We start from the raw sequence: 114,209 nt of genomic DNA on the forward strand, positions 1-114,209 counted from the left end.
GGCGACGCCTGAAACCCGTCTCGTCGCTCTCCTTGAACGGCGCGGCGGTGGCCACCAGCACCAGGCGCATGGGGTACAGGAAGGGTGTGCGCCGGGCAATGATGAACTGCCCCTTGTCCACCATGCCCGACTCCAGGTAACCGACCCGCAAGCCGATGCGGCCGCCCAGGCTGGGCAACCCGTCGAGCCCTTCGGTATCGAGGGTCAGGGTCAGTTGATCGGATTCGATTCCGGCCGCGTCGATGTGCTGCCATTGCACCAGACGCTCATTGAGCAGCGCCGCATTGGCGCCGTAGATCTCTACCGACGGCGTAAATCCAAGTGCCATGTCGCCTCCTTAATCCCAGGCCGATACCGGCGTAGCGAGTACCGGCCGGGTCTCCAGCTCGGGTAGTTTCACCCAGAGCCCCGCTGGCAGCACCGGCCCATGCTCGGCCAGCCCTGGGTTGAGACGCCAGAGTGCTTCCTCGGCGGCATCATCGCTGCGACCAAGCTCGCGGTAGAGCAACAGGTTCACCGAATCGCCGGCAATGCTTCTGACCTTACGCATTGATGAACTCCGTCAGTTCTATGACCCAGTCGTTGACCATCGCCGTGCCGTCATCGATCACGTAGCTTTGGCTCTCGGACACACTGTCGATTCGCCACAGGCCCCAGTTGCGGCCGATGCCATCGACCAGCGGCAGCGGCACCCGCAACGCCTGCAAGGCACGCAATTCATCGAGCCGCGTCATGGCGATCGCACGCATGGATTTGCCACTGATTGTCAGCCCTTGCAGGCCCTGACCGGTCTGGCTGGATTTAGGCTTGCTGGTGAGAATTTCCAGGCTCACCCAACCACCACCCGACTTGCGCACCAGGGAGCTGTAAGCGAACCCTCGCGACTGGCCGAAAATAAAACTGCCCAGCACCATTTGCTGTCGCATCAAACACCTCCATCGCTCAGGGCGGCACCGCGTCTTACCGCGAGTGGATCGGTCATCATCAAGGGTATGAACTGCGCCCTGAGCTGTTGCAGCACGAGGTCGGCAATATGCTGAGAGCTGGCTTGATCGGGCCCGCTGATCTGAATGACCGGGGCGAAGGTGATCGGCGGGCTGACTGCCTGACCGGCACCCGCCGGGTTCGCCGGCTGGCCGCCCACCAGGTCGTTCTTGACCTGCTCTGGCGAGCTGAGGCGATCGACCAGGGCGCCGAGTTTATCGCCCAGGCTGGCGCCGTAGTCACCGCCATAATAGCCGCCGAACAGTCCACCGACGGCCGCACCGAGAGCCGTTCCGATGATGGGCACGACACTGCCGATCGCCCCGCCGAGGGCAGCCCCTGCGGAAGCCCCCGCCCAGCCGCCACCGGCGGTTCCCAGGCCAGAAGCGAGCATCTGGGTATCGCCGGTCACTAGGCCTTCGGCGACATCCACCGCGGCGCCGAGGTACTTCGCCGGCCCTGGAGCCCTGCGGCTCAAGGAACGAACCGAGGCCTGCGACCCGGACAGACCGAAAGCAAAGGACGAACCTGCACCTGGAACAGCGGCCGTGGCGTTCAGCGCTTTCTGGGCAACCTTTTTAGCGGCCCTCTTTGCGGCCTTGCCTTTGGAACGTTGTTCCTGGGGAACATCTATGCTCGGACCGCTCGGGGAACTCGGAGCACTGGGACCGCCCGAAGAACCTGGAGCGCCGGGCTGGCGAGCGCCTGCACCGTCAAGGATGCGTTTGGCGCCGCGGTTGAACACCTCGTCCACCACCGCCTTGGCCTGCTTGCCGATCAATGGCGCCAGCGCCGCGCCGAGCAGCACGATGGCGGCTGTGACCTTGGGAAAGGTTTCGGCCAGTTCGCTGAGGCCATCCACCAACTCGCCAAGAGGAGTAAGCGTACTGTCGACTACCGGTGCCAACGCGTTGCCCGCGGCAGTGGACAGTCGCTCGGTGCGTGCCTCGAAGGTGTCCCAAGTGGTTTTCTGGGTCTTTGACTGCGCCAGCGCCGACTCCCGTGCCGAGCCGTGGTAATTCGACTCCGAGGGGACATCTGGATCCGAGCCGGCTACCCGGGAGAAGGTTTGCTTAACGTCATCGAGATTCTGTGCCAGACGCAGCACCGCCTGATCGCCCTCGGCAAACAATGCCGTGGCCAGCGACGAACGCTTCTCGGTGGGCTGCCTGTTCAGAGCCTGCAGCACCGATGCCACAGTTCCCCCGGCATCCTCGCGCAAGCCCCCGGCCACTTTCGCCGGGTCCAGTCCCAGCGCCTTCCAGGCCGCTTGCTGAGTCGCCGTTGCCTGATCGCCCTTACCCAGGGTCGTGGCGATATTCTTGAGCGCCCCGCCGGCATCGGCCTTAGGCGTATCGCTGTTGAGCAATGCCGCCGTGAGCGCCGCGGCCTGCACCGGCGCCAGGCCAACCGAGGTCGCCGCACCACCATGACGCTGGAGGATGGCCCCGATATCAGCCGCCTCGGCGTCACCGGGGGCTTTACCCAGGTGATTGGTCGCATCCGCCAGATCCATGGCCTGGCCGGCGTTGAGCTTCATCGATGTGCGCCAGCCGGCCATCATCTCCCCGGCATCCGTGCCCGATATCTTGAATGCCGTCGCGGTGATTGCGGCAGCATCGGCAAAGGCCAGCAACGCTTTTTGCCTGGCTTCGCCCGAGCCTTGATCGCTGCCGATCCCCGCCTTGGCGGCCGTGTATTCGATCCTTACCAGATCGACCGCCTTGGTTCCCCCGGCGGCAATCTGTGGAAGCGCAGCCATCCGCTGGTTTTCCACGGCCATTGTTTCGCGATCGCGCCCCTGGAAATCGACCAGGCGCCCCAGGTCGGCCATCGCCGAGTCCATGCTGATCGCAGGCTTGAGCAGGTCCGGCGGCTCGATGCCGCCGCCTGCCTTGCCCGTACTTTTTTGCTGGCCTGCCTCGCCCTTGGCGCCGCCAGCCTGGGTAGCCGTAATCGCCTGCCGCAGACGTTGCGACGACAGCGTCAGGTTCAGGGCGTCGAGGCTAGTCACCAGCAACCCGATATCGGCGCTGAGGGTATCCAGTGCCCGGTCAAGACCGGGTAGCCGATCCTTGGGCTGGGCTGCCAATCCACCCGACGGCGCGATGCTCGCGACGGGCGTGTTCAGGTCGACCGACCTGATGTCACCGAACGTCAACCAGCCTTCCTTGACGGCGGTGTACTTGAGCGAAAACTTATCGTCCGCCATCCCGCTCTACTCCTGTTTCACGCCAAGGCGAGTGATCGCGATGTCGTAGCGGCGCAATGCCTTGCCGGCGTCCCACTCCAGGATTTCCGCTTCACTCACCGAGTAAATGAGCGGCACCACATCGAGTATCACTTCGATGTCGCGCTCCGAAAGAAGGCCGCCGGTTTGTTTAAAAAATCGTCGATGCGTACCTGCAGCTGGGTCCAGTCGGGCACCGTCAGCTGGGCAAGATCGGGAATCATCAGGCCGGTGCAGTGGGCGGTGATGAACTCGGCGCGTTCCTTGGCCGTCTTGAGTTTTTTCATCGCTTTGGTCGCCCGCAGCGCCGGCATTTCCAGGGTCAGCGAGGTCACGTCCTGGCCTGCCACGGCCAGCGGCAACAGCAGTTGCACCTGATCCGGGTTGTCCTCGTTGATCTCGCCCTCGGCCTGTTTGAGGAAGTGGGCGGTCGGACGGGTCGACATCTCGTGAACGTACTGCGCAATGCTCACGTAATCCGGTCGCTTGAGCTGATCCAGCTCTTTCACCGACAGGCCGGTGGCCAGCTTGGCCAGCTCGAAGAACTGATCGTCCTCATCGTCGCCAGCGCGGGCCAGCGCTTCTTTCTGCGCGGCGTAGAACAATGGCTTGAGCTGAATCTGCGCGATCTGCGACTGGTCGTCGGCGGTGATCGGGCACAGCAGGACATGGATCGGAGGCGTCCAGGACATGAATGAATTCCTATGTAAAAGGTAGGAGCGAGCGGACTCGCGACAGGAGATGAACAGCGCTTGCGATGCGGGCTGTCAGGCCGTCATCACGAGCCGGCTCGCGCCTACAGAGGGGAAGTGTCGCGGGTTACGGCATCAACACAGCGCGGCGCGCATCACCGAGGATGTCGACGCCGTTGAGCATGAACTTCTGGGTACGCACGTCGATGTCGATCACCGGCACGCCGTTTTCCAGGCGGTTGTAGGTACGGCAGCTGAGTTCCAGATTGGTCTTGGGCTTTTCACCCATTTTCAGCATCGTCTCTTCCAGGGATTTCAACTTGCCGCCGACCGTGTGGTAGGTGAAGTAAGTATTGCCGTCCTGGTCCTGGCCGGCTTCACGCACATTCAACAGAACGTCGTCGCCCACGCTCACGCCGAGGGCGAGCATGATTTCCGGGCCTACGCCCTGGAGGGTCAGCTTGGCGTTGAGCACCTTGCCGCCCTTGGCCATTTCTTCGCCGATAAAGCGCCCGCCGCGCATCTCTTCCATGTCGAACTCGATCTTCGGCGGGGTGAACTCTTCCACGGTCGCCGACAACGGCAGGCCTTGCAGGGTGGCCGCAATGGCCTGTCTTACGCGGTTGGTAAACATTAGAGAACATCCTCCAGGAACTGCTCGATGATTTCATCGCGGGCGTTGAGCTGATACACCATGTGTTCGTTCGGCGCGTAGCGGCCGTAGTCGATGACCACGTACCAGGTACCGTTCTTGTACTTCTCGACGCTGTTCAGCTCGGGGTGCAGGTACACGCTGCCGCCCGGGATGGTTTCGTCGGCGACCAGGGTCTGCAGCCAGTCGTTGATGCGCTTGACCTCCTGGTCCATGAAGGACTTGGTCAGGTTCTTGGCCATGGCTTTCTGCCCGGCCTTGACCAGCTTGCGGCTGATGGCGTCTTCCAGGCCGACATAGCTGATGAATTTGCCGGTGATGGAGCGGTTACCCAGCAGCGAGAAGCCGCCGAGCACGGTGCGGGCGTAGTAGCTGACGCCATAGCGGTTGAGCAGGTCGCCCTCGGTCGAGGTGTCGAGGATGTTGTATTCCACGGTGCGCGAGACGTCTTCGGCGAAGGTCACCTGGTTGCCCGGGCTCTCCCACTGCTTGACCTTGGCCAGCGCGGCGATAGCCAGGCTCGACGGCGCCAGGAACACGTTCTTCTTCGCCGCCTTGGAGTACACGGCCGGCATGTTGTGCACCACCAGGCAACGGTCGAAACCCAGGTCCGCGCCGCCCAGTTCCTTGCTGTAAGTCACCTGGTCGGCGACCGAGGCGTCCTTGCCGTCGAGCACCACACGGGCCTTGATGCGCTTGCCGAAGGCAGCGAACTCACCGGCCACCGCCTTGGTGCCGGTAAAGCCCGGCGCGCCGATAATGGTCAGGTCTTCCGGGACACTGCCCAGGGCAGCCAGGCCGAGCTTGCGGCCGGTGGTGGCATCGACGCCGCCAATCACGTTGTTGACGGTGTCGGCCGGGGTCGCGCCCTCTTCGACGATCACCACATAGACCGGGACCTTGACCACTTTGAGGATCTGGTACACCGCCTGGAACAGGGTGCCCGACTCAGCGCCGGTCGGATCCAGCAGGGCCTGGCTGGTGAAGCTGTTGATGCGGAACGGCGCATTGCGCGGAATCAGCGGGTCAGCCTTCGGCGCGGTGCCGACCAGACCGATGACGTTGTCACCCAGGCCACCCATGGCCTCGGGGGATTCGGTGGCATTGACGGTAATGCCGTTGTGCTCGAAGTTCAGGACCTCAGCCATGGTTATTCAGCCTTCTTGGCAGCGGCTTTCTTGGCCGCGGTGGATGGAGTGGCCGGTTCGGCCGGTTGGCGCGCCGCGAGGACGCTGGTCAGTTCCAGGCGACCGGCGGCACGCAAGGCACTGGCCTCGACGTCGAGCAGATCGAGCTGTTGGTCGACCTTCGACCAGTGGCCGCCACCGGTGGGGAACGGCACGAGGACGGTGTAGGTTTGGCGGTTAGCCATTTCAGTCTCTCCAGATACGAAAAAGCCCCAGGTGAATGAGGCTGTTGAGTGTTGTGTATTGCTTTGCGGACAAGAAAACGCCCCGTCGGTGCGGGGCGTTTATTGGAGTTGTTCAGCCAGCCAATCGGGCGCAGAGGGGCGGTGATCGATCAACGGAAAGTCACCCGACTCGGGCCAATCGCGAAGAGCACGACGGAATGACTGCAATTGTATGTATTGCTCCATTGAGAGGGTCGTTTGCCCCCCCTCCTCTTGCTCGTCACGGTGACGAATAACCGCCGCGTCCGTTAGCAAAAGCCTCTGAGAACGCCAGAAGCGTTCAAGTGCTGCCGAGCGCTCGATAAGATCGACCTCAGGTGCTGGCAAAACCACAACACGGCCATCCTTGACAGAAAGTAAATCGCCTGGCTGACGAGCCATGGCCGCGGTGAAATCTTCTTCAAAAACATCAATAACATCGTCTGGAATATCATCTTTCCGATAACCAAAGTCGTCAGGATAAAACTGTCCATTAGTTGGGCTAAATTTCATGTCAATAACTCCTAACGGCCAATAGCTTGCCAACGAATAGAAGTATCAGTAGTCCAGCTACCAGCAGCATAAAAACCATTATTAGTTTCACCGGTGGTCACTATTACAACTGACGGACAGCCTGCACTATTGTGAGTGGCCACAACACCGAATAACTCATTTGGAAAAGGGATAGGGAAGGCGTTATAGGTACTTTTCACAATTGAGTTGCCGAACGCGCAATGATTTGCGTGACCGCCCGCGCCACCATCCCCCCACATACGAATTAAGCCATTCGGCATACGTTCATAGCCATTCCGCGCAACTAAGGCTTTACCAACCCCACCAATCACTCGATATGAAAAACCCGGTTCGCCAACCGAAGCACTGGACATGACAATGAACTCGCAGGCGCTGCCGTTCCTCAGGACATATGAAGATGACACCATCTGCGCTGCAGGCCCTGCAAACCTTGAGTTTGGCGCCGTTAGCGAAACGTCCCCTCCGACAGCCTCAAGGTAGAAGCTCGTTCCTAAGGGAAGCGTGTTTGCGTCGGGGAGCGCGTACGCCTGTGCAGCCCCGCGGTTAAATCCAATGTATTTTCCGGCATCAGACACCGGGACCGTTCCGCTTGCCGCCTGATAGTCGATGTAGCCACTGCGACTGCCCTGAGCCAACCGAACGAATTCGGTTGTGGCAAGCAACTTGGAGTTATTAAAGCGCGGAGGAGTCGGGCCGGTAGGGCTCCCCACAAATGCCGGCGAAAGCAGACGTGCGAAACCCGCTGTCACATCCTGAAAAGCGAGCGCGGTAGTGCCCAGTACAATCTGACCATCAGTAATCAGTTGCCAGATCGTATCAGCCTGCGTCGCCCCCTCTTCTACCGAAATCGTCAGGTTCGGGGTTATCTTGGCGTTGTTATCCGCATCTTTTGCACGAGTCCATAGTTCATTGGCAACGACATAGATGCCGTTGTCCTTAGCCAGGGTCTGATTCTTGACAAGCACCCGATCACCAGCCAGCACCGCGACACCATCAATCATCTGCGCAGCGCTTAAGACGATATTCCCTGTGGTCGACGCCCTCACTGACTGCTTCGCGTCGAGCTTGGCCAATTCATCGGCGACATAACCCGCCACCCAAGCCCGCGTCGCCTTGACCACCGTATCGTCGATCAGCAGCGTCACCAGCGACGCATTACTGGTCTCGAAAATCGAGCGGATATAGAACTCTTTCCCCGACCCGGAAGTCGCCAGCACCGGCTTGAACGACTCCGGATACTTGACGATGGCGTAAAGGATTCCGGTATCGGTCCACAGGCCGGCCTCGCGCACATACCAGCCGCCGACATCGGGCGGGATGGTCACTTCGGCCAGCAGCCAGCTGGGGTTTTTCTCGTCCTGGAACAGGGCGTTCAACGGGCCGCGCCAGACTTCGCGCTTGAGGGCAGTGTCGGTCGCCGCCGGGTTGTAAACCGCGCCACCGCCGTCACCGACGGAAATCTGCGACAGCTTGATCGGTACGCCTGCTGCCTTGCAGGCAGTTTCGTAGGCGATCCCCGCATTGGTGAGCAGGGTGTAATAGTCGGCCATTTAGGACCCCTGAGGATAAATAGTGGATGTTTCGACGCTGTACAGCCCGGCGGCCATAAAGGCCTGGCCCGAGGCTTCGAGCCCCTCGACGACGATCGGGTAGATGATGGTCAACTCGCCGCAGACGGTCGCCGCCGCGATGGAGTGGGAACCGAATGCGCTCAGGCCCACGGATATCGCCAAGGTGTCGCGTTCACTTTTGGCATCCGCCAGGCGCCGATCGAGGCGCGCGTCGATCTCTTCGCTGTAGGGCTGCTCGGTGAAGGCCCTGACCGAAAAGCTGTAAGGCGCCCCCGCTGGGGTCTGCTCATACCAGGCGCGAACCTCGGGTATCAGTTGCAAACCCTTGGCGGCATTTTCCAGCGCTTTGCGTGTACCGGCCTGGCGCGCGGTGGGCCAGGCCAGTTCGACCGTCAAGCGTTTTTCGGCCTCGGGCGCTTCGGAGCGCCACTCGCCGACACCCCGATCAGCCGCAAGATAAGGCAAGAACTCCACCGGCGTTTCGGCGGGGCTCATCAGCTCCGGAAACGGCGGCGCGACACGTTCGAGCAAGCGGGCAAAACCGAGGTCGAGCGCTCGTTCCAAAGGCGAGCTGTTGACCGGCAGGAGACTTGGGTGAGCGGCTTCGTCCTTCATAGCGTGAGCACCTCAACCTCGACATCCGTGCAGTACGGCGCCTGGAAGGCCGTCGTGACGATCGGCGCCAAGGGTTCGAGAATCTCCAACTGCACCGCACCTGCGGCATGCAGGGTGTAATCGATCCAGCTCGGATCCACCCGCCCTTCCAGGCGATGGCAGCTGTCGGCGTACGCCTGCAATTGCTGCTGCGTAGCGAGCTGGGTCAGTCCGGAATCGGGCCCCGGGTTGATCTTGGCCACCACGCGGATCTTGTAGGGTTTGATCTGTGCCGCCTGCACCGTCACCCGATCCGTTTCCGGCTTCACGTCCGGTCGCGCAAAGTGATTGCGCACGCCTTCGAGCAGGTCCTCGGACGGCGTGCCGTCGCCTTCCCGCGAGAGCACCGTGACCTGGACTTCGCCCGGCGCGGTACGGCGCCCGTTGCCATCCTTGACCTGAGCGGCGAAACCGTCCGGGTCGAAGGTGTAGGTGACGGTCACCACGCCCGCCTCGGTGGAGTCCACCTTCACCATCGGCCGCTCGCCGAGGGTGAAGACTTCGCGGCGGTACTGCATGCGCGAACCGGCGGCCGGTGCGTGGGGCGCCAGGTAGTAGCGCAGGCGCGCATCTTCGTCGCTTTCATAGACCGCGGGCACCGGCGGAAAGGCCGCCGGATCGCCCGGGTCGAGCAACTGCCGCTCCAGGCCCATGTCCGCCAGCCGTGCATCGAGATTGCTGCCGGTGGCCCACCAGGCCAGCATCTGCTTGATGCGAGCGTTGTACTTGCGCTCATGGGTTTGCAGGCGCAGGCAAAAGGCTTCCAGCGCCAGGGTCAGCAGCTCGCTTTCATTGGCCAGGCTGGCCTGGAGTTTCTGCGCATTGGCAGGGGAACGCTGGGCCACGTAATCGACGACGAAGGCCTTGAACTCGGCGAGCAGTGGCTCGAACTCTTCGACGGTGACAATGGCCGGCTCGGCCAACTGGTGTTCACCGGGTATCAGCATGCTCATGTCACGACCTCGAACGTCTGTTGGCGGTTTTTCCAGGTGCCGGCGAAGCGCAACAGCAACCCGGCGCCGCGCCGGCTGGCGACTATGACCTGCGGCTCGAAATCGCCGATGCCGTTCTGCTCGTTATAGAACGCCTGCGCCGCATGGCTCTGGGCGAGGATCAGCAAGTCATCGCCGAGGTTCTGGCCCAGCAGGTCGGGAATCAGCGAGCCGTACAACGGGCGCTTCTGCCGCGTGCCCAGCGGCGTGGTCAGGGCCCGGGTCGCGCGCTGCACGAACTGCAGCCAGTCATCGACCGCGGCGCCGGTGTTTCTATCGACTCCAATCATGGGAAGCCTCTTAATCAAGGGCTGATAACGCGGCCCTGGTGTTCCACCAAGGGGCCGCTGAAGTGGATGCCGGCGCTGTCGAGCAAGATGCCGACCGCGCCCAACCGCAGCTCGATCGCCTCGGGCCGCATCGCCAGCCGGGCGGGACCGATGCTCAACTCGACCGCCTCGCGGGAGGCGGTCAGCGCGGTCGGGCCATTGCTCCAGCTCAAGACATGACCGGCATCGTCATAACTGCTTTGGGTGCCATCGGCGTATTGGCGGCGGGTCAGCGCGGCCAGGGTCGACACCGGTGGAAAGCGGTCGCAGTTGAGGCCAAACAGCGCCACCGACTGCGCGCCGCCGTCGCCGCCACCGTAGTTGAACAGCAGGCACTGCTCGCCCACGGAGGGAATGCGCGATTCGCTTTGCGCGCCGGCGCTGGGGTTGAAGAAGCGGATCGCCGGGGTCAGCAGCTCTCCGTGGCTGACCCGGCAGGTGTTGCTGGCCGCATCGACCGCCTGGCACACACCGATACGGCAGTGGTTTTCCGCCCGCCGGTGCAAGTCATCGAGTTCGGTTTCCATCTCGGCCAGGCGCTCGATGATCGGGCCCAACTGCATGCGCAGCAGCTCGTCAAACATGGCTCAGCCCTCCAGTGCTTGGTATTGGTCGGGGTCGTCGATGTTCGAGACTTCCCAGGTGCGGGCGAACTTCGGTATACCGGTCGGGTCGTCCAGCAAGGGCTGCCCTAGATACAGCGTCTGGGTGAACGACAGCGTCCAGGCCGCGTGCTGCTGCTCACCGCGAATCAGGGTCGAGGTCAGACCCTCGAGGTTCATCGGCAGGTCGCATTGCGCTGCCGGCAATCCCCAGCGGTTATCCGTGGCCAGGTCCTTCAGCACGCTGGCCAGATCGCAGGCCTCGAACCCGGACCGCTCGACCCCCACAGCCGCCACGGCTTGCAGCGAGATCGTCAGGACATGGGCGATACGCCCTTCCTGGCTGCGCATGCCCGGGGCATCGCGCTCGATCGCCATCAGCACCCAAGCCTGGTCGAGCAGACCATCGAAGTCCTGGTGACTGCCAACCTTGAGGCCAAGGCCCGCCCCTCGCAGGGTTTCGGCAATGGCGAAAAACAGCTGCGACGGCTTGTCGATGACTGCGGGCATAGAGAGGCCTCCTGTTCAGATATCAGGGGTTGAAGTTGCGCAGGAGCGCTGTGGATGTCGCGCGAGATAGAGGAACAGCGAATGCCGGTTTGGGCAGGATTCTTGATCGCCAGGTCGGCGAGCGACGTCAGGAACGGAATGGGTGATGCAACGGATGGCTCACGAGACTTCGCTGAGGTCCGGCATCACCTTCGATGGAGCCCCCTGCCCTGCGAGCGGTTCGCCTTGATCGAATCAGGCGTACTTCTCATTCAGCGCATAAAGAATCGCGCAGGTTTCCACGTCCAGTTTCCCGGTGTAGTTCTTCGGCCTGAAGTGCATCTGGAACGCCCGCACCAGCGACTGGAAGAAATCGTCCGTTGCCTGGGCCGGCACGCCATAGCCGTAGGTGGCGAAAGCCTTGAGCACTTCGGCACGTTCGGGTAGTCCCGCGGCGCGGAATTGCTGGACGTATTTCCTCTTGGTCGGCTCGTCGTACCAGGCGCCAATCCCGGCTTTGTAGAGCTCTTTCCAGGGCAGCTTGGGGCCCGGATCGGATTTGCGGCCCACCGCGATATCGGAGTGGCCCACCACGTTTTTCGGCGACAGGTCCGGATAACGCAGGAGAATATTCAGGGCCAGTTGCTTGAGCGCCTCGACCTGGGAGCGTTCGTAGTCCGGGAACGTGAAGACGCCATTGACATCGGTGGCCTCATTGACGATCTCAATGCCGATGGAGGTGTCGTTCAAGCCGCTGCGACCGGCCCAGTCACTGACACCGGCATGCCAGGCGCGGTCTTCTTCGGCCACCAGGTTGAAGATTCGTTGTTCCTGGAAGCCCGCGGCCTGATACGTCGGGTCCTGCAGCGCCGGGATCAGGTAATGGGCACTCGCCGCGCCAGTGGTCAGCGCCTTGACCGATGCCTCGAAGTTCAGCGCCGTGTAATGCAGCACCAGGAAACGCACCCGCTTGTTGTAGGGCGCGAGGGTGCGGTAGCTGTTGTAGTCGATTGGGATCATGGTTTTGCCTCTCTTTGAAGCGAATGGGTGTACGACGCTGGGCCGTATCTGGCACCTCCCGGCCGGGAGGGTTGATTGAGCACCGTTCAATACGAGTACGCGTCCTGCGTCAGGCGGGTAGATATCCACGTAGATAAGGCGGCAGGGTCGACTTAATGAATGAACGAATGCTTGCGGCGGTTGTTCAGGCGTCCGAGCGGGGATCCTTGGGCGGCACCTCACACACACCGAGCCGCTTGGCCGCCCAGCGCTCGTAGAGCCCGATGGCCACATCGGCGCCTGCCATGGCGGTCAGGCAACCGAAGGCGCCGGCGGTCCAGATCGATACGCCGGCGGCGTACAGCAGCATGATGGTCGAGACCCCGCAAATCACGCAGGCCCCGGAGCGCAGGGCCAGGCGCCGCAGCAGCAACCAGCCGCGGGCGCCCTCCTTGTCGGCGCGCCACATTTCGCCGGACACCCCACCCACCAGGGCAAGGACGATGACAAGCCAGATGGGCATGTCCAGCAACGCTTGTTGCTCGTTTGTCATGTCACTCCTCCTGAGTGGAAAAGGCCAATGCGCTGGCCCGGTAATCAATTGGCTTGTGTATCAATCGTGCATATCCCGGTGTGACCCACGATAGGTAGGCATTCCAAAAAGCCCGGTCACCCGGGCTTTTCAGTAATGCGGTCCAGTTTCAAGGGGACCTGATCGTTCGGCGCTACTGGCGCGGTACGGATCCATTCAAATTGTTCCTCCGACCGCGACCCTGTCCGCCGGATAACTGTTCACGGTGCTTTACGCTGCACACCCGGGTCAGTTGCCAACCCTCTGAACCGTCGAGGCCGGTTCATCGCTGCCTTTGCTTTTGCCACTAAAGAGCGGTGTTGCTCGCCGCTGTCGGGCGGCTTGGAACGAATAATATGCATGGATGCATATACAGTCAATGCACAAATGCATTTATTTATGCGCGACAAATGCATCTGCGCATGAGAACCGCATAAATAAAGGCGTGGAGGGTTTTCCGCGGGCACAAAAAAGCCCGCTCGATGGCGGGCTTTGGCATTATGGGCTGCGGTTAACGGGCGTACATGCCCCACCAGAAGACGTGACCGAGGATGACGATCTGTTCTTCCTGCATTTCCTGGAAGCTGTAGTCCTCATCCGGATGTTCGTCGCGGTTGAAGCTACGCAGGCGAATGCCGGAAGGCAGGCGATAGAGCTGCTTCACCCGCAGCTGACCGTTGTGGTTGATGGCATACAGGTCGCCGTCGATGATGTCGCCGATACCGCACTTGCCGGCATTGACCCCCACCGTGGCGCCATCGCGCAGCACCGGCAGCATGCTGTTGCCGCGGACCGTCACGCATTTGGCCTGGTCGAACTGCACGCCATTGTGCCGCAGGCTGCGCTTGCCGAAGCGCAGGCTGGAGCGCTCGCTTTCCTCGATGACGAATCTTCCTGATCCCGCAGCCAATTCAACCTCGCGAAGAAAGGGGACCGACACCTCGTCGTCATCGACGGGGGTATCGTCGTCCCACAGACTTATGTCCTTGAGTTCCGAATGCGGATCGGCCGACCGGGCAGGAGCGACAGCCGCGCGCCCGCGCAGTTGATCGGTGCTCACCAGGAAGTATTCGGCGATCCGCGAGATGTGTTTGTCCGAAGGATCGACAATCTTGCCGCTGAGGATCCGCGAAAGGGTGGATTGAGGCACGCCGGTACGCCGATGGAGTTCCGTGGGGGAAATGCCATCGCGATCGAGCAGCTCTCTTAAGACGGTAGAAACGTTGCGCTTTTGCATAATGCGCATATTGCGGGTTATTTTCGCCGACGGCAAATGCTAAAATGCATATTCATGCATAAAACACCCGAAATCCCGCTGGGTTCATCCCTGCGAAGGTCGGACCGCCCATGGTAACCTTGCGCCCATCGCGAAAAAGCCGGGCCCATGCCCTCTGCTTTTGCCCACCCTTTCAACGAATCAACCTGACGACCCGATGAATAAAGCGCTCACCGATCTGTCCTCCCACACGCCGATGATGCAGCAGTACTGGCGCCTCAAGAACCAGCACCCCGATCAGCTGATGTTCTATCGCATGGGCGACTTCTACGAAATCTTCTATGAAGACGCGAAGAAGGCCGCCAAGTTGCTGGACATCACCCTGACCGCGCGCGGGCAGTCGGCTGGCCAGGCGATTCCGATGTGCGGGATTCCTTATCACGCCGCCGAAGGTTACCTGGCCAAGCTGGTGAAGCTCGGCGAGTCGGTGGTGATCTGTGAACAGGTCGGCGATCCGGCCACCAGCAAGGGCCCGGTGGAGCGCCAGGTGGTGCGGATCATCACCCCGGGGACCGTCAGCGACGAGGCCCTGCTCGACGAACGCCGGGATAACCTGATCGCGGCGGTGCTGGGCGACGAGCGCCTGTTCGGCCTTGCGGTGCTGGACATCACCAGCGGCAATTTCACGGTCCTGGAAATCAAGGGCTGGGAAAACCTGCTGGCCGAGCTGGAACGCATCAACCCGGTGGAACTGCTGATCCCGGACGACTGGCCACAAGGCCTGCCGGCGGAAAAGCGCCGTGGCGTGCGCCGTCGCGCGCCCTGGGACTTCGAACGCGACTCGGCCCACAAAAGCCTGTGCCAGCAGTTCTCCACCCAGGACCTCAAGGGTTTCGGCTGCGAGAACCTGACCCTGGCCATCGGCGCCGCCGGCTGCCTGCTGAGCTATGCCAAGGAAACCCAGCGCACCGCCCTGCCCCACTTGCGCAGCCTGCGTCACGAGCGCCTGGACGACACTGTGGTGCTCGACGGCGCCAGCCGGCGCAACCTGGAGCTGGACACCAACCTCGCCGGCGGCCGCGACAACACCCTGCAGTCGGTGGTCGACCGTTGCCAGACCGCCATGGGCAGCCGCCTGCTGACCCGCTGGCTGAACCGCCCGCTGCGCGACTTGAAAGTCCTGCAGGCGCGGCAGACCTCGATCGGTTGCCTGCTGGACGGTTATCGCTTCGAAAGGCTGCAACCGCAGCTCAAGGAGATCGGCGACATCGAGCGGATCCTCGCCCGTATCGGCCTGCGCAACGCCCGTCCCCGCGACCTGGCGCGCCTGCGCGATGCCCTGGCGGCGCTGCCGGAACTGCAAGTGGCGATGACCGAACTCGAGGCCGAGCACCTGAGCCAACTGGCCGTGACCACCAGCACCTATCCGGAACTGGCCGCGCTGCTGGAGAAAGCCATCATCGACAACCCGCCGGCGGTGATCCGCGATGGCGGCGTGCTGAAGACCGGTTACGACGCCGAGCTGGACGAGCTGCAATCGCTGAGCGAAAACGCCGGCCAGTTCCTTATCGACCTGGAAGCCCGGGAAAAGGCCCGTACCGGCCTGGCCAACCTGAAAGTCGGCTACAACCGGATTCACGGCTACTTCATCGAATTGCCAAGCAAACAGGCGGAACAGGCCCCTGCGGACTACATCCGGCGCCAGACCCTCAAGGGCGCCGAACGCTTCATCACTCCGGAACTCAAGGCCTTCGAGGATAAGGCGCTATCCGCCAAGAGCCGCGCCCTGGCCCGCGAGAAGATGCTCTACGAAGCCTTGCTGGAGACTCTGATCGGTCACCTGCCGCCGCTGCAGGACACCGCGGGGGCACTGGCTGAACTGGACGTGCTGAGCAACCTGGCCGAGCGAGCGCTGAATCTCGACCTCAACTGCCCGCGCTTCGTCAGCGAGCCATGCATGCGCATCACCCAGGGTCGCCACCCGGTGGTCGAGCAGGTCCTGACCACGCCGTTCGTGGCCAACGACCTGAGCCTGGACGATCAGACCCGGATGCTGGTAATCACCGGCCCGAACATGGGTGGTAAATCCACTTATATGCGGCAAACCGCGCTGATCGTGCTGCTGGCCCATATCGGCAGCTTCGTGCCGGCAGCGAGCTGCGAGCTGTCCCTGGTAGACCGGATCTTTACCCGGATCGGCTCCAGCGATGACCTGGCCGGCGGTCGTTCCACCTTCATGGTGGAAATGAGCGAAACCGCCAACATCCTGCATAACGCCACCGAGCGCAGCCTGGTGCTGATGGACGAAGTGGGTCGCGGCACCAGTACCTTCGATGGTCTGTCCCTGGCCTGGGCTGCGGCAGAACGTCTCGCCCAGCTGCGGGCGTACACCCTGTTCGCCACCCACTACTTCGAGCTCACCGTCCTGCCGGAAAACGAACCGCTGGTGGCCAACGTGCACCTCAATGCCACCGAGCACAACGAACGCATCGTGTTCCTGCACCATGTGCTGCCAGGCCCTGCCAGCCAGAGCTATGGCCTGGCCGTGGCCCAGCTGGCGGGGGTTCCGAGCGATGTGATCGTCCGCGCCCGCGAGCACCTGAGTCGCCTGGAGACCACCAGCCTGCCCCATGAAGCGCCGTCTCCGGTAGCGGGCAAGCCTTCGGTCCCGCAGCAAAGCGACATGTTCGCCAGCCTGCCGCACCCGGTCCTCGATGACCTGGCCAAGCTCGATCTGGACGACATGACCCCGCGCAAGGCACTGGAAATGCTCTATACATTGAAGACACGCATCTAACGCTGATGCTTTCAAGCTGTTAGAATCTCGCGCGGTTTGGGATGCTGCGGACTATTAGCCTGGTCCGCAGACTATCGCTCCCGAACCTGGCGACCCCGTCCTGAAGGGGCTCCGCTGCCGCCGCCTGAGGAGAGAATTAGAAATGACCTTCGTCGTCACCGACAACTGCATCAAGTGCAAGTACACCGACTGCGTAGAAGTCTGTCCGGTGGACTGCTTTTACGAAGGCCCGAACTTCCTGGTGATTCACCCGGATGAGTGCATTGATTGCGCGCTGTGCGAGCCTGAATGCCCCGCTGTAGCGATCTTCTCCGAGGACGAAGTTCCAGAAGAGATGCAGGAATTCATTCAGTTGAACGTTGAGCTGGCCGAGATCTGGCCCAACATCACTGAAAAGAAAGATTCCCTGCCCGATGCTGAAGAGTGGGATGGCGTCAAAGGCAAGATCAAAGATCTCGAACGCTGATTACCTCGCGTTCCCCAAAAAGGCCCCTTGCGGGCCTTTTTGCTGTTCCGGATTCACTTTTACGCAGGCAAAAAAAGGGGCGGTATGACCCGCCCACCTTTTTTCCCTAGTCCCTGTGTTCCTTTTCATCGTCCTGATGAATCGCATCCTGCGATGTCCTGACCATCATCCTTGATGGCTGTGTCTATCCGTCGACACAGGGCTGATATTAGAGAGTTTCCATGACAGAGCAATGGCACTGACAGGTAGAAAACGTGTCGAACACCGCCCCAATCATTAAAGTAAGTTCTTATTAATCAATAAGATAACTAAAAACCTCAGATCAAACAGACAACTTTCATACCGCATAAAAACCGAACACTTACGAAAGAGTCAGCCTTTACTTACATGCTCGTTCAGCTATTGAACATGCGCCTGCATATTTCATCTGACTCCTATCGATTACCCAATAAAAAGCCCCGAACGTGTCGGGGCTTTTCACGGCAGGACTGCTCGTGCCGTTACTGGAACAGGGACTCGCTGGAGAGGCCGTTCTTCTCGAGGATCTCACGCAGACGCTTGAGACCTTCGACCTGGATCTGACGTACCCGCTCTCGGGTAAGCCCGATCTCCAGGCCCACATCTTCCAGGGTGCTGCTCTCGTGGCCGCGCAAGCCGAAGCGGCGAACCACCACTTCACGCTGCTTGTCGGTCAATTCGGAAAGCCACTGATCGATGCTTTGCGACAGGTCGTCATCCTGCAGCAGCTCGCACGGATCGGTAGGACGATCGTCGGTGAGGGTGTCCAGCAGGGTTTTATCCGAATCCGGACCCAGCGAGACGTCGACTGAAGAAACCCGCTCGTTCAAGCCCAGCATGCGCTTGACCTCACCTACCGGTTTCTCCAGCAGGTTGGCGATTTCTTCAGGGGAGGGTTCATGGTCGAGTTTCTGTGTCAGCTCCCGTGCTGCCCGCAGGTAGACGTTGAGCTCTTTGACCACATGAATCGGCAGCCGGATAGTCCGGGTCTGGTTCATGATTGCCCGTTCGATGGTTTGACGGATCCACCAGGTGGCATAGGTCGAGAAGCGGAAACCGCGCTCCGGATCGAACTTCTCCACCGCCCGGATCAGACCGAGGTTGCCCTCTTCGATCAGGTCCAGCAGCGAAAGCCCACGATTGACATAACGCCGGGCGATTTTCACCACCAGACGCAGGTTGCTTTCAATCATGCGCTTGCGCCCGGCCGGATCGCCACTTTGCGACAGACGCGCAAAATGAACTTCTTCTTCCGGAGAGAGCAATGGGGAAAAGCCGATTTCATTGAGATACAGCTGCGTCGCGTCGAGCGCTCGCGTGTAATCAATGTACTTGTGTTGTTTCAATGAAGCGGAGTGTTTGGATTTGGCACGAACTGAAGGTACAGCAGATCCCTCATTCGACATCGAATCAGTGGCGATATCCGTCTCCATAAGGAGAACTTCATCGTCGATGTCAAACTCCGGCACTTCTTTACTGAGAGCCATTGTTATAGTCCTTTGGTGAGTTCGACCTCAGGCTCAAGCGACGCCTTTATCCTTGGCAACGCTGGAACCTGTTCCCTCTACGTGACGGAACAGGCTTGGTAACGGATCAACGACGTGGCAGGAATTGCAGCGGATCTACAGGTTTACCTTGTCGGCGAATCTCAAAGTGCAGTTTCACCCGGTCTGTACCAGTTGATCCCATTTCGGCAATTGTCTGTCCGACTTTGACCTGCTGCCCCTCCCGAACCAACAGCCTACGGCTGTGGCCGTAAGCACTGACGTAGGTATCGCTGTGTTTGATGATGACGAGTTCGCCGTAGCCCCTTAAGCCACTCCCGGCGTAAACCACCGTCCCATCAGACGCAGCTAAAACAGGCTGTCCCAAATCCCCGGCGATATCAATGCCTTTATTCAAACTACCGTTTGAAGAGAATTTTCCAATCAGAATACCGTTCGCAGGCCAGCCCCAGCCCTTTGGCGCGGGGCCTGCAAGCGGTAATGGAGCCGGCGCGGGCTGGCTCGCAATCGTTGGCGCGGCCCCTGCCGGACGACGAATTACCGTGGTTTTACTTGAAGAAGATGCACTGGAAGCCGACTTTGTAACCACGGCTGTCGGGGCCGAACCCAAGCGTCCGTCGAAGCGGATGGTCTGCCCCGGGTGAATGGTGTACGGCTCGGCAATATTGTTGCGCGCGGCCAGGGCCTTGTAGTCCCAGCCATAACGGAAGGCGATGGAGAACAGGGTGTCGCCGCGACGAACCGTGTATTGCCCCGTGGTCACCGTCGGGCGCTGCGGTACCGCGCTGGTGCGATCGACGACCCGGGCGCTGCTCGACTTATTGCTCGAACAGCCGACCAACAGAGAACTCAAGACAAGGCCAATCACCAGTCGCTGAAAGCTTGTTGTACCCATACGCTGCGCAATGACTGTGAGACTCACCCGCCGCTCCCTTTGTGGTGGTTGAAGATAAATAGTGCCTGGCTCAGGCATGAAATGTCGCAAGTATAACCGGCTGCCCACGCTTTATTCCCGGCAAAGCGAAATCGGCAGGCACCAGCCTATCGATCAGGGTTCAAGGTTACTTAACCGATTGATCAAGCTGTAAGACCAAGCCGATCAAACAGAATTCACCCGTTCCAAACAAATGCTCAGGCCAATGGCCCATTGAGCAAGGGAACGAAGCGAACCGAGCCGAGAACCTGCCGTGAAAACCCCTGCTCCTCACGAATGACCAGCATCAGTTGCTGCACTTCGCCGGCACCGACTGGAATCACCATCCGGCCACCGGGCGCCAATTGGTCCAGCAGAGCCTGGGGGATATCGGTGGCAACCGCCGTCACGATGATCCCGTTGTACGGCGCCAGCGCCGGCCAGCCTTCCCAGCCGTCGCCCCAGCGGAATACCACGTTGCGCAGGTTCAGCTCGACCAGACGCTCCTTGGCCCGATCCTGCAACACCTTGATGCGCTCGACCGAGAACACCCGCTCCACCAATTGCGACAATACCGCCGTCTGGTAACCCGACCCGGTGCCGATCTCCAGCACCTTGTCCAACGGGCCAGCCGCCAGCAGCAACTCGCTCATGCGCGCCACCATATAAGGCTGCGAGATTGTCTGGTTGTGCCCGATCGGCAGGGCCGTGTCTTCATAGGCGCGATGCGCCAGGGCCTCGTCGACGAACAGATGCCGCGGTGTACGCCGAATGACTTCCAGTACCTGGGCGTTGGACAGGCCTTCATCGTAAAGACGCTGGATCAGGCGTTCGCGGGTACGCTGGGAAGTCATCCCGATACCGCGACGCAACAAATCGTCCTGCTCGCGAGCCATCAGCGCAGCCCCTCCAGCCAGCCATCAAGACTTCTGAAGGCATCATTGAAGGTACGATCGAGCTGCAACGGCGTGATCGACACATAACCCTGCATGATGGCGTGGAAGTCCGTACCCGGGCCGCCGTCCTCGGCGTCCCCCGCCGCGGCGATCCAATAACCGGCCTTGCCGCGTGGGTCGACCGTCTTCATCGGCGCCGCCGCACGGGCGCGATGGCCCAGGCGAGTCAACTGAATGCCACGAATGTGATCGATGGGCAGATTGGGAATGTTCACGTTCAGCACGGTACGTGGTGGCAGATCCAGCTGCCCGTGGGCCTCGACCAGTTTGCGGGCGAAATAGGCAGCCGTCGGCAGGTTATCCACCTGACGCGAAACGAACGAAAAGGCAAACGCCGGCAGGTTCAGGAAACGCCCTTCCAGGGCCGCGGCGACGGTGCCGGAATACAGCACGTCGTCACCCAGGTTAGCCCCGAGGTTGATTCCGGACACGACCATGTCCGGATCGCGTTCCAGCAGCCCGTTGAGGCCCAGGTGCACGCAATCGGTGGGGGTGCCATTGATACTGATGAAACCGTTACTCAAGGTGTGCGGGTGCAACGGCCGATCCAGCGTCAGCGAGCTGCTGGCGCCGCTTTTGTCCTGGTCCGGGGCGATCACCACGCACTCGGCGTAATCCGCCAGCGCAGCATGAAGCGCGGCGAGACCGGGTGCTGTTACACCATCGTCGTTAGAAATCAGAATACGCATGGGCTGTCCGTCTGCCCCACCGGCACCAGATCGACGAGTTCACGCACCAATACGGTGGCGAAGCATCCGGCCGGCAGGACGAATTCCAGTTGCAGAATGTCAGGCTCGGGATAATGCCACGTCAACCCGCCAATGGGCAGCCGCAGGATGCGACGTTCGTGGCTCATTCCGGCTTTAATCAACCAATCGCGCAGATCCGCTTCGGCGGCGGCCACCTGCTGCTCCAGCAGCTGGGTCGCCCCGGCGGCAGGCGATTCGCCTTCGCCCCACTGCGGGCCGGTCGGGTGCAAGTCGAGTATGGCCAGGCGCGGATCGCTGCATTCGGCTTCGCCGGCCGGGAAAAAACTGCGGCTGTCGGTGAAGGCCAGCAGGTCGCCGACCTGGGCCCGCTGCCAGCTGCCATCGGCCACGCGCGCCGCCAGCACCCGGTTGAACAGATAGCTGCGCGCGGTGGAAAGCAGCCGCGAACGTACATTGCGCTGCTCCGGCAAGGCCTTGCGGGCAGCCCAGTCGCGGGCATCGACCAGGTTACCGCCGTTATGGCCAAAACGCTGGGCGCCGAAATAATTGGGGATGCCGTGTTTGGCGATCGATTGCAGGCGCTCTTCGATGCCCGCCTTGTCTGCCTTCAATTCGGTCAGGCGCAGGGTAAAGCCGTTGGCCGCATGGGCGCCGCGTTGCAGCTTGCGCTTGTGGCGGGTCAGCTTGAGGATCTTCAGCGTGTCGTTTTCAGCCGCCGACAGATCGGGATCCGCCTTGCCGGGCAACTGCACACTGAACCACTGCCGGGTCAGCGCCTGGCGATCCTTCAAGCCGGCATAGCTGACAGTGCGCAACGGCACACCCGCGGCCTTGGCAATCCGCCGTGCCGCTTCTTCGGTGTTCAAGCCGCGCTTTTCCACCCATAACCACAGGTGTTCGCCTTCGCCGGTGAGGGGAATGTCCAGGACTTCGTCGACCTGGAAGTCTTCGGCGGTGGCCTTCAGTACCGCGCTACCCAGGGCTTCGCCATAGGCCCGCGGGCCCAACAGTTGCAGTTCGTTCATGCGCGCAGCAACAAGGCAACGGAATGCACGGCGATGCCTTCTTCGCGCCCGACGAAGCCGAGCTTTTCGGTGGTGGTGGCCTTGACGTTCACTTGATCCAACTCGACTTGCAGATCCGCGGCAATCAGCGCGCGCATCGTTTCAATATGGGGGGCCATCTTCGGCGCCTGGGCCACGATGGTGTTATCGACGTTGCCGACCTTCCAGCCCTTGGCATGGATCAGTGCGACGACATGACGCAACAGCGCACGGCTGTCGGCGCCCTTGAACTGCGGATCGGTGTCCGGGAAATGTTTGCCGATGTCGCCCAGTGCGGCAGCACCCAGCAAGGCATCGCTCAGAGCATGCAACAGCACGTCGCCGTCGGAGTGGGCGAGCAGCCCGAAGCTGTGTGCAATACGCACGCCGCCCAGAGTGATGAAATCGCCTTCAGCGAAACGGTGCACATCGTAGCCGTGGCCAATACGCATAAAAAAACGCCCTGATTGAGTCAGGGCGTGATTCTACCTGCTTTGGCGGACATTAGCCGCTCAGAGCGCGCGCATGATGCTGCAGGTGGTCGCCGATGAAGCTGGCGATGAAGAAATAGCTGTGGTCGTAGCCGGGTTGCAGGCGCAACGTCAGCGGATGACCCGCAGCTTTCGCCGCCTGTTGCAGCACTTCGGGCTTGAGCTGATTGGCCAGGAAATCGTCACGATCGCCCTGGTCCACCAACAACGGCAACTTTTCGCTGGCTTCCTGGATCAGCACGCTAGCATCCCATTCGCGCCAACGGGAGCGCTCTTCGCCCAGGTAACGGGAAAAGGCTTTCTGCCCCCATGGGCAATCCATCGGGTTGCTGATCGGCGCGAAGGCCGACACCGACTGGTAGCGCCCCGGATTGCGCAACGCGCAGACCAGAGCACCGTGGCCGCCCATGGAATGCCCACTAATGCCGCGCTTGTCCGAGGCCGGGAAATGCGCCTCGACCAATGCCGGCAGCTCCTGCACTACATAGTCATGCATGCGGTAATGCTCAGCCCAGGGCTGCTGGGTGGCATTCAGATAGAACCCGGCCCCCAGGCCGAAGTCCCACGCGCCATCCGGGTCGCCCGGCACGCCAGGGCCGCGCGGGCTGGTATCCGGCGCGACAATGATCAACCCCAGCTCGGCGGCCAGACGCTGGGCACCGGCCTTTTGCATAAAGTTCTCGTCGGTGCAGGTCAGGCCGGACAACCAGTACAGCACCGGCAGCTTGCCGCCCTGCTCCGCCTGCGGCGGCAGGTACACGGCGAACACCATGTCGCAGCCCAGCACCTCGGAATGATGCTTGTAGCGTTTGTGCCAGCCGCCGAAGCTTTTCTGGCAGGACAGGTTTTCCAGACTCATGGGCATTTCAGCCGCAGGCTTCAAGCTTCAAGCTGCAAGTTGACGGTGATCGCTCTTGCAGCTTCCGGCTTGCAGCTTGCCACTGCTCCTTAGAAATGAATGACGGTACGGATGCTCTTGCCTTCATGCATCAGGTCGAAGGCCTTGTTGATGTCCTCCAGCCCCATGGTATGGGTGATGAAGGTATCCAACGGGATTTCGCCGCTCTGGGCCATTTCCACATAGCTTGGCAACTCGGAGCGGCCACGCACGCCACCGAACGCCGAACCGCGCCAGACGCGTCCGGTAACCAGCTGGAACGGACGGGTAGAGATTTCCTGGCCGGCACCGGCCACGCCGATGATCACCGACTCGCCCCAACCCTTGTGGCAGCATTCCAATGCGGCACGCATCAGCTGCACGTTGCCGATGCACTCGAAGGAGAAGTCCACGCCGCCGTCGGTCATGTCGACGATGACCTCCTGGATCGGCCGGTCGAAGTCTTTCGGGTTCACGCAATCGGTGGCGCCCAGCTGTTTGGCGATCTCGAACTTGGCCGGGTTGATGTCGATGGCGATGATCCGGCCAGCCTTGGCTTTCACGGCGCCGATCACCGCCGACAGGCCGATGCCGCCCAAGCCGAAGATCGCCACGGTGTCGCCAGCCTTGACCTTGGCGGTATTGATCACCGCGCCGATCCCGGTGGTGACGCCGCAACCCAGCAGGCAGACTTTTTCCAGAGGCGCTTCTTTAGGGATCTTGGCCACCGAGATTTCCGGCAACACGGTGTACTCGGAAAAGGTCGAGGTGCCCATGTAGTGGAAAATCGGCTGGCCTTTATAGGAGAAACGGGTGGTGCCGTCCGGCATCAGACCCTTGCCCTGGGTAGCGCGGATCGCCTGGCACAGGTTGGTCTTGCCCGACAGGCAGAATTTGCACTTGCCGCATTCCGGGGTGTACAGCGGGATCACGTGATCGCCCACGGCCACCGAGGTCACGCCCTCGCCGATGGCCTCGACCACGGCGCCGCCTTCGTGACCGAGGATCGACGGGAAGATACCTTCCGGATCGGCCCCGGACAGCGTGTAGGCGTCGGTGTGGCACACGCCGGAAGCGACGACCCGCAACAACACCTCGCCGGCCTTGGGCATGGCGACATCGACCTCAACGATCTCAAGGGGTTTCTTGGCCTCGAAGGCAACGGCAGCGCGTGACTTGATCATCCTGGGTCTCCAGCGAATAAAAACGAGACAGGGAGTGTAAAACAGCGCCTGACGATGAATAATCCGGACAAAAGCAAAACATTATTGCTGTACAGGGATAATCACCATGAACGAGAACCGCTGGGAAGGCATCGACGAATTCGTCGCCGTGGCCGAGTGCAGCCAGTTCACTGCCGCCGCGGAGCGCCTCGGAGTGTCGTCTTCCCATATCAGCCGGCAGATCGTCCGCCTGGAAGAACGGCTGCAGACCCGCCTGCTGTATCGAAGTACCCGCCGAGTGACCCTGACCGAGGCCGGGCAGACCTTCTTGCAGCATTGCCAGCGCCTGCAGGACGGGCGCGAAGAGGCATTGCGCGCCGTCGGCGACCTGACCAGCGAACCTAAGGGCATGCTGCGCATGACCTGCGCAGTAGCTTACGGCGAGCGTTTTATCGTGCCGCTGGTCACCAGTTTCATGGGCCTTTATCCGCAACTGCGGGTGGATATCGAACTGAGCAATCGCCCCCTGGACCTGGTGCATGAGGGCCTGGACCTGGCCATTCGCCTCGGTCGCCTGCAAGACTCACGACTGGTGGCGACCCGCCTGGCGCCACGCCGCATGTACCTCTGCGCCTCGCCGTCCTACCTGGAACGCTACGGCCGCCCCCACAGCCTGTCGGAGTTGAGTCGGCACAACTGCCTGATTGGCAGCTCGGACATCTGGCAACTGGAGCAGGACGGCCGCGAGTTCTCCCAGCGGGTGCAAGGCAACTGGCGCTGCAACAGCGGGCAGGCCGTGCTGGATGCAGCGCTACAGGGGGTTGGCCTCTGCCAGCTACCAGATTATTACGTGCTGGAACATTTGCATCAGGGCACCCTGATTTCCCTGCTCGAGGCGCATCAGCCGCCGAATACCGCGGTATGGGCGCTGTATCCGCAACAACGGCATCTGTCGCCCAAGGTGCGCAAGCTGGTGGACTATCTCAAGGAGGGGTTGGCCAAACGGCCGGAGTACAAGGATTGATCCGTAGCCGCTGCGGCAGGCTGCGATCGGCTACGCAATACCCGTCATAGCGGACAACGCGGTCGATCGGCTTGAAGTACATGACGACTACAAAAAACGCGTCCCATTCCGGGCCGTTCGCAGCCTGCGGCAGCGGCTACAGGGGCCCGCGAAAAGCTACGCTCAGCGGCGATTGGCCCAACGCTGGCGCAGCCACTCCAGGTCTTCCGGACGGGTCACCTTGAGGTTGTCCGAACGCCCTTCGATCAGGAGTGGCGCCTGGCCGGCCCATTCCATCGCCGACGCTTCATCGGTAATCGCCACATCCGCCACCAGGCTGTCGGCCAGGGCGCGATGCAAGGCGCCAAGACGGAACATCTGCGGCGTATAGGCTTGCCAGATCAGGCTGCGGTCCACGGTTTCCTGCACCCGTCCGTGCTTGTCGATCCGCTTCAGGGTGTCACGGGCCGGCACCGCGAGCAGGCCGCCCACAGGATCATCCGCCAGTTCGCTCAGCAGCTTGTCCAGGTCATCACGGGACAGGTTCGGCCGTGCGGCATCGTGAACCAACACCCAGTCTTCATCCGCAGCGCCCTGGGCATGCAGATGGAGCAAGGCATTGAGGACCGATCCGGAACGCTCCGCACCGCCTTCGACCCGCTGGATCCTTGGGTCGTGGGCACAGGCCAGGGTCGGCCAGTAAGGATCGTCAAGCGCCAGGCTGACCACCAGCCCCTTCAGGCAAGGATGGTCGAGGAAACAGCCGAGGCTGTGTTCGAGAATAGTGCGCCCGCCCAGTTGCAAGTATTGCTTGGGACGGTCCGCGGCCATACGGGCACCGACGCCCGCGGCAGGAATCACGGCCCAGAAGGCCGGCAGCGACTGGATCATTGGGCCAACTGGTAGAGGGTTTCACCCTCCTTGACCATGCCCAGTTCATGACGAGCCCGCTCTTCCACGGTCTCCATGCCTTTCTTCAATTCCATGACTTCCGCGTCGAGTACACGATTGCGCTCCAGCAGGCGCTCGTTTTCAGCGCGCTGATCGGCAATTTGCTGAGTCAGGTCGGTTACCTGCGCCAAGCTGCCATTCCCCACCCAGAGGCGGTACTGCAGGCCAGCCAGCAGCAAGAGCAAGACGAGGAACAACCAATTGGGACTGCGCATCGAATATCGGGTATCCAGTGAAAAAAGACAGCCATGCCAACAACTTCGAACCTACTGACAGCACGAAGCCTGGAAGAACCAGGCTTGTGCTCTTAAGGCATCAGATTAGTGGCAAAAATCTCGCTGATGCGATTTTTCTGACCCAATCCGGTGTCTTTGTACCATCTACCGCTTAACCGCGAAACTCGCTGCGGCCGTTGTATTTGGCTTTGCCATTCAATTGCTCTTCGATACGCAGCAATTGGTTGTACTTGGACACGCGGTCGGAACGGCACAGCGAACCGGTCTTGATCTGGCCAGCCGAGGTGCCCACAGCCAAGTCGGCAATGGTCGAATCTTCGGTTTCGCCGGAACGGTGCGAAATCACTGCGGTGTAACCGGCAGCCTTGGCCATCTGGATGGCTTCCAGGGTTTCGGTCAGGGTGCCGATCTGGTTGAACTTGATCAGGATCGAGTTGGCGATCTTCTTGTCGATGCCTTCTTTCAGGATCTTGGTGTTGGTCACGAACAGGTCGTCGCCCACCAGTTGGGTCTTCTCGCCGATCTTGTCAGTGAGGATCTTCCAGCCAGCCCAGTCGGACTCGTCCAGACCGTCTTCGATGGAGATGATCGGGTAACGCTCGGTCAGGCCCTTGAGGTAGTCGGCGAAACCTTCAGCGGTGAACACCTGGCCTTCGCCGGACAGGTTGTACTTACCGTCTTCGAAAAACTCGCTGGCCGCGCAGTCCAGAGCCAGGGTCACGTCGGTGCCCAGCTTGTAACCGGCGTTGGCCACGGCTTCGGAGATCACTTTCAGCGCGTCTTCGTTGGAAGCCAGGTTCGGCGCGAAACCACCTTCGTCACCCACGGCAGTGCTCAGGCCACGGGCCTTCAGCACAGCTTTGAGGTGATGGAAAATCTCGGTGCCCATGCGCAGGCCTTCGGAGAAGGACTTGGCGCCAACCGGCTGCACCATGAATTCCTGGATGTCGACGTTGTTATCGGCGTGCTCGCCACCGTTGATGATGTTCATCATCGGCACCGGCATCGAGTAGACACCCGGAGTACCGTTCAGGTTGGCGATGTGCGCGTACAGCGGCAGGTCCTGGTCCTGAGCTGCTGCCTTGGCCGCGGCCAGGGAAACGGCGAGGATCGCGTTGGCGCCCAGGGTGGCCTTGTTGTCGGTACCGTCCAGCTTGATCATCGCCTGATCGAGGGCTTTCTGGTCGCTTGGGTCTTTACCCAGCAGCAGGTCGCGGATCGGACCATTGATGTTGGCTACGGCCTTCAGTACGCCCTTGCCCAGGTAACGGCTCTTGTCGCCATCACGCAGCTCCAGCGCTTCACGCGAGCCGGTGGAGGCACCGGACGGCGCGCAGGCGCTGCCGATGATGCCGTTGTCGAGAAGCACGTCCGCTTCGACGGTGGGGTTGCCACGGGAGTCGAGAACTTCACGACCTTTGATGTCGACGATTTTTGCCATTGTTGTAAACACTCCAAAGTTGACGAAAACGACGCAGCTGAAGGGAATCTCTTTACCGTCGGCAAGCAGGGAACAGGGGGCAGACTTGCGGACGATAAGGCTCAGGCCCGCGGGCCTGAGCGATTAATCGTGCGGTACTTTACCGGAGAAATCGGGTTTACGCGGTCTCTACCGTCGGAAAACTCTTAACCAGTTCGTCCAGGGCCTTGAGCTGGGCCAGGAAAGGTTCGAGCTTGTCCAGGCGCAGGGCGCATGGACCGTCGCATTTGGCGTTGTCCGGGTCCGGGTGGGCTTCCAGGAATAGGCCGGCCAGGGACTGGCTCATGCCGGCCTTGGCCAGGTCGGTGACCTGGGCACGGCGACCGCCAGCCGAGTCTGAACGACCGCCGGGCATTTGCAGCGCGTGGGTCACATCGAAGAACACCGGGTATTCGAACTGCTTCATGATGCCGAAGCCGAGCATGTCGACCACCAGGTTGTTGTAGCCGAAGCTCGAACCACGCTCGCAGAGGATCAACTGATCGTTACCCGCTTCCTCGCATTTGCTCAGGATGTGTTTCATTTCCTGGGGCGCGAGGAACTGGGCTTTCTTGATGTTGATCACCGCACCGGTCTTGGCCATCGCGACCACCAGGTCGGTCTGGCGCGACAGGAAGGCCGGCAGCTGAATGATGTCGCAGACCTCGGCGACGACCGCGGCCTGGTAGGGCTCGTGGACGTCGGTGATGATCGGCACGCCGAAGGCTTGCTTGATGTCCTGGAAGATGCGCATGCCCTCTTCCAGGCCAGGACCACGATAGGAGGTCACAGAAGACCGGTTGGCCTTGTCGAAACTGGCCTTGAACACGTAAGGGATACCGAGCTTCTCGGTGACCTTCATGTACTCTTCGCAGACCTGCATGGCCATGTCACGGCTTTCCAGCACGTTCATGCCGCCGAACAGCACCATGGGCTTGTCGTTGGCAATCTCGATGTCGCCGACGCGGATGATCTTCTGTGCCATCGGGGTTACGCCTTCTTCTGGTGTTGAGCCAAAGCCGCCTTGACGAAGCCACTGAACAGCGGATGGCCGTCACGTGGGGTCGAGGTGAACTCAGGGTGGAACTGGCAGGCGACGAACCATGGATGATCCTGCGCCTCGACCACTTCAACCAGCGCGCCATCGCCGGAACGACCGGAAATCTTCAGACCGGCGTCGATCAGCTGCGGCAGCAGGTTGTTGTTCACTTCGTAGCGATGACGGTGACGCTCGACGATCACGTCCTTGGCGTAGCAATCGTGCACCTTGGAGCCAGCTTCGAGCAGGCACTCCTGAGCGCCGAGACGCATGGTGCCGCCCAGGTCGGAGGTCTCGGTACGGGTTTCGACGGCACCGGTGGCATCTGCCCACTCGGTGATCAGGCCGACGACCGGGTGACCGCTGGCGCGATCGAACTCGGTGGAGTTGGCGTCTTTCCAGCCCATGACGTTACGAGCGAACTCGATCACGGCCACTTGCATGCCCAGGCAGATACCCAGGTACGGCACCTTGTTTTCGCGAGCGTACTGGACGGCGGTGATCTTGCCTTCCACGCCACGCAGACCGAAGCCGCCTGGAACCAGGATCGCATCGACGCCTTCAAGCAGCGCGGTGCCCTGGTTCTCGATGTCTTCGGAATCGATATAGCGCAGGTTGACCTTGGTACGATTGGTGATGCCGGCGTGACTCATCGCTTCGATCAGCGACTTGTAGGCGTCCAGCAGCTCCATGTACTTGCCGACCATGGCGATGGTGACTTCGTGCTCGGGGTTGAGCTTGGCATCGACCACCTTTTCCCACTCGGACAGATCGGCACCGTTGCATTGCAGGCCGAAACGCTCGACGACGAAATCGTCCAGACCCTGCGCGTGCAGCACGGCCGGGATCTTGTAGATGGTGTCGACGTCTTCCAGGGAGATCACCGCGCGCTCTTCAACGTTGGTGAACAGCGCGATCTTGCGACGCGAGGACACATCCACCGGATGGTCGGAGCGGCAGATCAGCACGTCAGGCTGCAGGCCGATGGAACGCAGCTCTTTCACCGAGTGCTGGGTTGGCTTGGTCTTGGTCTCGCCAGCGGTAGCGATGTACGGAACCAGGGTCAGGTGCATCAGCATCGCGCGCTTGGAACCGACTTCGACACGCAGCTGGCGGATGGCCTCGAGGAACGGTTGCGACTCGATGTCGCCCACAGTGCCGCCGATCTCTACCAGGGCCACGTCGGCATCGCCGGCGCCCTTGATGATGCGACGCTTGATTTCGTCGGTGATGTGCGGAATCACCTGGATGGTGGCGCCCAGGTAATCACCACGGCGCTCTTTGCGCAGCACGTGCTCGTAGACACGACCGGTGGTGAAGTTGTTGTTCTGGGTCATGGTCGTGCGGATGAACCGCTCGTAGTGGCCCAGGTCCAGGTCGGTCTCGGCGCCGTCGTGGGTGACGAACACTTCACCGTGCTGGAACGGGCTCATGGTGCCCGGGTCGACGTTGATGTACGGGTCCAGCTTGAGCATGGTGACCTTAAGTCCCCGCGCCTCCAGGATGGCCGCCAATGAAGCCGAGGCAATGCCTTTCCCCAATGAAGAAACAACACCGCCCGTGACGAATATGTAGCGCGTCATGAAAAACCCTAGAAGTCTGCGTTAAAGCGGTCCGAGCCGCCGGGGAAAGCGAAGGAAGGCCGAAGCCCCCGATCACCTGCATTAATCACAGTGCACCTTTCAAAAAAACCGCCGCGTTGGGACAGACCGGAAGAGAAAACACCGGTACGTTGCTCGCTACACATTTTTTGGAATCGCCCAGCAAAGACTGCTTGGTAATCGGCAACTCCTGCAATTCAGGCGAATCCACAGAAGTTGTATCAAGAAGGGAGCGTAGTCTACCGGAAAGGGACTTTCAGCTCAAACCTTGATCGCTCGAAGGCAGCTGCCAATGCAATTGCCAACCTTCATGGGCATTTGCGTCAAGACCTGGCAGGTTCGCCACCGCGAGCAATTCTTCGCCTCGATACAGCAGCGGCAATCTGCCACGGACGAAGGCCGGCAGACCTGCCTCATTGAGCAGACGCTTGAGGTCGCGGTGGCCGCGTCCTGGCAGTTGCATCACCTCGCCCCCCTGACGGTAACGTACTTGCAAAGGCCCTTGCGGCGCGCTACCGATGAATTGCAACCGACCATTACCCGGCAACGGCAGAGGCGCAGCGGTATCGACCCAACTCGGTGCAGACAGTACGGGCCGCAGCCAGCTATCCGACAACCACCAGACGCGCCCTGCCGCCCGCTGCACCTCGCCCTGCCCCAGCCGCCATACCGGACGGCTGTCGCCCGCGGCATCGCGCAGCGTCTGCCAGCCCGCCCAGTGATCGCTGTCCGGCAGCGGCGTGAAGCGGCTCAGCCAGTGACTCAGGGCATTGCGCTGGCGCGCCTGCGACAAGCCGAGCAAAGGCGCCAGCGCCAGGGACGGTAATCCCAGCCACTCGAACTCGGCGCCCTTGACCGCCTCTTGCAGATCGATAATGGCCAGCTCATCCAGCAACTCCCGCGCCTCGCGCAAATGCGCCGCGCTGCGCGCCATGCTGCTGGCCGCTTGTGGCCAGCGGGCGGTCAGCAATGGGAATACCTGATGGCGCAGGTAATTGCGGGAGAACTGCCGGTCCTGGTTGGAGGGGTCGTCGATCCAGTGCAACTGGTGATCCCGAGCGTAGCGTTCCAGTTCGTCGCGGGAGACATCGAGCAAGGGCCGCAGCAAATGCCCCGGCCCCAACGCACGCGACGCCGGCATGGCCGACAGCCCCCTGACTCCGGCTCCGCGCAGCAGACGGAATAACAGGGTTTCCGCCTGATCGTCGCGGTGCTGGGCCGTCAGCAGCAATTCATTGCTGTCGGTTATTTCTTCGAACACGGCATAACGCGCTTCTCGCGCCGCGCGCTCGAGGCTGGCTCCTGGTTGCACCTGCACCGCTACCACCCGCAACGGCACAGCCAACGCCTCGCACTGGGCCCGGCAATGCTCCGGCCAGGCGTCAGCCGCAGCCTGGAGGCCGTGATGCACGTGTATGGCGGTCAAAGGGGGAAGTCTGTGTCGCTGCTTGAGTTGGGCAAGCAGGTGCAGCAGGACGGTGGAATCGAGGCCACCAGAGAATGCGATGCGCCAGGCTGATCGATCCAGCCAGGGCAGGAGGCGTTGCAGCAGTTTTTGCGTGAGGGCTGTATCGAATGGGCTCATGAATGGAGCGGATCCTGAGTAGAGACCGAGCGTGCTCGCAGTGCCTGAAAAGCCTCGACCTGAATGGCCGAGGCGCCCATTTCGCGAGCAAGCCCGCCCCTACAAGGAGCGTCGATCTATCAGAGACCGTAGCTCATCAGGCGATCGTAACGACGCGCCAGCAGGGTGTCGTTATCCATCTTCTTGAGCATCGCCAGCTGGGAAGTCAGCTCGGCGCGGATCAGCGCGGCAGCGGCAACCGGATCACGATGCGCGCCACCCAGTGGCTCGCCAATGACCTTGTCGACAATGCCAAGGCCTTTCAGGCGCTCGGCGGTGATGCCCATGGCTTCGGCGGCATCCGGTGCTTTCTCGGCGGTTTTCCACAGGATCGAGGCGCAGCCTTCCGGCGAAATTACCGCGTAAGTGGAGTACTGCAGCATATTCAGCTGATCGCAGACACCAATGGCCAGCGCACCGCCAGAACCACCTTCACCGATCACAGTGGCGATGATCGGGGTTTTCAGGCGCGCCATGACCCGCAGGTTCCAGGCAATGGCCTCGCTCTGGTTGCGCTCTTCGGCGTCGATGCCCGGGTAGGCGCCTGGGGTGTCGATGAAGGTCAGGATCGGCATCTTGAAGCGCTCGGCCATTTCCATCAGGCGGCAGGCCTTGCGATAGCCTTCAGGGCGCGGCATACCGAAGTTGCGGCGAACCTTCTCGCGCACTTCACGGCCTTTCTGGTGACCGATGATCATGACCGGCTGATCGTCCAGACGGGCAACGCCGCCGACGATCGCGGCGTCGTCGGAGAAGTGACGATCGCCATGCAGTTCGTCGAACTCGGTGAAGATGTGCTCGATGTAGTCCAGGGTGTACGGACGACGCGGATGACGCGCCAGGCGTGCGATCTGCCAGCTGGTCAGCTTGCCGAAGATGTCCTCGGTCAGGGTGCTGCTCTTGTCTTGCAGGCGGGAGATCTCATCGCCGATATTCAGCGAATTGTCATTACCGACCAAGCGCAACTCTTCGATCTTGGCTTGCAGGTCGGCGATCGGCTGTTCGAAATCAAGAAAATTCGGGTTCATAGGCGTCCGTCTTGGGTCGACGTCCAAGAGAGCTTGGGCCGGCCGGTTGTCTATTCGCGCCCTACCTTAAGGGAGAGGCGCGTTCAGGTCGAGATTAAAAATTCGGGTCGAGATCGGCGCACTTTTATGGCGCCAGACCGTCAACGGTATTGGAGGAAGACGTTGTCTCGCCCGAACTGGTCACGCAGGGCTTGAATCAAGGCATCCGCCGGATCGATCCGCCAGGCTTCGCCGAACTGCAGCAAGGCCTTGGCGTCCTCCTTGGTGTATTCCATGGAGATCGGGCAAGCGCCGCGATGGCGTTTGCACAACTCCCCCAGCCAGCGTAGCTGATCGCCCTTGAGGGCTTCGGTGTGCACCTTCAGGCGCAGGCTTTCCGCCAAATTGGTACGCGCATCTTCCATGCTCATCACCCGCTTGACCCGCAGGCGCAGGCCGCCGGAGAAGTCGTCGTTGCTGACTTCACCCTCGACCACCACCATCGCGTCGGTCTGCAGCAGGGACTGGGCCGAATGGAAGGCCTCGGCGAACAGCGAAGCCTCGATCCGCCCCGAACGATCGTCAAGGGTAATGAACCCCATCTTGTCGCCCTTTTTGTTCTTCATAACCCGCAAGGCAATGATCATGCCCGCGACGGTCTGGGTATCGCGCGCCGGCTTCAGGTCGACGATGCGCTGGCGGGCGAAACGGCGGATCTCACCTTCGTATTCGTCGATCGGGTGCCCGGTCAGGTACAGGCCGAGGGTATCTTTCTCCCCTTTCAGGCGCTCCTTGAGGGTCAGTTCCTTGGCCTTGCGATGATTGGCGTAGACATCCGCATCTTCTTCGACGAAGACCCCGCCGAACAGGTCGGCGTGGCCACTGTCGGCGGTTCGCGCGGTCTGCTCGGCCGCCTTGACCGCTTCCTCCAGGGCCGACAACAGCACCGCGCGGTTGCGGTCGATGTTGGCCTGGTAGGCCTTGATTTCGTCGTGGAAGTAAGGCCCCAGGCGGTCCAGGGCACCACTGCGGATCAACGCATCGAGGGTACGTTTGTTGATGCGCTTGAGGTCAACCCGGCTGCAGAAGTCGAACAGGTCCTTGAACGGGCCACCTTCGGCACGGGCCTCGACGATCGCCTCCACCGGCCCCTCGCCCACGCCCTTGATCGCTCCCAGGCCATAGACGATGCGGCCGTCGTTATTAACGGTGAACTTGAAGTCGGAACTGTTCACATCCGGAGCATCGAGGCGCAGCTTCATGCTGCGCACTTCTTCGATCAGCACCACCACCTTGTCGGTGTTGTGCATATCCGCGGACAGTACCGCGGCCATGAAAGGCGCCGGGTGATGCGTCTTGAGCCATGCAGTCTGGTAGGACACCAGGCCGTAGGCGGCCGAGTGGGACTTGTTGAAACCGTAGCCGGCGAATTTTTCCACCAGGTCGAAGATGTTACCCGCCAGGTCGGCATCGATACCGTTGTTGGCGCAACCTTCGATGAAGCCGCCGCGTTGCTTGGCCATCTCCTCGGGTTTTTTCTTACCCATGGCACGACGCAGCATGTCGGCCCCGCCAAGGGTATAGCCCGCCATCACCTGGGCAATCTGCATCACCTGTTCCTGATACAGGATGATGCCGTAGGTCGGCGCCAGTACCGGCCGCAGGCCCTCGTACTGGTAGTCCGGATGCGGATAGGCCAGTTCGGCGCGACCGTGCTTACGGTTGATGAAGTCGTCCACCATGCCCGATTGCAACGGGCCAGGACGGAACAGCGCTACCAGTGCGATCAGGTCTTCCAGACAGTCGGGCTTGAGCTTTTTGATCAGCTCTTTCATGCCTCGGGATTCGAGCTGGAACACCGCAGTGGTCTCGGCCTTCTGCAACAGCTCGTAAGTCTTCTTGTCGTCCAGCGGGATGAAGTCGATGTTGACATCGGGCAGGTTCTTTTTGACCTGCTCGCGGTTGATGGTCTCCATCGCCCATTTGATGATGGTCAGGGTCCGCAGGCCGAGGAAGTCGAACTTCACCAGGCCGGCGGCCTCAACGTCGTCCTTGTCGAACTGGGTCACCAGGCCGTCGCCGGCTTCGTCGCAGTAGATCGGCGAGAAGTCGGTCAGCTTGGTCGGCGCAATAACCACACCACCGGCGTGCTTACCGACGTTACGCACCACGCCCTCGAGCTTGCGCGCCATTTCCCAGATTTCCGCCGCTTCTTCATCGACCTTGATGAAGTCACGCAGGATTTCTTCCTGCTCGTAGGCTTTTTCCAGGGTCATGCCGACTTCGAAGGGAATCATCTTCGACAAACGGTCAGCCAGGCCGTAAGACTTGCCCTGCACCCGCGCCACGTCCCGCACCACCGCCTTCGCGGCCATGGAACCGAAGGTGATGATCTGGCTTACGGCGTTACGGCCATACTTCTCGGCCACGTAGTCGATAACCCGGTCACGACCGTCCATGCAGAAGTCGACGTCGAAGTCGGGCATGGAGACCCGTTCCGGGTTGAGGAAACGTTCGAACAGCAGGTCGTAGGCCAGCGGGTCGAGGTCGGTGATCTTCTGCACGTAGGCCACCAGGGAGCCGGCACCCGACCCCCGGCCCGGCCCCACCGGCACACCGTTGCTCTTGGCCCACTGGATAAAGTCCATAACGATCAGGAAGTAACCGGGGAACCCCATCTGGATGATGATATCCAGCTCGAAATTCAGCCGGTCGACATACACCTGGCGCTTGGCTTCATAGTCTTCGGTGGTGTCCTTGGGCAGCAGCACGCTTAGGCGCTCTTCCAGCCCGTCGAACGACACCTTGCGGAAATACTCGTCGATGGTCATGCCATCGGGAATCGGATAGTCAGGCAAGAAGTGCTTGCCCAGCTTCACTTCGATATTGCAGCGCTTGGCGATCTCGACCGTGTTTTCCAGGGCCTCGGGCAGGTCGCTGAACAGCTCGGCCATTTCCTCGGCGCTTTTCAGGTACTGCTGATCGCTGTAGTTCTTCGAGCGACGCGGGTCGTCGAGGGCACGGCCTTCACCGATGCAGACCCGGGTTTCATGGGCCTCGAAGTCTTCGCGCTTGATGAACCGCACATCGTTGGTCGCCACCAGCGGCGCGCCGATCTTGTCCGCCAGGGCCACCGCAGCGTGCAATTGCTCTTCGTCGTTGGGACGGTTGGTACGCTGCACTTCCAGATAGAAGCGGTCCGGGAACACCGCCATCCACTCGCGAGCCAGGGTTTCCGCTTCTTGCAGGTCGCCAGAGAGCAAGGCGATACCGATCTCGCCCTCTTTCGCGGCCGAGAGCATGATCAGGCCTTCGGCGGCCTCGGCCACCCACTCGCGCTCGATGATGATCTGGCCATTACGCTGGCCATCGATGAAGCCGCGGGAAATCAGCTCAGTCAGGTTGCGATAGCCCACGGCATTCATCACCAGCAGGCTGATGCGGCTCAGTGGATTCTCGGGATCCTTGTTCGACAGCCACAAGTCGGCGCCACAGATCGGCTTGATCCCGGTGCCCATGGCCGCCTTGTAGAACTTGACCAGGGAACACATGTTGTTCTGGTCGGTAACCGCCACGGCGGGCATGCCCATGCCGGCCAACGTCTTGACCAGCGGTTTGATCCGCACCAGACCGTCAACCAGGGAATATTCAGTGTGCAGGCGTAGATGAACGAATGAAGCCGGCATAGTGATCCTGTAAGAAAGCGCGAAAACAACAAGGCCCGGAAATCCGGCGATTTAAAGGGGTCGAGCTCGGTAATACTGCGTTGAACAGCGGCTCAAAATGCTCATTGACTAACGTCAACTGCGCTTTATCACTACCGTTCGCCTTGTCTTACCTTCGCTCTTCACCCTCTAAAACAGCCGGATTGTACCGGGCCTTCGCTAAAACATCAGCCTCAGGACTGAATCTCGCCCATGTTCTCACGGGCTTCGTAGGCTTGGCGTACCGGCGCGAACGAGCGCCGGTGAATCGGCGTCGGCCCCAGGCGGGCCAGCGCTTCCAGATGAACGGGCGTCGGATAGCCCTTGTGTCCGCCTATGCCATAACCGGGGTAGATCAGCTCGAACGCCGCCATCTCGCGATCCCGGCTGACCTTGGCCAGAATCGACGCCGCGGCGATCGCAGGCACCTTGCTATCGCCCTGGACCACGGCTTCGGCAGGCATCGACAGTTTCGGGCAACGATTACCGTCGATCATCGCCAGTTTCGGGGTCACGCTCAGTCCTTCTACCGCGCGCTGCATGGCCAGCATGGTGGCATGCAGGATATTCAACTCGTCGATTTCCTCGACTTCGGCGCGGGCAATGCACCAGCTCAAGGCTTTCTCGCAAATCTCGTCGTAGAGTTTTTCGCGACGGGCCTCGGTGAGCTTCTTCGAGTCGTTCAGGCCGAGAATCGGCCGACTCGGATCGAGGATGACCGCAGCCGTGACCACTGCGCCGCACAAGGGGCCGCGCCCTACTTCGTCGACACCGGCCACCAGGTCTTCGGCATCGGCCACCAGCGAGAAATCCAGTCCCATCTGCATCTTTTCGTTACTCATACCGGTTTGCCAATCAGGCTCAACACCGCTTCAGCCGCCTGGTTGGAGGCATCCCGGCGCAAGGTGCGATGGATCTCGTCAAAACCGCGGGTCTGCTCCTGGCCGTCTTCGATCAAGGGCGACAGGGTCTGGGCCAGGGCCTCTGCAGTGGCGTCGTCCTGCAGCAGCTCGGGAACCAGCAGGCGTTGGGCCAGCAGGTTCGGCAGGGAAATATAAGGGCTCTTGACCATACGCTTGAGAATCCAGAAGGTCAGCGGCGCCAGGCGATAGGCAACGACCATTGGGCGCTTGTACAGCAGCGCCTCAAGGGTCGCGGTGCCGGAAGCGATCAATACCGCGTCGCAAGCCGCCAGCGCCTGATGCGACTGACCGTTGAGCAGGGTCAGCGGCAGGTCGCGACCGGCCAGCAGCTCTTCCAACTGAGTGCGTCGCTCGGGGCTCGCGCAGGGCATGACGAAACGCACCCCAGGACGCAAAGCGCGCAGGCGCTGTGCCGCGTCGAGGAACAATGCTCCCAGGCGCCCGACTTCGCCGCCACGGCTGCCCGGCATCAGGGCCACCAGCGGACCGTCTGGTAGGCCCAACTCAGTGCGAGCCGCAGCCCGATCGGCTTCCAATGGAATGGCATCAGCCAGGGAGTGCCCGACGAACCGCACCGGCACGCCCTTCTCTTCATAGAATTTGGCTTCGAACGGGAACAGCGTCAGCATCAGATCGCAACCTTCGCGGATCTTCAGCACGCGCTTTTGCCGCCACGCCCATACCGAGGGGCTGACGTAGTGCACGGTCTTGATGCCGGCCTGACGCAACTTGAGCTCGATGTTGAGGTTGAAATCGGGGGCGTCGATACCGATGAACACGTCCGGCTTTTCGGCGATCAAGGCCTGAACCAGTTTCTTGCGCCGGGCCAGCAGTTCGCGCAAGCGTCCCAGGACTTCCACCAGCCCCATGACCGCCAGGCGCTCCATCGGGAAGTAAGAGGTCAGCCCTTCGGCCTGCATCAGCGGGCCACCGACACCGATGAATTCAACGGCGGGATGCTGGGCCTTGAGCGCGCGCATCAAACCGGCGCCAAGAATGTCGCCGGAAGCTTCGCCAGCCACCAGCGCAATACGCAGTTTGCTCATGATTAACGGGTGATGCCGCGGGTCGAAGACTGGATCGAGTCGCGAAATACTGCGACTTCGGGAAATTGTGCAGCAGCTTCTGTCAACTCGACGAGCGCCTGATCGACGGTCAAGCCCTGGCGATACACCACTTTATAGGCTCGACGCAGGGCGTGAATTGCGTCTTCGCTGAAACCACGACGACGCATGCCCTCGAAGTTCATGCTGCGTGCCTCGGCCGGGTTACCGAACACTGTGACAAAAGCCGGAACATCCTTGCCGATCGCCGTACCCATGCCGGAAAAGCTGTGGGCGCCGATATGGCAGTACTGGTGAACCAGGGTGAAACCGGACAGGATCGCCCAGTCGTCCACATGCACATGGCCGGCCAACGCCGTATTGTTGACCAGGATGCAATGGTTGCCGATCACGCTGTCGTGACCGATATGGGCGTACGCCATGACCAGATTGTGATCGCCGAGAGTAGTCTCGGAACGATCCTGGACAGTGCCGCGATGAATGGTCACGCCTTCACGAATGACGTTGTGGTCACCAATCACCAGGCGGGTTTCCTCGCCTTTGTACTTCAGATCGGGAGTGTCTTCGCCTACCGAGGAGAACTGGTAGATACGATTGTGCTTACCGATCCGGGTCGGGCCTTTGAGAACCACATGAGGCCCGATCACCGTACCCTCGCCGATTTCCACACCGGCGCCAACGATCGACCACGGGCCAACCTCAACGTCGTCGGCCAGAATGGCCGTCGGATCGATGATTGCGCGAGGGTCAATCAAACTCATAGTTTGCGTTCCGCACAGATGATTTCAGCGGAGCAGACTGGCTTGCCGTCGACCGAAGCCTGGCATTCGAATTTCCAGATCTGGCGCTTGCAGCTAATGAACTTGGCTTCCAGGATCAACTGGTCACCCGGCAGCACCGGCTGGCGGAAGCGCAGCTTGTCGGAACCGACGAAGTAATAGAGGGTGCCATCGGCCGGCTTCACGTCCAGCATCTTGAAACCAAGAATGCCCGCAGCCTGAGCCATGGCTTCGATGATCAGCACGCCCGGCATGATTGGATGCGCGGGGAAGTGACCATTGAAGAAAGGTTCGTTGATGCTGACATTCTTGTAGGCACGAATGCACTTGCCCTCAACATCCAGGTCCACTACCCGGTCCACCAACAGGAACGGGTAACGGTGAGGCAGGTATTCGCGAATCTCGTTGATGTCCATCATTTCGGGGGGAAGCCTGTAGTAAAGATTGGGAGCGTGCGACTAACGCACACTCCTCTAGCAAATCAAGGAGGCAGTCTAACGGCTGTGCACACTTGATATGGAAATGGTATCAGCCATCTGATGAAGCTTTACCGTCGGGGGTCACTTCCCCAACGCGCTTTTCCAGTTGTCGCAGGCGTCGCGCGAGATCATCGAGCTGACGGATGCGTGCCGCGCTTTTGCGCCACTCGGCAGCAGGCTGCATGGCTGTACCGGAAGAGTAGGCACCCGGCTCGGTAATCGAGTGGGTCACCATGGTCATCCCGGTCAGGAAAACGTTGTCGCAAATATCGATGTGACCAACCAGCCCGACACCGCCGGCGAGCATGCAGTGCTTACCGATCCGGGTGCTGCCGGAAATACCGACACAGGCTGCCATGGCGGTGTGATCACCGACCTGGACGTTGTGGGCGATCTGAATCTGGTTATCCAGCTTCACGCCATTACCAATGACGGTATCGGCCAGCGCTCCGCGATCGATAGCAGTATTCACACCGATCTCGACATCATCGCCAATGGTGACACCGCCAATCTGCGCGATCTTCTGCCAGATGCCCTTCTCGTTGGCGAAACCGAAACCTTCGCCGCCCAGTACCGCACCAGACTGAATGACCACACGCTTGCCGATACGCACATCGTGATAAAGCGTCACGCGCGGAGCCAGCCAACCGCCCTCGCCGATCTGGCAACGAGCACCGATAAAACAATGAGCACCGATCGTGACGCCCGCGGCGATTTGCGCCCCGCTCTCGACGACCGCAAACGCGCCAACACTGGCAGCCGCGTCGACCACAGCATCCTCGGCAATGACCGCAGTCGGATGAATACCGGCCGGCGCTTTGGGCTTGGGATCGAACAGGTGGGAAATCCGCGCGTACGACAGGTAGGGATCGGCCACGACCAGGGCATCACCGGCATAACCTTCGGCATCCGCCGCCTTCAGCAGCACGGCACCCGCCTGGCTGTCAGTCAGATACTTACGGTATTGGGGATTTGCCAAAAAGCTCAACTGAGCTGGGCCAGCCTCCTGCAAGGTGGCTAGCCCAGTGATTTCTTTCTCTGCGGAGCCACGCAGGGTGGCTCCGAGGAACTCGGCCAGCTGGCCGAGCTTTATAGTCGCTGTCATGGGTTACTTCAGCTGATTCATGCGCTCGATAACCTGGCGAGTGATGTCGTACTGAGGTTTGACATCAATCACTGCGCCACGCTCGAACACCAGGTCAAAACCACCTTTCTTGATGACTTCTTCCACGGCGCTGTCGAGTTTCGGCTTCAGTTGCTTGAGCATTTCACGATCGGCAACGGCCTTGGCTTCGTTCAGTTCCTTGGACTGGAACTGGAAGTCACGGGCTTTCTGCTTGAATTCAAGCTCCAGACGCTCACGCTCGCCTTGCTGCATCTTGTCGCCACCGGCAACCAGACGATCCTGAATGCCCTTGGCACTGCTTTCCAGGGTTTTCAGCTTGTTCAACTGCGGGCCGAACTTCTTCTCGGCGTCCACTGCGTATTTCTTCGCAGCATCGGATTCCAGCAGTGCCATCTGATAGTTCAGCACGGCGATTTTCATGTCGGCGAAGGCCGGACCTGCTACCAGGACAGTCGCCAGGAGAACCAATTGAGTCAACTTACGCACGATGCACTCCTACAAAATCCATTGTCGTTATCTTGGGTCGGACTCTTAGAAAGTCTGACCGAGGGAGAATTGGAACACCTGGGTTTCAGCGTCGTCAGGTTTCTTGATCGGCATCGCCAGAGCAAAGCTTAGCGGGCCCAGAGCGGTTACCCATGTCACGCCGACACCCACGGAACTGGCCAGATTGCTCAGGCTGATGTCGTTACACTGTGTATTGGACGGTGTGCCGTTGGTGTTGGTGGTCTTCTCGCACTTGGAGTCGAATACGTTACCCACATCCCAGAACACGGAAGTCCGCAGCGAGCGTTGATCCTTGACGAACGGCATCGGGAACAACACCTCGACACCACCCTGGATCAGCACGTTGCCACCGAATGGCAGGGCATCCTGGTCCGGGTCAAGCGAGGTACCGGCGTTGCCTGTCGCACCCACACCACGACTCGGAGTACTGCGAGGACCCAAGGTACTGTCCTTGAAACCACGGACCGAGTTGAAACCACCAGCATAGTAGTTTTCATAGAACGGCAAGCCGTCGGTCGAACCATAACCGTCGCCATAACCCAGCTCGGTGTGCAGGCGCATGGTGTAGGTATCGGTCAGCGGCTGGAACAACTGGCCACGGTAGTCGAGTTTGAAGAACGACAGGTCGCTACCTGGAGTAGTGGCTTCCAGCACCAGGCTTTGGGAATGACCACGGGTCGCCAGGACACCTTTGTTCAGGGTCGACTCGGACCAGCCGGCCGAAGCCTTGAAGTTCAGGTAGTTGTCGCCTTCGCGGTTCACGAAGTCGAAGATTTCGTCGACGGTATAACGACCGGTCTTGATCTTGTCTTGCTGCGCGGTCAGGCCGAAGGTCAGACGCGAAGTCTCGCTGATCGGGTAGCCAACGCTGACGCCGGCACCCAGGCTGTCTACCGCATAGCTCGCCACGTCGACATCGAGGTCGTCGTAGTCAGTGGTGCGATAGAACGCGTTGTAACCCAGGCTCACACCATCGGCAGTCCAGTAGGGGTCGACATAGCCGAAGTTGTAACGGCTCTGGTATTCGCTGCGAGTCAGGCCGATGCTGACCTTGTTACCGGTGCCCAGGAAGTTGTTCTGGGTGATCGAACCACCGAGGATCAGACCGGCGCTCTGGGCGAAACCGACGCTGGCGGTGATCGAACCGGAAGCCTGCTCTTCTACTGCGTAGTTGACGTCTACCTGGTCGTCGACACCTGGCACGGCCGGGGTTTCAACGTTGACTTCCTTGAAGAAGCCCAGACGCTCCAGACGGGTCTTGGACTGGTCGATCAGGTAAGTCGAAGCCCAGCCACCTTCCATCTGACGCATTTCGCGACGCAGCACTTCGTCCTCGGACTTGGTGTTGCCGCGGAAGTTGATGCGGTTCACATAGGCACGCTTGCCCGGATCGACCACGAACGTGATATCGACCGTGTGGTCTTCGTCGTGCGGCTGCGGAACGCCGTTGACGTTGGCGAAGGTATAACCCTCGTTACCCAGGCGACGGGTGATCAGCTCGGAAGTGGTGGTCATCAATTTACGCGAGAACACCTGGCCCTTCTCGACCAGCAGCAGCGACTTGACCTGGTCTTCAGGCACTTTCAGGTCACCGCTGAGCTTCACGTCACGAACGCTGTACTTCTCGCCTTCGTTGACGTTCACAGTGATGTAGACATGCTTCTTGTCCGGGGTGATCGAAACCTGGGTCGAAGCGATATCCATGTTGATATAGCCACGGTCCAGGTAATAGGAACGCAGGCGCTCCAGGTCACCGGACAGCTTCTCACGCGCATACTTGTCGTCGTTCTTGAAGAACGACAACCAGTTGGTGGTTTTGAGTTCGAACAGTTCGACCAGGTCTTCGTCCGGGAATACGGTGTTGCCCACGACGTTGATGTGCTGGATGGCAGCGACGGTGCCTTCGTTGATGTTGACCTTCAACGCCACACGGTTGCGCGGCTGCGGCACCACTTCGGTATCGACGGTGGCCGAGTAACGGCCCTGGGCAACATACTGGCGCTGCAGTTCGTTACGCACACCCTCAAGGGTCGCACGCTGGAAGATTTCGCCTTCCGCGAGACCGGATTGCTTGAGGCCTTTCATCAAGTCTTCAGTGGAAATCGCCTTGTTGCCTTCGATTTCGATACTGGCGACGGATGGACGCTCGACTACCGTGATGACCAGGACATTGCCATCGCGGCCCAGCTGGATATCTTGAAAGAAGCCGGTTTTGAACAGCGCACGAGTGGATTCCACCAGACGACGATCGTCCGCCTGCTCACCGACGTTCAGCGGCAAGGCCCCAAAGACGCTACCCGCGGAGACCCGCTGGAGGCCGTTGACGCGGATATCGGAGATAGTGAAGGACTCGGCGTGAACTTCGGCGATCATCAATACGGAGAGAACCGCAGTTAGCAGCAGACGTTTCATGAAGTCCTTTCTTATTCCAACTGGCAATAAAGAAACTGCCGCAAAATGCGGCAGATTCGCAATTCAGCGAAGCGTTACAGACGACCCAGATCGTTGACCAAGGCAAGCAACATCACCCCGACCACCAAGCTGATACCGATCTGTATCCCCCAACCTTGCACCCGATCCGACAAGGGACGACCACGCGCCCACTCGATCAGATAAAACAACAGATGCCCCCCATCCAGTACAGGAATGGGCAGCAAGTTCAGAACCCCTAGGCTAATACTCAGATAAGCAAGGAAATTCAAGAAATCAGCAACGCCCGACTGGGCAGAAGCGCCCGCCACTTTAGCAATGGTTATCGGTCCACTCAAGTTTTTTACCGAGAGCTCGCCGAACAACATTTTCTTCAGTGAGTCGAGGGTCAGCACGCTCATGGTCCAGGTACGCCGGGCACCTTCGCCAATCGCAGCCAGCGGACCATAACTGACCTCGCGAAGCATTTCCGGCGGCCAATCGACTGCCTTCACCCCAGCCCCCAGATAACCACTGGCAACTTTCTCTTTACCACGCGCTGCCAAGGTCACCGGGACGTCGATTTGAGCACCATCACGCTCGACGCGCAGCACAATTTTGGTATCAGGACGTACACGCACCCAGTCGACGACCTGCTGCCAATCGGTCAGCGGCTGACCATCCAGCGCCAGCAAACGATCGCCGGTTTTCAGGCCAGCCGCCTGGGCCGGGCCTTTCGGGTCGAGTTCGGCCAGAACGGGGGCGAGCTCCGGACGCCAGGGGCGAATCCCCAGGGAACGAATAGGATCCGGCTCATCGGTCCCCTTGAGCCAGTTGTCGAGCAGCAGCTCGCGGGGCGAATCGGCAGTCGAACCCTGCTCGCGAACCAACAACTGCAAGGTGCCGCTTTCGCCCAGACGCCGAACCAGCTGCAGGTTGACCGCCGACCACCCCACGGTGGGTTCGCCATCGATTGCAACAATTTCCTGGCCGGAACTCAGGCCTGCCTTGGCGGCAATGCTTCCAGCCTCGACACTGCCGATGACCGGACGCACCTGCTCGGTACCGAGCATCGCCAGCCCCCAGAAGAACACCAGCGCCAGCAGGAAGTTGGCGACAGGACCGGCAGCAACGATAGCGATACGCTGGCGCACCGACTTGCGATTGAACGACTGATCAAGCTGATCGACAGGCACTTCACCTTCGCGCTCGTCGAGCATCTTCACGTAGCCGCCCAGCGGAATGGCGGCAATCACAAACTCGGTACCCTGCCGGTCATGCCAACGCAGCAGCGGCATGCCGAAGCCCACGGAGAAACGCAGAACCTTGACGCCACAACGACGCGCCACCCAGAAGTGACCGAATTCATGGAAGGTGACCAGCACACCCAGGGCGATCAGGGTGCCGACAATCATATAGAGCGCGCTCATCTACTTTCTCCGCAATCCTATCCAGTGCCGATACGCTCAGGCTTGTCGCAATCCTTACCGGCCGTTGCGACCCAGCCACTGCTCAGCCAGGGCACGGGCTTTGGCGTCCGCCGCGAACACGGCGCTCAGCTCATCGACTGCAACAACCGGCTCGAGGCTTAAAACTTCTTCGATGATACTCGCGATCTCGGGGTAGCGGATGCGCCGTTCGAGAAACGCGGCAACAGCCACCTCGTTGGCCGCGTTCAGCATGGCCGGAGCGCTGTTGCCAGCTTCCGCGGCCTGGCGCGCCAAACGCAAGCAAGGGAACCGCTCTTCATCAGGCGCCTGGAAATCCAGGCGTGCCACGGCGAACAGATCCAGGGGCGGCACGCCGGAGTCGATCCGCTTCGGCCAAGCCAGGGCATTGGCGATCGGCGTGCGCATATCCGGGTTGCCCAACTGGGCCAGCACCGAACCGTCCACGTAGTCGACCAGCGAATGAATCACGCTTTGTGGATGAATCACCACCTCGACCTGGGCGGGCTTGGCATCAAACAACCAGCACGCCTCGATCAACTCGAGGCCTTTGTTCATCATGCTGGCCGAATCGACGGAAATCTTGCGCCCCATGGACCAGTTAGGGTGGGCACACGCCTGCTCGGGCGTTACCTGCTCCAGTTCGGCCAGCGGAGTTTGGCGGAACGGGCCACCGGATGCGGTCAGCAAAATACGCCGCACCCCCACGTTGCTCAACCCACGGGAAAAGTCCGCAGGCATGCACTGGAAGATGGCGTTGTGTTCACTGTCGATAGGCAGCAATACCGAACCACTCTTGCCCACCGCCTGCATAAACAGCGCGCCGGACATGACCAGGGCTTCTTTATTGGCCAGGAGAATTTTCTTGCCGGCCTCGACGGCAGCCAGGGTCGGACGCAAGCCCGCAGCACCGACGATAGCCGCCATGACCGCGTCGACGTCAGGGGCGGACGCCACCTCACACAACCCCTCCTCGCCCACCAGTACACGGGTGCGCGAACCGGCATTGCGCAAGTCTTCCTGCAAGCTGCGCGCGGCAGCGATATGCGGGACGACGGCAAAACGGGGAGCGTGACGGATGCACAGCGCCAGCAACTCAGCCAGACGACTGAAACCGCTCAAGGCGAAGACCTGATAACGCTCGGGATGACGGGCAATAACATCCAGCGTGCTGAGGCCGATAGAGCCGGTGGCTCCGAGAACCGTAATCTGCTGTGGGCGACTCACAATGCAGCCATCCACAACAGCACGGCAAATACCGGAATGGCCGCGGTCAGGCTGTCGATACGATCGAGCACCCCACCATGCCCCGGCAGCAGGTTACTGCTGTCCTTGATCCCGGCCTGGCGCTTGAACATGCTTTCGGTCAGGTCGCCAACCACCGAGATGAACACCACGATAGCCGCTCCAAGCAAGCCAAGGATGATCTGCCCGACAGACCAGCCCGCAACCAGACCGACCACCGCAGTGATCACCAGGCTCAGCAACAGGCCGCCGTACGCTCCCTCCCAGCTCTTGCCCGGGCTGACCTGCGGCGCCAGTTTGCGCTTGCCGAACGCCTTGCCGGAGAAGTAGGCGCCGATATCAGCACCCCAGACCAGCACCATCACCGCCATGATCAACCAGTTACCCAAAGGCTGCTGCTTGATGAAGACCAGGCCTTGCCAGGCCGGCAGCAGAATCAGCAGACCGATCACCAGCTTGGCCGCGGCACCGGCCCAATGCTCACGGGTACGCGGATAGGTGAGCACCAGGAAAGTCGCCAGCCCCCACCAGAGCACCGCAGCACCCAGCACCCAAGGCGCGATACCTGGCAACAGCTGCATCAGGAACAACAGCGCAGCGACCACTACTGCATAGGCAATACGGGTCGACTGAGCCTCGAAACCCGCCAGGCGCGCCCATTCCCAAGCACCGAGGGTCACCACCAGCCCGATAAACAGGGCGAAGGCGGAACCTTCGAGCAGGAAAAAACCGCACAAGGCGATCGGCAGCAGAATCAGCGCAGTAATGATTCGTTGTTTGAGCATTAAACCCGGGCTCCAGCTTCGACCTGCTCGCTCGTTTTACCGAAGCGGCGCTGGCGAGAAGCGTAATCGGCCAGCGCAGCGCGCATGGCATCGTGTTTGAAGTCCGGCCAGAAGAGGTCGGAGAAGTACAGCTCGGCATAAGCCAGCTGCCAGAGCAGGAAATTGCTGATGCGGTGCTCGCCACCCGTACGAATGCACAGGTCCGGCAATGGCAGGTCGCCAGTCGCCAGGCAGGTTTGCAACAACTCAGGGGTAATGTCCTCAGGACGCAGGTGCCCCGCCTGAACTTCCCGCGCCAGGCGCTGAGCGGCCTGGGCGATATCCCACTGACCGCCATAGTTGGCAGCGATCTGCAAAATGAAGCGGTCACTACCCGCAGTCATCGCCTCTGCCTCGCGCATTGCCGCCTGCAACTCAGGATGGAAACGCGAACGATCGCCAATGATGCGCAGGCTGATGTTGTTTTCGTTGAGGCGCTTGGCCTCGCGGCGCAATGCCTTGAAGAACAGATCCATCAAGGCACTGACCTCATCGGCCGGCCGTTGCCAGTTTTCACTGGAGAAGGCAAACAGGGTCAGCACCTCGACCTTGGCTTCGGCACAGACCTCGATCACTGCCCGCACGGCATCCACACCCGCCTTGTGCCCGGCGACGCCGGGCATGAAGCGTTTTTTCGCCCAGCGATTGTTGCCATCCATGATGATCGCGACATGGCGCGGCACCGAGGACGGCGCACTCTGCTTGGTCTTATCCATTTAAAGCCCGACCCTTATACGGCCATCAGGTCCTTTTCTTTTTCGTCAGTTGCCTTAGCGATCTGAGCCTCGAACTCTTTGATCAGCTTGTCGATCTCAGCACCGGCGCGACGCTCTTCGTCTTCACTGATTTCCTTGTCCTTGGACAGCTTCTTCAGATCACCCAAGGCATCGCGACGAATATTGCGCACAGCGACACGGGCATCTTCAGCGGCAGCACGCGCCTGCTTGGTGAAGCCTTTGCGGGTTTCTTCAGTCAGCGGCGCCATCTTGATCAGCAGCAGCTCGCCAAGATTGGTCGGATTGAGGTTCAGGCCAGCACTGCCGATGGCTTTGTCGATTGCCCCAAGCATGTTGCGCTCGAATGGCACCACCTGCAGGGTCTGAGAATCTTTCACGGTAACGTTGGCCACACCGCTCAATGGGGTGTCAGTGCCATAGTAAGGCACCATCACACTACCCAGGATGCTCGGGTGCGCCTTGCCGGTGCGGATCTGGCCGAACGCGTGAGCCAGCGACTCCAGGGACTTCTTCATGCGCTCTTGAGCGTCTTTCTTGATTTCGTTGATCATTGTTCGCCTTCCTCGATCAGGGTTCCTTCAGCGCCGCCATGCACGATGTTCAGCAGGGCGCCGGGCTTGTTCATGTTGAATACGCGCAACGGCATCTTATGGTCGCGGCACAGGCAGATCGCCGTCAGATCCATGACACCCAGCTTGCGATCCAGTACTTCATCGTAGGTCAGATGATCGAACTTCTCGGCATGCGGGTCTTTGAATGGGTCTGCGGTGTACACACCGTCAACCTTGGTTGCCTTGAGCACTACGTCGGCATCGATCTCGATCGCCCGCAAGCATGCTGCGGAGTCGGTCGTGAAGAACGGGTTGCCGGTACCGGCAGCGAAGATCACCACTTCCTTGGAGTTCAGATGACGCATCGCCTTGCGACGGTCGTAGTGATCGGTCACACCCACCATGGAAATGGCCGACATGACGATCGCCGAGATATTCGCACGTTCCAGCGCGTCGCGCATGGCCAGGCCGTTCATCACAGTGGCCAGCATGCCCATGTGGTCGCCTGTTACCCGATCCATGCCCGCCGCGCTGAGCGCCGCGCCACGGAACAGGTTGCCACCACCGATGACCAGGCCGACCTGAACACCGATGCCCACCAGCTGGCCGACTTCCAGCGCCATGCGATCGAGCACCTTAGGGTCGATCCCGAACTCTTCCGAGCCCATCAGGGCCTCGCCGCTAAGCTTGAGTAGAATGCGTTTATAGCGAGCTTGATAACCACTGCCCTGCTGAGCCATTGCGAATCTCTCCTGCGGCGTATTTTAAAAATTCTCTGCAAGCTGTTTGCAGCCTGCGTTCACTCTAGCTTGACGCTGTCACAGCGCCATCAGAACACGACTTTGTAAACCGGTTCCGAAGGCAACCCAATAAATTGGTTACCCCATTTGAAAAGAGGCTGCGCGCGTGAGCGGGCAGCCTCTTTCGGGCGACAGTTGAAAAACCGTCTTACTGTTGCTTGGCAGCAGCCAGTTGTGCGGCAACTTCTTCAGCGAAGTTGTCTTCTTTCTTCTCGATGCCTTCACCTACCGCGAAGCGGGTGAACGAAACGATTTCTGCGCCGCCTTTCTTGGCCAGGGCACCTACGGTGACTTCTGGATCCTTGACGAAAGCTTGCTCAACCAGGCTGGCTTCGGCCAGGAACTTGCTGATACGACCACCGATCATTTTTTCAACGATTTCGGCTGGTTTGCCTTTCATCTTGTCTTCGTTCAGCTGCAGGAACACGGCTTTTTCGCGCTCGATGGCTTCAGCGGAAACTTGCGATGGCAGCAGGAACTCAGGGTTGCTTGCAGCCACGTGCATGGCGATATCCTTGGCCAGTTCCACGGAACCGCCTTTCAGGACAACCGCAACACCGATCTTGTTACCGTGCAGGTAAGTACCGACCACGTCACCTTCAACGCGAGCCAGACGACGGATGTTGACGTTCTCGCCAGTCTTGCCAACCAGGACCAGACGATCGGCTTCTTGAGCTTCGATCAGCGGAGCGGCATCGGTCAGCTTGTCAGCGAAAGCTTTTTCCACGCTGGCAGCAACGAATGCCTTGAAATCGTCCTGCAGAGCCAGGAAGTCGGTCTGCGAGTTGACTTCCAGCAGAACGGCGGCTTTACCGTCGTCCTTGATGGCGATGGCGCCTTCAGCAGCGATGTTGCCTGCTTTCTTGGCAGCCTTGATGGCGCCCGAAGCGCGCATGTCATCAATGGCTTTCTCGATGTCGCCGCCAGCCTTGGTCAAGGCTTTCTTGCAGTCCATCATGCCTTCGCCGGTACGCTCGCGCAGTTCTTTAACCAACGCTGCAGTAATCTCTGCCATTTTCAAATTCCTCTTGGATAGGTTTTCAACCATTCCACCCGACTCAACGGGCGATCAATTCTTGAGCTGCGCTCTCGAAAACCCTTGATAGCCGCCACACATGACAAGAACTGCAGGGGCGCCATCGGTAAATGATTTCCGAGGTGGCAAAAAGGGGGCCAAGCCCCCTTTTTGCGTACTGAGTAAACGCTAAGCGTCAGTTACTCAGGCTTCAGCTGCCGGCGCTGGAGCGTCTTCAGCGAATACTTCGGTGCCGCCAGCAACGTTGTTGCGGCCACGGATCACGGCATCAGCCATCGAACCCATGTACAGCTGGATGGCGCGAATGGCGTCATCGTTGCCTGGGATGATGTAGTCAACGCCTTCCGGGCTGCTGTTGGTATCGACAACGCCGATGACCGGGATGCCCAGCTTGTTGGCTTCGGTGATCGCGATGCGCTCGTGGTCAACGTCGATCACGAACAGTGCGTCAGGCAGACCGCCCATGTCCTTGATACCACCCAGGCTACGATCCAGCTTTTCCAGATCGCGAGTGCGCATCAGCGCCTCTTTCTTGGTCAGCTTGGCGAAGGTGCCGTCTTCCGACTGAACTTCCAGGTCACGCAGACGCTTGATGGAAGCACGGATGGTCTTGTAGTTGGTCAGCATGCCGCCCAACCAGCGGTGATCGACGTACGGCGAACCGCAACGTGCTGCTTCTTCAGCAACGATCTTGCCAGCGGAACGCTTGGTGCCGACGAACAGAATCTTGTTTTTGCCCTGGGCCAGACGCTCTACGAAAGTCAGAGCTTCGTTGAACATTGGCAGGGTTTTTTCAAGGTTGATGATGTGAATCTTGTTACGCGCGCCGAAAATGTACTTGCCCATTTTCGGATTCCAGTAACGGGTTTGGTGACCGAAGTGCACACCGGCCTTCAGCATATCGCGCATGTTGACTTGGGACATGATAGTTCCTTAATAAGTCGGGTTAGGCCTCCACGTATCCCAATGACCAACCAACAGCTTGTGCTGAGGGCACCCAGGTCATCGTGTCGACACGTGTGTGGGTTTAGGCTTTTCGGAGCATCCCCGGAAAGCGGCGCATTTTATACCACAAGAAGGCTAAAAACGGAACCCGGATTCTCATTTCCCCTGGAGGGCTTTTTTGCTCCCCCCTTGGAATCGGGCCAGAATGCTCCACTGTTATAGAAAGAAGCGACGCACAGAGCCTCAGATTTGCCCCGGGGCTCTGTTAGAATCGCACCTTTGAGGCTTTTGAAAGCGCGGCGACCCCACAACGGGTTCAGCCTTCGATGCACCGTTTTCAAGCCATTCCGTGTTTATCCGCGCCACTGAGCGTCAAGAGAGCCTGTATGACCGTCACCCTCAAAACTCCCGAGGACATCGCAAAAATGCGTGTCGCCGGCAAACTGGCCGCCGAAGTGCTGGAAATGATTGCCGAGCATGTCAAACCCGGCGTGACCACCGAAGAGCTGGACCGCATCTGCCACGACTACATCGTCAATGTGCAGCATGCGATTCCCGCGCCGTTGAATTACAAGGGTTTCCCCAAGTCCATCTGCACCTCGATCAACCACGTGGTGTGCCACGGCATCCCGAACGAGAAGCCGCTGAAGGATGGCGACACCCTGAACATCGATGTCACCGTCATCAAGGACGGCTACCACGGCGATACCAGCCGCATGTTCCACGTCGGCACCGTGCCGGTCTGGGCCGAGCGCCTGTCGCAGATCACCCAGGAATGCATGTACAAGGCCATCGAACTGGTCAAGCCGGGCTGCCGCCTGGGCGACATCGGCGAAGTCATCCAGAAACACGCTGAAAAGAACGGTTTCTCGGTGGTGCGCGAGTTCTGCGGCCACGGTATCGGCAAGGTGTTCCACGAAGAGCCGCAGATCCTGCACTACGGCCGCGCCGGCACCGGCATGGAACTGAAAGCCGGCATGACCTTCACCATCGAGCCGATGATCAACCAGGGCAAGGCCGACACCAAGGTGCTGGGCGACGGCTGGACCGCGATCACCAAGGACCGCAAGCTCTCCGCGCAGTGGGAACACACCCTGCTGGTGACCGAGACCGGCTACGAGATCTTCACCCTGCGCAGCGATGACACCATCGCGCGCGTCTCGGCCTGATCCACGCAGCTGCGCCCTGACCTATAGATAGAAAGGAAAGCCAATCGATGCCGCAGGTGGATCCCGAATTGTTCGACCGCGGCCAGTTCCAGGCGGAACTGGCCCTGAAGGCAAGCCCTATCGCTGCCTTCAAGAAAGCCATTCGTCAGGCACGTGAAGTGCTCGACGAGCGCTTTCGCAGCGGACGGGATATCCGCCGGCTCATCGAGGACCGCGCCTGGTTCGTCGATAACATCCTGCAAAAGGCCTGGGACCAGTTCGACTGGAGCGACGACGCCGACATCGCCCTGGTGGCGGTCGGTGGCTACGGTCGCGGCGAGCTGCACCCCTACTCGGACATCGACCTGCTGATCCTGCTGGACAGCGCCGACCACGAGATTTTCCGCGACTCCATCGAACGCTTCCTGACCCTGCTCTGGGACATCGGCCTGGAAGTCGGGCAAAGCGTGCGCTCGGTGGAAGAATGCGCCGAAGAGGCCCGCGCCGACCTGACGGTGGTTACCAACCTGATGGAAAGCCGCACCATCTGCGGCCCCGAACGCCTGCGCCAGCGCATGCTCGACGTCACCAGCACGGCGCACATGTGGCCGAGCAAGGACTTCTTCCTGGCCAAGCGCGCCGAACAGAAAGCCCGGCACCACAAGTACAACGATACCGAATACAACCTGGAACCCAACGTCAAAGGCTCGCCCGGCGGCCTGCGGGACATCCAGACCATCCTCTGGGTCGCCCGTCGCCAGTACGGCACGCTGAACCTGCGGGCCCTGGCCGGCGAAGGTTTCCTGGTGGAAAGCGAGAACGCGCTGCTGGCCTCGTCCCAGGAGTTCCTGTGGAAAGTCCGCTACGCCCTGCACATGCTCGCCGGGCGTGCCGAAGACCGCCTACTGTTCGATCACCAGCGCTCGATCGCCAAGCTGCTGGGGTTCGAGGGCAACGATGCCAAGCAGGCCATCGAAAGCTTCATGCAACAGTACTACCGGGTGGTGATGAGCATCGCCCAGCTCAGCGACCTGATCATCCAGCATTTCGAGGAAGTCATCCTCGCCCCGGAAGACGAAGCGCCGCCGCAGCCGATCAACTCGCGCTTCCAGTTGCACGACGGCTACATCGAGGCGATCAACGCCAACGTGTTCCGCCGTACGCCGTTCGCCATGCTGGAAATCTTCGTGCTCATGGCCCAGCACCCGGAGATCAAGGGCGTACGCGCCGACACCATTCGCCTGCTGCGCGAAAATCGCCACCTGATCGACGACGATTTCCGCCACGACATTCGCAATACCAGCCTGTTCATCGAGCTGTTCAAGTGCGAGATCGGCATCCACCGCAACCTGCGGCGGATGAATCGCTACGGCATTCTCGGGCGTTATCTGCCGGAGTTCGGCCATATCGTCGGGCAGATGCAGCATGACCTGTTCCACATCTATACGGTCGACGCCCACACCCTGAACCTGATCAAACACCTGCGCAAACTGCAGTACACCCAGGTTTCGGAGAAATTCCCGCTGGCCAGCAAGCTCATGGCCAAGCTGCCCAAGCCCGAACTGATCTACCTCGCCGGGCTCTACCATGACATTGGCAAGGGCCGGCACGGTGACCACTCGGATATCGGCGCCGTGGACGCGGAAGCCTTCTGCATCCGCCACCAGTTGCCGCTGTGGGACACGCGCCTGATCGTCTGGCTGGTGCAGAACCATCTGGTGATGTCGACCACCGCCCAGCGCAAGGACCTGTCCGACCCGCAGGTCATCCATGATTTCGCCCAGGTCGTGGTCGACCAGACCCGCCTGGACTATCTCTACGTGCTGACGGTTTCCGACATCAACGCGACCAACCCGACGCTGTGGAACTCATGGCGCGCCAGCCTGTTGCGCCAGCTCTACACCGAGACCAAGCGCGCCCTGCGCCGCGGCCTGGAAAACCCGGTGGACCGCGAAGAGCAGATCCGCCAGACGCAAAGCGCGGCCCTGGACATCCTGGTCCGCGCCGGCACCGACCCGGACGACGTCGAGCAGCTCTGGGCGCAACTGGGCGACGACTACTTCCTGCGCCACACCGCCGGCGATGTGGCCTGGCACAGCGATGCGATCCTCCAGCAGCCGGCCGACGGCGGCCCGCTGGTGCTGATCAAGGAAACCACCCAGCGCGAATTCGAGGGTGGCACGCAGATCTTCATCTACGCCCCGGACCAGCACGATTTCTTCGCTGTGACCGTGGCCGCGATGGACCAGTTGAACCTGAACATCCATGACGCCCGGATCATCACCTCGAGCAGCCAGTTCACCCTCGACACCTATATCGTGCTCGACAACGACGGCGGCTCGATCGGCAACAACCCGCAACGCGTCAAACAGATCCGCGACGGCCTTACCGAGGCCCTGCGCAATCCTGACGACTACCCGACCATCATCCAGCGTCGAGTACCGCGTCAGCTCAAGCACTTCGCCTTCCCGCCGCAAGTGACTATCCACAACGATGCCCAGCGCCCGGTCACCGTGCTCGAACTGAGCGCTCCCGATCGCCCCGGCCTGCTGGCGCGCATCGGCAAGATCTTCCTGGAGTTCGACCTGTCGCTGCAAAACGCCAAGATCGCCACCCTGGGCGAGCGCGTGGAAGACGTATTCTTCATTACCGACGCGCACAACCAGCAACTGTCCGATCCCCAGCTGTGCAGCCGACTGCAGGACGCCATCGTCGAACAGCTGAGCGTCAGCCACGAACCGCCTACCGCCTTGACGCGCCTGAACTTCTGACCACGCGCCACGACCCGCTTTGAGTGAGACACCGCACCGATGAACAACGCTCTGAACCAGCTGCAGCCCTACCCGTTCGAGAAACTCCGCGCCCTGCTCGGCGGCGTCCAGCCCAACCCCGCCAAGCGCCCTATCGCGCTGTCCATCGGCGAACCCAAGCACCGCTCGCCAAGCTTTGTCGCCGAGGCCCTGGCCAATAACCTCGACCAGATGGCCGTGTATCCGACGACCCTGGGGCTTCCAGCCCTGCGCGAAGCCATCGCCAGCTGGTGCGAGCGGCGTTTTGGCGTGCCCGACGGCTGGATCGACCCGGCACGCAACGTGTTGCCGGTCAACGGCACCCGCGAGGCGCTGTTCGCCTTCACCCAGACCGTGGTCAACCGTGGCGACGACGCACTGGTGGTCAGCCCGAACCCCTTCTATCAGATCTACGAAGGCGCGGCCTTCCTCGCCGGCGCCAAGCCGCACTACCTGCCGTGCCTGGATGAAAACGGCTTCAATCCGGATTTCGACGCGGTACCGGCCGAGATCTGGCAGCGTTGCCAGATCCTGTTCCTGTGCTCGCCGGGCAACCCGACCGGCGCGCTGATCCCGATCGAAACCCTGAAGAAACTCATCGCCCTGGCCGACCAGTACGATTTCGTGATTGCCGCCGACGAGTGCTACAGCGAGCTGTACTTCGACGAACAGACCCCGCCTCCCGGCCTGCTCACTGCCTGCGCCGAACTGGGACGCCAGGACTTCAAGCGTTGCGTGGTGTTCCACAGCCTGTCCAAGCGCTCCAACCTGCCGGGCCTGCGCTCCGGTTTCGTCGCCGGCGACGCGGAGATCCTCAAGGGCTTTCTGCTGTACCGCACCTACCACGGCTGCGCCATGCCGGTTCAGACCCAGCTGGCCAGCATCGCCGCCTGGAACGACGAAGTGCATGTGCGCGCCAACCGCGCGCTGTATCGCGAGAAGTTCGATGCGGTGCTGGAGATCCTGGCGCCGGTACTCGACGTGCAGCGCCCGGACGGCAGCTTCTACCTGTGGCCGAACGTGGCGGGCGACGACACGGCGTTCTGCCGCGACCTGTACGAACAGGAACATGTGACCGTGGTGCCGGGTTCCTACCTGTCACGCGACGTCGACGGCAGCAACCCGGGAGCCGGTCGGGTGCGCATGGCCCTGGTGGCGCCATTGGCCGAATGCGTGGAGGCGGCCGAGCGGATCCGCGATTTCGTTCAGCGCCGTAAGTAACTCACGCCCCTGCAGGAGCGAGGCTTGCCCGCGATAGAGATGACACCGTACAGCTGAAACACTGCGTTATCGTTCATCTTGGGCACGCCTCGCTCCTACAGGAGACAGGTGCTATTTCACCTGCCCCAGATTGGCCTCGCTGAGGTCCAGCTCGCCCAATATCTCGCGTAGCACGTCGTCGCCGATCTGGTGCTGGCGGCTCAACCGATACAACTCCAGCCGCTGCGCCCGCAGCGCCTTCAAACGCAACTTGCGCTCCAGCAAATCCATCTGAAACGCCAGCGCCTGGGCTTCGGCGGAATCGTTGAACACCTCCAGTTGATGGCGATATTCCGACATCAGCCGCCCCTTGAGCTCGGTGGCCAGCGCCGCCTGGGCCGCATCCGGCGAGTTGGCCCCATCGGCCACTTCCTCGACCTCCAGGGCATGGATTGCCGCCTCGGCGGTTTTGCGCCAGGCGTCACGCACTTCGGCATGCCGCTTCTCGTCAGGACTCTTCTGGATGCCCCGCAGCAATAGCGGCAAGGCGATACAGGCGGCCACCAGCGACAACAGGATCACCCCGGCGGCAATGAAGATCAGCAGGTCGCGCTCGGGAAAAGCCTCGCCCGCGCCCAGCAACAGCGGCACCGACATGACGCCCGCCAGGGTCACCGCCCCGCGTACCCCGCCCACCGTCAGCAACCAGCAGGAGCGCGCGGTCGGCACCAGGGTCAGCTCCCCCTTGCCGCGCCAGCGCCGCAACAGGCCGGACAGGCGCCAGATGCTTTGCACCCAGATGAACCGCAGCACCAGCAATACCAGGAAGATCGCTCCCACATCCAGGCAGCGATAGAACAGGGTCGGCCACAAGGTGGTTTCGTGGCTGACCACGGCCTTGATGATGTCCGGCAGTTGCAGGCCCAACAGCAGAAAGATCAGGCCGTTGAAGGCAAACTCCAGCAACGACCAGACACTGCGGTTGAGCAAGCGGGTGCTGGTCTGCCGGGGCAACAGATCGAGCCAGCTCTGCATCATCCCCGCCGCCACTGCCGAGAGGATGCCCGAGGCTCCCAGGCGCTCGGCCAGCACGTAGGCGGCGAACGGCAGCAACAGCATGAACACCACATGGGTCGCCGGGTCGTCCCAGCCGCGGGCGATCATCCAGGCCCGCAAGCGCCCCACCAGCCAGCTCAGGGCCACGCCGACCGCCAGGCCGCCGACGGCCACCAGGACAAAAGTCAGGCTGGCATTGGCCAGGGAAAACACCCCGGTCACGGCCGCCGCCAGGGCGAACTTGAAGGTCACCAGGCCGGAGGCGTCGTTCATCAGCGCCTCGCCCTGCAGCATGTGCATCAAGGGCGTCGGCAGGCGGTTCTGGGAAATCGCCGAGACCGCCACGGCGTCGGTCGGCGACAACACCGCCGCCAGGGCGAAGGCCACCGGCAAGGGAATGGTCGGCAGCAACCAGTGAATGAAATAACCGGCCCCCACCACGGTGAACAGCACCAGGCCCACGGCCAGGGTCAGAATCGGCCCGCGCAGGCGCCACAGCTCACGCTTGGGCATGCGCCAGCCATCGGAGAACAGCAGCGGCGGCAGGAACAGGAACAGAAACAATTCCGGGTCCAGGGCCACGTGCAGCCCCAGGGTGGGCCAGGCCAGCAAGGCTCCGGCGGCGATCTGCAGCAGCGGCAACGGCAACGGAATCACCCGTCCGACCAAGCGCGAGAGACTCACCAGCATCAGCAGGATAAGGACGGTATAGGCGGTTTGCATAAAGCGGTTTTCCCAATCGATCAGCAGCGGACTTCAGGCAACAGGTTACCGTCGAAGTGCCATATTAGCCGCTTAAGCTGGGGCCTCGCCGCTGCACAAAAGTCGCAAGCGGCCCATGCCGCTGTCACACAAAGCTACAAAGCCGGGCCTTCGCCGACGCCGAACCGGCGCGGGCATGGCATAATCCGTGACCTTTAACTCCAGCATCTCAAAAGGGGGCAATTCCTTGACCGCTTCAAGCAAAACGTTGCACCTTTTCGGCATCAAAGCCTGCGACACCATGAAAAAGGCGCGCACCTGGCTCGATGAACACGCTGTCAGCTATGACTTCCATGACTACAAAGCGGCCGGAATCGACCGCGAACACCTGGTCCAGTGGTGCAACGAGCACGGTTGGCAGGTGGTGCTGAACCGTGCGGGCACGACCTTTCGCAAACTCGACGACGAACGCAAAGCCGATCTCGACCAGGCGAAAGCGATCGAACTGATGCTCGCGCAACCTTCGATGATCAAGCGCCCGGTGCTCGATCTCGGCGACCGAACCCTGATTGGCTTCAAGCCCGATATCTACGCGGCAGAAATCAAATAACGCCTGCCCGCTCAATTTTGTAAGAGGTAACAGCATGTCCACTACCCTGTTCAGCCTGGCCTTTGGTGTCGGCACTCAAAACCGTCAAGGCGCGTGGCTGGAAGTGTTTTACGCCGCGCCCCTGCTCAAGCCGTCCGCGGAAATCGTTGCCGCCATCGCCCCGGTGCTGGGTTACAGCGAAGGCAACCAGGCCATCACCTTCACCACCGCCCAGGCCGCAGAGCTGGCCGACGCCCTGAAAAGCATCGACGCCACCCAGGCCGCGCTGCTGACCCGCCTGGCCGAGAGCCACAAGCCGCTGGTCGCCACCCTGCTGGCCGAAGACACCCAGTTGACCTCCACCCCGGAGGCCTACCTGAAGCTGCACCTGCTGTCCCACCGCCTGGTCAAGCCGCACGGCCTGAACCTGGCCGGGATCTTCCCGCTGCTGCCGAACGTGGCCTGGACCAACCAGGGCGCGGTCGACCTCGGCGAACTGGCCGAGCGTCAACTGGAAGCCCGCCTGCGTGGCGAGCTGCTGGAAGTGTTCTCGGTGGACAAGTTCCCGAAAATGACCGACTACGTGGTACCGGCTGGCGTGCGTATCGCTGACGCCGCGCGTATCCGCCTGGGCGCCTATGTGGGCGAAGGCACCACCGTGATGCACGAAGGTTTCGTCAACTTCAACGCCGGCACCGAAGGCCCGGGCATGATCGAAGGCCGGGTGTCCGCTGGCGTGTTCGTCGGCAAGGGTTCGGACCTGGGCGGCGGTTGCTCGACCATGGGCACCCTGTCGGGCGGCGGCAATATCGTGATCAAGGTCGGCGAAGGCTGCCTGATCGGCGCCAACGCCGGTATCGGTATCCCGCTGGGCGACCGCAACACCGTGGAGTCGGGCCTGTATGTGACCGCCGGGACCAAGGTGGCGCTGCTGGACGAGAACAACCAACTGGTCAAGGTGGTCAAGGCCCGCGAGCTGGCCGGCCAGCCTGACCTGCTGTTCCGTCGCAATTCGGAAACCGGTGCCGTGGAGTGCAAGACCCACAAATCGGCCATCGAACTGAACGCAGCGCTGCACGCTCACAACTAAGCGTCACGCACCTCTACCTGCAGGAGCGAGGCTGGCCCGCGAAACTTTGGGCTGCCTCGAGAGCCCCTTGGCGGGCAGCCTCGCTCCTACCGGTTACAGGTCCGGCGTATACCCGCCCATGTTCACCAGGGCCCGATAGCATGATGATTCCTTCTCCCTGGCGTGCCGACTTCCCGGCCATCGCCGCCCTGCAACGGCAGGACCAGACCTACCTGGACAACGCCGCCACCACGCAAAAACCCCAAGCCCTGCTGGACGCCCTGGCGCACTACTACGCCAATGGCGCGGCCAATGTGCATCGCGCGCAGCACCTGCCTGGCGCTCACGCCACCCAGGCGTTCGAGAACAGCCGGCACAAGGTGGCGCAGTGGCTGAACAGCGGTGACAGCGGGCAGATCATCTTTACCCACGGCGCGACCTCCGCGCTGAACCTCCTGGCCTATGGCCTGGAACACCAATTCAACCCGGGCGACGAAATCGTCATCAGCGCCCTGGAGCATCACGCCAACCTGCTGCCCTGGCAGCAACTGGCACACCGTCGCGGCCTCAACCTGGTGGTTCTGCCGCTGGACGACGACGGCCTGATCGATCTCGACGCCGCAGCACGCCTGATCGGCCCGCGCACCCGGCTGCTGGCCGTCAGCCAGCTGTCCAACGTGCTCGGTGCCTGGCAGCCCCTGCCGCAGTTGCTGGCCCTGGCCAAGGCGCACGCCGCCCTGACCGTGGTCGACGGCGCCCAGGGCGTGGTCCACGGCCGCCACGATGTGCAGGCGCTGGGCTGCGATTTCTATGTGTTCTCCAGCCACAAGCTCTACGGCCCGGACGGCGTCGGCGTGCTGTACGGGCGCACCGAGGCGCTGCAAGGCCTGCGTCACTGGCAGTTTGGTGGCGAGATGGTCCAGCAGGCCGAATACCAGCACGCCAGCTTCCGCCCCGCCCCGCTGGGTTTCGAAGCCGGTACGCCGCCGATCGCCAGCGTGATTGGCCTGGGCGCGACCCTGGACTACCTCAGCGGTCTCGACCAGAACGCCGTCAGCGCCCATGAAGCCGCGCTGCACGACTACCTGCTGCACGGCCTGCTGGCCCGCAAAGGCCTGCGCCTGTTGGGCAAGCCGCAGCTGGCACTGGTCAGCTTCGTGGTCGATGGCGTGCACAACGCCGACCTGGCTCACCTGCTGACCGAACAGGGCATCGCCGTGCGTGCCGGGCATCACTGCGCCATGCCGCTGCTGAAAAGCTTCGGCCTGGCCGGGGCGATCCGCGTATCCCTGGCGCTGTACAACGACTCCGAGGACCTGGAGCGCTTCTTCGAGGCCCTCGATCAGGCGCTGGAGCTGTTGCGATGAGCCTGCCCGCCGAGGCCCTGGCGGCCCTCGACAGCTTTCAGGGCGCTCCCGGCTGGGAACAGCGCGCGCGCTTGCTGATGCAATGGGGCGAACGCCTGGCGCCGCTGAGCGACGCCGACAAGGTCGAGGCCAATCGGGTGCATGGTTGTGAAAGCCAGGTCTGGCTGGTGGGCACCTTGCAGGACGGTCACTGGCAGTTCGCCGCCAGCAGCGATGCACGCCTGATCCGTGGCCTGGTGGCCCTGTTGCTGGCGCGGGTCAACGGCTTGTCCGCCGAGGAACTGCAACGGGTGGACTTGCCGGACTGGTTCAATCAACTGGGCCTGTCGCGCCAGCTGTCGCCGTCGCGCAGCAATGGGTTGAACGCGGTATTGCAGCGGATGCGCGAGCTGGCTGGCAACTACTGATCCAATCGCGATCTACCCGACCCGAATCTCTGTAGCCGCTGCCGCAGGCTGCGATCGGCTCCGCAGGAGACGTGCTCTTGAGGCCCCCGGAAGCCCCTTCGGGCCTTATCGCAGCCTGCGGCAGCGGCTACAGGAATCTATTGCGTCAGATGGGTTTGACTCTGTCCGCCGGGCGCCGCACACCAGCCACCAGCTTGTCCACCGCCTTGGTCGCCGCAACCATGCCGAAGGTCGCGGTGACCATCATCACCGCGCCAAAACCGCCGGCGCAGTCGAGCTTCACACCATCGCCGACAAAGCTCTTCTGCAGGCAGATGCTGCCGTCCGGTTTCGGGTAGCGCAGCTGCTCGGTGGAAAACACGCAAGGCACGCTGTAGTGACGGGTCACGGTGCGGGAAAACCCATAGTCGCGCCGCAGGGTCGAGCGCACTTTCGAGGCCAGCGGGTCGTTGAAGGTGCGGTTCAGGTCGCAGACCTGGATCAGTGTCGGGTCGATCTGCCCGCCCGCGCCGCCGGTGGTGATGATCTGGATCTTGCGCCGCTTGCACCAGGCGATCAGCGCCGCCTTGGCGTTGACGCTGTCGATGCAGTCGATCACGCAGTCGATGTTCGGCGTGATGTATTCGGCCATGGTCTCGCGGGTGACGAAGTCCGCCACCGCATGCACGGTGCAGGCCGGATTGATCCCGCGCAGGCGCTCGGCCATGACCTCGACCTTGGCCTTGCCAACCGTGCTGTCCAGGGCATGCAACTGCCGATTGCTGTTGCTGACGCAGACGTCGTCCAGGTCGAACAGCGAGATCTCGCCCACGCCGCAACGGGCTATGGCTTCCGCCGCCCAGGAGCCGACCCCGCCGACCCCGACGATCGCCACATGGGCGGCGCGCAAGCGTTCCAGCCCCTCGATGCCATACAACCGGGCGACGCCAGCAAACCGCGGATCTTCTGTACTCATGACCATTACCCCAAAAACCGGCGCGCATTATAGGGCCGATGCCCGCCAAGAGCATCTTTGCCCTATGAATGGCAGTCGGGGCTGCTTTAATGAGGGAACAATCTGAAAATTTCGTCGCCGAGAACTTAAATCAAGTTGAATTGCCCAACCTGCGGCTTTCCCCTGTGCGCTGTACGCTCAGCCGAAGGCCAGTGTAGGATGCGCGCCGCTTGGCGCATGCCGACCGTTCCCCCGTTCCACACCCTTTGGAACCCGAAATAGCTATGTCATCGCGTAAATTTGGACTCAACCTGGTGGTGGTTCTGGCAATCGCCGCCCTGTTCACCGGCTTCTGGGCACTGGTCAACCGCCCGGTTTCCGCCCCCAATTGGCCTGCACAAATCTCCGGCTTTTCCTACTCGCCTTTCCAGCTGGGCCAGTTCCCGCAGAAAGACCAGTTCCCGACCGACGACGAAATGCGTCGCGACCTGGAGATCATGAGCAAGCTGACCGACAACATTCGGACCTACTCGGTCGACGGCACGCTGGAGAACATCCCCAAGCTGGCGGAAGAGTTCGGCCTGCGCGTGACCCTCGGGATCTGGATCAGCCCGGACCTGGAGCGCAACGAGCGTGAAATCACCCGCGCCATCGACATCGCCAACAACTCGCGCAGTGTGGTGCGCGTGGTGGTCGGTAACGAAGCGATCTTCCGCAAGGAAATCACCGCCGACCAGTTGAGCGTCCTGCTCGATCGCGTGCGGGCCGCGGTCAAGGTGCCGGTCACCACTTCCGAGCAGTGGCACGTCTGGAAAGAACACCCGGAACTGGCCCAGCACACCGACCTGATCGCCGCCCACGTCCTGCCCTACTGGGAGTCCATCCCGATGGACAAGGCCGGGCAGTTCGTCCTCGACCGCGCCCGCGACCTGAAACAAATGTTCCCGAAAAAACCGCTGCTGCTGTCCGAGGTGGGCTGGCCGAGCAACGGCCGCATGCGTGGCGGCGCCGACGCCAGCCCGGCGGACCAGGCGATCTACCTGCGTAACCTGGTCAACAAGCTCAATCGCCAGGGCTACAACTACTTCGTGATCGAAGCCTTCGACCAGCCGTGGAAGGCCAGCGACGAAGGCTCGGTAGGCGCCTACTGGGGCGTGTTCAACGCCGCGCGCCAGCAGAAATTCAACTTCGAAGGCCCGGTGGTGGCGATCCCGCAATGGCGCGTGCTGGCCATCGGCTCGGTGGTCCTGGCGCTGCTGTCCCTGACCCTGCTGATGATCGACGGCTCGGCCCTGCGCCAGCGCGGGCGGACCTTCCTGACCTTCATCGCCTTCCTCTGCGGCTCGGTGCTGGTGTGGATCGGCTACGACTACAGCCAGCAATACAGCACCTGGTTCAGCCTGACGGTGGGCTTCCTGCTCGCCCTGGGTGCGCTCGGGGTGTTCATCGTATTGCTCACCGAGGCCCATGAACTGGCCGAGGCGGTCTGGGTGCACAAGCGCCGGCGCGAGTTCCTGCCGGTCGAAGGCGACTCCAACTACCGGCCGAAAGTCTCGATCCATGTGCCGTGCTACAACGAGCCGCCGGAAATGGTCAAACAGACCCTCAATGCCCTGGCCAACCTCGATTACCCGGACTTCGAAGTCCTGATCATCGACAACAACACCAAGGATCCGGCGGTCTGGGAGCCGGTGCAGGCCTATTGCGAAACCCTCGGCCCGCGCTTCAAGTTCTTCCACGTCGCACCGCTGGCCGGTTTCAAGGGCGGCGCGCTGAACTACCTGATCCCGCACACCGCCAAGGACGCCGAAGTGATCGCGGTGATCGACTCGGACTACTGCGTCGATCGCAACTGGCTCAAGCACATGGTGCCGCACTTCGCCGACCCGAAAATCGCCGTGGTGCAATCGCCGCAGGATTACCGCGACCAGAACGAAAGCACCTTCAAGAAGCTCTGCTACGCGGAATACAAGGGCTTCTTCCATATCGGCATGGTCACCCGCAACGACCGTGACGCGATCATCCAGCACGGCACCATGACCATGACCCGCCGTTCGGTCCTGGAAGAACTGGGCTGGGCCGACTGGTGCATCTGCGAAGACGCCGAGCTGGGCCTGCGGGTGTTCGAGAAAGGCCTGTCGGCGGCGTATTACCACACCAGCTACGGCAAGGGCCTGATGCCGGATACCTTCATCGACTTCAAGAAACAGCGTTTCCGCTGGGCCTATGGGGCGATCCAGATCATCAAGCGCCATACCGCCAGCCTGCTGCGCGGCAAGGACACCGAGCTGACCCGTGGCCAGCGCTACCACTTCCTCGCGGGCTGGCTGCCGTGGGTGGCGGACGGCATGAACATCTTCTTCACCCTCGGCGCCCTGCTCTGGTCGGCGGCGATGATCATCGTGCCGCAGCGCGTCGATCCGCCGTTGCTGATCTTCGCGATCCCGCCCCTGGCGCTGTTCGTGTTCAAGGTCGGCAAGATCATCTTCCTCTACCGCCGGGCGGTCGGGGTCAACCTCAAGGACGCGTTCTGCGCGGCCGTGGCGGGCCTGGCGTTGTCCCACACCATCGCCAAAGCGGTGCTGTACGGCTTCTTCACCAGCAGCATTCCGTTCTTCCGCACACCGAAGAACGCCGACAACCACGGCTTCTGGGTGGCGATCTCGGAAGCCCGGGAAGAGCTGTTCATCATGCTGCTGTTGTGGGGCGCGGCGCTGGGCATCTACCTGGTGCAGGGCGGCCTGCCGAGCAACGACATGCGCTTCTGGGTGACCATGCTGCTGGTGCAGTCGCTGCCGTATGTGGCGGCACTGGTCATGGCCTTCCTGTCGTCGCTGCCAAAACCGCTTGCCGAAAGCGCGCCGGTGGCAGCCGCATAAATCGCGGCAAAGCACTAAACGGCGGCCTCTGGCCGCCGTTTTGCTTTAAGATATCCGCCATTTTGCGCGCCTTGCCCCATTACCGTAGGCGCGAGGCTTGCCCGCGATAGCCACGACGCGGTTTGCCTGAGACACCTCAGGTTTTCCATCGCGGGCAAGCCTCGCGCCTACACATAACGCCTTGCACCGGAGTTTCCCCATGACGGCCCACGCCGACCTTTCGCCGACCCTGCAACTCGCCTGTGACCTGATCCGCCGCCCGTCGGTGACGCCGGTTGACGCCGACTGCCAGAAGCTGATGATGCAGCGCCTGGGCGATGCTGGCTTCAAGCTGGAGCCGATGCGCATCGAGGATGTGGATAACTTCTGGGCCAGCCATGGCAAGCACGAAGGCCCGGTGCTGTGTTTCGCCGGCCATACCGACGTGGTGCCCACCGGCCCGGTCCAGGCCTGGCAGAACGACCCGTTCGACGCGTTGATCGACGAGCACGGCATGCTTTGCGGGCGCGGCGCGGCGGACATGAAAGGCAGCCTCGCGGCGATGCTGGTGGCGGCCGAGCGTTTTGTCGCCGACTACCCGGAGCACAAAGGCTCGGTGGCTTTCCTGATCACCAGCGACGAAGAAGGCCCGGCCCACCACGGCACCAAGGCGGTGGTCGAGCGCCTGGCGGCGCGCAAGGAGCGCCTGGACTGGTGCATCGTCGGCGAGCCGTCGAGCACCAGCCTGGTCGGTGACGTGGTCAAGAACGGCCGTCGCGGCTCCCTCGGCGCCAAACTCACGGTGCGCGGCGTGCAGGGCCACGTGGCCTACCCGCACCTGGCCAGGAACCCGATCCACCTGGCCGCAGCGGCCCTGGCCGAACTGGCCGCGGAACATTGGGACGATGGCAATGCCTTCTTCCCGCCCACCAGCTTCCAGATTTCCAACCTGAATTCCGGTACCGGCGCGACCAACGTGATCCCCGGCGAGCTGGTGGCGGTGTTCAACTTCCGCTTCTCCACCGAATCCACGGTCGAAGGCCTGCAACAGCGCGTGGCCACCATCCTCGACAAGCACGGCCTGGACTGGCATGTGGAGTGGGCGCTGTCGGGCCTGCCGTTCCTCACCGAGCCGGGCGCCCTGCTCGACGCGGTGTCGGCCAGTATCAAGGACGTCACCGGCCGCGAGACCAAGGCCTCCACCAGCGGCGGCACCTCCGACGGGCGCTTCATCGCCACCCTCGGCACCCAGGTGGTCGAGCTGGGCCCGGTCAACGCCACCATCCACCAGGTCAACGAGCGCGTGCTGGCCAGCGACCTCGACGTACTGACCGAAATCTACTACCAGACCCTGATCAAGTTGCTCGCCTGATGCTTGCCTGCCCTATCTGCGCGGCGCCCCTGAGCGCCGTCGACAACGGTGTCGTGTGCCCGGCCGGGCACCGCTTCGACCGCGCCCGCCAGGGTTACCTGAACCTGCTGCCGGTGCAGCACAAGAACAGCCGCGACCCGGGCGACAACCAGGCCATGGTCGAAGCCCGCCGCGACTTTCTCAATGCCGGTCATTACGCCCCGGTGGCCAGGCGCCTGGCCGAACTGGCCGCCGAGCGCGCCCCGCAGCGCTGGGTCGATATCGGTTGCGGCGAGGGTTACTACACCGCTCAGATCGCCGAAGCCCTGCCCCAGGCGGACGGCTATGCCCTGGACATCTCCCGGGAAGCGGTCAAGCGCGCCTGTCGCCGTGCCCCGCAGCTGACCTGGTTGATCGCCAGCATGGCCCGGGTGCCCCTGGCCGACGCCAGTTGCCAGTTTCTCGCCAGTGTCTTCAGCCCGCTGGACTGGCAGGAAGCCAAGCGCCTGCTCAGCCCTGGCGGCGGCCTGATGAAGGTCGGGCCGACCAGCGGCCACCTGATGGAATTGCGCGAACGCCTGTACGACGAGGTCCGCGAATACACCGACGACAAACACCTGGCGCTGGTGCCCGCGGGCATGGCGCTGCAACACAGTGAAACCCTGGACTTCAAGCTGACGCTGAGCAATCCGCAGGATCGCGCCAACCTGCTGGCCATGACGCCCCACGGCTGGCGCGCCAGTGCCGAACGCCGCGCCAGCGTGATCGAGCAGGCCGAACCCTTCGAGGTCAGCGTGTCGATGCGCTACGATTACTTCGTGCTGCAATAACCCATTAATCCACGGCCTCGAGCAGCGACTCGAGGCCGAATAAATCCGCGAATGGATTTTTCAGACCCGCAGTGAGGACATCCATGCGCCAACCGGATATCGAGATTTACCTGAAAGACGCCGACGTCGACCACAAGGCCATCGCCGCCTGGCTCGGCGCGGCCCTGGGCCCGTGCAGCGACTGGGTGCAGAAAGGCCAGACCTACAAATGCAAGGCGGGCAGCGTGCCAGTGACCTGGCTGCCGAAAGCCGTGGGCAAATGGAACAGCCTGTACCTGGAAAGCGACCAGACGCCGTGGGACGACGACATCGCCTGCGCCCGCGCCGCCTTCGCCGCGCTGAACGTCGAAGTGCGCTGCGCACCGGGCAGCTGGGTCGAGGAAGAAGGTGAGGAATCGGCCGACCGCTGGATTCGCATCAGCGCCGACGGGGAAGAAGAGATTACCTGGCGTACCGCCTGACTCTGATTACTGTAGGAGCGAGGCTTGCCCGCGATAGCGTTATCGCGAGCACGCCTCGCTCCTACAAGGCACAGCGCTTACAAGCCGACTACATCCTCTGCCTGCAAACCCTTCTGCCCCTCTACCACGGCGTATTCAACCTGCTGCCCTTCGGTCAGCGAGCGGTGGCCTTCACCACGAATAGCACGGTAGTGGACAAATACATCGGCACCACCTTCACGCTGAATGAAGCCGTAGCCCTTGGCGTCGTTGAACCACTTCACGCTGCCGGTCTCGCGAGTTGCCATCAATCCATCCTCCGTCTTTTTATTATCAGTCGGCTTACTGAAACGAAGCCGTGAGAACTTTCGCCTGGACCTGGGTTTCTATTGATGGGCCCCGCATGCCCAGGCGTCAGTCGGGCGAGTATATGACAGGCAGAAAAACTCTCAACTCAATCTTGTTTGCCGCTTTTTTGCCGATTTTCGGTGAATCCGGCACACTAGCCGCCCCGAGCAACTGCTCGGTTTTTTCCACTAAAGCAGAAGCCGTATGACCCGCTCCCCGTTCCGCCGTCTTGTGTTTGGCACCTTGCGCCGACTGTTGTACCTCTGGGTTCGCTCGGAGACGATCAACCAGTCGTCCTTCACCCTCAACCTCGACCGCAGTCGTCCGGTGTTCTACGTCCTGCAAAACCCTTCGCTCACCGACCTTGCCGTGGTCGATACCGAGTGCACCAAGGCCGGGTTGCCGCGCCCGGTGCTGCCGGTCTCGGTGGGTAACCTGCTGGAACCCGCCGCATTCTTCTACCTGACCCCGGCCCCAGACTGGCTCGGCCGCCAGGACAAACGCGGCGCGCCACCGACCCTGACCCGCCTGGTCAGCGCCCTGAGCCAGAATGCCACCGAAGACGCGCAGATCATTCCGGTCAGCGTGTTCTGGGGCCAGTCGCCCGACAGCGAATCGAGCCCGTGGAAACTGCTGTTCGCCGACAGCTGGGCAGTCACCGGGCGTCTGCGCCGGCTGCTGAGCATCATGATCCTGGGCCGCAAGACCCGGGTGCAATTCTCCGCGCCGATCCACCTGCGCGAACTGATCGAGCACAACAAGGGCCACGAGCGCACCGTGCGCATGGCCCAGCGCATCCTGCGGGTGCACTTTCGCAACCTGAAGGCCGCGGTGATCGGCCCGGACATTTCCCACCGCCGCAACCTGGTCAAGGGCCTGCTGAACCAGCCGCTGGTCAGGCAGGCGATCCTCGACGAAGCCGAACGGGAAAAGATCTCCCCGGAAAAGGCCAAGGCCGTGGCCCTGCGTTATGGCAACGAGATCGCCTCGGACTACACCTTCACCGCGATCCGCTTCCTCGAAGTGGTGCTGAGCTGGTTCTGGAACAAGATCTACGACGGGATCAAGGTCAACCACATCGAAAGCGTGCAGAAAGTCGCCCCGGGCCACGAAGTGATCTACGTGCCCTGCCACCGCAGCCACATCGACTACCTGCTGCTGTCCTACCTGCTGTTCCGCAACGGCCTGACCCCGCCGCACATCGCCGCCGGGATCAACCTGAACATGCCGGTGATCGGCAGCCTGCTGCGCAGGGGTGGAGCGTTCTTCATGCGCCGCACCTTCAAGGGCAATCCGCTCTACACCTCGGTGTTCAACGAATACCTGCACACCCTGTTCACCAAGGGTTTCCCCGTGGAGTACTTCGTCGAGGGCGGGCGCTCGCGCACCGGGCGCATGCTGCAACCGAAAACCGGGATGCTGGCCATCACCCTGCGCAGCTTCCTGCGCTCCTCGCGCATGCCGATCGTCTTCGTCCCGGTGTACATCGGTTACGAGCGCGTGCTGGAAGGCCGCACCTACCTGGGCGAACTGCGCGGCGCAAGCAAGAAGAAAGAGTCGATCTTCGACATCTTCAAGGTCATCGGCGCCCTCAAGCAGCGTTTCGGCCAGGTGGCGGTGAACTTCGGCGAGCCGATCAAGCTGGCCGAGTTCCTCGACCAGGAACAGCCGGGCTGGCGCGCCCAGGAGCTGGGCCCGCAGTTCAAGCCGGCCTGGCTCAACGAAACCACCAACCGCCTGGGTGAAAAAGTCGCCCAGCACCTGAACGAGGCGGCGGCGATCAATCCGGTCAACCTGGTGGCCCTGGCGCTGCTGTCCACCAGCCGCCTGGCCCTCGACGACCGCGCCATGGCCCGGGTCCTGGACCTGTACCTGGCGCTGCTGCGCAAGGTTCCCTACTCGCCCCATACCACCTTGCCGGAAGGCGATGGCCGAGCCTTGATCGAGCACGTGAAGGACATGGACCTGCTGTCCGAGCAGAGCGATGCCCTGGGCAAGATCCTCTACCTGGACGAGCAGAATGCCGTCCTGATGACCTATTACCGCAACAACGTGCTGCACATCTTTGCCCTGCCGGCGTTGCTGGCGAGCTTCTTCCAGAGCTCGTCGCGCATGAGCCGCGAACAGATCCTGCGCTACACCCGGGCGCTGTACCCCTACCTGCAGTCGGAGCTGTTCATCCGTTGGTCCCTGGACGAGCTGGACGGGGTGATCGACCAATGGCTGGAGGCCTTCGTCGAGCAAGGCCTGCTGCGCTTCGAGAAGGAGCTGTACCTGCGTCCGGCCCCGAGTTCGCGGCATTTCGTGCTGCTGACCCTGCTCTCCAAGAGCATCGCCCAGACCCTGCAGCGCTTCTACATGGCCATCTCGCTGCTGCTCAACAGCGGCCAGCGCAGCATCAGCGCCGAAGAGCTGGAAGACCTGTGCACGGTCATGGCCCAGCGCCTGTCGATCCTGCATGGCCTGAATGCCCCGGAGTTCTTCGACAAGAGCCTGTTCCGCCACTTCATCCAGACCTTGCTGGAGCAGGACGTGCTGCGCCGCGACGAGGCCGGCAAGCTGAGCTACCACGAACTGCTCGGCGAACTGGCCGAGGGCGCGGCCAAGCGCGTGCTGCCGGCGGAGATTCGCCTGTCGATCCGCCAGGTGGCCCTGCATCGCAGCGAAGACGCCGCCGAGCAGGTCGCCGCACCGCAGCAAAACGACTAGATTCTTATCGGCGCCAGGCGGTTTCTGGCGCCCCTCGATACGGAGATCCATCATGAAAAAGCTCACCCTGCTCGCCCTTGCCACCCTGCTCGGGGCCTGTAACAGCATGCAACCTGCCAGCAAAGCCAGCCTCGATGGCGAAGTCTTCTACCTGCAACGCATCGCCCTGCCGCCAGCCGCCACCCTGAGCGTCAGCCTGCAGGACGTGTCGCTGGCCGACGCCCCCGCGGTGCTGCTGGCCGAACAGAAGGGCCCGGTCAAAGGCCAGGTGCCGCTGCCCTTCCACCTCAGCTACGACCCGGCCCAGGTCAAACCCGGGCACCGTTATTCGGTCAGCGCGCGGATCGAAGTGGCTGGCAAACTGCTGTTCGTCACCACCGAGCACAACGGGGTGAAACTCGACGGCAGCGATCCGCAACCGCTGAAAATCCGCGTCGACGCGGTTCGCTAATCCCTTTTCTCGAACAAGGAAGCTGCCATGCTCCGTTCTTCCCTTCGCTTCACCAGCCTGTGCGCCGGCCTGCTGATCTGTGCCAGTGCCCTGGCGCTGTCCCTCGGCGACCTGTCGCAGCAAGACGCCACCGGCGGCCTCAAGGACGCCCTGACCCAGGGAGCCCAGGTCGCGGTCAAACAACTGGGCACCGCCGGCGGTTTCAGCAACAACCCGGACGTGCGCATCGAACTGCCGGGCAACCTCGGCAAAGTGGCGAAGAAAATGAAGCAGTTCGGCATGGGCGCCCAGGTCGAGGAACTCGAGACCAGCATGAACAAGGCCGCCGAAGCCGCCGTGCCGCAGGCCCAGGCGCTGCTGGTGGATGCCGTGAAGAAGATGAGCGTGGAAGACGCCAAAGGCATTCTCAGCGGTGGCAAGGATTCCGCCACCCAGTACCTGAGCAAGACCAGCCGCGAACAGATCCGCGTGAAGTTCCTGCCGATCGTCAAACAGGCCACCGACCAGGTGGGCCTGGCCAAGCAGTACAACGCCTTCGCCGGCCAGGCCGCCACCTTCGGCGTGCTGGATGCGAAGAATGCGAATATCGAAAGCTACGTGACCGAACAGGCGCTCAACGGCCTGTTCGAGATGATCGGCAAACAGGAAGCGACCATTCGCGAGAACCCGGCGGCGGCAGCCACCAGCCTGGCGAAAAAAGTCTTCGGTACCCTCTGAACCCACCCGATCCCCTGTAGGAGCAGCCGGTCGACGCTCGATTGCTCGCGATAGCGTCCGCTGCGTCATCACCGTGAATGGCCGCTGCGCGGATCGCGAGCAAGCTCGCTCCTACAAAGGGCGCATCAGGTTTTCCTGACCCGGAACCACGCCGCGTACAACGCCGGCAGGAACAGCAGGGTCAGCGCCGTCGCGACAATCAGCCCGCCCATGATCGCCACCGCCATCGGCCCGAAGAACACGCTGCGTGACAGCGGGATCATCGCCAGCACCGCCGCCAGCGCGGTCAGCACGATCGGCCGGAAACGCCTGACCGTCGCCTCGATGATCGCCTGCCACGGCGTGAGCCCGGCAGCGATGTCCTGCTCGATCTGATCCACCAGGATCACCGAGTTGCGCATGATCATCCCCGACAGCGCGATGGTCCCGAGCATCGCCACGAAGCCGAACGGCTGGCGGAACACCATCAGGAACAGGGTCACGCCGATCAGCCCCAGCGGCGCGGTGAGGAACACCATCGCCGTGCGCGAGAAGCTGCGCAGTTGCAGCATCAGCAGGGTCAGCACCACCACGATGAACAGCGGCACGCCGGCCTTCACCGAGTTCTGCCCGCGCGCCGAGTCTTCCACGGTGCCGCCGACGTCCAGCAGGTAACCGTCCGGCAGTTCGGCGCGGATCGGCTCCAGGGTCGGCAGGATCTGTTGCACCAGGGTCGCCGGCTGTTCCTTGCCATAGATGTCGGCCCGCACGGTGACGTTCGGCAGGCGGTTGCGGTGCCAGATGATGCCTTCCTCGAAGCCGTACTCCAGGGTCGCGACCTGCGACAGCGCCACGCTCTTGCCGTTGTCGGTGGGCACCGCCAGGCTCGGCAGCAGCGACAGCTCGGTGCGTTCATGCAAGGTCCCGCGCAGCAGGATCTCGATCAACTCGTTGTCTTCGCGGTACTGGCTGACGCTGGAACCGGTCAGCGAGCTTTGCAGGAATTTCGCCAGGTTGGCCGTGCTCACGCCCAGGGCCCGCGCACGGTCCTGATCGATATTGAGGTAGACCACCTTGCTCGGTTCTTCCCAATCCAGGTGCACGTTGACCACGTGGGGGTTCTCGCGCACCTTCGCCGCCACCTTGCGCGCCAGGGCCCGCACCTCTTCGATGTGCTCGCCGGTGACGCGAAACTGCACCGGATAGCCCACGGGCGGGCCGTTCTCCAGGCGGGTGACTCGCGAGCGCAGGGCCGGGAACTGTTCGTCGAGGGTTTCGATCAGCCAGCTGCGCAGGCTTTCACGCTCCTCGATGGTCTTGGCCAGCACCACGAACTGGGCAAAACTCGCCGCCGGCAGCTGCTGGTCCAGGGGCAGGTAGAAACGCGGCGAACCGGTGCCGACGTAAGCCACATAGTTATCGATGCCGGCATGCTCCTTGAGCATCGCCTCCAGGCGCTTGACCTGATCGGCGGTATTGCTCAGGGACGCGCCCTCGGCCAGCTTCAGGTCGACCATCAGTTCCAGGCGCCCGGAAGCCGGGAAGAACTGCTGCGGCACGAAACGGAACAGCATCACCGAGGCAATGAACAGCAGCACGGTCAGGGCGATCACGGTCTTGCGCCGGTGCACGCACCATTCCACCATCCGCCGCACCCGCTGATAGAACGGTGTGCCGTACGGATCGGGCTGGCCGTCGGCGCTGCCGTGCTTGGCCGCGTGCAGCTTGGCCAGGTCCGGCAGCAGCTTCTCGCCCAGGTAGGGCACGAACACCACCGCGGCGATCCAAGAGGCCAGCAAGGCGATGGTCACCACCTGGAAGATCGAACGGGTGTATTCGCCGGTGCCGGACTGCGCCGTGGCGATCGGCAGGAAACCCGCGGCAGTGATCAGGGTACCGGTGAGCATCGGAAACGCGGTGCTGGTCCAGGCGTAGCTGGCGGCCTTGAGCCGGTCGTAGCCCTGCTCCATCTTGATCGCCATCATCTCCACCGCGATGATCGCGTCGTCCACCAGCAGGCCCAGCGCCAGCACCAGCGCGCCAAGGGAAATCTTGTGCAGGCCGATCCCCAGGTAGTACATGGTGGCGAAGGTCATCGCCAGCACCAGCGGAATCGCCAGGGCCACCACCATGCCGGTGCGCACGCCCAGGGAAAAGAAGCTCACCAGCAGCACGATCGCCAGGGCTTCCACCAACACCTGGACGAACTCGCCGACACCGGTCTTCACCGCGGCCGGCTGGTCGGAGACCTTGCGCAGTTCCATGCCGGCGGGGAGGTTTTTCTGGATCCGGGCGAACTCCAGTTCCAGCGCCTTGCCCAGCACCAGGATGTCGCCGCCGTCCTTCATCGCCACGGCCAGGCCGATTGCGTCCTGGCCCATGAAGCGCATGCGCGGCGCCGGTGGATCGTTGAAGCCGCGACGCACATCCGCCACATCGCCGATACGGAAGGTGCGGTCGGCCACCCGGATCGGGAAGTTGCTGATCTGCTCGACGCTCTGGAAATTACCGGACACCCGCAATTGCAGGCGCTCGCTGCTGGTTTCGAAGAAGCCGGCGGTGGACACCGCGTTCTGCTCCTCCAGGGCCTGCTGCACCGCCGCCAGCGGCAGACCGAGGGTCGCCAGCTTGACGTTCGACAGCTCGATCCAGACCTTTTCGTCCTGCAAGCCCAGCAGGTCGACCTTGCCCACGTCCTTGACCCGCTGCAGCTGGATCTGGATGCGGTCGGCGTAATCCTTGAGCACCGCGTAGTCGAAACCGTCGCCGGTCAGCGCATAGATATTGCCGAAGGTAGTGCCGAACTCATCGTTGAAGAACGGGCCCTGGATACCCGGCGGCAGGGTATGGCGGATATCGCTGATCTTCTTGCGCAACTGATACCAGAGCTCGGGGATCTGGTTCGAGTGCATCGAGTCGCGCGCCATGAAGGTCACCTGGGACTCGCCCGGGCGGGAAAACGAGACGATGCGCTCGTATTCGCCGGTTTCCATCAGTTTCTTTTCGATGCGTTCGGTGACCTGCCGGGAAACCTCCTGGGCCGTGGCGCCCGGCCAGTTGGTGCGGATCACCATGGCCTTGAAGGTGAAGGGCGGGTCTTCGCTCTGGCCCAGCTTGGTGTAGGACAACGCCCCGACAATGGCCAGCAACAGCATCAGGAACAGTACGATCTGGCGGTTGCGCAACGCCCATTCGGAAAGATTGAAACCCATCGGGGATTACTCCTTGGCCGCCAGATTGACCACGCGGTTGGAGCGATCCACCGGGCGCACCTGCTGCCCCTCATGGAGCACATGCACACCCGCCGCCACCACCCAGTCGCTGACCCCGAGGCCTTCGAGAACCGGCACGCTCTTTTCGCCGAAGGCGCCAAGGCGCACCGGGGTCTTTTTCAGGGTATTGTTGGCGTCGACCCGCCAGACATAGGCGGCACCGTTCTCCGCAGTCACCGCCGACAGCGGCACCGACAACGGCACAGTGGCCGCAGCCTGGATAAACACTCGGGCGCTCTGCCCCAGCTCGGCCGGGACCTTACCGGCGGTAAAGGCGATGCGGGCGGCGAAGGTACGGGAGCGTGGGTCGGCGGCCGGCGACAGCTCGCGGATCTGCCCGGCGAAACGCTGGTCGGGCTGGCTCCACAACTCCACCGACACCGGCTGGCCGATGCGGAAACGGCCGAAACCCTGCTCCGGCAGGCTGATCAGCACTTCCCGCTCGCCGTCGGTAGCCAGGGTAAAGACGGTCTGGCCGGCGGCGACCACCTGGCCGACCTCGACCGTGCGCCGGGCCACGACGCCATCCTGGGGCGCGCGCAGCACGGCGTAACCGGCCTGGTTGCTGGCCACGTCGAACTCGGCCTTGATCTGCTTGAGCCGGGCCAGGCCGGAGCGATACAGGTTCTCGGCGTTGTCGTACTGGGAACGGCTGACCAGTTGCCGATCCATCAGGGTCTTGTAGCGGTCACGCTCGGAGCGCACCAGGTTCAGGTTGGCTTCGGCCGCCGCCACCTGGGCCCGGGTGGCCTCCAGTTGCAGCCGCACGTCCTGCGGGTCGAGCTCGGCCAATGGCTGGTCGGCTTTCACCCGTTGCCCCTCATCGACCAGTCGTCGGCTGACCTTGCCCCCAATCCGGAACGCCAGGTCCGGTTCGTAACGCGCGCGGACCTCGCCGGGGTAACTGTCCATGGCCTGTGCCGCGGGCTCTGGCTGCACCACCATGGCCGGGCGAACGGTGGTTTGCGCGGCTTCTTCATGTCCGCACGCGGACAGCAGAACGGCCAGGCTGACGGGCAACGCGAGGGGTAAGGCATAGCGGAACATGGTGGGGGACCTTTCGCCAAGGGTGCTTCGAATAATTATACTGGCGGGTATGTTATTAATAGCAAACTCACCAGTCCAGTATTAAAGCGAAGAATGTCCGACAATCTTTCCACCTCAAACGGCCCCGGCCGCCCCAAGGACCTGGCAAAACGCCAGGCCATCCTCGAAGCCGCGAAAACGCTGTTCCTGAGCAATGGCTACGCCAACACCAGCATGGACGCGGTAGCCGCCGAAGCCGGTGTTTCCAAGCTGACGGTGTACAGCCATTTCAACGACAAGGAGACCCTGTTCTCCGCCGCGGTGGTGGCCAAGTGCGAGGAGCAGTTGCCGACGCTGATCTTCGAGCTGCCGGCCGGCATGCCGATCGAAAGCGTGTTGCTGAACATTGGCCGGGGCTTTCACCTGCTGATCAACAGCGAAGAATCCCTGAACCTGCATCGCCTGATCATGGCCCTGGGCAGCCAGGACCCGAAGCTCTCGCAGATCTTCTTCGAGGCCGGGCCACAACGCATGGTGCAAGGCATGGAGCGGCTGCTGACCAGAATCGACCAGAGCGGCGCCCTGCGCATCGACAAGCCGCGCAACGCCGCCGAGCATTTCTTCTGCCTGCTCAAGGGCACGGCGAACTTTCGCCTGCTCTACGGCTGCGGCGAGCCGCTGAGCGACGAAGCCGCCGAGGAGCATGTGCGGGAAGTGGTGGGGTTGTTCATGCGCGCGTATCGGCCGGAGTCGGCCTGAGGTTGTGACAACGGAGCGAGCGGGACGCCCGGTCCCTGCTCGCTATAGACAGCCGAAAGGCCCGATAAAGATCAGGCCTTGAGCGCCTTCTTCGGATAGATATCGTAACGGCTGGATTTGCCATCCAGCGCATGGCTCGGCTTGGGGCCTGCGATGCACGGCGCCTTGCGCGGGCGCTTGACCACCACCCGATGGCTGGCCAGGGCCAGGGCGGCCTCCAGCAGCGCCGGGGCGTCCGGGTCGTCCCCGACCAGCGGGCGGAACAGGCGCATTTCCTTTTTCACCAGTGCGGTCTTTTCCCGATGCGGGAACATCGGGTCCAGGTAGATCACCTGGGGCGGCTCGCCTTCCCAGTTGCGCATGACCTCGATCGAGTTGCCCTTGAGCAGGCGCATGCGCGCCACGATCGGCGCCACCTCGAAATCCTCTCCCGCCCGGGCCAGGCCGTCTTCGAGCAAGGCGCCGATCAAGGGCTGGCGTTCGATCAGGCTCATCTCGCAGCCGAGGCTGGCCAGGACGAACGCATCCTTGCCCAGCCCCGCCGTGGCATCCAGGATCCGCGGACGCACGCCCTGGGCAATGCCCACCGCCTTGGCGATCATCTGCCCGCTACCGCCGCCATACAGCCGCCGGTGCGCCGCGCCACCCTCGACAAAGTCCACCCGCACCGGCCCTGGCGCGTCGGCGCCGAGCTGCTGCAGCTGCAAGCCCTGCTCACCGACCTGCAGGGCGAACTCCGCCTCGTCGATCTGCAATGGCAGCCCCAGTCGCTCGGCCCAGTGCGCGGCCTGCGGCTGGAATGCATCGGCCAAGGCCTCGACTTTGATGCGGCAGGCCGCTGGTTGCTCACTCATCTGAAAACACGCTCAAAAAATTAATGATCGGCAAAAGCTGCCGATAAAAGAACTATCCGGCATTTTGCCAGAGCTGAGCGTCGACCCGAGAGAAATGTCAGACATTCGAAGCCTATCCATTGGCGTCATATCGCCCCACGGCGATTACGGCCTAAAAAATTCCCAGGCACTGAGCGGCGTCAGCCATCTGTGGCAGGATTTTTTTGCCCAGGCGCTGGCCGAGCAACGCGGCGATGGCACGAAGCTCACCGACGACAATTCTCCGGTGGCCGTGGACGGCCCGACCGAACCCCATGGCGGCAGCGACCTGCTGGCGCAAATCGTTACCCAGCGTCATTGCGACGTCCAGGACACCGAGATCCGTCCACCGGAACCGTTGTTCCTACCGATCGCCGAGTTCGAGACCGAGCTGCTGGACAAACCGTTTCCGCCGTTCCCGCCGGAAGAAATCGCCGCCCAGCAACACCAGCAAGACTTCGAAAGCGGCTGGGTGCGGCCCATCGTCCTCAATGCCGGCCAGCCCCTGCCCGAGCCTGGCCCGGCGCCGCAGCCGCGGCCATTGCACCTGCCGATCGCCGAATTCGAAATGGACCTGGTGGACAAACCCTTCCCGCCCTTCCCGCCGCAAGAGCTCATCGAGCAACAGAAGCAGTTCGACTTCGATACCGGTTGGGCGCGTCCGCTGATCCTGCAGAACCTGCGGATCGCCGCCTGACCTCAAGCCGGTTTCACCGACAGATCCACTACCGGCAATGGCGCCCAGCGGCACCCCGGCCGCTCAGCCCTTGAACAACTGATTGATCTGCCCGAACGGCAAAGCCTGGTCGGCAAAGTCGAAGCTGCCGTGGTCGCGGATTTCCTGCGCCGCCTGATAGAAGGCGCCATAGGCGGCCCGCGCCAGGGCCGAACCGACGCTGATCCGCTTCACCCCCAGCTCGCTCAACTGCGCCAGGGTCAATTTCAGCCCGCCCGACATCAGCACGTTGACCGGTTTGGGCGCCACCGCGCGGACCACGGCGATGATTTCCTCGGCTGAGCGCAACCCAGGCGCATACAGCACATCGGCGCCGGCCTCGGCATAGGCTTGCAGGCGGCGAAGGGTGTCCGGCAGGTCCTGCCGGCCATGCAGCAGGTTTTCCGCCCGTGCCGTGAGCACAAAGGGAAAAGGCAATTGCCGCACTGCAGCGACCGACGCCTCGATACGCTCGACCGCCAGTTTGAAGTCATAGATCGGATCGTCGGCCCGGCCCGTGGCGTCCTCGATGGAGCCGCCCACCGCCCCGCAGGCGGCCGCTTGGCGCAGGGTCCTGGCACAGCCTTCGGGACTGTCGGAAAAACCGTTCTCCAGATCTACCGCCACCGGCAGGCTGCTGGCGCCGACTATGGCGCGAACGTTGCCCAGGGTGTCCTCCAGGGACAAGGCACCTTCAGCGTCGGGGCGCCCCAGGGAAAAAGCGAAACCGGCGCTGGTGGTCGCCAGGGCCTCGAAGCCGAGGCTGGCCAGCATCTTGGCGGAGCCCGCGTCCCAGGGGTTGGGAATCACGAAAGCCCGATCACGCTCATGCAGGGCCTTGAAGGTTTGGGCACGAAGGGTTTGCGCATCCATTGGCGGACTCCTGGGCAGGGAAACGATTCCGCTCAGAGCAAGCCGAGTTGCTCCGCGGCGGGCTCTCTGTATAGCTCAGGCAAGGCCGGCAATCCAGGCAGGCGCTCCATCAGGCGCGCATGAAAACGCCGCGCCAGCTCGGCGGCCAGGCGGTTATCGGCGGTGTGCAGGAAGATGTAGGGGGTGCGCCCTTCCTCGATCCAGCCGGCGACCTTGTCGATCCAGGGCACCAGGAACGGATCGTTGGCCTCGAGCTCCGGATGACCGATAAAGCGCACCTGGGGAAACTGGGTGAAGGCGGCCGGGCGCGGCGGTACCTTGGGTTTCTTCGATTGCGCATGGAGCACCGACGGCTCGCTGGACGTGCAACTGAACAAGGCGCGCGGGTCGAGGCAGATGCGCTCCACCCCACGATCCAGCAGCAGGCGGTTGAGCATGCGCTCGGCATCGCCCTTGGCGAAGAAGTCCCGATGCCGGACTTCCACCGCCAACGGCCGCTCCAGGCCGTCGATAAAACCCGCCAGCTCCGCCAGGCGCTGCGGTGTGAAGCTCGCGGGCAGTTGCAGCCACAGCGGCGAAACACGCTCGCCCAGCGGGCTGAGCAACTGCAGGAAGCTCTCGGCCGCGCCCAATTGTTCGCGCAGGTCGCCGCCATGGCTGATGTCGCCGGGAAACTTGGCGGTGAAGCGGAAATGTTCAGGCATGGTCTGCGCCCAGCGCTGCACCGTGGCCTCCGCGGGACGCGCATAGAAGGTGGTATTGCCTTCCACGGCATTGAAGACCTGGCAATACAGGCCGAGAAAGTCCGTCGGCCGCGCGCTTTCCGGGTACAGGTACTCACGCCAGGCGTTTTCGCTCCAGGAAGGACAACCGAGGTAATAAGGCAGCAACATCAGATGTGCAGGTCGAGACCCACCACTTCCATATCCCAATCGACGAAACCGGCGGTGGTCAGGTAGCTGGCCAGGGCATTGGCCACGCTTCTTTTCATGGCGCGGTGGAAGATCATGTCCTGCGGACGGGCGGGCAGGTTGCTGGTGCGCCCGGCGGAGGCCTGGGAGCGCGCCTGGGCTGGAGTCTCGGGCTGGACTTCGACGGCATCTGCGTCCTCGAGGGAGTCGTCCAGCAGCACGCTGCCTTTGCGAGGCTTGCGCTTGATGGGGTAGGACTGAGAGGAAATGCCGTCTATGCGCATAATCACATGCTCGATATCGATGATGGCAATTTAGCGGCACCTCGCCGACTACGCAAATGCCGAGTGATAACTAGAACACAGAAAATGCAAAAGGTTTAAAAGCCACCGGAAACTGGCACGAAAACCTGACGATTGACACGCTCGCCACGCGGACTCGTGGTGGCGAACAGCTCTGCAGCAGCCTGTCAGCGCGCTTTTGGCGTCGCCACTTTGTCCCGCAGGTACACCGGTTGCGCCTCGTCCGCCGGGATCGCCTCGCCGCGCTCCCAGGCAAAGCGCGCCAGGGTCAGCAAATCTTCGGCGTGGGGCAGCATGCCCGCGTCCTGGCCGCTGAGATTGATCCCGATACGCTCGGCGTAGCCCCAGCCGGTGCCCGCGCCGAACCAGTCGCCGCTGGCGTCCGCCGGCAACGCAGCGGCTTCCGGCGGCAGCACCGCTTCGGCCCCTGCCAGGCGCATCTCGCCGGCCACTTCGCGGTAGCAGCCCCAGTAGACCTCATCCATTCGCGCATCGATGGCGGCGGCCACCTGGGTCGCGCCGTGTTCGCGCAATGCGCGCTGCGCCAGCACCGCCAGGTTCGACACCGGCAGCACCGGACGCTCCAGGGCGAAGGCCAGGCCCTGGACCACGCCGATGGCGATCCGCACGCCGGTAAAGGCCCCAGGCCCGCGACCGAAGGCAATGGCATCGACGGCCTGCAGGCTGGTGCCGGCATCGGCCAGCAGTTTCTGGATCATCGGCAGCAGCTTCTGTGCATGCAGGCGCGGGATCACCTCGTAGTGGCTCGTCACCTTGCCGTCGTGCAGCAAGGCAACCGAGCAGGCTTCAGTCGCGGTGTCCAGGGCCAGCAAGGTGCTCATCGATGTTTCCATAAGGCAGAGGGAGTTGAAAAAAGTGACGCATTATAAACAGCAACGGCCCGCAAGCGGGCCGTTGAAGATCAAGCCAGTACGACTGATCAGCTCAGCGCTTCGAGCACCTTGCCGGTGATCGACTCGACCGAACCGACGCCCGCGATGTGGCTGTACTTCGGCTTGCCCTGGCTGGCGGCCAGGCTCTGGTAGAACTCCACCAGCGGCTTGGTCTGGGAGTGATAGACCGACAGGCGATGACGCACGGTTTCTTCGGTGTCGTCTTTACGCTGGACCAGGTCTTCACCGGTGATGTCGTCTTTACCGGCGATTTTCGGCGGATTGTAGACAGTGTGGTAAACGCGGCCCGAGGCCTCATGCACACGGCGGCCGGCGATACGCTGGACGATCTCTTCGTCGTCGACGGCGATCTCGACCACGTTGTCCAGCTCGACGCCGGCTTTGACCAGCGCTTCGGCCTGAGGAATGGTGCGCGGGAAGCCGTCGAACAGGAAACCCTTGGCGCAATCGGCCTGGCTGATGCGTTCCTTGACCAGGTTGATGATCAGGTCATCGGAGACCAGACCACCGGCGTCCATCACGCTCTTGGCTTTCAGGCCCAGCTCGGTGCCGGCCTTGACCGCTGCGCGCAGCATGTCGCCGGTGGAGATTTGCGGAATGCCGAATTTTTCGGTGATGAACTTTGCCTGAGTACCTTTACCGGCCCCGGGAGCTCCCAGCAGAATTACGCGCATCGATGTGCTCCTCAATTTTTTATTTAGAAACGCTCGGATTCGCCTCGTGGGGCCAATCTCGGAAATGGGATAGTGGCCGCCCAAACGGCCAAAGGCTGATCAAGATACACAGCCGACACAGCGCACACAAGCAGCCGAAAGTCGGAGCAACCCGCCGCCTTTATGCCCTGGCGACAGGGTATTGCTGGTCGCAACCCCATAACAAAGTGTCGCCTGGCGACGGTCGCCAGCCCTTTCGGGCCAGCGCTCGAAGTACCGTGCCAAGCCACTGAAAACCCCGGCGATTACCTTAGCCGGTATTGCGCAAACCGGCGGCAATCCCCGCCACAGACACCAGTAGCGCCTGTTCCACCGGGCTGTCCTGGGCGCCGTCCTGGCGCCGCGAACGGGCCAGCAGTTCGGCTTGCAATAGATGCAGCGGGTCCAGGTAGGTATTGCGCAGGCGAATGAACTCCAGGGTGTCGGGGCTATGTGCCAGTAACTGCGACTGACCGGTCAGCCCCAAGACCACCGAACACGCCTGCGACAATAAGTCGCGTAAATGCGCACCCAATGACAGCAGCGCCGGTTCGACCAATCGTTCGTCGTAGGAACGGGCTATATCCGCGTCGGCCTTGGCCAGCACCATCTCCAGCATGTCGATGCGCGTGCGGAAAAACGGCCACTGTTCGCGCATCTGCCCCAGCAACTCGCCCTCCCCGCGCTCCAGGGCCTTGCTCAGGGCGGTTTCCCAGCCCAGCCAGGCCGGCAGCATCAGGCGGGTCTGGGTCCAGCCGAAAATCCACGGGATGGCCCGCAGGCTTTCGATGCCGCCGGCGCGCCGCTTGGCCGGCCGGCTGCCCAATGGCAGGCGCCCCAGTTCCTGCTCCGGCGTGGACTGGCGGAAATACTCGACGAACTGCGGGTTCTCCCGCACCACCGCGCGATAAGCCTTCACCCCATCGTCGGCCAGTTCGTCCATCAGGTCGCGCCAGGCCGGCTGTGGCAGGGGCGGCGGCAGCAAGGTCGCCTCCAGCACCGCCGCCAGGTAGAGATTGAGGTTCTGCTCGGCGATGTCCGGCAGGCCGAATTTGAAACGAATCATTTCCCCTTGCTCGGTGGTACGGAAGCGCCCCGCCACCGATCCCGGCGGTTGTGACAGGATCGCCGCGTGGGCCGGGCCGCCGCCACGCCCCACGGTGCCACCGCGACCATGGAACAGCAGCAACTCGACCTGCTGCTCGCGGCAGATATCCACCAGTTTTTCCTGAGCCCGGTACTGCGCCCAGGCGGCAGCAGTGGTGCCGGCATCCTTGGCCGAGTCGGAATAACCGATCATCACTTCCTGCGGGCCCTGCAGGCGCGAACGATAGCCTGGCAGAAGCAGCAACTGCTCGATCACCGGGCCGGCGTTGTCCAGGTCGGCCAGGGTTTCAAACAGCGGCACCACGCGCATCGGTCGCAGCACGCCCGCTTCCTTGAGCAGCAGTTGCACGGCGAGCACATCGGATGCCGCACCGGCCATGGAGATCACATAGGAGCCCAGCGAAGCCGCCGGCGCCGCAGCGACTTCCCGGCAGGTCGCCAGCACTTCGGCGGTGTCGGCCGACGGCTTGAAGTAACCGGGCAATAGCGGACGGCGGCTGCCCAGTTCGCGCATCAGGAAATCGATGCGCTCTTGCTCGCTCCAGTCGCCGTAGCGGCCCAGCCCCAGATAATCGGTGATTTCGGTCATGGCCGCGGTGTGCCGCGAGGAGTCCTGGCGCACGTCCAGGCGTACCAGGAACAGACCGAAGGTCACTGCGCGGCGCAGGCAGTCGAGCAACGGACCGTCGGCGATCACCCCCATGCCGCATTCATGCAGGGACTGATAGCAGAGTTCCAGCGGGTCCAGCAGCTCGCGGTTGTTCTGCAGCACCTGGGCAGTCGCCGGCACGCTACCGCTCAACGAGGCCTGGGCCCAGTTGCGGGTGGCCCGCAGGCGCTCGCGCAATTGCTTGAGCACCGCGCGATAGGGTTCGGCGCTGTCGCCGGCCAGGGTCCGCAGCGCCGCGTTGGCCTGCTGCATGGACAGGTCGGCCGCCAGTTGATCGACATCGCGCAGGTACAGGTCGGCGGCCATCCAGCGCGCCAGCAACAGCACCTCGCGGGTCACCGCCGCGGTGACATTGGGGTTGCCGTCACGGTCGCCGCCCATCCACGAAGCGAAGCGAATCGGCGCCGCCTCCAGCGGCAAATGCATGCCGGTGGCCGCGTGCAAAGCCTGGTCGGCCTTGCGTAAATAGTTGGGGATGGCCTGCCACAGCGAATGCTCGATCACCGCGAAGCCCCACTTGGCTTCGTCCACCGGGGTCGGCCGGGTACGGCGGATTTCTTCGGTGTGCCAGGCCTCGGCGATCAGCCGCTGCAAGCGTGTCTGGATCTGCGCGCGCTCGGCCGAAGTGAGGTCGCGATGGTCCTGGGCGGCCAACTGCGCGGCGATGGCATCGTATTTCTGGATCAGCGTGCGGCGGGCGACTTCGGTGGGGTGGGCGGTCAGCACCAACTCGATCTCCAGCCGCCCCAACTGCCGGGCCAGCGCCTCGGCGCCATGGCCTTCGGCCCGCAGGCGCGCCAGCAGTTCCGGCAGCACCCGCGACTCGAACGGCGCCGGTTGCGACTCCTCGCGACGGTGAATCAATTGGTACTGCTCAGCGATGTTGGCCAGGTTGAGGAACTGGTTGAACGCCCGCGCCACCGGCAGCAGTTCGTCCTCGCTGAGTTGGTTGAGGCTGGCGCTGAGTTCGGCATCCAGCGAACCGCGCCGGTCGGCCTTGGCACCCTTGCGAATCTGTTCGATCTTGTCGAGGAAACCCTCGCCATACTGTTCACGAATGGTGTTGCCCAACAGCTCACCCAGCAGGTGAACATCTTCGCGCAAGCGCGCATCAATATCGGTCATCTACCTGTTCTCCAGCGGACTCGGGGCTCCTGGTAAGCCCCAAGAGTGCCGCCAGCACATGGCTATTAGCAAGGGCGGTCTTGACACGAACAGCCGCGGGCAACGCCGGTGCACGACGAAGCGCCTTTAAACCTTGCACGATGGAGCTAGTCTCAAGAGTAAGCCGCACAACGGCTTAGCGCCGGCACAGGCCGGTCACTCACCAAGCCCTGCCACAAGCAGGTGTTCATTGAGGTTGCCATGAAAATCCGTGAGCTCGCGCAACACTGGGAAGAAAACGCCAAGGGTCGCCTGACCCAGACCGGCTACACGATCTACCTGGATGTCGAAGCCGCCGCACGCCTGGCGGCAATTTCCGAGATGTACCCCAAACGCCGGACCGAGGAACTGCTCGGCGAACTGATCGGGGCCGCCCTGGAGGAACTCGAAACCAGCTTCCCTTATGTCCAGGGCCAGCATGTGGTCGCCACCGACGAAGAAGGCGATCCACTCTACGAGGACATCGGTCCTACCCCGCGTTTTCTCGCCCTGTCGCGGCGTTATCTGCACGATCTGTCGGCTCAGGCAGACGAGCAGAAACACTGATCCACGCCTGCATTTCTCACCGATAAGAGCGTTATTCCTGACCCCGGATCGGGTCAGGAGTACCCCTGCGCACGGCAAAAGTTCCTTATTCAGAGCCTTGTCCACACAGTCAGGAAATTTCCGGGCAATAAGCCATCTTCTCTGAACTATTCAAAAAAGCCTCGGGTCACAGCCAATAACCATCACTGGAACGGCCGTTTCATTTTCAACGCCCTCAGCCTTGTCACTCAGCGTTACGGCGTCGGAACCGGGATGGATTTTGATGTTTTTCAGGAGTTATCCAATGGAGTTGAAGACCATGAAGATCAGCACTGCCAAATCCTCGTCAACCTCTCTGCGCGGGCTGAAACTGGCCGCGCTGGCTCTCGGTAGCAGCCTGGTCCTGGCCGGTTGCGCCGGTAATCCGCCAAGCGAGCAATACGCGGTGACGCAATCTGCGGTCAACAGCGCAGTCAGCGCAGGCGGTACCGAATTTGCCGCGGTGGAAATGAAATCGGCTCAGGACAAGCTCAAGCAAGCCGAGCTCGCCATGCACGACAAGAACTACGACGAAGCCCGGCGTCTGGCCGAGCAGGCCGAATGGGACGCCCGCGTCGCCGAGCGCAAGGCTCAGGCAGCCAAGGCCGAACAGGCATTGAAGGACTCTCAGAAAGGCGTTCAGGAACTACGTCAGGAAGGCATGCGCAGCGTGCAATGAGCCGCGAGCGCCGATTCCCACGTATTCGCAATCGATAAAAGGACGAAACCATTATGCGTAAACAACTGATGATCCCTGCCCTGTTGGCCCTGAGCGTAGCGCTGGCGGCATGCTCCACCCCACCTAACGCCAACCTGGAAAACGCCCGGACCAACTACTCCGCCCTGCAGGCCAATCCGCAGGCCACCAAGGTGGCAGCCCTGGAAACCAAGGACGCCAGCGAATGGCTGGACAAGGCTGACAAGGCCTACCTGAACAAGGAGGACGAAAAGAAGGTCGACCAATTGGCCTACCTGACCAACCAGCGGATTGAAGTGGCCAAGCAGACCATCGCCCTGCGCACCGCGGAAACCCAGCTCAAGGACGCCGGCGACCAGCGCGCCAAGGCGCTTCTGGATGCCCGTGACGCGCAGATCAAGCAACTGCAATCGAGCCTCAACGCCAAGCAGACCGACCGCGGTACCCTGGTGACCTTCGGTGACGTACTGTTCGCCACCAACAAGGCCGACCTGAAATCCAGCGGCCTGGTCAACATCAACAAGCTGGCGCAGTTCCTGCGCGACAACCCTGACCGCAAAGTGATAGTCGAAGGCTACACCGACAGCACCGGCAGCGCAGCCTACAACCAGTCGCTGTCCGAGCGCCGCGCCACGTCGGTACAGGTCGCCCTGATCAAGATGGGTGTCGATCCGGCACGCATCGTCGCCCAGGGTTATGGCAAGGAATATCCGGTTGCCGACAACGGCAGTGTTTCCGGACGCGCCATGAACCGTCGCGTGGAAGTGACCATTTCCAACGACAACCAGCCGGTCGCGCCACGTTCGGCCATCAGCGCCAACTAAGCCCGCCCCCGCGCGATAAACCGCGCACCCAATAAAAAGCCCCGCCTTGATCGGCGGGGCTTTTTTATTGCGGTAACCGGATCGCGGCTTGCGCTGGGAGGCCTTTCGGTCACTGCTCCAGCTTCGGGGTTTCCTGGCCCATGCAGCGCACGGCGCGCTTCTTGTTGTTGATCAGCACGCCCGTCAACCCCTTCTGCTCGGTGTCGAACAGCACCAGCACGCCATCGATGCATTGCGCCACCTCGGCGGCCGGCTCCAGGGACACCTTGTAGTCTTCGCCGGGCACGGTCTTGAGCATGGTGAAATCGTTGAGCAGCAACGCATCCTCCGGCTTGGCGAAATGCAGGTAGCCGTAGTACCACAGGCACGCCACGGTGCCGAGGATGCTGCAGATACCGGTGATGATCAGGGGGATGGCGTTACGTTCTTCGCTCATTGCGGACTCTCTGGAGGTTCTACGACTGGATTCAAAGGTGTGGGGTAATTGGGGATTTCCCCCAGGCGGCGCAGGCCGTTGAAATGCTGCGGATCCTCAAGGTAACGCAACATCACCTGGCGCCAGACCGGGTCGGCGAAGGTCTGCACATGACCGCCTCGGGTCAGCTGCAGCACCCTGGGCGGGGGCGCAGCTTGATACAGACGGATGCCGTTGGAAAGCGGTACGAGGGAATCGTCGATGCTGTGGTAGATCAGCTTGGGCACGCCATCCAGGCGCGCCATGGCCTTGATCGCACTGTCGCCATCGGGCACCAGCCACGACAGCGGCACCTGGAACGGCCAGGTCATCCAGGACGTGCTCAGGGCAAAACGGCCCACCTCGCGGTAACTGGCCGGTACCCCGTCGAAGACAATGGCCTTGAGCTGGCGCTGGCGTTCCGGATGCTGCTCCACCAGATAGTGGATGGCCAGGGCGCCGCCCAGGCTCTGGCCCAGGACGATCAGCGGCTTGCCCTGGACCTCGGGCGCCCGGTCCAGCCACTGGAAGGCCGCGTCGACGTCCTGGTAGATCGCCGGCAGGCTCGGTTTGCCTTGCGACACCCCGTAGCCACGGTAGTCCACCAGCAGCACCTGATAGCCCTGCTCCGGCAACCACCAACTGCCGCCGAGGTGCCCGGACAGGTTGCCGCCATTGCCGTGCAGGTGCAGCACCGTGCCCTTGACCGGCACCCCGGCCTTGGCCGGCAGCCACCAGCCGTGCAAGCGCGTACCGTCGGCGGCGGTCAGGGTGACGTCGCGGTAGTCGAGCCGGGCCTTGTCCGGGGTGAACGGCAAACCGCGCTCGGGATAGAACAGCAGCGAGCTGCAACCGCTCAGGGTCAGCAGCAGGCAGACAATGCTGAGGACTCGCATCCGTTTGAAGCCTTATGCCGAGAGTGAAAAACGCCCCCTGCAGGAGCGAGCTTGCTCGCGATACGTGGTGTCAGGCACATCGCCATCGCGAGCAAGCTCGCTCCTACACAGAGGGGGTTACAGGATGTTCGAGTAATCCGCCTCGATCCGGTCCAGGCTCAGGTGATTGAGGAAGTTGGAGAAGCACATCCAGGCCGACAGCGCGTTCATGTCGCGGAACTGGTCCGGCAGGTACTTGGGCGGCACCACCAGGCCTTCGTCGACCAACTGGCGCAGGGTCCGCATGTCCTCCAGGGTGGTCTTGCCGCAGAACAGCAACGGTATCTGCTCGAGCTTGCCCTTGCGCACGGCCAACTGAATGTAGTTGTAAACCATGATGAAGCCCTTGAGATAGGACAAGTCTTTGGTGAATGGCAGGCCCGTCGGCACCGAACCGCGGAACACCCGGCTGGCATTGCCATAACTTTCGGCCATTTCGAAACCCTGCTCGCGAAAGAACTCGAACACCTGCATGAAGTCCGCGCCCTCCTCCACCATGTGAATGGCGCGAGTGCGGTTGGTCAGCTTGCGCAGACGGCTCGGGTAGGAGGCGAAGGTAATGATCTCCATCAGGATCGCCAGGCCTTCCTGGGTCACGGTCGACGAGGGCGGGCCCTTGGACAGGAAGGTGCAGATCGGCTGGTTCAGGCCATTGAGGGTAGTGCCCACGTGGACCAGGCCTTCGTGGACTTCCAGGGCGCGCACATCGCGATCGTTGAACAGCGCGTCGGCGCGGATCTTGATGTAGTCGGCGCCGGCCGCCGCGTCGGCGACGATGCCATCGGACTCGAAGACCCGGATGGTTTCCTCGGCCTCGCCGAACACCTTGTTCAGCCGGCTTTGCAGCAGGTTCACCGCTTCCTTGGCGCTCAGGGTCTTGGGTTCGTCCTTGAGATCGCCACGGCCGTCGATATTGTTCAGGTAATCCGAGAGCATCAGGCCCAGGTCGGCCAGGGTCGGGTCGCCGGCATGAAAGGCGTCGGAGGCCGCGCCGTAGAGCTCCTGGGAAATCAGCCCGAAATCCTCGGTGCCACGGGCCTCGAGCATCCGCACCACCATGCGGTACTCCTTGCACATGCGCCGCATGATCTGCCCCACCGGGTTGAACTGGCCCAGTTGCCGGGTGATGTCACGCTCGATGTTCTGGAACTCCAGCTTCACCGCGCTGGAGTCGAAAGACAGCGGCCGGCCTTCGTAATAGGCGCGGTCCACCGCCGGCATTTCCTTGCCATTGGCCTTGAGGAAACCTTTGCGGATGTTGTCATCCCACTTCACCGCATCCAGTACGCGGATCGGCGTCTGTGCCAGCACAATGCGATCGGACAAGGTGCGTATCGTCTGCTGGTAATCGTCCACCCCAAAACTCCCGTTAAAACGTCTGTACTGCGTTTACTTGCCTGCCCGCTGGAAGCGCGCCGCCTCGACGAACACGTCGGAGTTGGCGGGATCGTCCAGATAGGCGAAAACCTGTGGCAGCGCGCTGTCGATCAGCACGCCCTCGCCGTCCTTGGTGTCGAACGGTTCGCCCCGCAGGGCATTCTGCCCGCGGGCCTGATTGATCTGCTCGAGATCGAGCTGGTAGAGCACCAGCTCGTGTTCGTCGGTCAACTCGAAACCGGCGATGGTGAAATGCCCACCGAGCGCCTGGGGCACCGCCGCCGAGAGATACCAGCGGCTGCCGTGGCGGGAAACGGTGAACTCGTAAGTATCGTGCTGCTGCGGCTTGGCCTTGACGGAAGTGACGGCCTTGTAGCGGTTGTTGCCGATGCGGCTCAGTTGCAGGGTGAGCGGTTCGCCCCAGGCATTCTTGCTGGTCCATTTACCGAGCAACGCCGCGGGCGCCGCCTGATCGGCCGGCAAGGGTTCCTTGAAGGACACCAGGCAGCCACTGAGCAGCAGGAACGACAAGGCGATCACAACGCGCCAGGCTTTCATTCAACACTCCCTATCAGCAGTCGCCCCGTAGCCGCTAGCGCAGCCTGCGTTCGGGCGGGCGGATCACACCGAGGCCAATACCAGGTGCATGTACCGGGTCAGAATACCCAGCATGTCCTCGTCGGCCAGCGGCTCTGCCCCGTTGAGCAGGCCCTGATATTCCATCCGTCCGATTATAGACGTCAACACTTTGGCATCCTGTTGCGGCTCGCGGGAACCCAATACCTGGAAAAACTGGCAGGTGCCCTGCAGCAGGATCTGCTGGTGGGAACGTACCAGCAGCGCCAGGCGCGGGTTGAGCAGCGCCTCCTGGCGAAACGCCTGCTCGGCCATCAGATGCTCGCGGCGGTTGTGCAGTTGGCGCTGCACGTAATCGGCGGTCAGGCGGGCAATGTCATCGGCCAGTTGCGCGCGGGACTCCGGGCTGCCGTCGCCATAGGCGACCATCTCCCGCAGCAAGCCCTCGTTGTTGGCCCACAGCTTGGCCATGAAGGCAGCACTGCGCTCGACGTATTGGGCAAAGGTATCGGTGAGCAGGTCATCGATATCCTTGAAGTAGTAGGTGGTGGCCGACAGCGGCACACCGGCTTCGGCGGCGACCGCGCGATGGCGCACGGCGCGCACGCCATCGCGCACGACGATGCGCATGGCCGCGTCGAGAATATCCTGGCGACGTTGCTCACTGCCCTGTCGGCTGGCCTTGCGACCCTGGTACTGAACACTTTCAGCGACCGCAGTGGCGATGCCAGCTGCACCTTCTTGAGCAATTGCACGGTTCACGACAGGTATTCCTCTCACATAAAAAATGAAAAAAGCAGTACGTCAGTGCCACACAGACAATAAAAAGCCGCCTGTTAGCGGCGGCTTTTTATTCAACATATTTACGCTTGCGGCCGCATGTGCGGGAACAGGATCACGTCGCGGATCGACGGGGAGTTGGTCAGCAGCATCACCAGGCGGTCGATGCCGATACCTTCACCGGCGGTCGGCGGCATGCCGTACTCCAGGGCGCGAACGAAGTCGGCATCGTAGTGCATGGCTTCGTCGTCACCGGCGTTCTTGTCGGCCACCTGGGCCATGAAACGCTCGGCCTGGTCTTCCGCGTCGTTCAACTCGGAGTAGGCGTTGGCGATTTCGCGGCCACCGATGAACAGCTCGAAACGGTCGGTCACGTTCGGGTTCTCGTCGTTGCGACGGGCCAGCGGCGAGACTTCGAACGGGTACTGGGTGATGAAGTGCGGCTGCTCCAGCTTGTGCTCGACCAGTTCTTCGAAAATCATCACCTGCAGCTTGCCCAGGCCTTCGAAGCCGAGGACCTTGGCGCCGGCCTTCTTGGCGATGGCACGAGCCTTGTCGATGTCGTTCAGGTCCTCAAAGGTCAGCTCAGGGTTGTACTTGAGGATCGAGTCGAACACCGACAGGCGGGCGAACGGCTCGCCGAAGTGGAACACCTTGTCGCCGTACGGCACGTCGGTGCTGCCCAGGACCAGCTGCGCCAGTTCGCGGAACAGTTCTTCGGTCAGGTCCATGTTGTCTTCGTAGTCGGCGTAGGCCTGGTAGAACTCCAACATGGTGAATTCAGGGTTGTGCCGGGTCGAAACGCCTTCGTTGCGGAAGTTGCGGTTGATCTCGAACACTTTCTCGAAGCCACCGACCACCAGGCGCTTGAGGTACAGCTCCGGGGCGATACGCAGGAACATTTCCATGTCCAGGGCGTTGTGGTGGGTCTCGAACGGCTTGGCCGCCGCACCGCCGGGAATGGTCTGCAGCATCGGCGTTTCCACTTCCAGGAAGTCACGCTTCATCAGGAAGCTGCGGATATGGGCGATGACTTGCGAACGCACGCGGAAGGTTTCGCGTACGTCTTCGTTGACGATCAGGTCGACGTAGCGCTGGCGATAGCGCTGCTCGGTATCGGTCAGGCCGTGGTGCTTGTCCGGCAGCGGACGCAGCGACTTGGTCAGCAGGCGTACCTGGGTCATCTCGACGTACAGGTCGCCCTTGCCGGAACGGGCCAGGGTGCCTTCGGCGGCGATGATGTCGCCCAGGTCCCAGGTCTTGACCGCGTCCAGGGTTTCCTCCGGCAGGGTCTTGCGGTTGACGTAGACCTGGATCCGCCCGGTCATGTCCTGGATCACCATGAACGAGCCACGGTTGAGCATGATGCGACCGGCAACCTTGACCGGGATTGCAGCCTCGGCCAGCTCTTCCTTGGTCTTGTCCGCGTATTGCTTCTGCAGGTCGTTGCAGTAGTTGTCGCGGCGGAAGTCGTTCGGGAAGGCATTGCCCTTGGCGCGCTCGGCAGCAAGCTTTTCCTTGCGCAGGGCGATCAGGGTGTTTTCTTCCTGTTGCAGGGCCTGGTCGAGTTGTAGGTCGCTCATGTCTTTAAATTTTCCATCACAGGTACGTTGCCCCTTGCCTGTGGCAAGGGATCGCGGGCCAGCCTCGCTCCTACAGAAGCGCGCCGTGCCCGCGGCATGGGTGTCGCGGCTTACAGCCCCGATTTCAGGCTGGCCACCAGGTATTCGTCGATGTCGCCGTCGAGCACCTTGTCGCAGTCACTGCGTTCGATGTTGGTACGCAGATCCTTGATCCGCGAGGCATCGAGCACGTAGGAGCGGATCTGGTGACCCCAGCCGATGTCGGACTTGGTGTCTTCCAGCGCCTGGGAAGCGGCGTTGCGCTTCTGCATTTCCTGCTCGTACAACTTGGCCCGCAGCATCTTCATGGCGGTGTCCTTGTTGGCGTGCTGGGAACGTTCGTTCTGGCAGCTGACCACGGTGTTGGTCGGTACGTGGGTGATACGCACGGCCGAGTCGGTGGTGTTTACGTGCTGGCCACCGGCACCGGAGGAACGATAGGTGTCGATGCGCAGGTCCGCCGGGTTGATCTCGATTTCCACCTTGTCGTCGATCTCGGGCGAGACGAATACGGCCGAGAACGAGGTGTGGCGGCGGGCGCCGGAGTCGAACGGGCTCTTGCGCACCAGGCGGTGCACGCCGATCTCGGTACGCAGCCAGCCAAAGGCGTACTCGCCCTTGATGTGCACGGTGGCGCCCTTGATCCCGGCGACTTCGCCTTCGGACAGTTCCATGATGGTGGCGTCGAAGCCACGCTTGGAGGCCCAGCGCAGGTACATGCGCAGCAGGATGTTGGCCCAGTCCTGGGCTTCGGTGCCGCCGGAGCCGGCCTGGATGTCCAGGTAGGCGTTGTTCATGTCCATTTCGCCGCTGAACATGCGACGGAATTCCAGCTTGGCCAGGGCCTCGTCGAGACGGGTCAGTTCGGCGACCACATCGCCTACCGCGCCTTCGTCGTTCTCTTCGACGGCCATGTCCAGCAGATCGCGGCAATCGGCCAGGCCACCGGACAATTCGTCCAGGGTCTCGACGATCTGTGCCAGCGCGGAGCGCTCGCGACCCAGTTCCTGGGCGTATTCAGGCTTGTTCCAGACGTTCGGATCTTCAAGCTCGCGGTTGACCTCGGTCAGACGCTCATGCTTTTGATCGTAGTCAAAGATACCCCCGAATAGTTTCGGAGCGCTCGGACAGGTCCTTGATAGTGTTAAGGATCGGGTTGATTTCCATGGCAGGCAGCACTCGTTGGCGAACTTTTGAAAGCCGGCGAGTATAACGTAATCAAGCTGGTGCGGCAGCCCGCCTGGCGGCTTTAGGCCCCCGCGGTGGCGGTTTTTTTCACTCGATCCCCACCTGATTGCGACCATTGTGCTTGGCCAGATACAGGCCTTTGTCGGCGGCCGAGATCAATTGCCGGCAACTGGTGCTCGGCTGCGGCGTCATGGTGGACAGACCGATGCTGATGGTCAGGCTCGCCCCTTCGGTCGGCGCGATATGCGGAATCTTCAGCGCGGCCACGGTCTGGCGCAGTTTCTCGGCCACCAGCCGCGCCCCGCCGGGCGAGGTGTTCGGCAGCACCAGGGCAAACTCCTCCCCGCCATAACGCGCCGGCAGATCCGACGGTCGGCTGCTGGCTTCGCGGATCGCCGTCGCCACCTTGCGCAGGGCTTCATCGCCTTCCAGATGACCGAAGTTGTCGTTGTAGGACTTGAAGTAATCGACATCGATCATCAGCAGCGACAACTGGGTCTGGTCGCGCATTGCCCGGCGCCATTCCAGCTCCAGGTACTCGTCGAAATGCCGGCGGTTGGACAGGCCGGTCAGGCCATCGGAGTTCATCAGGCGCTGCAGCACCAGGTTGGTATCGAGCAGCTGCTGCTGGCTGACCCGCAGCGCGCGATAGGCCGCGTCCCGCTGCAACAGGGTCATGTAGGAGCGCGAGTGGTAACGGATGCGCGCCACCAGCTCGATATTGTCCGGCAGCTTGACCAGGTAATCGTTGGCCCCGGCGGCGAAGGCCGCACTCTTGATCAGCGGGTCTTCCTTGGTCGAAAGCACGATGATCGGAATGTTCTGGGTCGCCGGGTGGTTGCGGTACTCGCGCACCAGCGTCAACCCGTCCAGGCCCGGCATCACCAGGTCCTGCAGGATCACCGTCGGCTTGATGCGGATCGCCTGGGCAATGGCCTGGTGCGGGTCGGCACAAAAGTGGAAGTCGATGTTTTCTTCATTCGCCAACCCACGCCGCACAGCCTCACCGATCATTGCCTGGTCGTCGACCAGCAGCACCATCGCAGCATTTTCATCGGTTTTAAAATCGTCGAGCTGTAAATCATTCATGGGTTGTCACCTGAGTTGCTACCTGGCCAGGACAGCTGCGTTTGTCGGTCATTTGGCAAATATCTCCAGCAATCGTGGAGCGATCTTGTCCAGTGGGCGAATCTCTACGGCAGCGTCGATGGCAGCGGCCGCCTTGGGCATGCCATACACCGCACTACTATTCTGGTCCTGGGCGATGGTCAGGTAACCCTGATCGCGCATCAGTTTCAGGCCCTGGGCGCCGTCGCGACCCATGCCCGTCAGCAGTACGCCGACCGCATCGCCGTTCCAGTAATTGGCGACACTTTCAAAAAACACATCGATCGATGGCCGATAGATCTCGTTTACCGGCTCGGCGGTGTAGGCCAGGGTGCCGTTCTTCAACAGCCGGATATGGTGGTTGGTCCCCGCCAGCAGCACCGTACCGCTCTGCGGTGGCTCGCCTTCGCGGGCCAGGCGCACCTTGAGCCCGGAGGCGCTGCTCAGCCATTCGGCCATGCCCGCGGCGAACACCTGGTCGACATGCTGCACCAACACGATGGCGGCCGGGAAATGGGCGGGCAGCCCCTTGAGCAACACTTCCAGCGCCGCCGGGCCACCGGCGGACGAACCGATCGCCACCAGGCCCTGGCGTTGCGCCATGGTGCGCATCGGCACCGGTACCGAACGCACGCGGTTGCCGCGCTGCTGGCCGATCAGCCAGCCGATATTGAGGATCTTGCGCAGTAAAGGCGCCGCCGCTTCCTGCGCATTGCCGGCCCCCAGGGCCGGTGTATCGACCACGTCCAGCGCGCCATGCCCCATGGCCTCGAACACCCGATGCACGTTCTGCTGGCGATCCACCGTGACGATCACGATAGCGCAAGGGGTTTCGGCCATGATCCGGCGGGTCGCCTCCACGCCGTCCATCACGGGCATGATCAGGTCCATCAGGATCAGGTCGGGCGTCAGCTGGGCGCAGTACTCGACCGCCTCGGCGCCATTGGTCGCGACCCACACCACTTCGTGCGCGGGTTCGAAGGCCAGGGCCCGGCGCAGGGCCTCCACGGCCATGGGCATGTCATTGACGATCGCGATTTTCATGCCCGCGCTCCTCCAATCAGTTCCACCACCGCATCCAGCAGGGCGTCATCATGGAAACTGGCTTTGGCTAGATAATAGTCGGCCCCGGCATCCAGTCCACGGCGCCGGTCCTCTTCACGATCCTTGTAGGAAACCACCATCACCGGCAACGACTGCAGGCGATTGTCACGGCGCAGGAGTGTGACCAATTCAATCCCATCCATTCGGGGCATATCGATGTCGGTGATCAGCAGGTCGAAGTCTTCCGAACGCAAGGCGTTCCAGCCATCCATGCCGTCGACGGCGACCGCTACGTCATAACCACGGTTGAGTAAAAGCTTGCGTTGCAGCTCACGCACGGTGAGCGAGTCGTCGACCACCAGGATGCGCTTGCGCGCCGTCTCGGCCTGATGGCGGTTGTGCCGGGCAATGCGTTCCAGGCGGCCGGTATTGAGCAGCTTGTCCACCGAACGCAGCATGTCCTCGACGTCGACGATCAGCACCACGGAGCCGTCATCGAGCAAGGCTCCGGCGGAAATGTCCTGGACCTTGCCCAGGCGGTCGTCCAGCGGCAGCACCACCAGGGTCCGCTCGCCGATGAAACGCTCGACCGCCACGCCATAGACCGCGTCGCGCTCGCGAATCACCACGACCTTGAGCGTGGATTCGTTGTTCTGCCCCGCCGGGCGTTGCAGCAACTGGCTGGCCGCGACCAGGCCGACGTGGCGGCCTTCGTGCCAGAAATGCTGGCGCCCTTCCAGCTGGACAATGTCATCGGGCTCCAGATCGCACATGCGTTCGATATGCGCCAGCGGGAAGGCATAGGCCTCTTCGCCGACCTCCACCACCAGGCTGCGCACCACCGACAGGGTCAGCGGCACTTCGAGGTGGAAACGACTGCCCTGCCCCGCCACCTGCTCCAACTGCACCGCGCCGCGCAACTGGCGCACCATGTGCTGCACCGCGTCCAGGCCGACACCGCGCCCGGACACCTCGGTGACCTTGTCCCGCAGGCTGAAGCCCGGCAGGAACAGGAAGGTCAGCAGCTCTTCTTCGCTCAGCTGGGCAGCGGTCTCGGCGGGGGACAACTGGCGCTCGACGATGCTCTGGCGTACCCGTTCCAGGTCGACGCCATTACCGTCATCGCTCAACTCCAGCACCAGCAGCCCGGCCTGGTGGGAAGCGCGCAGGCGAATCAGGCCCTCGGCCGGCTTGCCCGCCAGCAGCCGCTGTTCGGGCGTTTCGATGCCATGATCGACCGCGTTGCGCAGCAGGTGGGTCAGCGGCGCCTCGAGTTTTTCCAGCACATCGCGATCGACCTGGGTCTTCTCGCCCTCGACCTCCAGGCGAACCTGCTTGCCCAGGCTGCGCCCCAGGTCGCGAACCATCCGCACCTGGCCCACCAGCACATCGGCGAACGGCCGCATGCGACAGGCCAGCGCGGTGTCGTAGAGCACCTGGGCGCGCTGGCTGGCCTGCCAGCCGAATTCATCCAGCTCGGCGGTTTTCTCCGTCAGCACCTGCTGGGACTCCGCCAGCAGGCGTCGCGCATCTTCCAGGGCTTCGAGGGCCTCCAGGCCCAGCACCTGCTCCTTGAGATGCCCATTGAGGTTTTCCAAAGCGCGCAGGCCGTTGCTCTGCAGGCGCTTGAGGCGCTGCAAGGCCGCCAGGTACGGCTTCAGGCGCTGGGTTTCCACCAGCGACTTGCTCGACAGGTCGAGCAGGCTGTTCAGGCGTTCGGCCGTGACCCGCAACACCCGTTCGCCCCCCTCGGCGAGCTTCTTGCCCTTGTGCGTAATCGCCGCGGCTGTCTCTTGCAGCGTTTCCTGCAACACCTCCTGCGGCATCTCGAACGGCGGCACCTGTGGTTCGGGTTCGACCCGCGGAGCCTGCATTTGCAGCTCGGCCATGGGCGGCAGGTTCGGCTCGATCCGGGGCAGGACAACGCCCGCAGGCGCCGCGCCCGGCGAGCCGACCAACTGCTCCATGAGCGCCACGTAGGCGGCAATGTCCTGCTCACTGACTTCGCTGCCCGGCGTGGCGATACGCATCAGGAAATCGGTGCCCTGCAGCAGCGCATCGATATGTTCGGGCCGCAGGTACAGCCGCCCTTCCTGGGCGCTGACCAGGCAATCTTCCATCACATGGGCCACGCTGACCCCGGCGTCGACCCCGACGATCCGCGCCGCGCCCTTGAGCGAGTGGGCGGCGCGCATGCAGGCTTCCAGCTGGTCGGCCTGGGTCGGATTGCGCTCCAGCGCCAGCAGGCCGGCACTGAGTACCTGGGTCTGGGCTTCGGCTTCCAGGCTGAAGAGTTCGAGCAGCGAGGCGTCGCGCATTTGATCGGGGGTCATGTCAGGCTCCGGGTCACGGCGGACAGCAACTGCTCTTCATCCAGCCAACGCAGGCTGCGGCCCTTCCATTGCAGGACGCCACGGGTGTACTTGGCACTGGCCTGCTGGCCGGAAACCGCGGCGGCGTCCAGGGTGCGCTCGTCGATGGCATGGATGCCCTCCACCTCGTCCACCGGCACCACCACCGGGCCGCCCTGGGCGGCGATGATCAACATCCGCGGAATCACCCGCGCCCCCGACACGACCGTGCTGGTGGTGTCCAGCCCCAGCAACTCCACCAATGACAGGCACGCCACCAGCGCGCCACGCACATTCGCCACGCCCAGCAAGGCCCGCGAACGCTGGTGCGGCAAGGAATGGATCGGCTGCAGCGGCGCCACTTCCACCAGGCAACGGGTGGCAATGCCCAGCCATTCCTCGCCCAGGCGGAACATCAGTAACGAACGGGTGACGACATCCGTATCGGCCGCGACCGCTTGCTCATGGCGCTCCTGCTGCAGCGCATAGCGGTCGAGCAGGCGGGTGGCCGCGGCGGAATACACCGAGCAATTGCGGCAATGCACATGCCCGGCCAGCAACGGGCAACTCTTGTCGCCGTGGATACCGATACGGTTCCAGCAATCGTCGATGGCCTGCGCATCTTCGTGGGTCACGTTCAACGAAACAGAGCCGCTCATGATTTACGCTCACTGTCTGCTGCACGGCCGCTGCGGGCCGCGCGCTCCTGCAATCGACGGGCACCGGCGACGTCTCCCTGGGAAGCCAGCAAGGCGGCCAGGTGCGCCAGCGCTTCGGCGTGCTGCGGATCCAGGTACAGGGCCTTGCGATAGAAACCCTGGGCTTCCAGGGCGCTGCCCGCCACGTCGCTGAGCAGCCCCAGCCAATAGAACACCTGCGCCGCCGGCTCGTGGGTGTCCAGGTAATGCTCGCAAGCCACCCGGGCCTCGGCGCTTTTGCCTTCGTTGGCCAGGGCCGCGATGCTCGCCAGCAACGTCGTGGCATCGCTGGCCGGCCTGGTCGGCGCAGGGCGCGGGCTCGCCACCGCACTGGAAAACGGCCGGCTGCGCACGGGCGGCGCGATGCCGCGCACCGGCTGGCGCGCCGGCAATGCGCTCGGTACGAAGGCCGGTGCCGGCGTGGGCTCGGGTTCGTTATGCCGGCTGAAGGCAAAGGACTGGGCAATGCCGATCGAGCGCATGCCCAGGCGGCCCAGCAGGCTGCCTTCGGCCGGGCCGATGAACAGCACGCCGTCGACATGCGTCAGGCGCTTGAGCACTTCGAACACCTGGCGCTGGGTCGGCTGATCGAAATAGATCAGCAGGTTGCGACAGAAGACAAAATCGTAGGGCGGCTCATTGGCCAGCAAGGTCGGGTCCAGCAGGTTGCCGACCTGCAGGCGCACCTGCTCGCGCACCCGCTCGCTGAGGCTGTAGCGCTCATCTTCGGCGGTGAAATGCCGTTCGCGAAAATCGCTGTGCTGGCCACGAAAGGAGTTCTTGCCGTACACCGCCTGCCTGGCCCGCTCGACCGACAGCGGGCTGACATCGAAGCCATCGACCTTGAATTGATGGGGAGCGAGCCCGGCATCGAACAGGGCCATGGCAATCGAGTACGGCTCCTCGCCGGTGGAACACGGCAGGCTGAGGATGCGCAAGGCGCGCATGCCCTTGAGTTCGGCAAGCCGCGAGCGCGCGAGTTTGGCCAGGGTCGTAAAGGATTCCGGGTAACGGAAAAACCAGGTTTCCGGAACGATCACCGCTTCGATCAGGGCCTGCTGTTCATCCCGCGAGCCTTGCAGGGTCTGCCAGTAATGGTCGGCGCTGGGCGCCTGCTGGGCGATGCTGCGCTGGCGCACCGCGCGCTCGATGATCGCCGGGCCCACCGAGGCCACATCGAGGCCGATGCGCTCCTTGAGAAAATCGAAAAATCTCTGGTCGCTGCTCATGACGACTCCCCGAGCAACGCCGGATCCAGCGGCGGCGAGGGAAACAGCAGCGCACGCACCTCGGCATCCAGCAGATCGTCGACCCGCACCCATTGCAGCAGGCCCTGGGCGTCTTCGTAGACCGGGCCCAGGTACGGCGCATTGCGGTTATCCAGGCCGTAGGCCTTGAAGTCCTGCGGGTTGCAACGCAGGGTGTCAGTGGCCTGCTCGAGGATCAGCCCCAGCAACCGCGCGGGCTGCGCCGCCTGCGGGCGGTAATGCACCAGCACCAGGCGGGTGCTGGTGCGCTCCTGCGCCGGCTGGCCAAAGGTCAGGGCACTCAGGTCGAGCACCGGCACCACCGCGCCGCGATGGGCGAAGACTCCGGCCACCCAGGACGGCGCCCGGGGAATCGGCTTGAGTTGCAGGCGCGGCAATACCTCGACCACCTCGATGGCCTGCAAGGCGTAACGTTCGGTGCCGATGCGGAACACCAGGAACAGCGTGTCTTTCGTCGCCGTCCCCGCGCCGCCTTTCGCTGCGAGCTCGTTCATCAGACTTTGAAACGCGAGACGCCGCTGCGCAGCCCCACCGCCACCTGGCTCAGTTCATCGATGGCGAAACTGGCCTGGCGCAGCGACTCGACGGTCTGGCTGCTGGCATCGCCCAGTTGCACCAGGGCGTGGTTGATCTGCTCGGCACCGGTGGCCTGGGCCTGCATGCCCTCGTTGACCATCAACACCCGCGGCGCCAACGCCTGGACCTGGTGGATGATCTGCGACAGCTGCTCGCCGACCTGCTGCACCTCGGCCATGCCGCGGCGCACTTCTTCGGAGAACTTGTCCATGCCCATGACCCCGGCCGATACCGCCGACTGGATCTCCCGGACCATTTGCTCGATATCGTAGGTGGCGACCGCGGTCTGGTCCGCCAGGCGCCGCACTTCAGTGGCCACCACGGAAAAGCCGCGCCCGTACTCGCCGGCTTTCTCGGCTTCGATCGCGGCGTTGAGCGACAGCAGGTTGGTCTGGTCGGCGACCTTGACGATGGTCACCACCACCTGGTTGATGTTGCCGGCCTTCTCATTGAGGATCGCCAGCTTGGCGTTGACCAGGTCGGCCGCGCCCATCACCGAATGCATGGTTTCTTCCATGCGCGCCAGGCCTTGCTGGCCGGAACCGGCCAGCACCGACGCCTGGTCGGCGGCGGTGGAGACTTCGGTCATGGTGCGCACCAAGTCCCGGGAAGTCGCGGCGATCTCTCGGGAAGTAGCGCCGATCTCGGTGGTGGTCGCCGCGGTCTCGGTGGCGGTCGCCTGTTGCTGCTTGGAGGTGGCGGCGATCTCGGTGACCGAGGTGGTGACCTGGACCGAGGAGCGCTGCGCCTGGGACACCAGGGAGTTGAGCTCGGTCATCATGTCGTTGAAGCCGGTTTCCACGGCGCCGAATTCGTCCTTGCGCTCCAGGTTCAGGCGGCTGGTCAGATCGCCCGTGCGCATGACGTCGAGGATTTTCACGATACGGTTCATCGGCGCCATGATCGCGCGCATCAGCAACAGGCCGCACAGGCCCGCCGCCAGCACCGCCACCAGCAGGGAAACGCCCATGGTGACTTTGGCCGCGGCCACCGCATCGTCGATCTGCGAGGCGGCCGAATCGGCGACTCCTTTGTTCTCGTCGATGATGGCGTTGAGCTTCATCCGGCCGGCGATCCAGGTGGGCGTCAGCTGGTCATGGAATACGCGGACAGCCTCGGCTGCCTGATTACGCCGATGCAGATCCAGGACAGTGGCCTGAATCTTGAGAAACTCCTGATGGTGTTTTTCAAACTCGTCGAACTCCAGCTGGTCGGCCTCACCGCGAAGCGTTCCCTTGTAGCTGGCCATGTATTTCTGCAGGCGTTGCTCGAAGCTTTTGAAATCGGCCTCATCCTTGGCACTGATGCCCTTGCCTTCGTTGAGGCCGATGATTTCCTGGGTATGCAGGAAACTGTCGACCCATGAGCCGCGAACCATCGAACTGAAATAGACCCCGGGAATGGCATCGGAGCGCATGCGGTCTTCGCCGGCCTCGATCTTCAACAAACGGGAGTACGAGGCTATGACCATCAACAGCATGATGGTGATAATCACCGCAAAGCTCGCCAAAATGCGTTGGCGCAACGTCCAGTTCTTCACAGTCAGTCCTCGGGGCCATTCAAATGGTGGGGAGTATAGCCGAGGGCGTGCCATCATTTATCAGCGTATTGCGCACCACGTCTCACTCAGAGCGAAAGGCAGGGTCCGCTCTGGAGGGCTACTTTCCGCCAGATGACTCGAGTGCCGCCAGTGATGATCCGGCATAAGCAGAGGGTATTTCAGCCATCAAAGAGGGCGTGCGAAGCTTTCTCCAGCGCACGCCCGATTGGCGTCAAAGATTGGCCTGGCGCACCTGTTTTTCCAGTTCGAGTTTCAACCCCGGCTCCAGCTTGAGTTGACGCGCCAGCTCATCCAGATAGGCCTTTTCCATGAAGTTTTCCTCGTCCACCAGCATCACGCTGGCGACGTACATTTCGGCGGCCATTTCCGGGGTGCCGGCAGCACGCGCCACATCCGCCGGGTCCAAGGGTTTGTTGAGTTCGGCGTGCAGCCAGTGCTGCAGTTCCTGATCGTTGTCCAGCCGGGTGAACTCACCTTCGATCAGGGCGCGCTCGCGCTCGTCGATATGGCCATCGGCCTTGGCCGCGGCCACCAGCGCCTTGAGGATCGCCTGGCTGTGCTGTTCGACCTGTTGCGCAGGCAAGCGGTCGAGGGTCTGCGGCTCGCTTTGCGGCGCGCCGGCCTGCTGCGCCTGCCAGTTGCCGTAGGCCTTGTAGGCGATCACGCCCAACGCCGCCAGGCCGCCATAGGTCAGCGCCTTGCCGCCGAATTTGCGGGCTTTTTTATTGCCCAGCAACAGGCCCATGGCGCCGGCCGCCAACGCCCCGCCGCCAGCGCCGGACAACAGGCTGCCGAGCCCGCCGGAACCGCCACCGAGCAAGCCGCCCAGCGCGCCCTTGTCGGCGGATGCCTTGTTCTGCTGCGCCCCGGCCTTGTTCTGCAACAGGTCCTGGCCAGACTTGAGCAATTGATCGAGCAATCCACGGGTGTTCATCCAAACCTCCAGCAACTTGAGTTGATCGAATCAATAAGGCCACCAGCCTAGATCGAAGTGCCCCGATCCTGGGCTCGAGTGTGCTTCCAGATGTTGCTTCGCCAGGCTCGCTCACATGCCTGGGCAGCCCTTCGATTAAAAAGATATACACTCGAAAAAATCGATAAAACCGCCTGACCGGTGATGCCCATGATGACCTTGCGCCAGATCCGTCACTTCATCGCCGTGGCCGAGACCGGCTCGATCTCGTCCGCCGCCCAGGCGGTGTTCATTTCCCAGTCGACCCTGACCCTGGCGATCCAGCAGCTCGAACAGGAAATCGGCATCAGCCTGTTCAACCGCCATGCCAAGGGCATGACCCTGACTCACCAGGGCCATCAGTTCCTGCGCCAGGCGCACCTGATCCTGGCCACCGTCGACAACGCCAAGCGCAGCCTGCAACAGAGCACCGACCAGGTGGCTGGCCAGTTGATCGTCGGCGTCACCAGCCTGGTCGCCGGTTACTACCTGGCAGACTTGCTCACGCGTTTCCAGCGCGCCTACCCCAATGTGGAAATCCGCGTGATGGAGGATGAGCGTCCCTACATCGAGCACTTGCTGGTCAGCGGCGAGATCGACATCGGGGTGTTGATCCTCTCCAATCTCGAGGACCGCCATGCCCTGCAGACCGAAGTGCTGACCCACTCCCCCCACCGCCTGTGGCTGCCCGCCCAGCACCCGCTACTGGAACACGACAGCATCGGCCTGGCGGATGTCGCTCGCGAGCCGCTGATCCAGCTCAACGTCGATGAAATGGATCGCAATGCCCAGCGCCTGTGGTCCGGCGCCGGCCTGCAACCGCGCATCAGCTTGCGCACCGCCTCCACCGAAGCGGTGCGCAGCCTGGTGGCGGCCGGGCTTGGGGTGTCGATCCAGCCGGACATGACCTATCGCCCCTGGTCGCTGGAAGGCGACATCATCGAGGCCCGGCCCATCGCCGACCTCAGCCAGACCCTCGATGTCGGCCTGGCCTGGCGCCGGGGCACGGCGCGCCCGGTGCTGGTCGACCCGTTCCTGACCGTGGCTCGTGAACAGCCCCACGGCGGGCGCAAGCCATCTATTTAATCGAACGCTGCATTCAGTATTTGGTATTTGTCGAGCACCGGCCCCGCCACTAGTCTCTGATCATCCGTCCAGAGAGGGCCGGGCCTCCGTCACTGGAGAGCACCATGGCCATACCAGAAAAGAGAACCCGGAAAATGGCTGGCGCGCAGACTCCGTTGTCCACCGCTTTGTTGATCGATGGCGAATTGGTCGCCGGCCAGGGGCTTATCGAACCTATCCTCAACCCGGCCACCGGCGAAGTGCTGACCCGGATCGCCGAGGCCAGCAGCGAACAGGTGGAAGGCGCGATCCTCGCTGCCCACCGCGCCTTTACCGACTGGTCGCGCACCACGCCCCAGCAACGCTCGAACATCCTCCTGGCGATTGCCAATGCCGTGGAAAAGCAGGCCGACCACCTGGCCCGCCTGGAATCGCTGAACTGCGGCAAGCCGCTGCACCTGGCGCGCCAGGACGATCTGGGCGCCACCGTCGACGTGTTCCGTTTTTTCGCCGGCGCCGTGCGCTGCCAGACCGGCCAGCTCGCCGGCGAGTACCTGCCGGGCTATACCAGCATGGTGCGGCGCGACCCTATCGGCGTGGTGGCGTCCATCGCGCCGTGGAACTACCCGATCATGATGGCCGCCTGGAAGATCGCCCCGGCCCTGGCCGCCGGCAATACCCTGGTGTTCAAGCCGTCGGAGCATACCCCGCTGTCGATCCTGGCCCTGGCGCCGACCCTGGCCGAACTGCTGCCGCGCGGCGTGCTGAACATTGTCTGCGGCGGTGGCGAAGGCGTGGGCAGCCACCTGGTCAGCCACCCCAAGGTGCGCATGGTGTCGCTGACCGGCGATATCGTCACCGGGCAGAAGATCCTCCAGGCCGCCTCGAAAACCCTGAAGCGCACGCACCTGGAACTGGGCGGCAAGGCCCCGGTGATCGTCTGCAACGACGCCGACCTGCAGGCCGTGGTCGAGGGCGTGCGCAACTACGGCTATTACAACGCCGGGCAGGACTGCACCGCGGCCTGCCGGATCTATGCCCAGGGCGGGATCCATGACCGTCTGGTGGCCGAACTGGGCGCCGCCGTGAGCAGCCTGCGGTTCGCCGGCAAGCGCGATGCCGACAACGAGATCGGCCCGCTGATCAGCACTCGCCAGCGCGACCGCGTGGCCAGCTTCGTCGAACGCGCCCTGGGCCAGCCGCATATCGAACGGGTGACCGGCGCGGCGGTGCATTCGGGCGCCGGCTTCTATTACCAGCCGACCCTGCTGGCCGGCTGCCGGCAGCAGGATGAAATCGTCCAGCGCGAAGTGTTCGGCCCGGTGGTCACCGTCACCCGCTTCGACGAGCTGGCGCAGGCGGTGGACTGGGCCAACGACTCGGAATACGGCCTGGCCTCGTCGGTCTGGACCCAAAACCTGGACAAGGCCATGCAGGTGGCGGCACGCCTGCAATACGGCTGCACCTGGATCAACAGCCATTTCATGCTGGCCAGCGAAATGCCCCACGGCGGCTTGAAACGCTCCGGCTACGGCAAGGACCTGTCCAGCGATTCGCTGCAGGACTACAGCGTGGTGCGCCACATCATGGCCCGCCACGGCAATGACCTGGAATAACGGCACTAAGCTGATAACAAGCCCTTAGGGCGCGCTCCATCACGTTCACAACTGCCCCGACCATAATTTGAAGAAGAGGGTTTCCCCATGTTCGTACACAAGACCGCACTGCTCAGTGCAATCACCACCGCCCTGCTGGCCAGCGCCAGCCTCCAGGCCGCCGAACCGCTCAAGGCCGTCGGCGCCGGCGAAGGCCAGCTGGATATCGTGGCCTGGCCCGGCTACATCGAACGTGGCGAAAGCGACAAGAATTACGACTGGGTCACCGGCTTCGAGAAGGAGACCGGTTGCAAGGTCAACGTCAAGACCGCGGGCACCTCCGACGAGATGGTCAGCCTGATGGCCAAGGGCGGCTACGACCTGGTCACCGCGTCCGGCGACGCCTCCCTGCGGCTGATCGTCGGCAAGCGCGTGCAGCCAATCAACACCGCGCTGATTCCCAACTGGAAAAACCTCGACCCACGCCTCAAGGACGCGCCCTGGTACGTGGTCGACAAGCAGACCTACGGCACGCCCTACCAGTGGGGCCCGAACGTGCTGATGTACAACACCACCGTCTTCAAGCAGGCACCGACCAGCTGGAGCGTGCTGTTCGACGCGCAGAACCTGCCGGACGGCAAGCCCAACAAGGGCCGCGTGCAGGCCTATGACGGGCCGATCTACATCGCCGATGCCGCGCTGTACCTCAAGAGCGCGAAACCGGAACTGGGGATCCAGAACCCCTACGAACTGACCGAGGCCCAGTACAAGGCGGTGCTCGACCTGCTGCGCGCCCAGCAGCCGCTGGTCCACCGCTACTGGCACGACACCACGGTACAGATGAGCGACTTCAAGAACGAAGGCGTGGTCGCCGCCAGCTCCTGGCCGTATCAGGTCAACGGCCTGATCAACGAGAAACAGCCAATCGCCTCGACCATTCCCAAGGAAGGGGCCACCGGCTGGGCCGACACCACCATGCTGCACAGCGAGGCCAAGCACCCCAACTGTGCCTACAAGTGGATGGACTGGTCGCTCACGCCGAAGGTCCAGGGCGACGTCGCCGCCTGGTTCGGCTCGCTGCCAGCCGTGCCGGCGGCCTGCCAGGAAAGCCAACTGCTGGGCGCCGAGGGCTGCAAGACCAACGGCTTCGACCAGTTCGACAAGATCGCCTTCTGGAAAACCCCGCAGGCCGAGGGCGGCAAGTTCGTGCCGTACAGCCGCTGGACCCAGGATTACATCGCAATAATGGGCGGCAGGTGAGTTCCCTGTAGTCGCTGCCGCAGGCTGCGCAAGGTCCACAGGACCTTCTGCCCCCTCAAGATCGCCGCGCCCCTGCGGGGCGATCGCAGCCTTCGGCAGCGGCTACAGGTTCCTGCGTCGGGCCGGCTCCAGCAGGAGTGGCCTACGCCGCCAGACCTGATCCCGCTTATTTCGACAGCGCGCTTTCCCGGAGCACCGCACCATGACGCTTGCAGTCCAGTTCACCAACGTTTCCCGGCAGTTCGGCGAGGTGAAGGCCGTCGACCGGGTGTCCATCGAGATCCAGGACGGCGAGTTCTTTTCCATGCTCGGCCCTTCCGGTTCGGGCAAGACCACCTGTCTGCGCCTGATCGCCGGCTTCGAACAGCCGAGCGCCGGCTCGATCCACATCCACGGGGCCGAAGCCACCGGGTTGCCGCCCTACCAGCGCGACGTCAACACCGTGTTCCAGGATTACGCGCTGTTTCCCCATATGAACGTGCGCGACAACGTGGCCTACGGCCTGAAAGTCAAAGGCGTCGCCAAGGCCGAACGCCTCAAGCGCGCCGAAGAAGCCCTGGCCATGGTCGCCCTGCAAGGCTACGGCGAACGCAAGCCGGTGCAGCTGTCCGGCGGCCAGCGCCAGCGCGTGGCCCTGGCCCGGGCGCTGGTCAATCGGCCGCGGGTCCTGCTGCTGGACGAGCCCCTGGGAGCGCTGGACCTGAAGCTGCGCGAACAGATGCAGGGCGAACTGAAGAAGCTGCAGCGCCAGCTCGGCATCACCTTCATTTTCGTCACCCACGACCAGACCGAAGCCCTGTCGATGTCCGACCGCGTGGCGGTGTTCAACAAGGGCCGCATCGAGCAGGTCGACAGCCCGCGCAACCTGTACATGAAGCCGGCCACCACCTTCGTCGCCGAGTTCGTCGGCACCTCCAACGTGATTCGCGGCGAGCTGGCCGAACGCCTGAGCGGCAGCCAGCGGCCCTTCTCGATCCGCCCGGAACATGTGCGTTTCGCCGAAGGCCCGCTGCCCAGCCACGAGATCGAAGTCAGCGGCCTGCTGCACGATATCCAGTACCAGGGCAGCGCCACCCGCTACGAGTTGCAACTGGACAACGGCCAGACCCTCAGCATCAGCCGGGCCAACGACCAATGGCTGGACAGCGGCGCCCAGCACCAGACCGGGCAACGCCTCAGCGCGCGCTGGGCCCGCGCAGCGATGATCCCGCTGGCCGATACCCTGGCGAGCAGGGTGTGACATGAGCACCCTGGCGATCACTTCCCAAAGCCCCGGCGGCTCGCCGCTGCGGCGCTTTTCCAACCTGCTGTACCGGCGGCCGAACCTGTACCTGGCGCTGCTGCTGGTGCCGCCGCTGCTCTGGTTCGGCGCGATTTACCTGGGCTCCTTGCTGATCCTGCTCTGGCAGGGCTTCTACACCTTCGACGACTTCACCATGGCGGTCACCCCGGACCTGACCCTGGCCAATTTCGCCGCGCTGTTCCAGCCGTCGAACTTCGACATCATCCTGCGCACCCTGAGCATGGCCATCGCCGTCTCGCTCGCCAGCGCCGTGGTCGCCTTCCCCATCGCCTACTACATGGCGCGCTACACCAGCGGCAAGACCAAGGCGTTCTTCTACATCGCGGTGATGCTGCCGATGTGGGCCAGCTACATCGTCAAGGCCTACGCCTGGACCCTGCTGCTGGCCAAGGGCGGCGTGGCCCAGTGGTTCGTCCAGCACCTGGGGTTGGAGCCGCTGCTGCAGTTCATCCTGGGGATTCCCGGGGTCGGCGGCAGCACCCTGTCGACCTCGCACCTGGGGCGCTTCATGGTGTTCGTCTACATCTGGCTGCCGTTCATGATCCTGCCGATCCAGGCCTCCCTGGAACGCCTGCCGCCGTCCTTGCTGCAAGCCTCCGCCGACCTCGGCGCCAAGCCGCGCCAGACCTTCATGCAGGTGATCCTGCCGCTGTCGGTGCCGGGCATCGCCGCCGGCTCGATCTTCACCTTCTCCCTGACCCTGGGCGACTTCATCGTGCCGCAGCTGGTGGGCCCGCCCGGCTACTTCGTCGGCAGCATGGTCTACGCCCAGCAAGGGGCGATCGGCAACATGCCGATGGCCGCCGCCTTCACCCTGGTGCCGATCGTGCTGATCGCCATTTACCTGTCCATCGTCAAACGCCTGGGGGCCTTCGATGCGCTCTGACTCAGCCAAGCATGGAGAACCAGCCTCGCTGGGCCTGCGCCTTGCCGCGTGGGGCGGGCTGCTGTTCCTGCATTTCCCGATCCTGATCATCTTCCTCTACGCCTTCAATACCGAAGACGCAGCCTTCAGCTTTCCGCCCCAGGGCTTCACCCTGAAGTGGTTCAGCGTGGCCTTCGCCCGCCCCGACGTGCTCGAAGCCATCAAGCTGTCGTTGCAGATCGCCGCCATCGCCACCCTGATCGCCATGGTCCTCGGCACCCTGGCCTCGGCGGCGCTGTACCGGCGGGACTTCTTCGGCAAACAGGGGATTTCGCTGATGCTGATCCTGCCCATCGCCCTGCCGGGGATCATCACCGGTATCGCCCTGCTGGCGACCTTCAAGACATTGGGGATCGAGCCGGGGATGTTCACCATCATCGTCGGCCACGCGACCTTCTGCGTGGTGATTGTCTACAACAACGTGATCGCCCGCCTGCGCCGCACCTCCCACAGCCTGATCGAAGCCTCGATGGACCTGGGTGCCGACGGCTGGCAGACCTTCCGCTACATCATCCTGCCGAACCTCGGCTCGGCGCTGCTGGCCGGCGGCATGCTGGCGTTTGCGCTGTCGTTCGACGAAATCATCGTCACCACCTTCACCGCCGGCCATGAACGCACCCTGCCGCTGTGGCTGCTCAACCAGCTCAGCCGGCCGCGGGACGTACCGGTGACCAACGTCGTCGCCATGCTGGTGATGCTGGTGACCATGCTGCCGATCCTCGGCGCCTATTACCTGACCCGCGGCGGCGAGAGCGTGGCGGGCAGCGGCGGCAAATAACCCTGTAGCCGCTGCCGCAGGGTCGTGGCGCCCTCCGGTTCACTGAAGGCCTTCGGCCTTATCGCAGCCTGCGGCAGCGGCTACAGATCGCAGAACATCCAACAGATATTTCAGGAGAACAGCCATGCAAACCAAACTCTTGATCAACGGCCAACTGGTCACCGGCGAAGGCCCTGCCCAGGCGGTATTCAACCCGGCCCTGGGCAAGGTGCTGGTGGAAATCAACGAGGCCAGCGAAGCCCAGGTCGATGCCGCGGTGCGCGCCGCCGACAGCGCTTTCGAAAGCTGGTCGCAAACCGTGCCGAAAGAACGCTCGCTGCTGTTGCTCAAGCTGGCCGACAGCATCGAAGCCCACGGCGAGGAACTGGCCCGGCTGGAGTCGGACAACTGCGGCAAGCCGCTGAGCGCGGCCTTGAACGACGAGATCCCGGCGATTGCCGATGTGTTTCGCTTCTTCGCCGGCGCCAGCCGTTGCCTCAGCGGTTCGGCCGGTGGCGAATACCTGCCAGGGCACACCTCGATGATCCGTCGCGACCCGGTGGGGGTAATCGCTTCCATCGCGCCGTGGAACTACCCGCTGATGATGGTCGCCTGGAAAATCGCCCCGGCCCTGGCCGCCGGCAACACCGTGGTGCTCAAGCCCTCGGAGCAGACCCCGCTGACCGCCCTGCGCCTGGCCGAACTGGCGGCGGCGATCTTTCCCGCCGGCGTGCTGAACCTGGTTTTCGGCCGCGGCGCCACGGTGGGCCAGCCGCTGGTGACTCATCCGAAGGTGCGCATGGTGTCGCTCACCGGCTCCATCGCCACCGGCTCGAACATCATTTCCAGCACCGCCGACAACGTCAAACGCATGCATATGGAACTGGGCGGCAAGGCACCGGTGATCATCTTCGACGACGCCGACATCGACGCCGCCGTGGAAGGCATCCGCACCTTCGGCTTCTACAACGCCGGCCAGGACTGCACCGCCGCCTGCCGCATCTATGCCCAGGAAGGCATCTACGAACGCTTCGTCGAGAAGCTCGGCGCGGCGGTCGCCAGCATCAAGTACGGCCTGCAGGGCGACCCGGACACCGAACTGGGCCCACTGATCAGCGCCCAGCACCGCGACCGCGTGGCCGGGTTTGTCGAGCGCGCCATCGCCCAGCCGCATATCCGCCTGGTCACTGGCGGCAAGGCGGTGGACGGCAACGGCTTCTTCTTTGAACCGACGGTGCTGGCCGACGCCCAGCAGGACGACGAAATCGTCCGCCGAGAAGTGTTCGGGCCGGTGGTCTCGGTCACCCGCTTCACCGACGAAGCCCAGGTCCTGGGCTGGGCCAACGACTCGGACTACGGCCTGGCGTCCTCGGTGTGGACCGCCGATGTCGGCCGCGCCCATCGCCTCTCGGCGCGCCTGCAATATGGCTGCACCTGGGTCAACACCCACTTCATGCTGGTCAGCGAAATGCCCCACGGCGGGCAGAAACTCTCCGGCTACGGCAAGGACATGTCCATGTATGGGCTGGAGGACTACACCGTCGTGCGCCATGTGATGTTCAAGCACTGACCCCGGGCAGCACGCCCTGCTAGAAACAGTTGCCGTCGGTTTCCTGGCAAAACTCGTAGGGCGTGTTGCTGATGAACCAGTCGAGCCAATGGTGTTGCCAATCCGGCCACTGAATGATGTAGGTCTTGGTGGCCTTGATGAACTCCAGGCCAAAGATGCTGATGCTGTTGTCGTCCTCATACATCCGCAGGTCCAGCGTCCAGTCCCGGATCAAGGGCGTGCGGTAGACCCGATCCGGGTCCTCAAGGTCGATGATCTGCAGATAGCCCTTGCCGCCGAAAGGCACCAGCAGCCCCCCGGCCGAGGCATGCTGCAACAGGTAACGACCGGAGGGGCTGGTCGTCGAATAGGGCTCGCGTTCGAGCACTGTGTAGAGCGCACTGGCGAACACCAGTACACAGGCTCCCAGCAGGCCCCCCACGACCGCCAGGGTCTTCTTGTACTTCATCGCGCGCACGCCGAAAAACCGCAATTCATTTGCCCGATCTCCTTGAAAGGCGGCTATTGAACGAGGTCTGGCCAAGCCGATCAAGTTGCGGCACCATCCGCCGCCACAAAACGCCTGGTTTCCCCGCCCGCGGCGCGGAAACTTCTCCGG

The 114,209-nt window shown here is 62.4% G+C and carries 106 protein-coding genes (1 of these 106 only partly in view); 29 read left to right on the forward strand and 77 right to left on the reverse strand.

The window, feature by feature from the left end; genetic code table 11:
• The 18 genes from BM019_RS06330 to BM019_RS06415 all read right to left on the reverse strand — a co-directional run.
• Window positions 1–328, reverse strand: the 5' end (the start) of a protein-coding gene (locus tag BM019_RS06330) for a contractile injection system protein, VgrG/Pvc8 family (RefSeq protein ID WP_092417855.1). The gene continues 692 nt to the left of window position 1, outside the view; 328 of the gene's 1,020 nt are visible here — the first part of the coding sequence; its start codon is at window positions 326–328; the stop codon falls past the left edge of the window.
• A 9-nt stretch (window positions 329–337) separates the two neighbouring features.
• Window positions 338–550 carry a tail protein X gene (locus tag BM019_RS06335; protein WP_062823515.1) on the reverse strand — a complete coding sequence of 71 codons (213 nt, stop codon included), beginning with the start codon at window positions 548–550 and terminating at the stop codon, window positions 338–340.
• The gene (locus BM019_RS06340; protein ID WP_007923988.1) at window positions 543–926 is read right to left on the reverse strand and encodes a phage tail protein; all 384 of its coding nucleotides are present in this window, start codon (window positions 924–926) and stop codon (window positions 543–545) included. Before BM019_RS06340 ends, BM019_RS06335 begins: the two co-directional genes overlap by 8 nt.
• On the reverse strand, window positions 926–3,196 hold the full coding sequence (locus tag BM019_RS06345) for a phage tail tape measure protein (protein WP_092417856.1): 2,271 nt from the start codon (window positions 3,194–3,196) through the stop codon (window positions 926–928). Before BM019_RS06345 ends, BM019_RS06340 begins: the two co-directional genes overlap by 1 nt.
• 128 nt (window positions 3,197–3,324) lie before the next feature.
• Window positions 3,325–3,906, reverse strand: a complete 582-nt coding sequence (locus BM019_RS06350; RefSeq protein WP_092417857.1) for a phage tail assembly protein — start codon at window positions 3,904–3,906, stop codon at window positions 3,325–3,327.
• Between the two features lie 127 nt (window positions 3,907–4,033).
• The gene (locus BM019_RS06355) at window positions 4,034–4,540 is read right to left on the reverse strand and encodes a phage major tail tube protein (RefSeq protein ID WP_092417858.1); all 507 of its coding nucleotides are present in this window, start codon (window positions 4,538–4,540) and stop codon (window positions 4,034–4,036) included.
• On the reverse strand, window positions 4,540–5,706 hold the full coding sequence (locus BM019_RS06360; RefSeq protein ID WP_092417859.1) for a phage tail sheath protein: 1,167 nt from the start codon (window positions 5,704–5,706) through the stop codon (window positions 4,540–4,542). Before BM019_RS06360 ends, BM019_RS06355 begins: the two co-directional genes overlap by 1 nt.
• A gap of 2 nt (window positions 5,707–5,708) precedes the next feature.
• Entirely contained in the window at window positions 5,709–5,930 is a 222-nt protein-coding gene (locus tag BM019_RS06365; RefSeq protein ID WP_009042414.1) for a hypothetical protein, read from the reverse strand.
• 99 nt (window positions 5,931–6,029) lie between these two features.
• Window positions 6,030–6,461: a hypothetical protein gene (locus BM019_RS06370; protein ID WP_092417860.1), complete on the reverse strand. Its 432-nt coding sequence runs from the start codon at window positions 6,459–6,461 to the stop codon at window positions 6,030–6,032.
• A gap of 11 nt (window positions 6,462–6,472) precedes the next feature.
• On the reverse strand, window positions 6,473–8,032 hold the full coding sequence (locus BM019_RS06375) for a phage tail protein (protein ID WP_092417861.1): 1,560 nt from the start codon (window positions 8,030–8,032) through the stop codon (window positions 6,473–6,475).
• Window positions 8,033–8,668 carry a phage tail protein I gene (locus tag BM019_RS06380; RefSeq protein WP_092417862.1) on the reverse strand — a complete coding sequence of 212 codons (636 nt, stop codon included), beginning with the start codon at window positions 8,666–8,668 and terminating at the stop codon, window positions 8,033–8,035. It lies immediately after the preceding gene.
• Window positions 8,665–9,660: a baseplate J/gp47 family protein gene (locus tag BM019_RS06385; protein WP_092417863.1), complete on the reverse strand. Its 996-nt coding sequence runs from the start codon at window positions 9,658–9,660 to the stop codon at window positions 8,665–8,667. Before BM019_RS06385 ends, BM019_RS06380 begins: the two co-directional genes overlap by 4 nt.
• A complete protein-coding gene (locus BM019_RS06390) occupies window positions 9,657–9,989 on the reverse strand; it encodes a phage baseplate protein (RefSeq protein WP_007924012.1) in 333 nt (110 codons plus the stop codon). The genes BM019_RS06385 and BM019_RS06390 overlap by 4 nt, the downstream gene beginning before the upstream one ends.
• Before the next feature lie 14 nt (window positions 9,990–10,003).
• Complete coding sequence (locus tag BM019_RS06395; RefSeq protein ID WP_007924013.1) at window positions 10,004–10,612, reverse strand: phage baseplate assembly protein V; 609 nt, start codon at window positions 10,610–10,612, stop codon at window positions 10,004–10,006.
• Between the two features lie 3 nt (window positions 10,613–10,615).
• Window positions 10,616–11,140, reverse strand: a complete 525-nt coding sequence (locus tag BM019_RS06400; RefSeq protein ID WP_092417864.1) for a hypothetical protein — start codon at window positions 11,138–11,140, stop codon at window positions 10,616–10,618.
• Between the two features lie 234 nt (window positions 11,141–11,374).
• Entirely contained in the window at window positions 11,375–12,139 is a 765-nt protein-coding gene (locus BM019_RS06405; protein WP_092417865.1) for an N-acetylmuramoyl-L-alanine amidase, read from the reverse strand.
• Window positions 12,140–12,323: 184 nt separating this feature from the next.
• Entirely contained in the window at window positions 12,324–12,671 is a 348-nt protein-coding gene (locus tag BM019_RS06410) for a phage holin family protein (RefSeq protein ID WP_007924020.1), read from the reverse strand.
• A 529-nt stretch (window positions 12,672–13,200) separates the two neighbouring features.
• The gene (locus tag BM019_RS06415) at window positions 13,201–13,935 is read right to left on the reverse strand and encodes a LexA family transcriptional regulator (RefSeq protein ID WP_173679781.1); all 735 of its coding nucleotides are present in this window, start codon (window positions 13,933–13,935) and stop codon (window positions 13,201–13,203) included.
• Between the two features lie 187 nt (window positions 13,936–14,122).
• Between BM019_RS06415 and mutS the strand changes: the two genes are divergently transcribed.
• Both mutS and fdxA read left to right on the forward strand, forming a co-directional pair.
• Window positions 14,123–16,702: a DNA mismatch repair protein MutS gene (gene mutS / locus BM019_RS06420; protein WP_009042404.1), complete on the forward strand. Its 2,580-nt coding sequence runs from the start codon at window positions 14,123–14,125 to the stop codon at window positions 16,700–16,702.
• A gap of 142 nt (window positions 16,703–16,844) precedes the next feature.
• Complete coding sequence (gene fdxA, locus BM019_RS06425; RefSeq protein ID WP_007924025.1) at window positions 16,845–17,168, forward strand: ferredoxin FdxA; 324 nt, start codon at window positions 16,845–16,847, stop codon at window positions 17,166–17,168.
• A gap of 500 nt (window positions 17,169–17,668) precedes the next feature.
• On the opposite strand, the gene rpoS is transcribed toward fdxA, so the two are convergent.
• From rpoS to BM019_RS06465, 8 genes are all read right to left on the reverse strand, one after another.
• Entirely contained in the window at window positions 17,669–18,673 is a 1,005-nt protein-coding gene (rpoS, locus tag BM019_RS06430) for an RNA polymerase sigma factor RpoS (RefSeq protein ID WP_007924026.1), read from the reverse strand.
• Between the two features lie 106 nt (window positions 18,674–18,779).
• Window positions 18,780–19,613 (reverse strand): peptidoglycan DD-metalloendopeptidase family protein, encoded by an 834-nt coding sequence (locus BM019_RS06435; RefSeq protein ID WP_092417866.1) that lies wholly within the window; start codon window positions 19,611–19,613, stop codon window positions 18,780–18,782.
• Window positions 19,614–19,822: 209 nt separating this feature from the next.
• Window positions 19,823–20,458, reverse strand: coding sequence for a protein-L-isoaspartate(D-aspartate) O-methyltransferase (locus BM019_RS06440; RefSeq protein WP_172963011.1), 636 nt, complete (start codon window positions 20,456–20,458; stop codon window positions 19,823–19,825).
• A gap of 41 nt (window positions 20,459–20,499) precedes the next feature.
• Window positions 20,500–21,249 (reverse strand): 5'/3'-nucleotidase SurE, encoded by a 750-nt coding sequence (gene surE / locus BM019_RS06445; RefSeq protein ID WP_009042402.1) that lies wholly within the window; start codon window positions 21,247–21,249, stop codon window positions 20,500–20,502.
• Window positions 21,237–22,295 (reverse strand): tRNA pseudouridine(13) synthase TruD, encoded by a 1,059-nt coding sequence (gene truD, locus BM019_RS06450; RefSeq protein WP_092417867.1) that lies wholly within the window; start codon window positions 22,293–22,295, stop codon window positions 21,237–21,239. Before truD ends, surE begins: the two co-directional genes overlap by 13 nt.
• A complete protein-coding gene (gene ispF / locus BM019_RS06455; protein ID WP_007924033.1) occupies window positions 22,292–22,765 on the reverse strand; it encodes a 2-C-methyl-D-erythritol 2,4-cyclodiphosphate synthase in 474 nt (157 codons plus the stop codon). Before ispF ends, truD begins: the two co-directional genes overlap by 4 nt.
• 52 nt (window positions 22,766–22,817) lie before the next feature.
• Window positions 22,818–23,669, reverse strand: coding sequence for an S-formylglutathione hydrolase (gene fghA / locus BM019_RS06460; RefSeq protein WP_162094495.1), 852 nt, complete (start codon window positions 23,667–23,669; stop codon window positions 22,818–22,820).
• An 83-nt stretch (window positions 23,670–23,752) separates the two neighbouring features.
• Window positions 23,753–24,865, reverse strand: a complete 1,113-nt coding sequence (locus BM019_RS06465) for an S-(hydroxymethyl)glutathione dehydrogenase/class III alcohol dehydrogenase (protein ID WP_007924035.1) — start codon at window positions 24,863–24,865, stop codon at window positions 23,753–23,755.
• 106 nt (window positions 24,866–24,971) lie between these two features.
• Here BM019_RS06465 and BM019_RS06470 point away from each other — a divergent pair, with 106 nt between their 5' ends.
• Window positions 24,972–25,868 carry a LysR substrate-binding domain-containing protein gene (locus BM019_RS06470; protein WP_009047227.1) on the forward strand — a complete coding sequence of 299 codons (897 nt, stop codon included), beginning with the start codon at window positions 24,972–24,974 and terminating at the stop codon, window positions 25,866–25,868.
• Window positions 25,869–26,030: 162 nt separating this feature from the next.
• Here BM019_RS06470 and ispD read toward each other — a convergent pair whose 3' ends face one another.
• From ispD to rpsB, 23 genes are all read right to left on the reverse strand, one after another.
• A complete protein-coding gene (gene ispD / locus BM019_RS06475; protein ID WP_092417868.1) occupies window positions 26,031–26,738 on the reverse strand; it encodes a 2-C-methyl-D-erythritol 4-phosphate cytidylyltransferase in 708 nt (235 codons plus the stop codon).
• Window positions 26,735–27,013, reverse strand: coding sequence for a cell division protein FtsB (ftsB, locus tag BM019_RS06480; RefSeq protein ID WP_007924039.1), 279 nt, complete (start codon window positions 27,011–27,013; stop codon window positions 26,735–26,737). The genes ispD and ftsB overlap by 4 nt, the downstream gene beginning before the upstream one ends.
• A 172-nt stretch (window positions 27,014–27,185) precedes the next feature.
• Window positions 27,186–28,475, reverse strand: coding sequence for a phosphopyruvate hydratase (eno, locus tag BM019_RS06485; protein WP_009042397.1), 1,290 nt, complete (start codon window positions 28,473–28,475; stop codon window positions 27,186–27,188).
• Between the two features lie 157 nt (window positions 28,476–28,632).
• Window positions 28,633–29,478, reverse strand: a complete 846-nt coding sequence (kdsA, locus tag BM019_RS06490; RefSeq protein ID WP_092417869.1) for a 3-deoxy-8-phosphooctulonate synthase — start codon at window positions 29,476–29,478, stop codon at window positions 28,633–28,635.
• 5 nt (window positions 29,479–29,483) lie between these two features.
• Window positions 29,484–31,115 (reverse strand): CTP synthase, encoded by a 1,632-nt coding sequence (locus tag BM019_RS06495; protein WP_085529956.1) that lies wholly within the window; start codon window positions 31,113–31,115, stop codon window positions 29,484–29,486.
• Window positions 31,116–31,389: 274 nt separating this feature from the next.
• On the reverse strand, window positions 31,390–32,718 hold the full coding sequence (gene tilS / locus BM019_RS06500) for a tRNA lysidine(34) synthetase TilS (protein WP_092417870.1): 1,329 nt from the start codon (window positions 32,716–32,718) through the stop codon (window positions 31,390–31,392).
• A 119-nt stretch (window positions 32,719–32,837) separates the two neighbouring features.
• Window positions 32,838–33,785 carry an acetyl-CoA carboxylase carboxyltransferase subunit alpha gene (locus BM019_RS06505; protein WP_062823532.1) on the reverse strand — a complete coding sequence of 316 codons (948 nt, stop codon included), beginning with the start codon at window positions 33,783–33,785 and terminating at the stop codon, window positions 32,838–32,840.
• Window positions 33,786–33,925: 140 nt separating this feature from the next.
• Window positions 33,926–37,450 (reverse strand): DNA polymerase III subunit alpha, encoded by a 3,525-nt coding sequence (gene dnaE, locus BM019_RS06510; protein WP_062823533.1) that lies wholly within the window; start codon window positions 37,448–37,450, stop codon window positions 33,926–33,928.
• A gap of 212 nt (window positions 37,451–37,662) precedes the next feature.
• Window positions 37,663–38,295: a ribonuclease HII gene (gene rnhB, locus BM019_RS06515; protein ID WP_092418011.1), complete on the reverse strand. Its 633-nt coding sequence runs from the start codon at window positions 38,293–38,295 to the stop codon at window positions 37,663–37,665.
• Window positions 38,296–38,306: 11 nt separating this feature from the next.
• A complete protein-coding gene (gene lpxB, locus BM019_RS06520; RefSeq protein ID WP_175510602.1) occupies window positions 38,307–39,440 on the reverse strand; it encodes a lipid-A-disaccharide synthase in 1,134 nt (377 codons plus the stop codon).
• Entirely contained in the window at window positions 39,440–40,216 is a 777-nt protein-coding gene (gene lpxA / locus BM019_RS06525) for an acyl-ACP--UDP-N-acetylglucosamine O-acyltransferase (protein WP_009042389.1), read from the reverse strand. The genes lpxB and lpxA overlap by 1 nt, the downstream gene beginning before the upstream one ends.
• Window positions 40,213–40,653: a 3-hydroxyacyl-ACP dehydratase FabZ gene (fabZ, locus tag BM019_RS06530; protein ID WP_007924058.1), complete on the reverse strand. Its 441-nt coding sequence runs from the start codon at window positions 40,651–40,653 to the stop codon at window positions 40,213–40,215. Before fabZ ends, lpxA begins: the two co-directional genes overlap by 4 nt.
• 109 nt (window positions 40,654–40,762) lie before the next feature.
• The gene (gene lpxD / locus BM019_RS06535; RefSeq protein WP_092417872.1) at window positions 40,763–41,818 is read right to left on the reverse strand and encodes a UDP-3-O-(3-hydroxymyristoyl)glucosamine N-acyltransferase; all 1,056 of its coding nucleotides are present in this window, start codon (window positions 41,816–41,818) and stop codon (window positions 40,763–40,765) included.
• A gap of 3 nt (window positions 41,819–41,821) precedes the next feature.
• A complete protein-coding gene (locus tag BM019_RS06540; protein ID WP_007924063.1) occupies window positions 41,822–42,325 on the reverse strand; it encodes an OmpH/Skp family outer membrane protein in 504 nt (167 codons plus the stop codon).
• Window positions 42,326–42,370: 45 nt separating this feature from the next.
• On the reverse strand, window positions 42,371–44,758 hold the full coding sequence (gene bamA, locus BM019_RS06545) for an outer membrane protein assembly factor BamA (RefSeq protein WP_053259798.1): 2,388 nt from the start codon (window positions 44,756–44,758) through the stop codon (window positions 42,371–42,373).
• Window positions 44,759–44,832: 74 nt separating this feature from the next.
• On the reverse strand, window positions 44,833–46,185 hold the full coding sequence (gene rseP, locus BM019_RS06550; protein ID WP_092417873.1) for a sigma E protease regulator RseP: 1,353 nt from the start codon (window positions 46,183–46,185) through the stop codon (window positions 44,833–44,835).
• A 54-nt stretch (window positions 46,186–46,239) separates the two neighbouring features.
• The gene (gene ispC, locus BM019_RS06555) at window positions 46,240–47,430 is read right to left on the reverse strand and encodes a 1-deoxy-D-xylulose-5-phosphate reductoisomerase (RefSeq protein WP_092417874.1); all 1,191 of its coding nucleotides are present in this window, start codon (window positions 47,428–47,430) and stop codon (window positions 46,240–46,242) included.
• Complete coding sequence (locus BM019_RS06560) at window positions 47,427–48,233, reverse strand: phosphatidate cytidylyltransferase (protein ID WP_092417875.1); 807 nt, start codon at window positions 48,231–48,233, stop codon at window positions 47,427–47,429. The genes ispC and BM019_RS06560 overlap by 4 nt, the downstream gene beginning before the upstream one ends.
• On the reverse strand, window positions 48,233–48,988 hold the full coding sequence (uppS, locus tag BM019_RS06565; RefSeq protein WP_007924072.1) for a polyprenyl diphosphate synthase: 756 nt from the start codon (window positions 48,986–48,988) through the stop codon (window positions 48,233–48,235). The genes BM019_RS06560 and uppS overlap by 1 nt, the downstream gene beginning before the upstream one ends.
• 14 nt (window positions 48,989–49,002) lie before the next feature.
• A complete protein-coding gene (frr, locus tag BM019_RS06570) occupies window positions 49,003–49,560 on the reverse strand; it encodes a ribosome recycling factor (protein WP_007924074.1) in 558 nt (185 codons plus the stop codon).
• Entirely contained in the window at window positions 49,557–50,300 is a 744-nt protein-coding gene (pyrH, locus tag BM019_RS06575; protein WP_007924076.1) for a UMP kinase, read from the reverse strand. The genes frr and pyrH overlap by 4 nt, the downstream gene beginning before the upstream one ends.
• A 208-nt stretch (window positions 50,301–50,508) precedes the next feature.
• Entirely contained in the window at window positions 50,509–51,375 is an 867-nt protein-coding gene (gene tsf / locus BM019_RS06580) for a translation elongation factor Ts (RefSeq protein ID WP_007924077.1), read from the reverse strand.
• Between the two features lie 204 nt (window positions 51,376–51,579).
• Window positions 51,580–52,320: a 30S ribosomal protein S2 gene (rpsB, locus tag BM019_RS06585; RefSeq protein ID WP_007924078.1), complete on the reverse strand. Its 741-nt coding sequence runs from the start codon at window positions 52,318–52,320 to the stop codon at window positions 51,580–51,582.
• 407 nt (window positions 52,321–52,727) lie between these two features.
• Between rpsB and map the strand changes: the two genes are divergently transcribed.
• From map to dapC, 3 genes are read left to right on the forward strand one after another with little or no spacing between them, the layout of a single operon-like run.
• Window positions 52,728–53,510, forward strand: a complete 783-nt coding sequence (gene map / locus BM019_RS06590; protein WP_009042382.1) for a type I methionyl aminopeptidase — start codon at window positions 52,728–52,730, stop codon at window positions 53,508–53,510.
• 47 nt (window positions 53,511–53,557) lie between these two features.
• Window positions 53,558–56,260 (forward strand): [protein-PII] uridylyltransferase, encoded by a 2,703-nt coding sequence (locus tag BM019_RS06595; protein WP_053259793.1) that lies wholly within the window; start codon window positions 53,558–53,560, stop codon window positions 56,258–56,260.
• A gap of 39 nt (window positions 56,261–56,299) precedes the next feature.
• Window positions 56,300–57,499 (forward strand): succinyldiaminopimelate transaminase, encoded by a 1,200-nt coding sequence (gene dapC / locus BM019_RS06600; RefSeq protein WP_009042380.1) that lies wholly within the window; start codon window positions 56,300–56,302, stop codon window positions 57,497–57,499.
• Between the two features lie 111 nt (window positions 57,500–57,610).
• Here dapC and BM019_RS06605 read toward each other — a convergent pair whose 3' ends face one another.
• A complete protein-coding gene (locus tag BM019_RS06605) occupies window positions 57,611–59,257 on the reverse strand; it encodes a Na+/H+ antiporter (protein ID WP_092417876.1) in 1,647 nt (548 codons plus the stop codon).
• Window positions 59,258–59,483: 226 nt separating this feature from the next.
• Between BM019_RS06605 and BM019_RS06610 the strand changes: the two genes are divergently transcribed.
• The 4 genes from BM019_RS06610 (at window position 59,484) to BM019_RS06625 (ending at window position 62,668) form a co-directional block, all read left to right on the forward strand.
• On the forward strand, window positions 59,484–59,846 hold the full coding sequence (locus BM019_RS06610) for an ArsC family reductase (protein ID WP_009042378.1): 363 nt from the start codon (window positions 59,484–59,486) through the stop codon (window positions 59,844–59,846).
• A gap of 34 nt (window positions 59,847–59,880) precedes the next feature.
• The gene (gene dapD, locus BM019_RS06615; protein WP_085529943.1) at window positions 59,881–60,915 is read left to right on the forward strand and encodes a 2,3,4,5-tetrahydropyridine-2,6-dicarboxylate N-succinyltransferase; all 1,035 of its coding nucleotides are present in this window, start codon (window positions 59,881–59,883) and stop codon (window positions 60,913–60,915) included.
• A 140-nt stretch (window positions 60,916–61,055) separates the two neighbouring features.
• Window positions 61,056–62,261 carry an aminotransferase class V-fold PLP-dependent enzyme gene (locus BM019_RS06620; protein ID WP_092417877.1) on the forward strand — a complete coding sequence of 402 codons (1,206 nt, stop codon included), beginning with the start codon at window positions 61,056–61,058 and terminating at the stop codon, window positions 62,259–62,261.
• Window positions 62,258–62,668, forward strand: a complete 411-nt coding sequence (locus BM019_RS06625; protein WP_007924086.1) for a SufE family protein — start codon at window positions 62,258–62,260, stop codon at window positions 62,666–62,668. Before BM019_RS06620 ends, BM019_RS06625 begins: the two co-directional genes overlap by 4 nt.
• Window positions 62,669–62,813: 145 nt before the next feature.
• Here the strand turns inward: BM019_RS06625 and tcdA are convergent, their stop codons facing one another.
• Window positions 62,814–63,623: a tRNA cyclic N6-threonylcarbamoyladenosine(37) synthase TcdA gene (tcdA, locus tag BM019_RS06630; RefSeq protein WP_009042375.1), complete on the reverse strand. Its 810-nt coding sequence runs from the start codon at window positions 63,621–63,623 to the stop codon at window positions 62,814–62,816.
• Window positions 63,624–63,886: 263 nt separating this feature from the next.
• Between tcdA and BM019_RS06635 the strand changes: the two genes are divergently transcribed.
• The 4 genes from BM019_RS06635 to BM019_RS06650 all read left to right on the forward strand — a co-directional run bounded on the left by BM019_RS06635 (window position 63,887) and on the right by BM019_RS06650 (window position 69,102).
• The gene (locus tag BM019_RS06635) at window positions 63,887–66,481 is read left to right on the forward strand and encodes a glycosyltransferase (protein ID WP_092417878.1); all 2,595 of its coding nucleotides are present in this window, start codon (window positions 63,887–63,889) and stop codon (window positions 66,479–66,481) included.
• 199 nt (window positions 66,482–66,680) lie between these two features.
• Entirely contained in the window at window positions 66,681–67,832 is a 1,152-nt protein-coding gene (dapE, locus tag BM019_RS06640) for a succinyl-diaminopimelate desuccinylase (RefSeq protein ID WP_092417879.1), read from the forward strand.
• On the forward strand, window positions 67,832–68,641 hold the full coding sequence (locus tag BM019_RS06645) for a putative RNA methyltransferase (protein WP_007927919.1): 810 nt from the start codon (window positions 67,832–67,834) through the stop codon (window positions 68,639–68,641). Before dapE ends, BM019_RS06645 begins: the two co-directional genes overlap by 1 nt.
• A gap of 83 nt (window positions 68,642–68,724) precedes the next feature.
• The gene (locus BM019_RS06650; RefSeq protein WP_007927921.1) at window positions 68,725–69,102 is read left to right on the forward strand and encodes a hypothetical protein; all 378 of its coding nucleotides are present in this window, start codon (window positions 68,725–68,727) and stop codon (window positions 69,100–69,102) included.
• Window positions 69,103–69,179: 77 nt separating this feature from the next.
• On the opposite strand, the gene BM019_RS06655 is transcribed toward BM019_RS06650, so the two are convergent.
• Window positions 69,180–69,389, reverse strand: a complete 210-nt coding sequence (locus BM019_RS06655; RefSeq protein ID WP_007927922.1) for a cold-shock protein — start codon at window positions 69,387–69,389, stop codon at window positions 69,180–69,182.
• A gap of 244 nt (window positions 69,390–69,633) precedes the next feature.
• On the opposite strand from BM019_RS06655, the gene plsB reads away from it, so the two are divergent.
• From plsB to BM019_RS06670, 3 genes are read left to right on the forward strand one after another with little or no spacing between them, the layout of a single operon-like run.
• On the forward strand, window positions 69,634–72,138 hold the full coding sequence (gene plsB, locus BM019_RS06660; RefSeq protein WP_092417880.1) for a glycerol-3-phosphate 1-O-acyltransferase PlsB: 2,505 nt from the start codon (window positions 69,634–69,636) through the stop codon (window positions 72,136–72,138).
• A 52-nt stretch (window positions 72,139–72,190) separates the two neighbouring features.
• Window positions 72,191–72,589: a YbaY family lipoprotein gene (locus tag BM019_RS06665; protein ID WP_007927926.1), complete on the forward strand. Its 399-nt coding sequence runs from the start codon at window positions 72,191–72,193 to the stop codon at window positions 72,587–72,589.
• 27 nt (window positions 72,590–72,616) lie between these two features.
• The gene (locus BM019_RS06670; protein WP_053259785.1) at window positions 72,617–73,306 is read left to right on the forward strand and encodes a DUF4197 domain-containing protein; all 690 of its coding nucleotides are present in this window, start codon (window positions 72,617–72,619) and stop codon (window positions 73,304–73,306) included.
• Between the two features lie 125 nt (window positions 73,307–73,431).
• On the opposite strand, the gene BM019_RS06675 is transcribed toward BM019_RS06670, so the two are convergent.
• Together BM019_RS06675 and BM019_RS06680 are read right to left on the reverse strand one after the other, a co-directional pair.
• Window positions 73,432–76,497, reverse strand: a complete 3,066-nt coding sequence (locus BM019_RS06675) for an efflux RND transporter permease subunit (protein WP_092417881.1) — start codon at window positions 76,495–76,497, stop codon at window positions 73,432–73,434.
• Between the two features lie 6 nt (window positions 76,498–76,503).
• Complete coding sequence (locus BM019_RS06680) at window positions 76,504–77,604, reverse strand: efflux RND transporter periplasmic adaptor subunit (protein ID WP_092417882.1); 1,101 nt, start codon at window positions 77,602–77,604, stop codon at window positions 76,504–76,506.
• A 93-nt stretch (window positions 77,605–77,697) separates the two neighbouring features.
• Between BM019_RS06680 and BM019_RS06685 the strand changes: the two genes are divergently transcribed.
• Entirely contained in the window at window positions 77,698–78,342 is a 645-nt protein-coding gene (locus BM019_RS06685) for a TetR/AcrR family transcriptional regulator (RefSeq protein WP_092417883.1), read from the forward strand.
• Window positions 78,343–78,413: 71 nt separating this feature from the next.
• Here BM019_RS06685 and BM019_RS06690 read toward each other — a convergent pair whose 3' ends face one another.
• Window positions 78,414–79,196 carry a class I SAM-dependent methyltransferase gene (locus tag BM019_RS06690; RefSeq protein WP_009042366.1) on the reverse strand — a complete coding sequence of 261 codons (783 nt, stop codon included), beginning with the start codon at window positions 79,194–79,196 and terminating at the stop codon, window positions 78,414–78,416.
• 94 nt (window positions 79,197–79,290) lie between these two features.
• Between BM019_RS06690 and BM019_RS06695 the strand changes: the two genes are divergently transcribed.
• Window positions 79,291–79,911: an energy transducer TonB gene (locus BM019_RS06695; RefSeq protein WP_175510592.1), complete on the forward strand. Its 621-nt coding sequence runs from the start codon at window positions 79,291–79,293 to the stop codon at window positions 79,909–79,911.
• Window positions 79,912–79,974: 63 nt separating this feature from the next.
• Here BM019_RS06695 and BM019_RS06700 read toward each other — a convergent pair whose 3' ends face one another.
• The 6 genes from BM019_RS06700 to ppc all read right to left on the reverse strand — a co-directional run bounded on the left by BM019_RS06700 (window position 79,975) and on the right by ppc (window position 86,523).
• Window positions 79,975–80,802: an isocitrate lyase/PEP mutase family protein gene (locus BM019_RS06700; RefSeq protein ID WP_092417885.1), complete on the reverse strand. Its 828-nt coding sequence runs from the start codon at window positions 80,800–80,802 to the stop codon at window positions 79,975–79,977.
• 32 nt (window positions 80,803–80,834) lie between these two features.
• Entirely contained in the window at window positions 80,835–81,695 is an 861-nt protein-coding gene (locus BM019_RS06705; protein ID WP_009042363.1) for a DUF72 domain-containing protein, read from the reverse strand.
• Window positions 81,695–81,997 (reverse strand): hypothetical protein, encoded by a 303-nt coding sequence (locus tag BM019_RS06710; protein ID WP_009042362.1) that lies wholly within the window; start codon window positions 81,995–81,997, stop codon window positions 81,695–81,697. Before BM019_RS06710 ends, BM019_RS06705 begins: the two co-directional genes overlap by 1 nt.
• Window positions 81,998–82,182: 185 nt before the next feature.
• Window positions 82,183–82,857: a tRNA (adenosine(37)-N6)-threonylcarbamoyltransferase complex dimerization subunit type 1 TsaB gene (gene tsaB, locus BM019_RS06715; RefSeq protein ID WP_092417886.1), complete on the reverse strand. Its 675-nt coding sequence runs from the start codon at window positions 82,855–82,857 to the stop codon at window positions 82,183–82,185.
• 98 nt (window positions 82,858–82,955) lie between these two features.
• Window positions 82,956–83,603, reverse strand: coding sequence for an adenylate kinase (gene adk, locus BM019_RS06720; RefSeq protein WP_007927955.1), 648 nt, complete (start codon window positions 83,601–83,603; stop codon window positions 82,956–82,958).
• Between the two features lie 289 nt (window positions 83,604–83,892).
• Complete coding sequence (ppc, locus tag BM019_RS06725) at window positions 83,893–86,523, reverse strand: phosphoenolpyruvate carboxylase (protein ID WP_092417887.1); 2,631 nt, start codon at window positions 86,521–86,523, stop codon at window positions 83,893–83,895.
• Window positions 86,524–86,763: 240 nt separating this feature from the next.
• Between ppc and BM019_RS06730 the strand changes: the two genes are divergently transcribed.
• The 3 genes from BM019_RS06730 (at window position 86,764) to BM019_RS06740 (ending at window position 88,647) form a co-directional block, all read left to right on the forward strand.
• Window positions 86,764–87,108, forward strand: a complete 345-nt coding sequence (locus BM019_RS06730) for a hypothetical protein (protein ID WP_007927959.1) — start codon at window positions 86,764–86,766, stop codon at window positions 87,106–87,108.
• Between the two features lie 283 nt (window positions 87,109–87,391).
• Window positions 87,392–87,805: a DUF4398 domain-containing protein gene (locus BM019_RS06735; protein WP_007927961.1), complete on the forward strand. Its 414-nt coding sequence runs from the start codon at window positions 87,392–87,394 to the stop codon at window positions 87,803–87,805.
• A gap of 53 nt (window positions 87,806–87,858) precedes the next feature.
• Complete coding sequence (locus tag BM019_RS06740) at window positions 87,859–88,647, forward strand: lipotoxin F family OmpA-related lipoprotein LptF (protein ID WP_087091362.1); 789 nt, start codon at window positions 87,859–87,861, stop codon at window positions 88,645–88,647.
• 109 nt (window positions 88,648–88,756) lie between these two features.
• On the opposite strand, the gene BM019_RS06745 is transcribed toward BM019_RS06740, so the two are convergent.
• From BM019_RS06745 to BM019_RS06815, 15 genes are all read right to left on the reverse strand, one after another.
• Window positions 88,757–89,083, reverse strand: a complete 327-nt coding sequence (locus tag BM019_RS06745) for a PA3694 family proteiin (RefSeq protein WP_009042358.1) — start codon at window positions 89,081–89,083, stop codon at window positions 88,757–88,759.
• The gene (locus BM019_RS06750) at window positions 89,080–89,997 is read right to left on the reverse strand and encodes an alpha/beta hydrolase (protein WP_007927967.1); all 918 of its coding nucleotides are present in this window, start codon (window positions 89,995–89,997) and stop codon (window positions 89,080–89,082) included. The genes BM019_RS06745 and BM019_RS06750 overlap by 4 nt, the downstream gene beginning before the upstream one ends.
• A gap of 117 nt (window positions 89,998–90,114) precedes the next feature.
• Window positions 90,115–91,392 (reverse strand): flavohemoglobin expression-modulating QEGLA motif protein, encoded by a 1,278-nt coding sequence (locus tag BM019_RS06755; RefSeq protein WP_087091361.1) that lies wholly within the window; start codon window positions 91,390–91,392, stop codon window positions 90,115–90,117.
• Window positions 91,393–91,425: 33 nt separating this feature from the next.
• Window positions 91,426–91,971, reverse strand: coding sequence for a hypothetical protein (locus tag BM019_RS06760; protein ID WP_087091360.1), 546 nt, complete (start codon window positions 91,969–91,971; stop codon window positions 91,426–91,428).
• A 63-nt stretch (window positions 91,972–92,034) separates the two neighbouring features.
• Window positions 92,035–92,751: a TetR/AcrR family transcriptional regulator gene (locus tag BM019_RS06765; protein WP_009042355.1), complete on the reverse strand. Its 717-nt coding sequence runs from the start codon at window positions 92,749–92,751 to the stop codon at window positions 92,035–92,037.
• Between the two features lie 101 nt (window positions 92,752–92,852).
• On the reverse strand, window positions 92,853–94,352 hold the full coding sequence (gene lysS, locus BM019_RS06770; RefSeq protein WP_092417888.1) for a lysine--tRNA ligase: 1,500 nt from the start codon (window positions 94,350–94,352) through the stop codon (window positions 92,853–92,855).
• A gap of 110 nt (window positions 94,353–94,462) precedes the next feature.
• Window positions 94,463–95,558 (reverse strand): peptide chain release factor 2 gene (prfB, locus tag BM019_RS06775; protein ID WP_114759940.1). Its coding sequence is split into 2 segments (ribosomal slippage): window positions 94,463–95,485 and window positions 95,487–95,558, totalling 1,095 coding nucleotides; the frame shifts between segments, so codons are not numbered across the junction.
• 108 nt (window positions 95,559–95,666) lie between these two features.
• Window positions 95,667–96,668, reverse strand: coding sequence for a response regulator (locus BM019_RS06780; protein WP_007927977.1), 1,002 nt, complete (start codon window positions 96,666–96,668; stop codon window positions 95,667–95,669).
• Window positions 96,669–96,716: 48 nt separating this feature from the next.
• Window positions 96,717–97,730: a chemotaxis response regulator protein-glutamate methylesterase gene (locus tag BM019_RS06785; protein WP_062823559.1), complete on the reverse strand. Its 1,014-nt coding sequence runs from the start codon at window positions 97,728–97,730 to the stop codon at window positions 96,717–96,719.
• Entirely contained in the window at window positions 97,727–100,063 is a 2,337-nt protein-coding gene (locus tag BM019_RS06790; RefSeq protein ID WP_009042353.1) for a hybrid sensor histidine kinase/response regulator, read from the reverse strand. Before BM019_RS06790 ends, BM019_RS06785 begins: the two co-directional genes overlap by 4 nt.
• The gene (locus BM019_RS06795; RefSeq protein WP_062823561.1) at window positions 100,060–100,740 is read right to left on the reverse strand and encodes a chemotaxis protein CheW; all 681 of its coding nucleotides are present in this window, start codon (window positions 100,738–100,740) and stop codon (window positions 100,060–100,062) included. The genes BM019_RS06790 and BM019_RS06795 overlap by 4 nt, the downstream gene beginning before the upstream one ends.
• Window positions 100,737–102,008 (reverse strand): CheR family methyltransferase, encoded by a 1,272-nt coding sequence (locus BM019_RS06800; RefSeq protein ID WP_092417889.1) that lies wholly within the window; start codon window positions 102,006–102,008, stop codon window positions 100,737–100,739. The genes BM019_RS06795 and BM019_RS06800 overlap by 4 nt, the downstream gene beginning before the upstream one ends.
• On the reverse strand, window positions 102,005–102,541 hold the full coding sequence (locus BM019_RS06805; protein WP_092417890.1) for a chemotaxis protein CheW: 537 nt from the start codon (window positions 102,539–102,541) through the stop codon (window positions 102,005–102,007). The genes BM019_RS06800 and BM019_RS06805 overlap by 4 nt, the downstream gene beginning before the upstream one ends.
• The gene (locus BM019_RS06810; protein ID WP_092417891.1) at window positions 102,541–104,163 is read right to left on the reverse strand and encodes a methyl-accepting chemotaxis protein; all 1,623 of its coding nucleotides are present in this window, start codon (window positions 104,161–104,163) and stop codon (window positions 102,541–102,543) included. The genes BM019_RS06805 and BM019_RS06810 overlap by 1 nt, the downstream gene beginning before the upstream one ends.
• Window positions 104,164–104,395: 232 nt before the next feature.
• Complete coding sequence (locus BM019_RS06815) at window positions 104,396–105,118, reverse strand: tellurite resistance TerB family protein (RefSeq protein ID WP_092417892.1); 723 nt, start codon at window positions 105,116–105,118, stop codon at window positions 104,396–104,398.
• A 189-nt stretch (window positions 105,119–105,307) separates the two neighbouring features.
• On the opposite strand from BM019_RS06815, the gene BM019_RS06820 reads away from it, so the two are divergent.
• The 7 genes from BM019_RS06820 (at window position 105,308) to BM019_RS06850 (ending at window position 113,611) form a co-directional block, all read left to right on the forward strand.
• Entirely contained in the window at window positions 105,308–106,222 is a 915-nt protein-coding gene (locus BM019_RS06820; RefSeq protein ID WP_092417893.1) for a LysR family transcriptional regulator, read from the forward strand.
• Between the two features lie 104 nt (window positions 106,223–106,326).
• On the forward strand, window positions 106,327–107,817 hold the full coding sequence (locus tag BM019_RS06825; protein WP_092417894.1) for a gamma-aminobutyraldehyde dehydrogenase: 1,491 nt from the start codon (window positions 106,327–106,329) through the stop codon (window positions 107,815–107,817).
• Between the two features lie 87 nt (window positions 107,818–107,904).
• Complete coding sequence (gene ydcS, locus BM019_RS06830; protein WP_092417895.1) at window positions 107,905–109,056, forward strand: putative ABC transporter substrate-binding protein YdcS; 1,152 nt, start codon at window positions 107,905–107,907, stop codon at window positions 109,054–109,056.
• 202 nt (window positions 109,057–109,258) lie between these two features.
• On the forward strand, window positions 109,259–110,296 hold the full coding sequence (locus tag BM019_RS06835; protein WP_092417896.1) for an ABC transporter ATP-binding protein: 1,038 nt from the start codon (window positions 109,259–109,261) through the stop codon (window positions 110,294–110,296).
• A 1-nt stretch (window position 110,297) separates the two neighbouring features.
• The gene (locus BM019_RS06840) at window positions 110,298–111,245 is read left to right on the forward strand and encodes an ABC transporter permease (RefSeq protein WP_009042342.1); all 948 of its coding nucleotides are present in this window, start codon (window positions 110,298–110,300) and stop codon (window positions 111,243–111,245) included.
• The gene (locus BM019_RS06845) at window positions 111,235–112,062 is read left to right on the forward strand and encodes an ABC transporter permease (RefSeq protein WP_007928000.1); all 828 of its coding nucleotides are present in this window, start codon (window positions 111,235–111,237) and stop codon (window positions 112,060–112,062) included. Before BM019_RS06840 ends, BM019_RS06845 begins: the two co-directional genes overlap by 11 nt.
• Before the next feature lie 124 nt (window positions 112,063–112,186).
• Window positions 112,187–113,611 (forward strand): gamma-aminobutyraldehyde dehydrogenase, encoded by a 1,425-nt coding sequence (locus tag BM019_RS06850; protein WP_092417897.1) that lies wholly within the window; start codon window positions 112,187–112,189, stop codon window positions 113,609–113,611.
• Between the two features lie 19 nt (window positions 113,612–113,630).
• Here BM019_RS06850 and BM019_RS06855 read toward each other — a convergent pair whose 3' ends face one another.
• Window positions 113,631–114,059, reverse strand: coding sequence for a hypothetical protein (locus BM019_RS06855; RefSeq protein ID WP_232000835.1), 429 nt, complete (start codon window positions 114,057–114,059; stop codon window positions 113,631–113,633).
• Window positions 114,060–114,209: the final 150 nt, after the last annotated feature.

This window comes from Pseudomonas sp. NFPP07, from assembly GCF_900115645.1.
Classification (GTDB): Bacteria; Pseudomonadota; Gammaproteobacteria; order Pseudomonadales; family Pseudomonadaceae; genus Aquipseudomonas; species Aquipseudomonas chlororaphis.

Coding starts and splice junctions, on each gene's coding strand:
- BM019_RS06595 (WP_053259793.1), top strand. CDS start 53,558: ATGCCGCAGGTGGATCCCGAATTGTTCGACCGCGGCCAGTTCCAGGCG.
- tsaB (WP_092417886.1), bottom strand. CDS start 82,857: ATGAGCACCTTGCTGGCCCTGGACACCGCGACTGAAGCCTGCTCGGTT.
- rpsB (WP_007924078.1), bottom strand. CDS start 52,320: ATGTCCCAAGTCAACATGCGCGATATGCTGAAGGCCGGTGTGCACTTC.
- BM019_RS06350 (WP_092417857.1), bottom strand. CDS start 3,906: ATGTCCTGGACGCCTCCGATCCATGTCCTGCTGTGCCCGATCACCGCC.
- BM019_RS06465 (WP_007924035.1), bottom strand. CDS start 24,865: ATGATCAAGTCACGCGCTGCCGTTGCCTTCGAGGCCAAGAAACCCCTT.
- BM019_RS06700 (WP_092417885.1), bottom strand. CDS start 80,802: ATGGATGCGCAAACCCTTCGTGCCCAAACCTTCAAGGCCCTGCATGAG.
- ppc (WP_092417887.1), bottom strand. CDS start 86,523: ATGACCGATATTGATGCGCGCTTGCGCGAAGATGTTCACCTGCTGGGT.
- BM019_RS06800 (WP_092417889.1), bottom strand. CDS start 102,008: ATGAGCAGCGACCAGAGATTTTTCGATTTTCTCAAGGAGCGCATCGGC.
- dnaE (WP_062823533.1), bottom strand. CDS start 37,450: ATGCCGGCTTCATTCGTTCATCTACGCCTGCACACTGAATATTCCCTG.
- BM019_RS06390 (WP_007924012.1), bottom strand. CDS start 9,989: ATGATTGGAGTCGATAGAAACACCGGCGCCGCGGTCGATGACTGGCTG.
- uppS (WP_007924072.1), bottom strand. CDS start 48,988: ATGGATAAGACCAAGCAGAGTGCGCCGTCCTCGGTGCCGCGCCATGTC.
- BM019_RS06735 (WP_007927961.1), top strand. CDS start 87,392: ATGGAGTTGAAGACCATGAAGATCAGCACTGCCAAATCCTCGTCAACC.
- BM019_RS06690 (WP_009042366.1), bottom strand. CDS start 79,196: ATGAGTGAGCAACCAGCGGCCTGCCGCATCAAAGTCGAGGCCTTGGCC.
- fghA (WP_162094495.1), bottom strand. CDS start 23,669: ATGCCCATGAGTCTGGAAAACCTGTCCTGCCAGAAAAGCTTCGGCGGC.
- BM019_RS06845 (WP_007928000.1), top strand. CDS start 111,235: ATGCGCTCTGACTCAGCCAAGCATGGAGAACCAGCCTCGCTGGGCCTG.
- BM019_RS06820 (WP_092417893.1), top strand. CDS start 105,308: ATGATGACCTTGCGCCAGATCCGTCACTTCATCGCCGTGGCCGAGACC.
- BM019_RS06380 (WP_092417862.1), bottom strand. CDS start 8,668: ATGAAGGACGAAGCCGCTCACCCAAGTCTCCTGCCGGTCAACAGCTCG.
- rseP (WP_092417873.1), bottom strand. CDS start 46,185: ATGAGCGCGCTCTATATGATTGTCGGCACCCTGATCGCCCTGGGTGTG.
- BM019_RS06440 (WP_172963011.1), bottom strand. CDS start 20,458: ATGACTTCCCAGCGTACCCGCGAACGCCTGATCCAGCGTCTTTACGAT.
- fdxA (WP_007924025.1), top strand. CDS start 16,845: ATGACCTTCGTCGTCACCGACAACTGCATCAAGTGCAAGTACACCGAC.
- BM019_RS06335 (WP_062823515.1), bottom strand. CDS start 550: ATGCGTAAGGTCAGAAGCATTGCCGGCGATTCGGTGAACCTGTTGCTC.
- BM019_RS06685 (WP_092417883.1), top strand. CDS start 77,698: ATGTCCGACAATCTTTCCACCTCAAACGGCCCCGGCCGCCCCAAGGAC.
- dapD (WP_085529943.1), top strand. CDS start 59,881: ATGTCCACTACCCTGTTCAGCCTGGCCTTTGGTGTCGGCACTCAAAAC.
- tcdA (WP_009042375.1), bottom strand. CDS start 63,623: ATGAGTACAGAAGATCCGCGGTTTGCTGGCGTCGCCCGGTTGTATGGC.
- rnhB (WP_092418011.1), bottom strand. CDS start 38,295: ATGCAGATGGGACTGGATTTCTCGCTGGTGGCCGATGCCGAAGACCTG.
- ispF (WP_007924033.1), bottom strand. CDS start 22,765: ATGCGTATTGGCCACGGCTACGATGTGCACCGTTTCGCTGAAGGCGAT.
- BM019_RS06365 (WP_009042414.1), bottom strand. CDS start 5,930: ATGGCTAACCGCCAAACCTACACCGTCCTCGTGCCGTTCCCCACCGGT.
- bamA (WP_053259798.1), bottom strand. CDS start 44,758: ATGAAACGTCTGCTGCTAACTGCGGTTCTCTCCGTATTGATGATCGCC.
- BM019_RS06655 (WP_007927922.1), bottom strand. CDS start 69,389: ATGGCAACTCGCGAGACCGGCAGCGTGAAGTGGTTCAACGACGCCAAG.
- BM019_RS06840 (WP_009042342.1), top strand. CDS start 110,298: ATGAGCACCCTGGCGATCACTTCCCAAAGCCCCGGCGGCTCGCCGCTG.
- BM019_RS06395 (WP_007924013.1), bottom strand. CDS start 10,612: ATGTTTGACGAGCTGCTGCGCATGCAGTTGGGCCCGATCATCGAGCGC.
- BM019_RS06795 (WP_062823561.1), bottom strand. CDS start 100,740: ATGAGCGGCTCTGTTTCGTTGAACGTGACCCACGAAGATGCGCAGGCC.
- dapC (WP_009042380.1), top strand. CDS start 56,300: ATGAACAACGCTCTGAACCAGCTGCAGCCCTACCCGTTCGAGAAACTC.
- BM019_RS06750 (WP_007927967.1), bottom strand. CDS start 89,997: ATGCGAGTCCTCAGCATTGTCTGCCTGCTGCTGACCCTGAGCGGTTGC.
- dapE (WP_092417879.1), top strand. CDS start 66,681: ATGACGGCCCACGCCGACCTTTCGCCGACCCTGCAACTCGCCTGTGAC.
- BM019_RS06675 (WP_092417881.1), bottom strand. CDS start 76,497: ATGGGTTTCAATCTTTCCGAATGGGCGTTGCGCAACCGCCAGATCGTA.
- BM019_RS06805 (WP_092417890.1), bottom strand. CDS start 102,541: ATGAACGAGCTCGCAGCGAAAGGCGGCGCGGGGACGGCGACGAAAGAC.
- ftsB (WP_007924039.1), bottom strand. CDS start 27,013: ATGCGCAGTCCCAATTGGTTGTTCCTCGTCTTGCTCTTGCTGCTGGCT.
- BM019_RS06400 (WP_092417864.1), bottom strand. CDS start 11,140: ATGCCCGCAGTCATCGACAAGCCGTCGCAGCTGTTTTTCGCCATTGCC.
- BM019_RS06680 (WP_092417882.1), bottom strand. CDS start 77,604: ATGTTCCGCTATGCCTTACCCCTCGCGTTGCCCGTCAGCCTGGCCGTT.
- tilS (WP_092417870.1), bottom strand. CDS start 32,718: ATGAGCCCATTCGATACAGCCCTCACGCAAAAACTGCTGCAACGCCTC.
- BM019_RS06625 (WP_007924086.1), top strand. CDS start 62,258: ATGAGCCTGCCCGCCGAGGCCCTGGCGGCCCTCGACAGCTTTCAGGGC.
- BM019_RS06855 (WP_232000835.1), bottom strand. CDS start 114,059: ATGAAGTACAAGAAGACCCTGGCGGTCGTGGGGGGCCTGCTGGGAGCC.
- lpxD (WP_092417872.1), bottom strand. CDS start 41,818: ATGACAGCGACTATAAAGCTCGGCCAGCTGGCCGAGTTCCTCGGAGCC.
- pyrH (WP_007924076.1), bottom strand. CDS start 50,300: ATGGCTCAGCAGGGCAGTGGTTATCAAGCTCGCTATAAACGCATTCTA.
- BM019_RS06385 (WP_092417863.1), bottom strand. CDS start 9,660: ATGAGCATGCTGATACCCGGTGAACACCAGTTGGCCGAGCCGGCCATT.
- adk (WP_007927955.1), bottom strand. CDS start 83,603: ATGCGCGTAATTCTGCTGGGAGCTCCCGGGGCCGGTAAAGGTACTCAG.
- BM019_RS06740 (WP_087091362.1), top strand. CDS start 87,859: ATGCGTAAACAACTGATGATCCCTGCCCTGTTGGCCCTGAGCGTAGCG.
- eno (WP_009042397.1), bottom strand. CDS start 28,475: ATGGCAAAAATCGTCGACATCAAAGGTCGTGAAGTTCTCGACTCCCGT.
- BM019_RS06495 (WP_085529956.1), bottom strand. CDS start 31,115: ATGACGCGCTACATATTCGTCACGGGCGGTGTTGTTTCTTCATTGGGG.
- surE (WP_009042402.1), bottom strand. CDS start 21,249: ATGCGTATTCTGATTTCTAACGACGATGGTGTAACAGCACCCGGTCTC.
- BM019_RS06375 (WP_092417861.1), bottom strand. CDS start 8,032: ATGGCCGACTATTACACCCTGCTCACCAATGCGGGGATCGCCTACGAA.
- BM019_RS06745 (WP_009042358.1), bottom strand. CDS start 89,083: ATGAGCGAAGAACGTAACGCCATCCCCCTGATCATCACCGGTATCTGC.
- lpxA (WP_009042389.1), bottom strand. CDS start 40,216: ATGAGTTTGATTGACCCTCGCGCAATCATCGATCCGACGGCCATTCTG.
- ispD (WP_092417868.1), bottom strand. CDS start 26,738: ATGATCCAGTCGCTGCCGGCCTTCTGGGCCGTGATTCCTGCCGCGGGC.
- mutS (WP_009042404.1), top strand. CDS start 14,123: ATGAATAAAGCGCTCACCGATCTGTCCTCCCACACGCCGATGATGCAG.
- BM019_RS06505 (WP_062823532.1), bottom strand. CDS start 33,785: ATGAACCCGAATTTTCTTGATTTCGAACAGCCGATCGCCGACCTGCAA.
- tsf (WP_007924077.1), bottom strand. CDS start 51,375: ATGGCAGAGATTACTGCAGCGTTGGTTAAAGAACTGCGCGAGCGTACC.
- BM019_RS06560 (WP_092417875.1), bottom strand. CDS start 48,233: ATGCTCAAACAACGAATCATTACTGCGCTGATTCTGCTGCCGATCGCC.
- frr (WP_007924074.1), bottom strand. CDS start 49,560: ATGATCAACGAAATCAAGAAAGACGCTCAAGAGCGCATGAAGAAGTCC.
- BM019_RS06360 (WP_092417859.1), bottom strand. CDS start 5,706: ATGGCTGAGGTCCTGAACTTCGAGCACAACGGCATTACCGTCAATGCC.
- BM019_RS06355 (WP_092417858.1), bottom strand. CDS start 4,540: ATGTTTACCAACCGCGTAAGACAGGCCATTGCGGCCACCCTGCAAGGC.
- BM019_RS06470 (WP_009047227.1), top strand. CDS start 24,972: ATGAACGAGAACCGCTGGGAAGGCATCGACGAATTCGTCGCCGTGGCC.
- BM019_RS06815 (WP_092417892.1), bottom strand. CDS start 105,118: ATGAACACCCGTGGATTGCTCGATCAATTGCTCAAGTCTGGCCAGGAC.
- BM019_RS06780 (WP_007927977.1), bottom strand. CDS start 96,668: ATGAATGATTTACAGCTCGACGATTTTAAAACCGATGAAAATGCTGCG.
- BM019_RS06410 (WP_007924020.1), bottom strand. CDS start 12,671: ATGACAAACGAGCAACAAGCGTTGCTGGACATGCCCATCTGGCTTGTC.
- ydcS (WP_092417895.1), top strand. CDS start 107,905: ATGTTCGTACACAAGACCGCACTGCTCAGTGCAATCACCACCGCCCTG.
- BM019_RS06695 (WP_175510592.1), top strand. CDS start 79,291: ATGTCAGACATTCGAAGCCTATCCATTGGCGTCATATCGCCCCACGGC.
- kdsA (WP_092417869.1), bottom strand. CDS start 29,478: ATGGCACAGAAGATCATCCGCGTCGGCGACATCGAGATTGCCAACGAC.
- BM019_RS06665 (WP_007927926.1), top strand. CDS start 72,191: ATGAAAAAGCTCACCCTGCTCGCCCTTGCCACCCTGCTCGGGGCCTGT.
- BM019_RS06670 (WP_053259785.1), top strand. CDS start 72,617: ATGCTCCGTTCTTCCCTTCGCTTCACCAGCCTGTGCGCCGGCCTGCTG.
- BM019_RS06790 (WP_009042353.1), bottom strand. CDS start 100,063: ATGACCCCCGATCAAATGCGCGACGCCTCGCTGCTCGAACTCTTCAGC.
- BM019_RS06825 (WP_092417894.1), top strand. CDS start 106,327: ATGGCCATACCAGAAAAGAGAACCCGGAAAATGGCTGGCGCGCAGACT.
- fabZ (WP_007924058.1), bottom strand. CDS start 40,653: ATGATGGACATCAACGAGATTCGCGAATACCTGCCTCACCGTTACCCG.
- BM019_RS06730 (WP_007927959.1), top strand. CDS start 86,764: ATGAAAATCCGTGAGCTCGCGCAACACTGGGAAGAAAACGCCAAGGGT.
- map (WP_009042382.1), top strand. CDS start 52,728: ATGACCGTCACCCTCAAAACTCCCGAGGACATCGCAAAAATGCGTGTC.
- BM019_RS06340 (WP_007923988.1), bottom strand. CDS start 926: ATGCGACAGCAAATGGTGCTGGGCAGTTTTATTTTCGGCCAGTCGCGA.
- BM019_RS06785 (WP_062823559.1), bottom strand. CDS start 97,730: ATGAAAATCGCGATCGTCAATGACATGCCCATGGCCGTGGAGGCCCTG.
- rpoS (WP_007924026.1), bottom strand. CDS start 18,673: ATGGCTCTCAGTAAAGAAGTGCCGGAGTTTGACATCGACGATGAAGTT.
- BM019_RS06405 (WP_092417865.1), bottom strand. CDS start 12,139: ATGATCCCAATCGACTACAACAGCTACCGCACCCTCGCGCCCTACAAC.
- plsB (WP_092417880.1), top strand. CDS start 69,634: ATGACCCGCTCCCCGTTCCGCCGTCTTGTGTTTGGCACCTTGCGCCGA.
- BM019_RS06705 (WP_009042363.1), bottom strand. CDS start 81,695: ATGTTGCTGCCTTATTACCTCGGTTGTCCTTCCTGGAGCGAAAACGCC.
- BM019_RS06850 (WP_092417897.1), top strand. CDS start 112,187: ATGCAAACCAAACTCTTGATCAACGGCCAACTGGTCACCGGCGAAGGC.
- BM019_RS06415 (WP_173679781.1), bottom strand. CDS start 13,935: ATGCGCATTATGCAAAAGCGCAACGTTTCTACCGTCTTAAGAGAGCTG.
- BM019_RS06345 (WP_092417856.1), bottom strand. CDS start 3,196: ATGGCGGACGATAAGTTTTCGCTCAAGTACACCGCCGTCAAGGAAGGC.
- lysS (WP_092417888.1), bottom strand. CDS start 94,352: ATGAGCGACCTACAACTCGACCAGGCCCTGCAACAGGAAGAAAACACC.
- BM019_RS06645 (WP_007927919.1), top strand. CDS start 67,832: ATGCTTGCCTGCCCTATCTGCGCGGCGCCCCTGAGCGCCGTCGACAAC.
- BM019_RS06370 (WP_092417860.1), bottom strand. CDS start 6,461: ATGAAATTTAGCCCAACTAATGGACAGTTTTATCCTGACGACTTTGGT.
- truD (WP_092417867.1), bottom strand. CDS start 22,295: ATGAACGAACTGCAACTGTTGGGCCCGCGGGCCTATGGCGAAGCCCTG.
- BM019_RS06835 (WP_092417896.1), top strand. CDS start 109,259: ATGACGCTTGCAGTCCAGTTCACCAACGTTTCCCGGCAGTTCGGCGAG.
- BM019_RS06605 (WP_092417876.1), bottom strand. CDS start 59,257: ATGCAAACCGCCTATACCGTCCTTATCCTGCTGATGCTGGTGAGTCTC.
- BM019_RS06620 (WP_092417877.1), top strand. CDS start 61,056: ATGATGATTCCTTCTCCCTGGCGTGCCGACTTCCCGGCCATCGCCGCC.
- BM019_RS06635 (WP_092417878.1), top strand. CDS start 63,887: ATGTCATCGCGTAAATTTGGACTCAACCTGGTGGTGGTTCTGGCAATC.
- BM019_RS06760 (WP_087091360.1), bottom strand. CDS start 91,971: ATGAAAGCCTGGCGCGTTGTGATCGCCTTGTCGTTCCTGCTGCTCAGT.
- BM019_RS06650 (WP_007927921.1), top strand. CDS start 68,725: ATGCGCCAACCGGATATCGAGATTTACCTGAAAGACGCCGACGTCGAC.
- BM019_RS06710 (WP_009042362.1), bottom strand. CDS start 81,997: ATGCGCATAGACGGCATTTCCTCTCAGTCCTACCCCATCAAGCGCAAG.